General features: G+C 49.4%; 98 protein-coding genes, 1 tRNA gene and 5 pseudogenes (2 of these 104 only partly in view). 33 read left to right on the top strand and 71 right to left on the bottom strand.

From position 1 onward, the window contains the following. On the bottom strand, positions 1–211 hold the 5' portion of the coding sequence (locus XMD564_RS00860) for a SurA N-terminal domain-containing protein (RefSeq protein ID WP_173507648.1). 1,646 nt of this gene lie to the left of the window's left edge; only the first 211 of its 1,857 coding nucleotides appear in the window; it begins with the start codon at positions 209–211; its stop codon lies off the left edge, out of view. Between the two features lie 582 nt (positions 212–793). Then, positions 794–1,486, bottom strand: a pseudogene (gene folE2 / locus XMD564_RS11365) (GTP cyclohydrolase FolE2). A 31-nt stretch (positions 1,487–1,517) separates the two neighbouring features. Between folE2 and XMD564_RS00845 the strand changes: the two are divergent. After that, positions 1,518–2,696, top strand: a pseudogene (locus tag XMD564_RS00845) (IS3 family transposase). Between the two features lie 13 nt (positions 2,697–2,709). Here XMD564_RS00845 and XMD564_RS00840 read toward each other — a convergent pair. From XMD564_RS00840 to XMD564_RS00830, 3 genes are all read right to left on the bottom strand, one after another. Continuing rightward, positions 2,710–4,368 carry an electron transfer flavoprotein-ubiquinone oxidoreductase gene (locus XMD564_RS00840; RefSeq protein ID WP_217361981.1) on the bottom strand — a complete coding sequence of 553 codons (1,659 nt, stop codon included), beginning with the start codon at positions 4,366–4,368 and terminating at the stop codon, positions 2,710–2,712. Between the two features lie 27 nt (positions 4,369–4,395). Then, complete coding sequence (locus XMD564_RS00835) at positions 4,396–6,174, bottom strand: acyl-CoA dehydrogenase (RefSeq protein WP_173480470.1); 1,779 nt, start codon at positions 6,172–6,174, stop codon at positions 4,396–4,398. Between the two features lie 202 nt (positions 6,175–6,376). Then, complete coding sequence (locus tag XMD564_RS00830) at positions 6,377–7,435, bottom strand: AraC family transcriptional regulator (RefSeq protein WP_173480469.1); 1,059 nt, start codon at positions 7,433–7,435, stop codon at positions 6,377–6,379. A 280-nt stretch (positions 7,436–7,715) separates the two neighbouring features. Between XMD564_RS00830 and XMD564_RS00825 the strand changes: the two genes are divergently transcribed. After that, a complete protein-coding gene (locus tag XMD564_RS00825) occupies positions 7,716–9,500 on the top strand; it encodes a DUF1302 domain-containing protein (protein WP_173507647.1) in 1,785 nt (594 codons plus the stop codon). Between the two features lie 27 nt (positions 9,501–9,527). Beyond that, positions 9,528–10,871 carry a DUF1329 domain-containing protein gene (locus tag XMD564_RS00820; RefSeq protein ID WP_173507646.1) on the top strand — a complete coding sequence of 448 codons (1,344 nt, stop codon included), beginning with the start codon at positions 9,528–9,530 and terminating at the stop codon, positions 10,869–10,871. Here XMD564_RS00820 and XMD564_RS00815 read toward each other — a convergent pair. The 3 genes from XMD564_RS00815 to XMD564_RS00805 form a co-directional block, all read right to left on the bottom strand. Continuing rightward, entirely contained in the window at positions 10,779–11,174 is a 396-nt protein-coding gene (locus XMD564_RS00815; protein WP_173488554.1) for a hypothetical protein, read from the bottom strand. The genes XMD564_RS00820 and XMD564_RS00815 overlap by 93 nt on opposite strands. Positions 11,175–11,327: 153 nt before the next feature. Further along, positions 11,328–12,089, bottom strand: a complete 762-nt coding sequence (locus XMD564_RS00810; protein ID WP_173507645.1) for an alpha/beta fold hydrolase — start codon at positions 12,087–12,089, stop codon at positions 11,328–11,330. A 2-nt stretch (positions 12,090–12,091) separates the two neighbouring features. Then, the gene (locus XMD564_RS00805; protein WP_173498207.1) at positions 12,092–12,712 is read right to left on the bottom strand and encodes a TetR/AcrR family transcriptional regulator; all 621 of its coding nucleotides are present in this window, start codon (positions 12,710–12,712) and stop codon (positions 12,092–12,094) included. Between the two features lie 98 nt (positions 12,713–12,810). Here XMD564_RS00805 and XMD564_RS00800 point away from each other — a divergent pair, with 98 nt between their 5' ends. From XMD564_RS00800 to XMD564_RS00785, 4 genes are all read left to right on the top strand, one after another. Further along, positions 12,811–13,659 carry a crotonase/enoyl-CoA hydratase family protein gene (locus XMD564_RS00800; RefSeq protein WP_173498208.1) on the top strand — a complete coding sequence of 283 codons (849 nt, stop codon included), beginning with the start codon at positions 12,811–12,813 and terminating at the stop codon, positions 13,657–13,659. Between the two features lie 27 nt (positions 13,660–13,686). After that, positions 13,687–15,711, top strand: coding sequence for an FAD-dependent oxidoreductase (locus XMD564_RS00795; protein ID WP_173498209.1), 2,025 nt, complete (start codon positions 13,687–13,689; stop codon positions 15,709–15,711). Positions 15,712–15,960: 249 nt separating this feature from the next. Further along, positions 15,961–17,067 carry a YCF48-related protein gene (locus tag XMD564_RS00790; RefSeq protein WP_173507644.1) on the top strand — a complete coding sequence of 369 codons (1,107 nt, stop codon included), beginning with the start codon at positions 15,961–15,963 and terminating at the stop codon, positions 17,065–17,067. Beyond that, complete coding sequence (locus tag XMD564_RS00785; protein ID WP_173488550.1) at positions 17,064–19,430, top strand: RND family transporter; 2,367 nt, start codon at positions 17,064–17,066, stop codon at positions 19,428–19,430. The genes XMD564_RS00790 and XMD564_RS00785 overlap by 4 nt, the downstream gene beginning before the upstream one ends. Positions 19,431–19,561: 131 nt before the next feature. On the opposite strand, the pseudogene XMD564_RS00780 reads toward XMD564_RS00785, so the two are convergent. The 10 genes and pseudogenes from XMD564_RS00780 to XMD564_RS00735 form a co-directional block, all read right to left on the bottom strand. Continuing rightward, a pseudogene (locus tag XMD564_RS00780) lies at positions 19,562–20,663 on the bottom strand (IS3 family transposase). A gap of 249 nt (positions 20,664–20,912) precedes the next feature. Continuing rightward, positions 20,913–22,088 carry an acetyl-CoA C-acyltransferase FadA gene (fadA, locus tag XMD564_RS00775; RefSeq protein WP_173480460.1) on the bottom strand — a complete coding sequence of 392 codons (1,176 nt, stop codon included), beginning with the start codon at positions 22,086–22,088 and terminating at the stop codon, positions 20,913–20,915. A gap of 13 nt (positions 22,089–22,101) precedes the next feature. Then, positions 22,102–24,264, bottom strand: coding sequence for a fatty acid oxidation complex subunit alpha FadB (gene fadB, locus XMD564_RS00770; protein ID WP_173507643.1), 2,163 nt, complete (start codon positions 24,262–24,264; stop codon positions 22,102–22,104). Between the two features lie 69 nt (positions 24,265–24,333). Next, positions 24,334–25,263: pseudogene (locus XMD564_RS00765) on the bottom strand (electron transfer flavoprotein subunit alpha/FixB family protein). Positions 25,264–25,275: 12 nt separating this feature from the next. Next, on the bottom strand, positions 25,276–26,025 hold the full coding sequence (locus XMD564_RS00760) for an electron transfer flavoprotein subunit beta/FixA family protein (RefSeq protein ID WP_173483352.1): 750 nt from the start codon (positions 26,023–26,025) through the stop codon (positions 25,276–25,278). Between the two features lie 405 nt (positions 26,026–26,430). Further along, positions 26,431–27,180: an enoyl-CoA hydratase-related protein gene (locus XMD564_RS00755; protein ID WP_173494706.1), complete on the bottom strand. Its 750-nt coding sequence runs from the start codon at positions 27,178–27,180 to the stop codon at positions 26,431–26,433. Beyond that, complete coding sequence (locus XMD564_RS00750; protein ID WP_173494707.1) at positions 27,177–27,734, bottom strand: DUF2889 domain-containing protein; 558 nt, start codon at positions 27,732–27,734, stop codon at positions 27,177–27,179. The genes XMD564_RS00755 and XMD564_RS00750 overlap by 4 nt, the downstream gene beginning before the upstream one ends. Before the next feature lie 18 nt (positions 27,735–27,752). Continuing rightward, entirely contained in the window at positions 27,753–29,423 is a 1,671-nt protein-coding gene (locus XMD564_RS00745) for an AMP-binding protein (protein ID WP_173507642.1), read from the bottom strand. Positions 29,424–29,490: 67 nt separating this feature from the next. Continuing rightward, on the bottom strand, positions 29,491–29,808 hold the full coding sequence (locus tag XMD564_RS00740) for an SCP2 sterol-binding domain-containing protein (RefSeq protein WP_173480453.1): 318 nt from the start codon (positions 29,806–29,808) through the stop codon (positions 29,491–29,493). Between the two features lie 120 nt (positions 29,809–29,928). Continuing rightward, positions 29,929–31,716, bottom strand: a complete 1,788-nt coding sequence (locus XMD564_RS00735; protein WP_173507641.1) for an acyl-CoA dehydrogenase C-terminal domain-containing protein — start codon at positions 31,714–31,716, stop codon at positions 29,929–29,931. Positions 31,717–32,274: 558 nt separating this feature from the next. Here XMD564_RS00735 and XMD564_RS00730 point away from each other — a divergent pair. Beyond that, positions 32,275–32,703: pseudogene (locus XMD564_RS00730) on the top strand (IS110 family transposase); the annotation flags it as partial. A 243-nt stretch (positions 32,704–32,946) separates the two neighbouring features. Here XMD564_RS00730 and XMD564_RS00725 read toward each other — a convergent pair. The 4 genes from XMD564_RS00725 to nfuA all read right to left on the bottom strand — a co-directional run bounded on the left by XMD564_RS00725 (position 32,947) and on the right by nfuA (position 37,234). Continuing rightward, positions 32,947–33,297, bottom strand: coding sequence for a hypothetical protein (locus tag XMD564_RS00725; protein ID WP_173505699.1), 351 nt, complete (start codon positions 33,295–33,297; stop codon positions 32,947–32,949). A 211-nt stretch (positions 33,298–33,508) separates the two neighbouring features. Continuing rightward, the gene (locus XMD564_RS00720) at positions 33,509–33,784 is read right to left on the bottom strand and encodes an HU family DNA-binding protein (RefSeq protein ID WP_173480450.1); all 276 of its coding nucleotides are present in this window, start codon (positions 33,782–33,784) and stop codon (positions 33,509–33,511) included. A gap of 151 nt (positions 33,785–33,935) precedes the next feature. Continuing rightward, entirely contained in the window at positions 33,936–36,356 is a 2,421-nt protein-coding gene (gene lon, locus XMD564_RS00715; protein ID WP_173480449.1) for an endopeptidase La, read from the bottom strand. A 281-nt stretch (positions 36,357–36,637) separates the two neighbouring features. Beyond that, positions 36,638–37,234, bottom strand: coding sequence for a Fe-S biogenesis protein NfuA (nfuA, locus tag XMD564_RS00710; RefSeq protein WP_173480448.1), 597 nt, complete (start codon positions 37,232–37,234; stop codon positions 36,638–36,640). Positions 37,235–37,371: 137 nt separating this feature from the next. Between nfuA and XMD564_RS00705 the strand changes: the two genes are divergently transcribed. The 3 genes from XMD564_RS00705 to XMD564_RS00695 are packed head-to-tail and all read left to right on the top strand — an operon-like array spanning position 37,372 to position 40,555. Further along, positions 37,372–38,538 (top strand): cation:proton antiporter, encoded by a 1,167-nt coding sequence (locus tag XMD564_RS00705; RefSeq protein ID WP_173488540.1) that lies wholly within the window; start codon positions 37,372–37,374, stop codon positions 38,536–38,538. 38 nt (positions 38,539–38,576) lie between these two features. Next, on the top strand, positions 38,577–39,926 hold the full coding sequence (rlmD, locus tag XMD564_RS00700) for a 23S rRNA (uracil(1939)-C(5))-methyltransferase RlmD (protein ID WP_173494709.1): 1,350 nt from the start codon (positions 38,577–38,579) through the stop codon (positions 39,924–39,926). Beyond that, positions 39,923–40,555, top strand: coding sequence for an RluA family pseudouridine synthase (locus XMD564_RS00695; RefSeq protein ID WP_173480445.1), 633 nt, complete (start codon positions 39,923–39,925; stop codon positions 40,553–40,555). Before rlmD ends, XMD564_RS00695 begins: the two co-directional genes overlap by 4 nt. 52 nt (positions 40,556–40,607) lie before the next feature. Here XMD564_RS00695 and purC read toward each other — a convergent pair whose 3' ends face one another. From purC to dapA, 3 genes are read right to left on the bottom strand one after another with little or no spacing between them, the layout of a single operon-like run. Continuing rightward, positions 40,608–41,318 carry a phosphoribosylaminoimidazolesuccinocarboxamide synthase gene (gene purC, locus XMD564_RS00690; RefSeq protein ID WP_173480444.1) on the bottom strand — a complete coding sequence of 237 codons (711 nt, stop codon included), beginning with the start codon at positions 41,316–41,318 and terminating at the stop codon, positions 40,608–40,610. A 39-nt stretch (positions 41,319–41,357) separates the two neighbouring features. Next, the gene (bamC, locus tag XMD564_RS00685; protein ID WP_173480443.1) at positions 41,358–42,716 is read right to left on the bottom strand and encodes an outer membrane protein assembly factor BamC; all 1,359 of its coding nucleotides are present in this window, start codon (positions 42,714–42,716) and stop codon (positions 41,358–41,360) included. 10 nt (positions 42,717–42,726) lie between these two features. After that, entirely contained in the window at positions 42,727–43,602 is an 876-nt protein-coding gene (gene dapA / locus XMD564_RS00680) for a 4-hydroxy-tetrahydrodipicolinate synthase (RefSeq protein ID WP_173483887.1), read from the bottom strand. Positions 43,603–43,755: 153 nt separating this feature from the next. Between dapA and bcp the strand changes: the two genes are divergently transcribed. Beyond that, complete coding sequence (gene bcp, locus XMD564_RS00675) at positions 43,756–44,205, top strand: thioredoxin-dependent thiol peroxidase (RefSeq protein WP_173480441.1); 450 nt, start codon at positions 43,756–43,758, stop codon at positions 44,203–44,205. A gap of 55 nt (positions 44,206–44,260) precedes the next feature. On the opposite strand, the gene XMD564_RS00670 is transcribed toward bcp, so the two are convergent. Together XMD564_RS00670 and XMD564_RS00665 are read right to left on the bottom strand one after the other, a co-directional pair. Next, entirely contained in the window at positions 44,261–45,334 is a 1,074-nt protein-coding gene (locus tag XMD564_RS00670; protein WP_173480440.1) for an AI-2E family transporter, read from the bottom strand. Between the two features lie 7 nt (positions 45,335–45,341). Continuing rightward, positions 45,342–45,578: a sulfurtransferase TusA family protein gene (locus XMD564_RS00665; RefSeq protein ID WP_173505703.1), complete on the bottom strand. Its 237-nt coding sequence runs from the start codon at positions 45,576–45,578 to the stop codon at positions 45,342–45,344. Positions 45,579–45,653: 75 nt separating this feature from the next. Between XMD564_RS00665 and XMD564_RS00660 the strand changes: the two genes are divergently transcribed. Then, on the top strand, positions 45,654–47,063 hold the full coding sequence (locus XMD564_RS00660) for a M48 family metalloprotease (protein WP_173506396.1): 1,410 nt from the start codon (positions 45,654–45,656) through the stop codon (positions 47,061–47,063). Positions 47,064–47,107: 44 nt separating this feature from the next. Here XMD564_RS00660 and nadA read toward each other — a convergent pair whose 3' ends face one another. The 8 genes from nadA to XMD564_RS00620 all read right to left on the bottom strand — a co-directional run bounded on the left by nadA (position 47,108) and on the right by XMD564_RS00620 (position 54,224). Further along, positions 47,108–48,151 (bottom strand): quinolinate synthase NadA, encoded by a 1,044-nt coding sequence (gene nadA, locus XMD564_RS00655; RefSeq protein ID WP_173488536.1) that lies wholly within the window; start codon positions 48,149–48,151, stop codon positions 47,108–47,110. Positions 48,152–48,208: 57 nt separating this feature from the next. Next, on the bottom strand, positions 48,209–48,895 hold the full coding sequence (gene queC, locus XMD564_RS00650; protein WP_173488535.1) for a 7-cyano-7-deazaguanine synthase QueC: 687 nt from the start codon (positions 48,893–48,895) through the stop codon (positions 48,209–48,211). Positions 48,896–48,897: 2 nt separating this feature from the next. Beyond that, entirely contained in the window at positions 48,898–49,743 is an 846-nt protein-coding gene (ybgF, locus tag XMD564_RS00645) for a tol-pal system protein YbgF (protein WP_173507640.1), read from the bottom strand. After that, the gene (gene pal, locus XMD564_RS00640; protein ID WP_173480434.1) at positions 49,743–50,261 is read right to left on the bottom strand and encodes a peptidoglycan-associated lipoprotein Pal; all 519 of its coding nucleotides are present in this window, start codon (positions 50,259–50,261) and stop codon (positions 49,743–49,745) included. Before pal ends, ybgF begins: the two co-directional genes overlap by 1 nt. 95 nt (positions 50,262–50,356) lie before the next feature. Then, positions 50,357–51,220: a Tim44 domain-containing protein gene (locus tag XMD564_RS00635; RefSeq protein WP_173507639.1), complete on the bottom strand. Its 864-nt coding sequence runs from the start codon at positions 51,218–51,220 to the stop codon at positions 50,357–50,359. A gap of 18 nt (positions 51,221–51,238) precedes the next feature. Then, positions 51,239–52,153 (bottom strand): DMT family transporter, encoded by a 915-nt coding sequence (locus tag XMD564_RS00630; protein ID WP_217364137.1) that lies wholly within the window; start codon positions 52,151–52,153, stop codon positions 51,239–51,241. Next, on the bottom strand, positions 52,150–53,844 hold the full coding sequence (locus XMD564_RS00625; protein WP_173507638.1) for a TrkA family potassium uptake protein: 1,695 nt from the start codon (positions 53,842–53,844) through the stop codon (positions 52,150–52,152). The genes XMD564_RS00630 and XMD564_RS00625 overlap by 4 nt, the downstream gene beginning before the upstream one ends. Then, positions 53,841–54,224 carry a DUF6394 family protein gene (locus XMD564_RS00620; RefSeq protein WP_173480431.1) on the bottom strand — a complete coding sequence of 128 codons (384 nt, stop codon included), beginning with the start codon at positions 54,222–54,224 and terminating at the stop codon, positions 53,841–53,843. Before XMD564_RS00620 ends, XMD564_RS00625 begins: the two co-directional genes overlap by 4 nt. 141 nt (positions 54,225–54,365) lie before the next feature. On the opposite strand from XMD564_RS00620, the gene XMD564_RS00615 reads away from it, so the two are divergent. After that, positions 54,366–57,113, top strand: coding sequence for an insulinase family protein (locus tag XMD564_RS00615; protein ID WP_173507637.1), 2,748 nt, complete (start codon positions 54,366–54,368; stop codon positions 57,111–57,113). 3 nt (positions 57,114–57,116) lie between these two features. On the opposite strand, the gene sbcB is transcribed toward XMD564_RS00615, so the two are convergent. Next, positions 57,117–58,562 (bottom strand): exodeoxyribonuclease I, encoded by a 1,446-nt coding sequence (gene sbcB, locus XMD564_RS00610; protein WP_173507636.1) that lies wholly within the window; start codon positions 58,560–58,562, stop codon positions 57,117–57,119. Positions 58,563–58,643: 81 nt separating this feature from the next. Here sbcB and XMD564_RS00605 point away from each other — a divergent pair, with 81 nt between their 5' ends. Further along, the gene (locus XMD564_RS00605; protein ID WP_173483879.1) at positions 58,644–59,063 is read left to right on the top strand and encodes a YchJ family protein; all 420 of its coding nucleotides are present in this window, start codon (positions 58,644–58,646) and stop codon (positions 59,061–59,063) included. Between the two features lie 98 nt (positions 59,064–59,161). Here the strand turns inward: XMD564_RS00605 and phbB are convergent, their stop codons facing one another. After that, on the bottom strand, positions 59,162–59,911 hold the full coding sequence (phbB, locus tag XMD564_RS00600; protein WP_173480427.1) for an acetoacetyl-CoA reductase: 750 nt from the start codon (positions 59,909–59,911) through the stop codon (positions 59,162–59,164). 255 nt (positions 59,912–60,166) lie between these two features. Further along, complete coding sequence (locus XMD564_RS00595) at positions 60,167–61,501, bottom strand: MATE family efflux transporter (protein WP_254443091.1); 1,335 nt, start codon at positions 61,499–61,501, stop codon at positions 60,167–60,169. Between the two features lie 75 nt (positions 61,502–61,576). On the opposite strand from XMD564_RS00595, the gene XMD564_RS00590 reads away from it, so the two are divergent. After that, positions 61,577–62,293, top strand: a complete 717-nt coding sequence (locus XMD564_RS00590) for a 16S rRNA (uracil(1498)-N(3))-methyltransferase (protein WP_173494719.1) — start codon at positions 61,577–61,579, stop codon at positions 62,291–62,293. On the opposite strand, the gene ampD is transcribed toward XMD564_RS00590, so the two are convergent. Continuing rightward, positions 62,286–62,840 carry a 1,6-anhydro-N-acetylmuramyl-L-alanine amidase AmpD gene (ampD, locus tag XMD564_RS00585; protein WP_173483942.1) on the bottom strand — a complete coding sequence of 185 codons (555 nt, stop codon included), beginning with the start codon at positions 62,838–62,840 and terminating at the stop codon, positions 62,286–62,288. The two genes, XMD564_RS00590 and ampD, sit on opposite strands and share 8 nt — an antisense overlap. A gap of 101 nt (positions 62,841–62,941) precedes the next feature. Between ampD and nadC the strand changes: the two genes are divergently transcribed. Continuing rightward, positions 62,942–63,781: a carboxylating nicotinate-nucleotide diphosphorylase gene (gene nadC / locus XMD564_RS00580; RefSeq protein ID WP_173480425.1), complete on the top strand. Its 840-nt coding sequence runs from the start codon at positions 62,942–62,944 to the stop codon at positions 63,779–63,781. A 548-nt stretch (positions 63,782–64,329) separates the two neighbouring features. Here nadC and yacG read toward each other — a convergent pair. From yacG to pilB, 6 genes are all read right to left on the bottom strand, one after another. Beyond that, the gene (gene yacG, locus XMD564_RS00575) at positions 64,330–64,536 is read right to left on the bottom strand and encodes a DNA gyrase inhibitor YacG (protein ID WP_173480423.1); all 207 of its coding nucleotides are present in this window, start codon (positions 64,534–64,536) and stop codon (positions 64,330–64,332) included. Positions 64,537–64,552: 16 nt separating this feature from the next. Next, entirely contained in the window at positions 64,553–65,155 is a 603-nt protein-coding gene (gene coaE, locus XMD564_RS00570; RefSeq protein WP_173507635.1) for a dephospho-CoA kinase, read from the bottom strand. Next, positions 65,155–65,553, bottom strand: coding sequence for an 8-oxo-dGTP diphosphatase MutT (gene mutT / locus XMD564_RS00565; RefSeq protein ID WP_173507634.1), 399 nt, complete (start codon positions 65,551–65,553; stop codon positions 65,155–65,157). Before mutT ends, coaE begins: the two co-directional genes overlap by 1 nt. Positions 65,554–65,574: 21 nt before the next feature. Beyond that, positions 65,575–66,789, bottom strand: a complete 1,215-nt coding sequence (gene argJ, locus XMD564_RS00560) for a bifunctional glutamate N-acetyltransferase/amino-acid acetyltransferase ArgJ (protein ID WP_173483367.1) — start codon at positions 66,787–66,789, stop codon at positions 65,575–65,577. Between the two features lie 577 nt (positions 66,790–67,366). After that, positions 67,367–68,614 carry a type II secretion system F family protein gene (locus XMD564_RS00555; protein WP_173507633.1) on the bottom strand — a complete coding sequence of 416 codons (1,248 nt, stop codon included), beginning with the start codon at positions 68,612–68,614 and terminating at the stop codon, positions 67,367–67,369. Positions 68,615–68,650: 36 nt separating this feature from the next. Then, positions 68,651–70,366 carry a type IV-A pilus assembly ATPase PilB gene (pilB, locus tag XMD564_RS00550; RefSeq protein ID WP_173507632.1) on the bottom strand — a complete coding sequence of 572 codons (1,716 nt, stop codon included), beginning with the start codon at positions 70,364–70,366 and terminating at the stop codon, positions 68,651–68,653. A gap of 270 nt (positions 70,367–70,636) precedes the next feature. On the opposite strand from pilB, the gene XMD564_RS11535 reads away from it, so the two are divergent. Both XMD564_RS11535 and XMD564_RS00540 read left to right on the top strand, forming a co-directional pair. Next, positions 70,637–70,972, top strand: a complete 336-nt coding sequence (locus tag XMD564_RS11535) for a prepilin-type N-terminal cleavage/methylation domain-containing protein (protein WP_371740227.1) — start codon at positions 70,637–70,639, stop codon at positions 70,970–70,972. A 103-nt stretch (positions 70,973–71,075) separates the two neighbouring features. Then, complete coding sequence (locus XMD564_RS00540; protein ID WP_173507631.1) at positions 71,076–71,429, top strand: DUF4148 domain-containing protein; 354 nt, start codon at positions 71,076–71,078, stop codon at positions 71,427–71,429. Between the two features lie 636 nt (positions 71,430–72,065). Here the strand turns inward: XMD564_RS00540 and XMD564_RS00535 are convergent. The 5 genes from XMD564_RS00535 to rpsU form a co-directional block, all read right to left on the bottom strand. Continuing rightward, positions 72,066–72,142 (bottom strand) — tRNA-Ile (locus XMD564_RS00535). A 62-nt stretch (positions 72,143–72,204) separates the two neighbouring features. Next, the gene (rpoD, locus tag XMD564_RS00530; RefSeq protein WP_173506589.1) at positions 72,205–74,037 is read right to left on the bottom strand and encodes an RNA polymerase sigma factor RpoD; all 1,833 of its coding nucleotides are present in this window, start codon (positions 74,035–74,037) and stop codon (positions 72,205–72,207) included. Between the two features lie 141 nt (positions 74,038–74,178). Further along, complete coding sequence (gene dnaG / locus XMD564_RS00525; protein WP_173507630.1) at positions 74,179–76,095, bottom strand: DNA primase; 1,917 nt, start codon at positions 76,093–76,095, stop codon at positions 74,179–74,181. 35 nt (positions 76,096–76,130) lie between these two features. Continuing rightward, positions 76,131–76,574: a GatB/YqeY domain-containing protein gene (locus XMD564_RS00520; RefSeq protein ID WP_173483871.1), complete on the bottom strand. Its 444-nt coding sequence runs from the start codon at positions 76,572–76,574 to the stop codon at positions 76,131–76,133. A gap of 70 nt (positions 76,575–76,644) precedes the next feature. Continuing rightward, positions 76,645–76,860, bottom strand: coding sequence for a 30S ribosomal protein S21 (gene rpsU / locus XMD564_RS00515; protein WP_169451420.1), 216 nt, complete (start codon positions 76,858–76,860; stop codon positions 76,645–76,647). 175 nt (positions 76,861–77,035) lie between these two features. Between rpsU and tsaD the strand changes: the two genes are divergently transcribed. From tsaD to XMD564_RS00470, 9 genes are read left to right on the top strand one after another with little or no spacing between them, the layout of a single operon-like run. Next, the gene (gene tsaD, locus XMD564_RS00510; RefSeq protein ID WP_173480407.1) at positions 77,036–78,085 is read left to right on the top strand and encodes a tRNA (adenosine(37)-N6)-threonylcarbamoyltransferase complex transferase subunit TsaD; all 1,050 of its coding nucleotides are present in this window, start codon (positions 77,036–77,038) and stop codon (positions 78,083–78,085) included. Next, complete coding sequence (gene folB, locus XMD564_RS00505; protein WP_173480406.1) at positions 78,082–78,441, top strand: dihydroneopterin aldolase; 360 nt, start codon at positions 78,082–78,084, stop codon at positions 78,439–78,441. Before tsaD ends, folB begins: the two co-directional genes overlap by 4 nt. Further along, the gene (gene folK / locus XMD564_RS00500; RefSeq protein WP_173483869.1) at positions 78,441–78,920 is read left to right on the top strand and encodes a 2-amino-4-hydroxy-6-hydroxymethyldihydropteridine diphosphokinase; all 480 of its coding nucleotides are present in this window, start codon (positions 78,441–78,443) and stop codon (positions 78,918–78,920) included. Before folB ends, folK begins: the two co-directional genes overlap by 1 nt. 43 nt (positions 78,921–78,963) lie before the next feature. Continuing rightward, positions 78,964–81,756 (top strand): monovalent cation/H+ antiporter subunit A, encoded by a 2,793-nt coding sequence (locus tag XMD564_RS00495; protein ID WP_173483868.1) that lies wholly within the window; start codon positions 78,964–78,966, stop codon positions 81,754–81,756. Beyond that, the gene (locus tag XMD564_RS00490) at positions 81,756–82,100 is read left to right on the top strand and encodes a Na+/H+ antiporter subunit C (protein WP_173480403.1); all 345 of its coding nucleotides are present in this window, start codon (positions 81,756–81,758) and stop codon (positions 82,098–82,100) included. The genes XMD564_RS00495 and XMD564_RS00490 overlap by 1 nt, the downstream gene beginning before the upstream one ends. Beyond that, entirely contained in the window at positions 82,097–83,608 is a 1,512-nt protein-coding gene (locus XMD564_RS00485; RefSeq protein WP_173507629.1) for a monovalent cation/H+ antiporter subunit D, read from the top strand. Before XMD564_RS00490 ends, XMD564_RS00485 begins: the two co-directional genes overlap by 4 nt. Continuing rightward, positions 83,605–84,102, top strand: coding sequence for a Na+/H+ antiporter subunit E (locus XMD564_RS00480; protein WP_173482858.1), 498 nt, complete (start codon positions 83,605–83,607; stop codon positions 84,100–84,102). The genes XMD564_RS00485 and XMD564_RS00480 overlap by 4 nt, the downstream gene beginning before the upstream one ends. Next, on the top strand, positions 84,096–84,365 hold the full coding sequence (locus XMD564_RS00475; protein WP_173480400.1) for a K+/H+ antiporter subunit F: 270 nt from the start codon (positions 84,096–84,098) through the stop codon (positions 84,363–84,365). The genes XMD564_RS00480 and XMD564_RS00475 overlap by 7 nt, the downstream gene beginning before the upstream one ends. 19 nt (positions 84,366–84,384) lie before the next feature. Further along, entirely contained in the window at positions 84,385–84,756 is a 372-nt protein-coding gene (locus XMD564_RS00470; RefSeq protein ID WP_173480399.1) for a Na+/H+ antiporter subunit G, read from the top strand. Here XMD564_RS00470 and XMD564_RS00465 read toward each other — a convergent pair. Next, the gene (locus tag XMD564_RS00465) at positions 84,741–86,519 is read right to left on the bottom strand and encodes an O-antigen ligase (protein WP_173507628.1); all 1,779 of its coding nucleotides are present in this window, start codon (positions 86,517–86,519) and stop codon (positions 84,741–84,743) included. The two genes, XMD564_RS00470 and XMD564_RS00465, sit on opposite strands and share 16 nt — an antisense overlap. Before the next feature lie 129 nt (positions 86,520–86,648). On the opposite strand from XMD564_RS00465, the gene galU reads away from it, so the two are divergent. The 4 genes from galU to mnmC are packed head-to-tail and all read left to right on the top strand — an operon-like array spanning position 86,649 to position 92,401. Beyond that, positions 86,649–87,527, top strand: a complete 879-nt coding sequence (gene galU, locus XMD564_RS00460; RefSeq protein ID WP_173507627.1) for a UTP--glucose-1-phosphate uridylyltransferase GalU — start codon at positions 86,649–86,651, stop codon at positions 87,525–87,527. A 9-nt stretch (positions 87,528–87,536) separates the two neighbouring features. After that, positions 87,537–89,156, top strand: coding sequence for a glucose-6-phosphate isomerase (pgi, locus tag XMD564_RS00455; RefSeq protein WP_173507626.1), 1,620 nt, complete (start codon positions 87,537–87,539; stop codon positions 89,154–89,156). After that, complete coding sequence (locus XMD564_RS00450; RefSeq protein WP_173480395.1) at positions 89,153–90,418, top strand: UDP-glucose/GDP-mannose dehydrogenase family protein; 1,266 nt, start codon at positions 89,153–89,155, stop codon at positions 90,416–90,418. Before pgi ends, XMD564_RS00450 begins: the two co-directional genes overlap by 4 nt. Before the next feature lie 15 nt (positions 90,419–90,433). Further along, complete coding sequence (gene mnmC, locus XMD564_RS00445) at positions 90,434–92,401, top strand: bifunctional tRNA (5-methylaminomethyl-2-thiouridine)(34)-methyltransferase MnmD/FAD-dependent 5-carboxymethylaminomethyl-2-thiouridine(34) oxidoreductase MnmC (RefSeq protein ID WP_173507625.1); 1,968 nt, start codon at positions 90,434–90,436, stop codon at positions 92,399–92,401. Between the two features lie 45 nt (positions 92,402–92,446). Here mnmC and XMD564_RS00440 read toward each other — a convergent pair whose 3' ends face one another. The 17 genes from XMD564_RS00440 to XMD564_RS00365 all read right to left on the bottom strand — a co-directional run bounded on the left by XMD564_RS00440 (position 92,447) and on the right by XMD564_RS00365 (position 108,467). Then, positions 92,447–92,698 carry a YheU family protein gene (locus XMD564_RS00440; RefSeq protein WP_371731417.1) on the bottom strand — a complete coding sequence of 84 codons (252 nt, stop codon included), beginning with the start codon at positions 92,696–92,698 and terminating at the stop codon, positions 92,447–92,449. Beyond that, positions 92,698–95,025, bottom strand: coding sequence for an NAD-dependent DNA ligase LigA (ligA, locus tag XMD564_RS00435; RefSeq protein ID WP_173507624.1), 2,328 nt, complete (start codon positions 95,023–95,025; stop codon positions 92,698–92,700). Before ligA ends, XMD564_RS00440 begins: the two co-directional genes overlap by 1 nt. A gap of 11 nt (positions 95,026–95,036) precedes the next feature. Continuing rightward, complete coding sequence (gene zipA / locus XMD564_RS00430) at positions 95,037–96,644, bottom strand: cell division protein ZipA (protein ID WP_173505727.1); 1,608 nt, start codon at positions 96,642–96,644, stop codon at positions 95,037–95,039. 46 nt (positions 96,645–96,690) lie between these two features. Continuing rightward, positions 96,691–97,938, bottom strand: coding sequence for a c-type cytochrome biogenesis protein CcmI (ccmI, locus tag XMD564_RS00425; RefSeq protein ID WP_173507623.1), 1,248 nt, complete (start codon positions 97,936–97,938; stop codon positions 96,691–96,693). Next, complete coding sequence (locus XMD564_RS00420) at positions 97,938–98,399, bottom strand: cytochrome c-type biogenesis protein (RefSeq protein WP_173507622.1); 462 nt, start codon at positions 98,397–98,399, stop codon at positions 97,938–97,940. Before XMD564_RS00420 ends, ccmI begins: the two co-directional genes overlap by 1 nt. Beyond that, complete coding sequence (locus tag XMD564_RS00415; RefSeq protein ID WP_173480389.1) at positions 98,396–98,929, bottom strand: DsbE family thiol:disulfide interchange protein; 534 nt, start codon at positions 98,927–98,929, stop codon at positions 98,396–98,398. Before XMD564_RS00415 ends, XMD564_RS00420 begins: the two co-directional genes overlap by 4 nt. A 9-nt stretch (positions 98,930–98,938) precedes the next feature. After that, positions 98,939–100,900 (bottom strand): heme lyase CcmF/NrfE family subunit, encoded by a 1,962-nt coding sequence (locus XMD564_RS00410; RefSeq protein WP_173507621.1) that lies wholly within the window; start codon positions 100,898–100,900, stop codon positions 98,939–98,941. Then, positions 100,897–101,358 (bottom strand): cytochrome c maturation protein CcmE, encoded by a 462-nt coding sequence (gene ccmE, locus XMD564_RS00405; RefSeq protein WP_173480387.1) that lies wholly within the window; start codon positions 101,356–101,358, stop codon positions 100,897–100,899. Before ccmE ends, XMD564_RS00410 begins: the two co-directional genes overlap by 4 nt. Then, on the bottom strand, positions 101,355–101,534 hold the full coding sequence (gene ccmD / locus XMD564_RS00400; RefSeq protein ID WP_173480386.1) for a heme exporter protein CcmD: 180 nt from the start codon (positions 101,532–101,534) through the stop codon (positions 101,355–101,357). Before ccmD ends, ccmE begins: the two co-directional genes overlap by 4 nt. 55 nt (positions 101,535–101,589) lie before the next feature. After that, positions 101,590–102,339, bottom strand: coding sequence for a heme ABC transporter permease CcmC (ccmC, locus tag XMD564_RS00395; protein WP_173480385.1), 750 nt, complete (start codon positions 102,337–102,339; stop codon positions 101,590–101,592). Between the two features lie 5 nt (positions 102,340–102,344). Beyond that, complete coding sequence (gene ccmB, locus XMD564_RS00390) at positions 102,345–103,025, bottom strand: heme exporter protein CcmB (RefSeq protein WP_173480384.1); 681 nt, start codon at positions 103,023–103,025, stop codon at positions 102,345–102,347. Next, positions 103,025–103,675, bottom strand: coding sequence for a cytochrome c biogenesis heme-transporting ATPase CcmA (gene ccmA / locus XMD564_RS00385; protein ID WP_173482868.1), 651 nt, complete (start codon positions 103,673–103,675; stop codon positions 103,025–103,027). The genes ccmB and ccmA overlap by 1 nt, the downstream gene beginning before the upstream one ends. A gap of 79 nt (positions 103,676–103,754) precedes the next feature. Next, complete coding sequence (locus tag XMD564_RS00380; protein ID WP_173480382.1) at positions 103,755–104,375, bottom strand: 3'-5' exonuclease; 621 nt, start codon at positions 104,373–104,375, stop codon at positions 103,755–103,757. A 40-nt stretch (positions 104,376–104,415) separates the two neighbouring features. Next, positions 104,416–104,742 (bottom strand): putative nucleotidyltransferase substrate binding domain-containing protein, encoded by a 327-nt coding sequence (locus XMD564_RS11360; protein ID WP_371740240.1) that lies wholly within the window; start codon positions 104,740–104,742, stop codon positions 104,416–104,418. Positions 104,743–104,751: 9 nt separating this feature from the next. Further along, complete coding sequence (locus tag XMD564_RS00375; protein ID WP_254445553.1) at positions 104,752–106,242, bottom strand: DUF294 nucleotidyltransferase-like domain-containing protein; 1,491 nt, start codon at positions 106,240–106,242, stop codon at positions 104,752–104,754. A gap of 244 nt (positions 106,243–106,486) precedes the next feature. Next, positions 106,487–108,202, bottom strand: coding sequence for a sodium:solute symporter family protein (locus XMD564_RS00370; protein WP_173482870.1), 1,716 nt, complete (start codon positions 108,200–108,202; stop codon positions 106,487–106,489). Positions 108,203–108,212: 10 nt separating this feature from the next. After that, entirely contained in the window at positions 108,213–108,467 is a 255-nt protein-coding gene (locus XMD564_RS00365) for a DUF4212 domain-containing protein (RefSeq protein ID WP_173482871.1), read from the bottom strand. Positions 108,468–108,745: 278 nt separating this feature from the next. Here XMD564_RS00365 and XMD564_RS00360 point away from each other — a divergent pair, with 278 nt between their 5' ends. Further along, positions 108,746–112,666: a NahK/ErcS family hybrid sensor histidine kinase/response regulator gene (locus XMD564_RS00360; RefSeq protein WP_173507620.1), complete on the top strand. Its 3,921-nt coding sequence runs from the start codon at positions 108,746–108,748 to the stop codon at positions 112,664–112,666. Positions 112,667–112,763: 97 nt separating this feature from the next. Here the strand turns inward: XMD564_RS00360 and XMD564_RS00355 are convergent, their stop codons facing one another. From XMD564_RS00355 to XMD564_RS00345, 3 genes are all read right to left on the bottom strand, one after another. Beyond that, positions 112,764–114,392 carry an NAD+ synthase gene (locus XMD564_RS00355; RefSeq protein ID WP_173507619.1) on the bottom strand — a complete coding sequence of 543 codons (1,629 nt, stop codon included), beginning with the start codon at positions 114,390–114,392 and terminating at the stop codon, positions 112,764–112,766. 257 nt (positions 114,393–114,649) lie between these two features. Continuing rightward, positions 114,650–115,144, bottom strand: a complete 495-nt coding sequence (locus XMD564_RS00350) for a prepilin-type N-terminal cleavage/methylation domain-containing protein (RefSeq protein WP_173507618.1) — start codon at positions 115,142–115,144, stop codon at positions 114,650–114,652. A 24-nt stretch (positions 115,145–115,168) separates the two neighbouring features. Further along, positions 115,169–115,343: the end of a hypothetical protein gene (locus XMD564_RS00345; RefSeq protein WP_173507617.1), read on the bottom strand. The gene runs 1,847 nt beyond the window's last position; the window shows 175 of its 2,022 coding nt (coding positions 1,848–2,022); its start codon lies off the right edge, out of view; its stop codon occupies positions 115,169–115,171.

The following is a 115,343-nucleotide window of genomic DNA, read 5'->3' as shown; positions in this document are numbered from 1 at the left end:
TTTGAGTTAGAACTTGTCGACGTTGCAGATCGATACCACGATAGAGCTCATTCTTAGTAATGGCTTTACCATTGACTTCAGCGGGAGGTGGTTCGGCTGTAGCTAGGCCGACCAGTGAGTCAACGCCCCACAGAGCGAAAACGACAATGATCAAACCAACCAGAACTTTAGCAATAATCCCTTGTGAATTATCACGCATTGATTGCAACATGACTGAGTGTCCTATGAATTAAAAAAAGCGCAACCTGAGGTATGCGCTTTTTTAGTGGGGAGAGTCTGAAACTCTTACGCGCTAAAGCGCACCCCTGGAATAACCGATATTACTTGTTTACAGCGTCTTTTAATAAGTTCAAAGAGAAATGTTTCATTTCATGTGAATGCTTAGCAGCCACGTAAACAAACGCTTTGAGAGCATATCTTCAGTAAAGTAAACAGCCATTGTTTCAAACTACTATATAATCTTACTTACAAGCGCATATTAGCTCGATTGTCTGGGCAAGAATGAAACGATTGCACGGATGATAACATCTCTTATGCCATAAGCAAGAAAGAATTTTTTGAAACAAAACAAAAAGCCAAAAGGCTTCAAAATGAGCATACTTATGAAGATTTTAAACCGACTTATGAGGAGGTCTTCTTAGAGTCCAAAAGAAGAAATTCCTGTCCAAATCATGGTGGCTGTTTACGTATAATAACCTGCTGGAACCTACAAACAATGTTTGGCAAATGCACTGTTAATTAACTTCCGATAGAACAGCCGTAAATTGCCGACAAAAAGCATATGCTCAAGGATCTACGAATAGCTCAAACCGCCAGGAACCCCTTTTACCACCATGGCAACAGCATCGTGCGCATGTAAGCTCTCAAAGTGTTCCACTTTGATTTTGAAGTCCGTGTAGACTGGATCCAGACTTAACTCGCGTTTAATTCTCCGCGCGGCGTCCTCGCAGAACATCAAGTTTTGCCCATTCCTTTTCGCAAACTCTTGTTCATCCTCTCGTTTAACCGCAGTTTGTACCGGAGTTTTCAAGGTTTTTTCTACCTTATTTATCAGCTCAAAAATTGGGAAATGCTCGAAGCTTTTACCCAGTCTCACGGTTACAGTTGCCCTACTTCTCTGGCTATGCGGTGTCGCATGTGAACCGTTGGCACTCAATTACCATCCCTCAACTTCAGAAACTGACACTGTTTCCCTGGTAGTAAAATCTGCAGAGAATTTTTCCTGCAAAAGCTGTCTTGCCAATGAAGCAGAACAGGGGCAAGTTGATGAATAATCAACTCCTACCGATAGATCAAAAGTGAAACTAGAACTACTTACTTCTGCCTGAATGCTTATGTCATAACTTTTCCAGCCACTGTTATCACTGAGTAATGCTTTACGCTTTATAGGCAACTCAAAATCTAGTTTTAAAAGTGCTTTATCACTTAATCCTACATGGCCGGACTGTAGTGGCATAGTGAATTTGGCCACCTGATTAGAGGTGATATGATCGCCTCCTGACTACACAGGTGACACTATGACAAAACCAAAACGACCTAACTTTAGCCCCGAATTTCGTCTAGAATCAGCGCAACTTGTTGTCGATCAAGGATACAAGGTACGAGAGGCTGCTGAAGCAATGGGCGTGGGTAAATCCACCATGGATAAGTGGGTTCGACAGCTGCGAGCAGAGCGTAAAGGAGAATCCCCCAAAGCCACGCCGATGACAGAAGAGCAACGTCGTATTCGAGAGCTGGAGAAGCAGGTAAAGCAGCTTGAGATGGAAAAAGAGATATTAAAAAAGGCTTCAGCTCTCTTGATGTCCGACGAGCTGAAAGGTTTGCGGTAATACGTCGACTTCAAGGGAGCTACTCTGCAACACGACTATGCCATCTATTCGGCGTACACCGTAGCAGTTACAAATACTGGCGGAATTATGCCAAAGGGGAAAACCCTGCTCGCATCCTTTTGAAAGAGAAAGTCAGAGAGGCCTTCAGCATTAGCGAGGGTTCAGCAGGTGCACGAAGTGTAGCAGCTATGGTGACGCTCTCAGGCACACCGCTCAGTCGTTATGTTGCGGGCAAACTGATGTCAGAGTTACAACTGTTTAGTTGCCAGCAACCCAAGCACCGTTATTAGGAAAGCAACACAAGAGCATCCCGTTGCCCCCAATCTGTTGGCAAGTCAATTTAAGTCTGCGGCTCCAAACCAGGTATGGTGTGGCGATATTACTTATATCTGGACGGGGCGGCGTTGGGCCTATCTGGCAGTCGTACTGGACTTATATGCTCGCAAACCTGTTGGTTGGGCTTTTTCTCTTAATCCAGATAGTGACCTGACAAGTAAAGCCCTAACGATGGCTTTTGAATTAAGGGGTAGACCTGAAGGCCTACTGTTCCACTCCGATCAGGGCTGCCAGTACACCAGTGTGAAGTATCGTAGGCTACTGTGGCGGCACAAGATAAAACAGAGCATGAGTCGACGCGGCAACTGCTGGGATAATGCTCCAATGGAGCGTTTCTTCCGCAGCTTGAAAGCCGAATGGGTTCCAGAGATAGGTTACGCCTCAATAACAGAGGCTAGGAACTCAATTACTGACTACATCGTTGGATATTACAGCCAGCAAAGGCCGCATCAGCATAACGGGATGTTGCCACCGAATTTGGCAGAAGAAATATACTGGAATGACTACAAAGTGGTGGCCAGTTTTACTTGACCACTACACATCCTCACATGTTCGGATAGTTCGGTCCGCCCATACCCTCTGGCGTTACCCAGCGTATATTCTGAGCCGGATCTTTGATATCGCAGGTTTTGCAATGCAGGCAGTTCTGGGCGTTAATCTGGAAGTGCTGTCCGGCATCATCTTCAACCACTTCGTACACCCCCGCAGGGCAATAACGCTGAGCAGGTTCTGCAAACTTCGGCAGGTTTTGTTGCAACGGCACTGAGCTGTCTTTAAGCTGCAAATGACAAGGCTGATCTTCTTCATGGTTAGTATTCGACAGGAACACTGAACCCAGCTTATCAAAGCTCAACTCACCATCCGGTTTTGGATAGTCAATCGGTGTGCATTCACTGGCCGGCCGTATCTGTGCATAGTCTTCTTTATCATCGTGTAGGGTGACCGGGATCTTGCCGCTAAACAGGTTCTGATCGATAAAGTTAAAGGCACCACCCATAATCGGACCAAACTTATGCAATGCAGGGCCAAAGTTTCGGGAGCGGAACAGCTCATCATAGAGCCATGAACTTTCAAATTTATCGGTGAAGCTGTTAAGTTCTTTACCGCCTTCACATCCCTCAATCAGAGCTTCAAAGATCGTTTCTGCGGCCAGCATGCCGGATTTCATTGCCGTATGCGTGCCTTTAATCTTGGAGAAATTGAGCGTACCGGCATTACAGCCAGCAACAATACCACCCGGGAAGGTCATCTTCGGCAGAGCATTGAAACCACCTTTGGTGATTGCTCGAGCGCCATAAGAAACGCGCTTTCCACCTTCCAGGTACTGTTTCAGTACTGGATGGTGCTTCATGCGCTGGAACTCATCAAATGGACTCAGGTAGGGGTTGCTGTAGTTCAGATCAATGATCAGACCCACTACCACCTGATTACCTTCGGTGTGATAGAGGAAGAAACCGCCACTGGCGCCATCGCTTAAAGGCCAACCTGAACCGTGCAGAACCAGACCTGGCTTGTGATTCTCCGGGTTAATATCCCAAAGTTCTTTAATACCGATGCCGTAATGCTGCGCATCCGCTTCTGAGTCCAGTTCAAACTTCTCGATCAGCTCTTTACCCAGATGACCACGACAGCCTTCTGAGAAGATAGTGTATTTCGCATGCAGTTCCATACCCGGCATATAGCTGTCTTTTTGCTCGCCGGATTCACTGATGCCCATATCACCGGTGGCAATGCCTTTAACACTGCCATCATCGTTGTACAGCACTTCAGCAGCGGCAAAACCCGGGAAGATTTCTACGCCAAGTTGTTCCGCTTGCTCCGCCAACCAGCGGCAAACATTACCCAGGCTGACAATATAGTTACCATGGTTATGCATGGTTTTGGGTACAAACGCATTCGGTACCTGAACGGACTTTTCTTCGTTTTTCAGTAGGAAAATCTGATCTTCTGTGACGAGAGTATTGAGCGGTGCGCCCAGCTCTTTCCAGTCCGGGAACAGCTCATCCAGAGCACGGCTTTCAATCACCGCGCCAGAGAGAATATGGGCGCCCACTTCAGACCCTTTTTCTACTACACAGACAGTCAGTTCCTGCTCTGCTTCGTTTGCCTGTTGCATCAGTCGGCAGGCGGCGGATAAACCCGCCGGGCCTGCACCTACAATAACAACATCAAACTCCATGGATTCGCGCGTTATCTCACTCATCGTAAACCTCACTTATGCTGTTATTGCTTAAAACTGATCTTCAGAAAGCGCCATTACCGCTTCACCACCGCTCTGCATCGCCTTAAGAAGAGCGCCGGTTCTTGGTAATAACTGTTCAGCATAAAAACGCGCACAGACGATTTTACTCTCGAGGAAATCTTTATCTGCATCAGGTGCCCCTAGCTTGCCTTCTGCAATAGCCGCGGACTTCGCCATCAACCAGCCACCGCATAGGTAACCCAGTAACATCATGAAGTTCACGCTGGCAGCGCCTGCTGCAGCGGGGTCTTTAGCTCCTTTATCAAGTACCCACTTACGCGCAACATCAGCATCATCGAGAGCTGAATCTACCGCTTTTACAATAGCGCTCATGGCTTCGGAGTTGATGCCATCCAGATCAGCTTTAATCTCTTCCAGCAATGCAGATAGCGCCGCACCTTTATCTATGAGGGTCTTACGGCCAATCAGATCAAGAGCCTGAATGCCTGTTGTGCCTTCGTAAATGGTCAGGATACGTGCATCACGGTAATGCTGCGCAACCCCGGTTTCCTCAATAAAACCCATACCGCCATGAACCTGCACAGCCAGATAGGTGAGCTCCTGAGACAACTCAGTCATCCAACCCTTTACAATTGGGGTGTAGAGTTCGGTACGTGCATGGTGAATCGCTTTTGTCTCTTCATCCTGCGCATTTTTAGCGCGATCAGCTTCTGCTCGCGCCACATATGCAAGGGCCCGCATTGCCTGAGTACCCGATTTCATCTGCAGTAACATACGACGTACATCCGGGTGTTTAATGATGCTGATGCGAGAACCATCCCGAAGGGTTCCCTGGATACGGTCTTTGGCATACGCCAGCGCATGCTGGTATGCGCGCTCAGATATTGCCAACCCCTGTAATCCTACTGCCTGACGAGCATCGTTCATCATGGTAAACATGCATGCGAGACCATTGTTCTCAGCACCCACCAGATAACCCACTGCACCGCCGTTATCACCAAAACTCATGACACAGGTCGGGCTGCCATGAATACCCAGCTTATGCTCCAGAGCAACAGGGGCCACATCGTTTCTTTGGTCAGTGATATTACCCTCTGCATCCAGCATGAACTTAGGCACAACAAACAGAGAGATACCCTTCACGCCTGCTGGCGCATCCGGTAACCGGGCTAATACCAGATGAGCGATATTGTCTGTCATCTGATGATCACCCCAGGTGATAAAGATTTTTTGTCCGGTGATACGGTAATGATCACCTTCAGGGACGGCTCTGGTTTTCAGAGCGGCCAGATCGGTGCCGGCATCGGGTTCAGTCAGGTTCATGGTACCTGTCCACTCACCGCTGATCAGTTTAGGCAGGTAGGTATTCTGCAACTCTTCGCTACCATGGGTTTCAATCGCTTCAATTGCCCCCTGAGTCAGCAACGGGCAAAGCGCCCAACCAAGGTTTGCAGACTGCCAGATTTCATTCACAGCAACAGACAGTGATAAAGGCAACCCCTGCCCTTCAAATTCCGGGTTGCCCGCCAGAGATGGCCAGCCACCCTCACAAAACTGCTGGTAAGCCTCAGAAAAACCCTCGGTTTGCTGAACATTACCATCAGCAAGGGTTGCACCCTTCAGATCGCCTACCCGGTTAAGTGGGGCCAGTTGCTCTTCGCCCAGCTTAGCCGCTTCATCAAGCACAGCTTCACCAAGGCCTTCAGCGAATTCATCAAGCCCTGCCTGATGACAAATCTGTTCAAGACCCACCAAGTCATTTAATACAAACAATGCATCCTGATAAGGAAAACGATACTCACTCATCGCTCATGTTGCTCCGTTCCTCGCAAGCCTGAATACATTCCGGCCTGCTTTTATTATTCTTCGAAAGCGTTTTTACATTTGGGAAATGCTTAATTCATGATCTTCTCAGAGCACGCCCCAAACAATAACAATTCAAGCCTTATCTACTGACAAAAAAATTCATACGCTATAAAAACTCAGCAATTATAGGCCTCAGCGCGGTTTATGTTTGCTCTAATTGCTGGCAATAGGTGTCACTGCGGCGATATTCACCCGGTGTCATCCCGGTCCATTTTTTGAAGGATCGGAAAAATGCCGATGGCTCCTCAAAGCCCATCAAGCCGGCCACATCATTAATCGAAAGCTGCGGTGAATTCATATAATTCAAAGCTGCCATTTTGCGGCATTCATCCTTAATTTTTTGATAGGAAGTATCTTCCTCAAGTAATCTCCGTCTCAAGGTGGAAAATGACATGTGCAGCCTGTAGGCAATGTCTTCTGCACTCGGCAACTCCTGGCTGAAATCCTTACCAATCAGAGCAACTACCTGAGCCTTCAGACTGGCATCGTCATCTACCATCACAATCAACTGATAAGGGGCCGTTTTCAGAAAGCTTCGCAACGTATCCGGGGTCTGGACGATGGGGTAATCGAGGAATCTTGCTGGGAAAACAATTGCGTTATCGTGCTGATCGAATTTAACTTCAGACTGGAAAACGGTTTTGTATAAGGAGATATCTTCAGGTTCCGGAAATGACAGATAGGCCGCTTTCAAGTCCAGTCGGGCGCCCAGCAACCAACATAAGAAGTGATGCCACATCGACAAAGAGGTCCGAATTTTTTCCGGTGTAGAATCCTTCAACAGTTCCTCCAGATCCATTCCAGAGGCATCAGTAGTGGTGAAAGAAACCTTGGCGTATCGGCCTTTTCTCACCAGAAAAGGTTTGACCTGTGTGCCACGACAAATTTCATGGAAATCACTGGCACGATAGATGGCGTGTTCAAGAGTTTTACAGTGAATCAGGCAATGGCACATCATCCGGAAGGTACCATTAGGCACCTTTCCTCCACTCAACATGCCAAAATATTCATCCTGCGCAATGTAATAGATTCGCTGATACAACAGTCCAAACTTATCCGCCGGAAACTCTGTTTGGGTATCAATCATGCTTGAATCGATACCAACATAGTTCAGCAGTTCATCAACACTATAACCCTGCTCTTCAACCAGTTTCAGTAACTGCCGCACGTAGCCAGCAGGAACCGTTATCTTACGTTCCATTGCTTCTCTAACCTGTTTTTTGTTAACCAGAAACGCACTTCCCATTTTTATTTTTGGCACTTAAGGTCATTTTTTTCAACCCTAAAGAACAAATTTGTTACTAAGCTTGGCGGCAATTGTCATTGAGAACTGTTTTAAGACCGACAATGATTACTAACATCCAAAAACCTGCATATAGAGCTTTAACCCTCTATTTATTCAGTATTTTTGGATGTTTTGACTAAAATCTATAAATATATAGTCAGAACCTTTTAGAAAAATAAGAAGTCAGGTGAACGAAATGGCAATAAAAAACAGGCTTTTGCAGCGCAGCAAAAACCATTCCCCGGTGTTTACACGCCGTCTTCTGCCTCTGCTGGTGGGCACTGCAATCAGCATTAATCAGGCTCAGGCCGTCGAATTTAACCTCGGTGAAATTGAAGGTCGTTTCGATTCACAGATTTCCGTTGGTGCTAGCTGGAGAATGGATGATCCATCTTCAAGCTTAATCTCACCAGTCAATGGTGGCACAAGCAAAGGTGCAGGTAGTTATGACGATGCTACTCAAAACTTTAAGAAAGGCGAGACATTCTCCCAAATAGTTAAGGGCATACATGATTTAGAACTTAACTACGAAAACATGGGTGTATTTACACGTGCGAAGTATTGGTACGATGCGGAACTGGAGTCAGGTTCGCGCCCGCACGGCCACACTGCTAATAGCTACACACCCGATACCGAACTCGATGATTCAGGGTTCAATGATTATGCGAAATTCTCTGGCTTCGAAATACTCGATGCCTATTGGTATGGCGCATTTGACTTAGGCGAAAAGCCTCTCGATGTACGCATCGGTCGTCAAGTTGTTAACTGGGGTGAAAGCACCTTTATCCAAGGTGGTCTAAACGCAATCAACCCCGTGGATGTAAACGCATTCCGTCGAGCGGGTGCCGAAGTCAAAGAAGGTTTACTGCCAGTAAATATGGCTTTTGCCTCTCTCGGTTTAACCGATAACTTGAGTGTAGAAGGTTTCTATCAAATCGAATGGGAACCCACTGCTATAGATGGCTGTGGTACTTTCTTCTCAACGGCAGATTTTGTCGCTGAAGGTTGTGATGGCATCCGTATCAATACAGCAATCAATGATCAGACGTATTTCGCTCATCCAGCAGATCTCGTGGTCGAAAGAACAGCTGATGGCATCCGAGAAGCAGATGATGATGGCCAGTTCGGCTTTGCGCTAAGGTACTTTGCAGAAGAGTTGAATAACACCGAATTTGGATTTTATGCAGCTCGATATCATAACCGCCTACCTATCGCGAGCGGGGTTAAGAATATTAATCTAGCCCATCGATCAGAAATCCCAACGCTTGCTTCACAATATTACACTGTCTATCCAGAAGATATCATCATGGGTGGGGTTAGCTTTAACACTAACATCGGAGATGTGGCATGGTCTGGTGAAATCAGCCATAAAAAAGATGTTCCCATGCAAATAAATGGTACATCTCTCATAGCCGGTATTCTTACAAACGGAACCACAGGCAACCCCGCGCTTGATGCTCATGTTGCTGGAGGCAGCGGCACAGATATCGATGGTTTTGAGCGATTCGATATCACCCAACTTCAAACCAGTCTTATCAGCTTTCATGATCAAGTTCTTGGAGCCAGCAGGCTTACATTGGTAGGCGAGCTTGGTTGGACCCATGTCCACGGCCTTGATGAAAGTGCAAACGCGCTTAAATTCGGCCGACACGGCTCATTTGGTTACGCTGCCGGCGACAATGATGGCTTTGTCACTCAGGATTCTTACGGTTATGTACTACGTGCAAATCTGAACTACCCAAATGCCTTCGCTGGTGTAAATTTAACTCCACAAATCAGTTTTAAGCATGGCATAGAGGGTTATGGCCCTGCGCCTGGAGCGGCTTTCCGTGAAGGTGAAAAAACTCTAGGCCTAAGTCTTACTGCAGACTACCTTAACAAGTACTCATTCCAGCTTGGCTACACTGATTACTTCGGTGGTGACTATAACGAGCTTGAAGATCGTGACTTTATTTCACTTAGTGCATCTGTATCGTTCTAAGATCAGCAGTTAATGGAGAAAAGATATATGTTTAACACAAAGAAATTACTGCTGAGCACTGCCCTAATGGTTGCATCGTCAACACTGTACGCAGCAACCACGGCGGAACAAGCAGCAAAGCTCGGCGATACACTCACTCCGATAGGTGCGGAAAAGGCCGGTAATGCTGCGGGTACTATTCCGGCATGGACAGGCGGATTAGAAAGCTCAGCGGATCGTTATACAAATCCATTTGCAAGCGAACAACCGCTGTTCACTATTACGGCAGCAAACATGGATCAGCACAAAGCCAACCTGACCCCTGGGCAGATTGCGATGCTGAAGAAGTACTCGGATAGCTATTCAATTCCCGTGTACCCATCTCATCGTACGGCCGCGTTACCTGCAGATGTTTATGCTGCAGCCAAAGAGAATGCGACTAAAGCTAACCTTACTGATGGGGGTAACGGCTTAAGCGGTTTTACTACCGCTGTTCCATTCCCAATTCCTGATAATGGTCTGGAGGTTATCTGGAACCATATGACCCGTTATCGAGGCGGCGCACTGGAACGTACATTTGTGCAGGTTCCTGTTCAGGCAAATGGTAGCTTTACGGCGGTTAAGATTAACGAAAAGATGTCCTGGCCTACGTCTCTGAAAGGCGGTGCAGATCCGAAGAAAGATGAAAACATTCTTTTCTACTTTGTCCAGCAGGTTAAGGCACCGTCACGTCTGACCGGTAACGTATTGCTTGTGCATGAAACCATGAACCAGGTGACCCAACCTCGCCAGGCGTGGACTTATAACGCGGGTCAGCGTCGAGTGCGTCGCGCACCGCAGATCGCTTATGACGCACCAGGCACAGCGAGTGACGGCCAGCGTACTACCGACAACCTGGACCTGTTCAATGGTGCACCGGACCGTTATAACTGGAATCTGGTAGGCAAGCAGGAACTGTATATCCCGTATAACAGTTTCAAACTGGCAGATCGCGGTCTGACTTATGATGACATCCTGAAGCCAGGCCATATGAATCCTGAACTAACACGTTACGAGTTGCATCGTGTCTGGAAAGTGGAAGCTACGCTCAAAGAGGGTGAACGCCATATTTATGCCAAACGTACCTTCTACATAGATGAAGATACTTGGCAGATCGCCGTAGTGGACCATTACGATGGCCGTGGCGAGCTATGGCGCGTAGGTGAAGCTCATCAGTTCCAGTATCGTGATGCCAACGTACCCTGGTTAACTGCGGAAGCGTTATATGATCTGCAGTCTGGTCGATATCTGGTAGGTAGTTTAACCAACGAAGAGGGGGAAGGCTTCGACTTCACCCAGCGCTTTGAACATAAAGATTTTACTCCACAGGCGATCCGTCGACTGGGTAAATAACAAGTTATCTCCAGCAAGGTAGCAACAAAAAGCCCTCTCATATGGAGGGCTTTCCATTTGAATTCTGAAGTGTATTAGCTGTAACAGCAGTCTTTGCTGACTTCTTTGCTCACTTGGGTTAAAACTCAATCCTGTTCCAGTGGTTTTTACCATATCCTCTTTCAGGGCTTGTATACATTCCTTGCATTGAGGCATTTCACGACCATAACGTTCCCAGTCGAGTTCTTTTTTTGCCATCGCATCTTGCATGACTTCCTCTAAACACTGGTTACATTCAACCGGGATATCCACACTCGCTTTCATCAACCCACTCCTACTGACGTGATCTAATAATAGTAGACGCTGTGTCAGAAATTTCTTTAGGAGTTTTTCCTAATTAGAACCACTCTCTACCAAAGTCCAAATGGCTGATAGCTGATGACTGATAAACAGGTGACTGGAGAATCGAGGGCAGGCTTATTTTGAAAGCGCTGAATTAATAAGTTCAGCTGTGATTTCCGGGGATTCAAGAGGGAAAAGGTGACCACTATCCACAGCAACCAGATTCATTTCAGGAAAGTTGCGTTGCCACCAGCGTTTATCATGACGGTTAAACAAATGACTCTTACGACCGTAGATGACAGTACCGCGTACACGCTTAAGGCACCGGGGTACATCCAGTAAGACATTGCGAAAAACATCCGCTTCGATATCTGCTGAGATGCTCAGCTCAACACCCTGCTCGTTTTCGGTTAAACCGTGTTTGATATAGTCAGCAAAACATGCAGGATGAAAATCTTTGAACAGGCTTTTACCTGCAAAATAAGCTTCCGCTTCTTCACGACTGGCAAACTGAGCCCGCCTTTTAGCGGCTCTTCCGGCAGGAGTAATCCGATCCATAAGGCCCAGGGCCTTACACAGTTTCAAGGCATAACGTTTGCGTTTACTGAATACCACCGGATCGAGCAGGATAACCTGTCTAAAAAGTTCAGGTTTTAACGCAGCGGCTATCAGGGTGACAACAGCTCCGGCTGAATGACCAACCCCAATTACGGGCTTATTATGCTGCTGTTCGATCTCAGCAATCAGTTCCTCCGCGTAATTACGCAGACTGCCATTCAGTGGGTAATCCCCGTGCCCCATCTTTTCAACGCAGCTGACTTCATGCTCAGGTATTAAGCTGAACAAGTAGTCATAGCAACTACCGGGGAATCCGTTAGCATGGCTGAACTGAATCACTGCTATACCTCCGACGGAGCATGCTGCTTAATCAATAACTGCACCGATGTACGGGCAATATCCTGAAGGTCTTCACGGTTGACATAAATACCGTCATTAAATAACCGACACAAACCATGAATAGAAGCCCATGCAGACTGAGTTATTCTCAATGCGGGTAAAGACGGTTCAAAAACACCTTGTGCTTGTAACTCTTTAATCCAGTTCAGTAGGACACGAAAACTGTTATGGGATACTTCCTGTAATGTTTGTGTTGGGATGCCGGTTTTCCAGATATCGCGGCCATACATCAGATCGTATGTTTCACGCTGTTCATCAGCAAAGCGGATGTAGGTAATCACGTAGCGCTCAAACTGCTCAACAGGACTCAGCTCTTTTGCGTTTTCGTTCAAGGCTTCAACCAATTGATCCTGCAGATGAAATCCCTGCTCAGCTATTGCACAAAGCAGTTCATTTTTGTCTTTGAAGTGATGATAAGGCGCCGTACGAGACACGCCTGCCTTGTCCGCAAGTTTGCGAATTGAGAGGCTTTCAACGCCCCCTTCAGCAATCAAATCCGTCGCTGCCTGCAACAAGGTAATCCTGAGATCACCGTGGTGATATGGTTTTTTTCTACTGTTCATGGGCGCAATCTATCAACCAATCTTGACAGTGTCAAAATAGATCACTATCTTGACACTGTCTAGTTTAATAATAAAAACCTAAACAGGATTGTTTTCAGATGAGCTATAGCTGTTTTGACCTCAACGTTGAGAAACACATTGCCCGGCTAGAATTTAAACGCCCCGAAGCCTGCAACTCCATGAACAGGGACTTCTGGATAGAGTTTCCGGAAGCCATCAGAGCGCTGGATATTGAAGGAGACACCCGGGTACTGGTCATCAGCTCTCAGGGAAAACATTTCTGTTCCGGAATGGATCTGGAGGTTTTTTCTCAGCCGGACCAAAACCTGTTCAATGGTGAAGCCGGTCGCAGAGCAGAATCTGTGCGCCGTCTGGTTATGCAACTGCAAGAATGTTTTATGGTGTTGGAAACCGCACGCTTTCCGGTTATCTCCGCGATTCAGGGTGGCTGCATAGGCGGCGCTCTGGATCTGGTGTGTGCCACTGATATGCGTTACTGCACTGAGGATGCCTATTTCACCGTAAAAGAGACGGCGCTGGGCATGACTGCAGACCTGGGGACCCTGCAACGTTTACCAGGCCTTATACCGTCTGGGCTCGCCCGAGAACTCGCGTATACCGCACGTAAAATGCATGCTCAGGAAGCTCAAACATCCGGACTGGTAAATCAGACCTTCCCGGATCAGGCATCGATGCTGGATGCAGTAATGGGCATTGCCCAACAGATTGCTGCCCACTCCCCTCTGGCAATCACTGGCACCAAGCAGATGATCAACTATGCTCGGGATCACAGCCTGCATGACAGCCTCAGTTACATGGCTACCTGGCAGTCCGGCATGTTTCAACCTAATGACATGATGCAAAGCTTCAGCGCGAAGGTTTCTGGAAAAGCCGCTGTATTTGAACCATTACGCAAAATAACCCAGCCACTTCAAGCTGCCGACTAAAACAATAACGATAAAGAGATACTAAGAATGACGACAACAGCCTACCCTAATCTTTTACAGCCCCTGGATCTGGGTTTCACCACTCTGAAAAACCGTGTCCTGATGGGTTCTATGCATCTGGGTCTTGAAGAAGCCCCTAATGGATTTGAACGTATGGCTGAGTTTTACGCAGAACGTGCTCGTGGCGGTGTGGCACTGATTGTTACCGGTGGCATAGGCCCAAACAAAGAAGGTGCGGTGCATGGTCATGCTGCACAGATGTCCACACCAGAAGATGTAAAAAACCACCGCATCGTGACGGATCGGGTACATCAGGAAGGTGGCAAGATCTGTATGCAGATACTGCATACGGGTCGCTATGCCTACAATCCTCAGCCGGTTGCGCCATCTGCAATTCAGGCACCGATCAACCCATTCCCACCCAAAGAGCTTTCGGAAGACGATATTGAGCAACAGATCAGAGATTTTGTGAACTGTGCATCCCTTGCAAAAGAAGCAGGATATGACGGTGTCGAAATCATGGGGTCAGAGGGCTATCTGATTAACCAGTTTATTGCCGCACGCACCAACCAGCGCGATGATGGCTGGGGGGGTGAATATGACCAGCGTATCCGCTTTGCTCTGGAAACCGTTCGAAGGGTGCGTGAAGCCGTCGGTACTGACTTTATCATTATCTACCGCCTTTCCATGCTGGATCTGGTTGAAGGCGGTAGCAGCTACGAAGAGATCGTTCAACTTGGACTGGCGATTGAACAAGCCGGTGCCACCATCATCAATACCGGCATCGGCTGGCATGAAGCCCGCATCCCTACTATTGCCACAAAGGTTCCTCGCGCTGCGTTCACCTGGGTGACAGCCAAGGTGCGTAAGGCACTTAATGTTCCGGTCATCACCTCAAACCGAATCAATATGCCCGATGTAGCCGAAGAGGTCCTGGCCCGTGGTGATGCGGATATGGTCTCTATGGCCCGTCCTTTTCTGGCAGACCCGGAATTCGTGAAAAAAGCGGCCGAAAACAGAGCCGATGAGATCAACACCTGCATCGGTTGCAATCAGGCTTGTCTGGATCATGTGTTCGTGGGCAAGCTGACGAGCTGCCTGGTTAACCCCCGTGCCTGTCATGAAACAGAACTGGTCATTACCCCAGCCACCGATATTAAGAACATTGCTGTAGTCGGTGCAGGACCAGCCGGTTTAGCATTTTCCACCACCGCCGCTCAACGCGGCCACAATGTCACTCTGTTTGATGCAGCATCCGAGATCGGTGGCCAGTTCAATATTGCCAAGCGCATACCGGGTAAAGAAGAGTTCTATGAAACCCTGCGTTATTTCGGCAAGCAAATTGAGCTCACGGGAGTAAACCTTCAGCTAAACACTAAAGTAACTGCAGAAACACTTCAGGAAGGCAGATTCGATCAGGTTGTACTTGCCACAGGCATCAGCCCTCGAACCCCGGATATTGAGGGTGTTAACCACCCGAAAGTGCTCAGCTATCTGGATGTTATGAAGGGTGCTGAAGTTGGTCAGAAAGTCGCGATCATCGGCGCAGGCGGTATTGGTTTTGATATCTCAGAAGTGTTAATCCATCAGGGTGAATCCACCAGCCAGAACATCTCCGCCTTTATGCAGGAATGGGGTGTGGACATGAGCATGAACGCCCGTGGTGGTGTTGAGAACATGAAACCCGCCTTTGAACCGGCTGCGCGTGAGGTATTCCTGCTGCAACGTAAGAAAAGCAAGGTAGGCAGCGGTCTGGGTAAAACCACTGGCTGGATACACCGTACCGATCTTGCCAAGAAAGGTGTGACAATGCTTAACAAATGTGAGTACCAGAAGATCGATGATCAGGGCTTACACCTGCTGGTCGATGGCGAACCGCAGTTACTGGAAGTTGATAATGTCATTATCTGTGCTGGTCAGGAGCCGAAACGTGATCTGGCTGACCAGATTAAAGATGTGCCGGTCCATCTGATCGGCGGTGCTGATGTGGCGGCGGAGCTGGATGCCAAACGTGCGATTCATCAGGGCACGCAGTTGGCTGCAACAATTTAAACACCCACTCCACCTATAAAGGGCAGCGGTTTTGAACAACCCTGCCCTTTTTTATGACCGTAAACGCCACCTTTTTCCCTATCAATTTTCACAGTAATTCAAGCACCTAAGCAGGGTTTGAAAAATAATGTCATAAAAACTGGTGACTTTTGTTATTGGCGATTCTATACCTAATAAAGCATGATGCAGGTAACCTTTCAGAATCATCAGGAAGGGCCACCAAATATAAAAATAATTACTGGTTATCAGATGCTCAAAAGAATTACTGGCAGTTCGTTACTGATACTCTGCTCACTATTTACACCTCTATCTCCATCTTCGGCCTCAGAACAACTGACGTCAGACCGTCTGTCTACTTCAGCCCTCACCCGCGAAGGTGCTGAAAAGTCACTGCTGTTATCCGTCGCTAATACAGGTAAAAGACTGGTTGCTGCCGGAGAGCAAGGCGTCATCGTTTACTCGGATGATCAGGGCAAGAAGTGGCATCAGGCATCAGTACCTGCCAGCGCACTGCTGACCAGTATTAAATTCACGGATACTCAGACTGGCTGGGCGATTGGTCACGATGGTCTAGTGCTTAAAACCACCGATAGTGGCTCCAGTTGGAAATCCGTTCTTAGCGGTAACGACATTAACCAGTTACGAATCACGGCTCTTGAAAATCTGCTCGGTTCCATGACAACCGATGACTTCACACCCGAACAGATTGAAGATACCGAATATGCCTTGGATGATGCTGTCATCGCACAGGAAGAAGGACCAACTTCACCCCTGCTGGATATGCTGTTTCTGAATTCCAGCCAGGGTTTCCTGATCGGTGCCTACGGTACGATGCTCGAAACCAGAGATGCGGGACAAAGCTGGCAGTTTATAGGGCATGAGCTACCAAACCCGGAAGGTTTCCACCTTAACCGCATCTATCAGCTTAAATCAGGCCGTCTGCTCATTCTCGGTGAAGCCGGACTTCTGCTCGCCAGTGATGATAATGGTGAAAGTTGGCTCAACCTTGATTCTCCTTACGATGGTTCCTTCTTCTCAGCAGCAGAATCGGATTCTTTGTACATCATGGGTTTACGTGGGAACACTTTCCGTTTTGATGATCAAAACCAGAACTGGCAAAGTGTTGAGCTGCCGGTCGCAGCCACCATCAACGATGCCATTGTGGTGGATGACCAGATTATTATGGTCGGTCAGGGCGGCACGCTGTTGCGCCAGAAAGGCACTGGATTTGAGCCTCTGGGTAAACGTCAGCTGCGAACATTTACGTCCCTGACACAGGTGGCTGATTCACTGGTGATTACCGGTGAAACCGGCATTGTGCACCTATCGCTTATTGGTAAGGAGGCTGCACAATGAACAAGCTATCCGCTCTGCTTTTGTGGCCTATCCAGACCAGTGAACGCCTGGCCGAATACTTTCTCTATACACATCGCAAACTGGTACTGGGCCTGTTCCTGATTGCTACTGTGATTCTGGGCTGGCAAGCAAGCCAGATCCGCCCGGATGCCAGCTTTATCAAGATGATCCCATCCTCGCATCCCTATGTTGAGAACTATATCAACTACCGCGATGACCTTGCCGGATTAGGCAACAGTATCCGTGTGGTGGTGGCTGCAAAAGATGGGGATATCTTCACAGCAGAATTTCAGGAAACGTTGAAAAACGTTACCGATGATCTGTTTTTCATTCCCGGTGTCGACCGCTCCGCCCTGAAATCTATCTGGACCCCTAACGTCCGCTGGACCGAGGTTACCGAAGAAGGTTTTGTCGGCGGCCCGGTTATTCCCGCCAAATACGACGGTTCCGAGCAAAGTCTGGAACAGGTACGGACTAACATTCTGCGTTCCGGTCAGGTAGGTATTCTGGTTGCTAACGATTTCCGCTCTGCGATGGTTCAGGTGCCGCTGTTTGATAAGCACCCGGATACCGGTGAACGCCTTAACTACCAGAGCTTTTCGGAACAGGTTGAAGAGCTGATTCGTGATAAATACAGCTCAGACGCCGTCGATATTCACATCACCGGGTTTGCCAAAATCGTCGGTGATCTGATTGATGGTGCGACTGAAGTGGCTCTGTTCTTTGCCGTGGCTATTCTGATTACCCTGGCCCTGCTCTATCTCTACTCCGGCAGTGTTATGGGTACGATTGTGCCACTAATCTGTTCCCTTGCTGCGGTTATCTGGCAGCTGGGGCTGCTCAAAATGCTCGGCTATGGCATCGACCCCTACTCCATGCTTGTGCCGTTTCTGGTCTTTGCCATTGCAGTCAGCCACGGTGTGCAGATTGTAAATACAATCACTCTGGAATCCGCAACCAATGGCGCCGATAAGATTCAGGCATCGCGCCATGCATTTAAAACCATCTATATTCCCGGACTCACAGCCCTGATCTCAGACGGTATTGGGTTTATTACACTGATGGTGATTCAGATTCAGGTGATTCAGGATCTGGCAGTCGCAGCATCGGTTGGTGTTGCAGTAATCGTACTGACCAATCTGATGCTACTGCCACTGCTGATGAGCTATGTAGGTGTGGGTAAAAATGCGATCGCCCGGGCAAAATGCAATATTGCAAAAGAGAACTCTCACTGGCGCATGTTCTCTGTATTCGCCACACCTAAAGGTGCCACCATGGCGATTACCGTTGCCCTGTTTATGCTGGTTGGCGGTTTATACTTCAGTCAAGATCTGAAGATCGGTGATCTGGATAAAGGCGCACCAGAACTACGGCTGGACTCCCGTTACAATCTGGATAACGCCTTTATCACCGACAACTACTCCACTTCCAGCGATGTCTTTGTGGTGATGGTCGCAACTGAAGAGGAACAGTGCAGCAGTTTCCAGACCCTGTCACTGGTTGACCGCTTCCAGTTCTACCTGCAAGGCATTGAAGGGGTGCAATCCAGCATATCCTTAACTGATGTCTCTGAGCGGGTAACTGCGGGCCTTAACGAATGGAACCTGAAATGGCGCTCTGTCAGCCGCAACCAGTTCGTAATCAACGCCTCTCTGGCTTACGTTCCGGCAGGTCTGATGAACAGTAGCTGCTCTCTACTGCCAGTCATCGTTTTCCTGGATGATCACAAAGCCGAGACCCTGAAAACCATCACCGCTGCCGTAGAAGACTTTACCAACAACCATCAGGTTGAAGGTATCGAGTTCCTGATGGCCGCGGGTAAAGCGGGTTTCGAAGCCGCAACTAATGAAGTGATTGAAGACGCCCAGTACGAAATGCTGATCTGGGTATATTCCGTCGTCAGTATTCTCTGCCTGCTGACCTTCCGATCCATCAGCACAGTGATCTGCATCATCGCGCCGCTGGCACTGACATCCGTTCTTTGTCAGGCATTGATGGCCCAACTGGGTATTGGCGTTAAAGTCGCTACCCTGCCTGTAATTGCTCTGGGTGTAGGTATTGGGGTCGACTACGGTATCTATATCTATTCGAAGATGAAAACCTATCTGGAACAAGGCCATAGCCTCGCTGCAGCTTATCTGGAAACCCTGCAGAGCACCGGTAAATCAGTTGCCTTCACCGGCCTAACGTTAGGTATTGGTGTGGTCCTATGGGTACTATCACCCATCAAATTCCAAGCGGATATGGGTATCCTGCTGACCTTTATGTTTATTTGGAACATGCTGGGTGCGCTGATTCTGTTACCGGCGATTGCCTGCCTGCTTAATCCTTACGGTAAGACGAGCAACAAAGTAGAGCCCTAGAATATTTAGAGTTTAAAGGTGTGCAGGCTGGTGAAAAGAGCAAAATCAAACACGATAGAGTTTGGATAGAAAACCAAACTCCAAATGATTTTGCTCTCCCCTTTATATAAATTTGAATCGCCACTAGTTCTTTAGACACTCAGCAGCCGTTTTTCATATCGGTTTTCATACTCTTTCGGTGATAGCTGATCATTAAAACCATGACATCGTTTGCTGTTGTAAAACAGCTCTATGTATTCAAAGATATCACTGCGTGGATCTTCTCTGGTTGCATAAACCTTGCCGCGGATTCTTTCTGATTCAGTAGTTGGAAAAAGCTCTCAGCAACGGCATTGTCGTGGCAGTTATCTCGTCGGCTCATACTGCCTTTTAGGCCATGTATCTCTAAAAAGGATTGCCAATCATAGCTTGTGTACTGACTTCCCTGACCAGAATGAACGACTACCTCTGACTGAGGATTACGTCGCCATACAGCCATGAGCAACGCATCTAGCACCAGTTGCTTTGTGATACAGGATTGCATTGACCATCCAATCACCCTTCTTGAGAGCAGGTCAACGACAACACCCAAATACAGCCACCTCTCATGGGTTTTGATATAGGTGATATCTGTTACCCAAGCTTTATTAGGGGCAGCGACACTGAATTGCTGCTGTAGTCGGTTCGGAGTAACAATATGAACCTTCAACCCAGCTAACCGCATGAGCCGATAAACTCTATTGGGGCCACAGGTTTCACCATACTCGCGCAGATCACTATGGATCTTCCGATAGCCATACAAACCACCTGACTCCAGCCAGTACTGCTTGATCAATCCAGTGAGCCGTTGATCTGCTGCATAGCGCCTGGAAGAAGGCTGCTTACGCCATGCGTAATACCCACTAGGATGCACATCCAGTAATGAATAGAGCTGGCGTACGGGCCAATCCTTATGATGATCACGGATAAAGGTTTACCTCAATCGGACTGGTTGGCGAAGTACACCGCTTTTTTTAATATATCTCGCTCTTCAGTGACTCGCTTCAGTTCTTTCTTGAGGCGGCGTATCTCTAACTGCTCATCTGACTTCGCTTTATACTCGGCTGAATCGGGGCCGTACTTCTTGACCCAGGCATAAAGGCTGTGGGTTGTAACATCGAGCCGATTAGCCACATCTGCAATGCTGTAGCCTCGGTCAGTGACCTGTTTAACCGCTTCGATTTTGAACTCTTCGGGATAACGTTTGTTGCTCATAAGCACCTCTTTAAAAGCCATTTTCTATGGCTGAGAGGTGTCTAGCAAACTAGTGGCGATGAACTGGGATAATGTAGAGCGCCATTAGCCTTCCTCTTGGATACTGTGGGTAATCCTTACATGAGTGTGAGTTGGTTAAAATTGCTTTCTGATTCTATCGCCTGATTTTAGGCAATATTAAATGAAAAGCCCCGCAAATGCGGGGCAAATAGCGAAAAGCGAGTGTTGCAAGAAAGAGTTAGGGCTGGGTTAAACACGCTCTATGATGGTGGAAATACCCTGGCCCATACCAATACACATGGTCGCCAGACCTAATGTGCCATCGTTCTGTTCCAGTACGTTCATCAGCGTGTTGGTGATACGGGAACCGGAGCAGCCCAGAGGGTGACCCAGTGCAATTGCACCACCTTTGAGGTTTACTTTGTCTTCCATCTTATCGAGCAATTTCAGACCTTTTAGGACAGAGAGGCCTTGTGCTGCAAACGCTTCGTTGAGCTCGACATAGTCGATATCGTCGATGGAGAGACCTGCACGTTTCAGTGCTTTCTGAGTGGCCGGTACCGGGCCGTAACCCATAATGGATGGATCACACCCTGCGACTGCCATGCTCACAATGCGGGCACGTGGCGTCAGGCCCAGCTCTTCTGCTTTGGCTGCTGACATCACCAGCAGTGCTGATGCGCCATCGGAGAAAGCAGAGGATGTACCAGCAGTAACGGTTCCCACTTTAGGCACGAACACTGGCTTGAGGGCACTCAGAGTTTCTACTGTGGTTTCCGGACGGATTACTTCGTCCGCTTCCAGCAGGGATTTAAAGCCGTTTTCATCATGACCTTCTACCGGGATGATTTCGCTGTCCCACAGGCCTTTAAGATGAGCTTCGTGCGCCAGACGATGGGAACGTGCCCCGAACTCATCCTGCATCTCACGGCTGATCCCGTTCATCTTGCCCAGCATTTCTGCGGTTACGCCCATCATCATGGCCGCTTTTGCCACCTGCTTAGACATTTCCGGGTTGATATCCACACCGTGCATGATGGATACGTGACCCATATGCTCCACACCACCGGCGATAAAGATGTCTCCGTTGCCAGTCATGATCGCCTGTGCTGCTGCATGCAACGCTGCCATGGAAGAACCACACAATCGGTTGATGGTCTGCGCTGCTACCGTGTGAGGAATGCCTGCCAGAACAGCAGCGTTACGGCCAATGTTGAAGCCCTGTTCTTTAGTCTGGTTTACACAACCCCACATGATATCTTCGATATCACCGCCTTTAACTGCTGGATTACGATCCAGCAGACCTTTCATTACTGCGGCTGACAGTGCTTCGGCACGAACATTTCGGAACGAACCGTTTTTCGATTTACCCATTGGGGTACGAACACCATCAACGATTACTACGTCATTTGGTTTCAAGTTCATCTGTCTTTACCCCTTAATCCTGTGCACTTTCAGAAAAGTATTTTTCGCCAGCAGCTGCCATCTGCTTCATTTTCTCTGTTGGCTGGTACAGCGGACCCAGAGATTCATATTTAGCAGCCATTGCAACGAAGTTATCCAGACCGATCTGATCCAGATAGTGCAGAGCACCACCACGGAATGGAGGGAAGCCGATACCGTAGATCAGACCCATATCGGCTTCAGCGGGGCTGGCAACGATACCATCTTCAAGACAACGAACCGTTTCGATACACAGTGGAATCATCATGCGTTCGATAATCTCTTCATCGCTGAATTCGCGTGTATCTGCAGCAATACCTTCCAGCAGTGCAGGCACTTCTTCATCAACGATCTTCTTAGGCTTACCTTTACGATCCAGCTCGTACTGGTAGAAACCTTTGTTGTTCTTCTGGCCGAAACGCTCCAGTTTGAACATACGGTCGATCACATTTTCGCCTTCGTGGCTCATGCGATCCGGATAACCTACCGCCATCACCGCATCGGCGTGGTGTGCGGTATCGATGCCAACAACGTCGAGCAAATACGCTGGGCCCATTGGCCAGCCGTACCCTTCCATCACTTTGTCGATCTGCCTGAAGTCTGCGCCATCTTCCATCAGGGCCGTAAAGCCACCGAAATACGGGAACAGAATTCGGTTAACCAGGAAGCCTGGGCAGTCATTCACAACAATTGGGGTTTTACCCATCGCTTTTGCATAAGCGACGGTACGCGCAACGGCTGCTTCCGAAGATTTCTCACCGCGGATAACCTCAACCAGCGGCATCTGATGCACGGGGTTAAAGAAGTGCATACCGCAGAAGTTTTCAGGTTTTTTCAGAGCCGTAGCCAGCTCTGTAATCGAGATCGTTGATGTGTTGGAGGTCAGGATCGCGCCTTCCTGTAGCTGTTCTTCAACTTCTGCGAGAACCGCTTTTTTAACCTTAGGATGTTCAACTACCGCTTCAACCACCAGATCAACGTTACCGAAATCACCGTAGTTCAGTGTTGGGGTGATCTTGTTCAGTACGCCTGCCATTTTCATGGCATCCATACGACCGCGGGATACACGTTTGTTCAGCAGTTTAGTGGCTTCATCCAGACCCAGTTGCAGGGCACCCTCGTTAATATCCTTCATCAGGATTGGCGTGCCTTTAACCGCGGATTGATACGCAACACCGCCGCCCATAATACCGGCACCCAGTACGGCAGCCTTGGCAACAGGTTCTGCTTGTTTCTCAAAGCTTTTGCTGACTTTTTTCACATACTGATCTTTAAGGAACAGGCCCACCAGTGATGCGCAGACATCTGTTTTAGCCACTTTGACGAAATTTTTCGCTTCCACTTCGTTGGCTTTTTCACGTGGCAGGTTGGCATGCTTCTGAACCGTTTTCAGAGCTGCCATAGGTGCTGGATAGTGAGGACCCGCCTTACCACCGATGACACCTTTAGCGGATTCAAACGCCATCATCTGCTCAACCTGATTCAGTTTGATCGGGCTCTTCTTCTCATCACGACGGGCCTGATAATCAAACTTGCCGGAAATACAGCCTTTCAACAGATCCAGCGCGGCTTCACGTACCTGTGCTGTGGTCACTACCGCATCAACCGCGCCATCTTTAAGCGCTGCATCGGCACGTTTTTCAACACCTGCGCAGATCCACTCATTCGCGTTATCAACACCGATCAGACGAGGCAGACGAATGGTGCCGCCCCAACCGGGGAAGATACCCAGTTTTACTTCAGGCAGGCCCACTTTGGCCTGATCACCCAGTACTCTGTAATCTGTCGCCAGGGCGACCTCAAACCCACCACCGAGGCAAAGTCCGTTAATTGCTGTAACGGTGGGGGCTTTTAGGTCTTCGATCTGATTTAACAGACCGTGGGTCTCCATTAAACCGGCAATCAGTACATCGTCTTCCTGTGTGAAGAAGCCCATGAACTCGGTGATGTCGGCACCGACAATAAAACTCTCTTTAGCGCTGGTAAAAATAACGCCCTGCAGGTCATCAATCGCCTGCACGACAGCTACGGCTTCATGCAGTTCTGCAGTGGTGGCACGGTCGAGTTTGTTAACAGCATCATCTTTGCGGTCAAAAACCACTTCGTAGATTCCGTTTTCGACCGGCTGAACCTGAATCGATTTTCCTTCGAAAAGCATCTAAGTTGCTCCGTCTAATTTTTATTTTTGGCCCCGTTTTCACGAGGCACTTTGGAATTCATTGAGGGCTTACAACTTGCCCTCTAACTCGGGTACTGCCTCAAAGAGGTCTGCCACCAGACCATAATCTGCCACCTGGAAGATTGGGGCTTCTTCATCTTTGTTGATCGCAACAATGATTTTGGAGTCCTTCATGCCTGCCAGATGCTGAATGGCACCGGATATACCCACCGCGATGTACAGATCCGGTGCAACCATCTTGCCGGTCTGGCCTACCTGCATATCGTTAGGGACAAAACCTGCATCAACTGCGGCTCGGGATGCACCCACTGCAGCGCCGAGTTTGTCTGCCACTTTGTAAAGCAGGTCAAAGTTCTCGCCGTTGCCCATACCGCGACCACCGGATACCACTACGGATGCTGCAGTCAGTTCCGGACGGTCACTTTCCGCCAGTTCTTCACCGACAAAGCTGGAAATAGCCGCATCACAGGATTAGCCTACAGTGGAGATTTCAGCTGAGCCGCCGCTGTTTTCAATCGCATCAAAAGCGGTACCGCGCACGGTAATGACTTTGACAGCATCAGCCGACTGCACAGTGGCAATTGCGTTACCTGCATAGATTGGACGTTTGAACGTATCATCCGCCTCTACAGAGATGATGTCTGAGATCTGGTTTACATCCAGCAGCGCAGCAACCCGTGGCAGGAAGTTCTTACCGGTTGTGGTCGCAGACGCGAGAATGTGGCTGTAATCCGCAGCAATGCTCAGAACCAGTTTGCTGACATTTTCTGCCAGCTGATGTTCATATGCCGGGCTATCCGCAGTGAGTACTTTCCTTACTGCTGGGATCTGCGCCGCAGCCTCAGCCACACTACCGCAACCGCTACCCGCCACCAGCAGGTGAACATCCCCACCAATCGCCTGAGCAGCCGCCAGTGTGTTTAAGGTAACCGGTTTAAGTTCTTTGTTATCGTGTTCAGCTATTACCAACGTAGTCATCACTCAACCTCCTTAAATCACTTTGGCTTCGTTGCGCAGTTTCTCTACCAGCTCATCCACCGAGCCGACCTTAATACCTGCCTGACGTTCTGCAGGTGGCTCTACGCGAAGTAGAGTGAGATTACTGCCGACACTGACACCCAGATCATCCGGGCTCAATACTTCCAGAGGTTTACGTTTCGCTTTCATAATATTTGGCAGGGCTGCATAACGAGGCTCGTTAAGGCGCAGATCTGTAGTCACAATGGCTGGCATAGCCAGTTCAACCGTTTGCAGGCCGCCATCGACTTCACGGGTTACCTGAACACTGTCACCCGATACGTTAACTTCAGAGGCGAACGTACCTTGTGGACGATCCAGAAGCGCAGCCAGCATCTGACCGGTCTGGTTATTGTCTGAATCGATCGCCTGTTTACCCAGAATCACCAGACCTGGTGCTTCTTTCTCAACGACTTTTTCCAAGAGCTTGGCAACGGAAAGTGAATCCGGTGCATCTTCAGTCTCGATACGAATACCGCGGTCAGCACCCAGTGCCAGTGCAGTTCGAATCTGCTCTTCACAGCTTTTGCTACCAATAGAAACCACAACAACTTCATCCGCAGTGCCCGCCTCTTTAAGACGTACTGCTTCTTCCACTGCGATTTCACAGAAAGGGTTCAGGGCCATTTTTACATTGGCCAGATCAACATCACTGCTATCTGCTTTAACGCGCACTTTGACGTTGTAATCTATGACACGCTTTACAGCGACCAGTACTTTCATAACTGCCTCTTCTATTTCTTTCCGGCTGTTGTTTTTAGTTATGTTTAAATACTAGTTGCGGACCAAAATTCAACAATGACAAAAAGCAGCTACATAACTGACAAAAAATGGCATTAAGCAACAAAGCCTCGTAAATAGTGGCTTACAGAGGCGTTTACAAACAAACAAAAACAATCAAAAAACACCAAAAAAGGCAGAAAGGTCTGCACAGCAACATCTGCTGCTGGCAGATAAAGTATGAAAAGTCAGAAAAACGAGGGCTGTTGGTTGCTATCTTTATCGCTATAGCTGGCAATAGCGTAGCGGTTTCGGCCGTTATCCTTAGCGACATAAAGCGCCTTATAAACGGAAATATTCACTGAAAAATAAATAAGTTAGGGGAACAGAAAAGGGGCTGTTGCCCCTTTATGATTTCTGTAAAAAAGCCATAAACGCCTGACGCGCTTCGTCCGAAAACAGTCTCTCGTAAAATACCTCAAGCTCTTCATCAATCACAGCAAGCAGGTTTTCCTGATACTGCTTTTTCATCAGACGCTTGGATTCCAGAATCGCCTCTTTGGGTAAACGAGCCAGCGCTTGCGCTCTTTCTCTGGCAACGTCGAGATAGGTTTCAACTTCGGCTATCGCATTTACTAAACCGCTCTGTTGTGCTTTTTGCGCACCAAATGGGCGGCCTTCAATCAGGAGTTCAAAGGCCTGCCTCTGGCCTAACATCGAGGGGATGATCAAAGTTGCCCCGGCTTCCGGAACCAAACCCAGATGTACAAAAGGCATCTGGCATTTAAGATCCTCAGAGGCGATCACCAGATCACAGTGCATCATCATGGTGGTTCCAATGCCAACCGCATTGCCCTGTACGGCCGCCATGAGAGGTTTTTTATAGGTGGCTATCTGATGCAGAAAACTGACCACGCTTTTCAGATTTTCGCGGGAGCCCATACCTGAAACGAAATCCTGAATATCGTTTCCGGCGCAGAAGCTTTGCCCCTCACCGCGGAACAGTACCACTCTGACATTTTCATCCGAAGCCGCCTGATCCAGATAGGATACGGCCTGTTCGTACATATTCAGGGTAATCGCGTTTTTCTTATCGGGTCGATTCAGCGCAATCTCAGCGACACCATCGTTCACCTTGTATAGAACCAAATCTGTCATCCGTTCACTTCACTTTCCGGTTGGTAAAATTGCGGCGCGTAGGTCTTTACCATCTCACTGCTCTGCCCCCAGGTATGGCAACTATTGAGCATTAGCTTAGCTCCGGTTTCCAGAACATCCTCTTTGCTCACAGGCCATAGAGTCTGTACGGCGGTGGTCGCTACCACTGGCAACAGCTCATTCATATGGGTACAGCCTAAAACGCCACCCAACTTCTCTTTTGCCTGTCTTAGCCACCCAGGACCAATACGGGTACCTTCTAACTTACGAAAGGCATCCGCAATTCTGGGGCACATGCGAAAGGGGCTGCTGTCGATACAGGCTTCCACTTCATGAATTAAGAACCGGCGATCCATGGTCACCCGGATACTCATATCATGGTAGTTTTCACCTGCAGAGACATAACCATCTCGCTCAAGGTTATCGATATCATAGGCTTTGATATCGGTCATTCTTGCTTCAATATCCCATAGCTGATCATCACGTTCGAAGCCATTACACATCACATTACGATTATGATGCTTTTTACGACGAACGGGTTTTGAGAGCGGCATAAGCAATGTTCTCGCTATTCAGGCAGCATCGGATTTAGTTTCAGGTGTTCTCAGCATGCGACGCAGAACTTTACCTACATTGGATTTAGGCAGTTCCTGTGCAAACTCAACCTGTTTAGGGACCTTGTAGCGGGTCAGCTTATCCTTACACCATCCGCGCACTTCTTCTGCGGTAAGAGATGGATTACTGGATACAACAAAGACTTTCACTACTTCTCCTGAGATATCATCTGGTACACCAATAGCGGCACACTCAACAATATCCGGGTGCAGGGTCAGAGTATCTTCAACTTCGTTTGGATAAACATTGAAGCCGGAAACCAGAATCATATCTTTGGCACGATCCACAATGCGGATATAGCCTTCATCATCCCGGGTCGCGATATCACCAGTAATGAAGTAACCATCATCTGTAAATGCGGAGCTGGTTTCGCGTTCACGTTGCCAGTAACCTCGCATTACCTGCGGCCCTTTCACGCAAAGTTCACCCGCTTCACCATTTGGCACATCCTCGCCATCTGTGCCGATCAGACGCAGATCGGTATGTACCATAGGTTTACCAATAGTGCCCAGGTGAGCCTGGTTTGGATCGTTGAAACAAACGGCTGGAGAAGTTTCGGTCAGACCGTAGCCTTCAATGATTTCGCAGCCGGTTTTTTCTTTCCACAAAGCTGCGGTTGATGGATTCAGCGCCATGCCACCAGATGCGGTGAATTTAAGGCTGCTGAAATCCAGATTTGGAAAATCCTCGTTATTACAGAGTGCAACAAACAGAGTGTTCAGGCCCACAAAGGTACTCATATTCCACTTGCCCATCTCCTTAACAAAACCCGGAATATCACGCGGATTTGGAATAAGCACGCTGTGACCACCCAACAGGGAGACCACCTGGGCAACCGTAAAGGCATAGATATGATAAAGAGGCAGCGGTGAAATAACGGTTTCAGCCCAGTTCACACCCGGCATCACCAATCGCTCTTCAGCTTGCAGCATATTGGAAATCAGGTTTGCATGAGTAAGCACCGCACCCTTGGACACGCCAGTTGTCCCCCCGGTGTACTGCAACACGGCAACATCCGCCGTTTTTACCTCAACTGCTTCGGGTGATTCACCCACATACTGCATTAAAGCCTTACGCAGTGGCACGGCTTGCGGAAGGTTGTAATCCGGCTCCATTTTCTTGAGATATTTAACGGCTGCATTAAGCAGATTACGCTTAATGAAATCATGCAGGTCTCCCACCTGCGTCACGATCAGATGTTCAATGGCGGTGTTCTGCAATATTTTTTCTGCTTTGTGCGCCATGCTTTTGTGAATGATCAGCGCCTTGGCACCGGAATCACAAAACTGATGTTCCATCTCATTGGAGGTATAAAGCGGGTTGGTATTCACAACCACCAGCCCCGCTTTGAGAATGCCAAACAGCACAATAGGGTATTGAATCAGGTTGGGTAGCTGGATAGCGACGCGGTCACCGGGCTGAAGACTGGTTTCTTTTTGTAGATAGACTGCAAACGCATCCGATAACTCATCCAGCTCCTGGTAATCGATGGTACGTCCAAAGCTGGTGAATGCAGGGCGCGCTGCATATTTTTCGACACTGTACCGCAGGACATCGGGTACGGTCTGAAAGCCATATGAATTTATATCAGCCGGAATAGTATCCGCCGCAGGTAGCTGCTGCACCATCGTGGGCTCCTCAATAGTTATTCTTATAGAGAACCTGAAGGTTCAAATTTATTTGTTGTAATAAATTTTAGGCTACAGGGAAAATCGCAGCCAGTTTAGTTGCCAGCATAATATCGCCATCTGCCTGGATACGGCCACTCATAAACGCCTGCATGCCGTCAGTTTCTCCTGACATCACCTCTTCAAGTGTTTCAGTGTCCATTCGCAGGGTAACGGTCGCATCATCATTACTACCTTCTGTCACTTCGCAACTGCCGTCCTGTACAGTTACAAACCATTCACCACCGTCACTGATTTCATACTGGAACACTGCATCTGTGCCCGCTGCAGCATCTGCATTAAAGCGACTTTTCATTTCGGTAAAGATTGAATTCATATCAGCCATTTGTGTACTCCCGGAACTGTTTTTATTTTTAAGTTGATAACGTTTGGCGTTCAGTTTGAGCAGGCCGCGCAACATTGTGCGGCCTACTGGGTTGTTCAGAACTCTTTTCATACTGCCGCCCTAAAACGCAAACTTCTCTTGATCCAGTGCCATCAGGTTATCTGAGCCTGACTGCATAGTTACCACCAGAGAACGTGTGCGCGGCAGGATGCGTTCGAAGTAGAATTTAGCGGTTGCCAGTTTGGCTTCGTAGAACGCCTGATCACCCTCGCCTGCAGCCAGTTTTTCCTGAGCCACTTTTACCATTCGAGCCCAGAAATAACCCAGTACCACATAGCCGGAGTACATAAGGTAATCCACCGAAGCAGCTCCCACTTCATCTCGGTTCTGCATTGCTTTCATACCGATCTGCATAGTGAGTTCACCCCACTCTTTGTTCAGTTCAACCAGAGGTTTGATGAACGCCTGCAGTTCAGTGTTATCTGATTCAGCCTGACAGAACTTGTGTACGATTTTGGTAAAGCCTTTCAGAGACTCACCCTGAGACATCAGCACTTTGCGACCCAACAGGTCCAGCGCCTGAATCTGTGTGGTGCCCTCATACAACATTGATATGCGGCTATCACGTACGTTTTGCTCCATACCCCATTCGGAGATAAAGCCGTGACCACCAAAGACCTGCAAACCGTGGTTAGCGGATTCGAAACCCACTTCAGTCAGGAAGGCTTTGGCAATTGGTGTCAGGAATGCGAGCAGCGCATCTGCTTTCTCTTTTTCCTCACCTTCTGTCAGCTTCACCTGGTCTACGAGCTGTGCACAGTAATAGATTAATGCCCGACCACCCTCTGCAAAGGCTTTCTGGGTCAGCAACATCTTACGCACTTCAGGGTGAACAATGATTGGATCGGCAGGTTTATCCGGGCTTGCAGGACCATTCAATGAACGCATCTGCAAACGGTCTTTTGCGTAGACCAGAGAGTTCTGGAAACCCCATTCGGCATGAGCCAGGCCCTGCAATGCGGTACCCAGACGTGCAGTATTCATAAAGGTGAACATACAGTTCAGACCTTTGTTTGGCGGACCAATCAGATAACCTGTTGCATCATCAAAGTTCATGACACAGGTTGCGTTACCGTGAATGCCCATCTTGTGTTCAAGCGAACCGCAGGACACACCGTTGTTCTCACCCAGAGACTGTGGAAGATGTTTAGGCACAATAAACAGGGATATACCTTTAGTGCCTTCAGGTGCATCCGGAAGACGTGCCAGTACGATATGCACAATGTTGTCTGCCATATCGTGATCACCGGCCGAGATGAAGATTTTGGTGCCGCTTAGTTTGTAGCTGCCATCTTCCTGAGGCTCTGCTTTAGTTCGTAGCATACCCAGATCGGTACCACAGTGAGGCTCAGTCAGGCACATCGTGCCGGTCCACTCACCAGACACCAGTTTGGTCAGATAAGTTTCTTTCTGCTCATCGGTGCCGTGAGCATCCAGCGTATTCATCGCACCATGACTCAGACCCGGATACATACTCCAGGACCAGTTGGCTGTACCCACCATTTCGTTGATGATGATACCGATGGATTCAGGCAAGCCCTGACCACCCCACTCCTCTTCATGAGCCAGCGATGGCCAACCAGCTTCAACAAACTGCTGATAGGCATCTTTAAATCCTTCTGGAGTCGTTACTGCACCATCACTCCACTGGCAGCCCTGCTGGTCACCAATCTGATTCAATGGTGAAAGAACACGCTCCGCGAATTTAGCACCCTCTTCCATGATCGCAGACACCATATCCGGAGTCGCATCTTCGCACCCAGGCAGGCTCTGATAGTGCTGCTCTGCATTCAATACTTCGTTCAGCACAAAATCCATGTCACGAAGTGGCGCTTTATATTCTGGCATTACATCATCCTCATCATTCTTGTTATGACTACCAGTTCTTAGAGGGTAATACTGATAGTCTCGCTGAACCTTTTTACTGGTCCAACTAAGCTTTATTGGTTTTATTAAGCTTGGTTCAAAGGGCATGATCCGCCAATGACAAAACCCACCAGTTTTACTGACAAAAGATTTCAGAAACCATTAAAGCCAAGAATTACGAGGGATTGAGGGGGTGTTTACTTACATAAACAGCCAAAGAAAATGACAATTTCAATCAGAAGATGTTTTTACCCGGGAGGAGCTATTCGCCAGTCCTATGACAAACTGCCCAACAAGTGACGGCATAGGAGCAAATCGATAAGAGCAAAAAAAAACAACCAACGGCAGAAGCGTCTGGTTATATAACTGCTCGATCAGGGAACCAAAAACAACCGATAACAGCATAGAAACCACACCAACAAAGCTGGAAGCAAAATGAAAAAGCTCCACCAGCTTAGGGAAATGGGATGGACTCCCCCAATCCCGGCATCTTGTGCCACATTGAAGGTGAGATAATCAATCGAATAGCAGGAGTCCACCATGAAAAGTATACGTATCGGTTTCGATTTGGCCAAAAACGTCTTTGAAGTTTTTGCTGTCGATCACCAAGAAAAGCCTGTTGTACGGAAAACGATCAAGCGCGCCAAGGTATTAGAGTTTTTCGCTCAACAGGAGCCCTGTATTGTGGGCATGGAAAGTTGCGGAGGGGCACACTACTGGGCCAGAGAGCTTCAGAAGCTCGGACATGAAGTTCGCATGATGGCACCCCAGTTTGTAGCGCCGTATCGTAAAAGTGATAAGAACGATCGCAATGATGCTGAGGCGATCTGTGAAGCGGCTAGCAGACCCAATATGCGATTTGTGCCGATTAAGAGCGAGGAGCAGCAGGCTGTATTAACGATGCACCGCGCTCGCAAATTGCTCGTTGAAGAACGCGTTGCATTGGTAAATCAGATAACCGTCATATTGGCTACTCCTCTTCACTATTTCCGCCGCACTGGAATAAACAATCTTTAGGGTTGGACCCATCTAAACGAAAAGGCATGATCTCTTTAATCTTTTTGGCCTGTTCTTCTGTCAATATGATTTCAGCCTGCTCTAGTATTGAAGTTGCATTGCGGTATATCGACATATGATGTTCTATATGCTGTTCAACGGCTTCCACAGGGATGTTTGGATCATTGAGGCGTTCGAAGAGCCGTTCCAGCTCTACTACGGCTTTATCTCGTTCTGCCTCAATCTGTTTTCGATGAAGAGGATCTTCCGTATCATAACCGAATTTACACTGCATGATGAAGAATATTCTTCAATTTCTCCTGCCGTTAACGGCTTAAGCTTCCTAAGTTCCTCTTTAAAATTCAATGAACGCTCATCATAGAAGCGATAGAGGTGTTGAATCGCTCGCTGATCCGTTCTAACAGTATTAACCCGCTTTCCTGATTGGAACCTCTGCAAAGTATAAGAAGCCGCTAGCGGATCAACAAGACCGCCTACCATCACAATTGGTAAGGTGATACCACCTAGTTTTTCAAATCTAACATCCTCAATTTTGATCTCTGCCATCTAATGAAACACCCTGTTTATTAAACGATTCGATTAAGACAGCTTAGTATAAAATTAAGAAATTATTTGAAACGATCGGTTTATGAACGAATATTTTTACTTCGATTGAAGAATGAAACACTTCAATTTAGAACAAGAAAGGCAAGAAACAAAAAAGGCTCCTATGAACAGGAGCCTTTGGAAATCTATCAACAGCTATTGAAACAGTTTCTTATTTATTCACGGCATCTTTCAGAGCCTTACCTGGCTTGAAAGATGGAAGAGTTGCTGCAGAGATCTGGATTGGCTGACCAGTCTGTGGGTTACGACCCGTACGAGCAGCACGCTCTTTAACACCGAAAGTACCAAAACCAACTAGTGCAACTGAGTCGCCTTTAGCTAGTGCGCCAGTGATTGCTTCTAGAGCGGCGTCTAGAGCGCGGCCAGCAGCTGCTTTTGGAAGATCTGCAGATGCAGCAATAGAATCGATAAGTTCTGATTTGTTCACGTTGTGCCCCTTAATAGAGAGTATGTTTTGTTTGTTTTGTGTTATGAAATAACCGTAAACACTTTATACCAACTGTTTAAAACCAGTGTCAACATTAAAAACCCAGAAAATACGGTGTTTTCAGCGAGTTTCATAAAATTGACACTTAAGTCTAGTGTGCCGTTCTTGACCCCGTAGTTAATTTTTTACCTTTAGTCTCATTGGTTAGCTCTTCAATTTCGGCATCATCCAATGGAACAGGCTGCTCTACTAATGCAACTTCCAACACCTGATCAATCCATTTAACCGGCTTAATCTCTAAATCTGCCTTAATATTATCTGGAATCTCTTTCAGATCTCGGCGATTCTCTTCTGGAATCAGCACTGTTTTAATACCACCGCGGTGCGCAGCAAGTAGCTTCTCTTTGAGACCACCGATAGGAAGAACCTGACCTCGTAGAGTAATCTCACCCGTCATGGCCACATCTGAGCGAACAGGAATCCCTGTCAACGCTGAAACAAGAGTCGTACACATACCGATACCGGCACTTGGACCATCTTTTGGTGTTGCGCCTTCAGGAACGTGGATATGAATATCCTGTTTTTCATGGAAGTTGGGTGCGATGCCTAGAGACTGAGCGCGATTCCGAACGACCGTCAAAGCGGCTTGGATCGACTCTTTCATGACATCGCCTAATGAGCCTGTCAAAACCTGACGGCCTTTACCTGGAACTACTGCACTCTCAATGGTCAGAATATCACCACCGACTTGCGTCCAAGCCAACCCTGTTACTTGACCCACCTGATGCTCATCTTCTGCACGGCCAAAGTTAAACTTCTGAACCCCAAGGTAGTGCTCAAGGTTATCACTGTTCACAAGAACGGATTTAGCGGTTGATTCACCGAGCGCAATCTCTTTAACGACTTTACGAGCGACTTTAGCCACTTCTCGTTCAAGGCCACGCACACCCGCTTCACGGGTGTAGTATCGAATCATATCGATGATCGCTGAATCATCAATCTCCAACTCTTTCACCTTAAGGCCATTCTGTTTGATCTGTTTAGGGATCAAATAGCGACGTGCGATGTTCAGCTTTTCATCCTCTGTGTAACCCGGGATGCGAATAATCTCCATACGATCCAACAATGGACCCGGAATGTTCATCGAGTTAGAGGTACAGACAAACAACACTTCAGAGAGATCATAATCCACCTCTAGGTAGTGATCATTGAAGGTGCTGTTCTGCTCAGGGTCCAGCACTTCTAGTAGAGCAGATGCAGGGTCGCCACGCTGATCCATACCCATCTTATCGATCTCATCAAGAAGGAATAGCGGGTTTTTAACACCGACTTTGGCCATCTTCTGAACTAGCTTACCTGGCATAGAGCCAATGTAGGTTCGACGGTGACCACGAATCTCGGCTTCATCTCGCACACCACCCAGCGCCATACGGATGTATTCACGATTGGTCGCTCGGGCGATAGAACGCCCTAAAGAGGTTTTACCGACGCCAGGAGGTCCGACTAAACAGAGAATTGGACCACGCAGCTGACGTACACGCTTCTGTACCGCTAGGTACTCAAGAATACGCTCTTTGACCTCATCCAAGCCAAAGTGATCTTTATCCAATACTGCTGAAGCACGCTTCATATCCAGACGAACTTTAGAGCGTTTGCTCCAAGGAATCTGTAGCATCCAATCGATGTAGCCACGAACAACGGTCGCCTCAGCGCTCATTGGTGACATCATTTTTAGCTTATTGAACTCAGCTTTAGTTTTATCCAACGCTTCTTGCGGCATACCCGCTTCATCAATGCGTTTTTCTAGCTCGTCGAGCTCTCCACCGCCATTCTCATCCAGATCACCCAGCTCCTTCTGAATCGCTTTCATCTGCTCATTCAGATAGTACTCGCGCTGACTCTTCTCCATCTGTTTCTTCACACGACCGCGAATGCGCTTTTCAACCTCGACTAGATCAATTTCAGACTCCATTAGTGACATCAAATGCTCTAAGCGAGCTTTCGCATCCAGCATTTCGAGAATGGACTGTTTTTGATCAAGCTTAAGCGACATATGAGCCGCGATCGTATCGGCCAAACGACTTGGCTCATCGATGTTATTCAACGAGGTCATGACCTCATTGGGGATCTTTTTGTTAACTTGGATGTACTTCTCGAACTGTTCCAGCGTCGAACGCTTGTAGAGCTCAGCCTCAGACTGGGCAACCTCCTCCTCTTCAAGCACTTGAAGGTGAGCCGCATAGTGCTCCGCCTCTTCAAAGAAGTCACTAATAGAAGCTCGATACTCACCTTCAACTAACACTTTTACAGTGCCGTCGGGAAGCTTAAGCATTTGCAGTATGGTCGCGACCGTGCCTGTATGAAAAAGATGATCCATCTTAGGCTCATCTTCAGAGGCACTGCGTTGTGCAACTAACAGAATCTGTTTGTCACGCTGCATCGCCTCTTCCAAAGCTTGGATCGACTTTTCGCGCCCAACAAACAGAGGGATGACCATGTGAGGGTATACAACTACGTCTCGAAGCGGGAGAACCGGTAGTTCAATTTGAACACTGCTCTGATTATTTTCCATGATGCATACCTCTGTAGTGAATCTTTTACCGATCTTTAAACTGACTATAAGTCATTTATGGGGATCCGTTACGAAAATGCAAGCGAGGGACCCTACGAACAAGTCCATAATTTCTCAGCGCGATCTGAAACATTCAGATACAAGGCGGATTGCGCAATTAATGGCCGTCGTCCTTAATAAGCGATCCAACGCTGTAGATGGATGTTTCACGTCGCGCCCTACGGGGCTTACAAATTGAAAAACGCCTCTAATGAGGCGCTGTGTCTTGTAACTGATCAAGTTTATTTGTAGTAAGCCTGTTCACGCTGACTATGGTCTGTGACATCTCGAACGCCGACCAGACCAGGTACTTTTTCAATTAGCGTCGCCTCAACACCGTCTTTTAAGGTCATATCAACGGCACTACAACCCTGACAACCACCACCGAAACGAAGGATAGCGACAAGTCCAGCCTCCTCTTCAGAGACCTCTTCAAGCTTAACTTCACCACCATGTGAAGCTAAACCAGGGTTAACCTCTGAGTAGAGAATGTAGTTAATCTGCTCTTCTATTGGGCTGTCGGCAGACACCTTAGGCACTTTGGCATTCGGCGCTTTAATCGTTAACTGACCGCCCATACGATCAGTAGCATAGTCAATAAACGCTTCATCAAGGTAGGGAATGCTGTTCTTCTCAATGTAGAAGCGAACCTGTTCAAGCTGCATCACCTCGTCCTCATCATTGACCTCATCAGGACGGCAGTAAGCTAGACAAGTTTCCGCATAGGTTGTGCCCGGTTGTGTCACAAACAGACGGACCGCAATGCCTTCAACGTTCTGCTTCTCTAGAAGCTCGGCAAGGTAACCTTGTGCACCTTCTGTCACTTCAATATTTAACATCAAAACTCTCCAGTAGTCGTACCGATAATGCGCTATAGGATAGCGAGTTATTAATTCCGAGTAAAACACTCAATTATTTAAACGTAACGATTTTCTCTCTCACTTGTTACAATTTGCTCATCCACCGGAGAGCACTCATGCTAGAGCACAGTCTGTTTACATCTTTCTTTCTTATTTTTACCGGCGCAGCGGTGCTAGCATCTGTAGCACTGTTTACACGCCAGCCCTTGCTTGTTGCTTATATTGTGCTTGGGGCACTGCTCGGACCTTACGGTCTTGAACTGGTCTCCGATACTAATCTACTCAGCGATATCGCTCATATCGGCATTATCTTTCTGCTGTTCTTACTGGGTTTGGATATGCAGCCTGCCCATCTGATCCATATGCTCAAGAAGGCAACACTGGTGGCGATTGCCAGTTCGGCACTGTTCTTAGGCTTAGGTTTTAGCGTGGGTAGCCTGTTTGGATTCAGTCAGGCTGAGTCAGTTATCATCGGTGCTGCAGTGATGTTCTCCAGCACGATCATAGGGATTAAGCTGCTACCCACGACCGTCCTACACCACAAACACACCGGAGAACTGGTCGTCGGTCTTCTACTGTTGCAGGACGTGATCGCCATTATTGTCCTGTTGATACTCAACTCGGGAGGTGACAGCGATCCGATGAGCAGTTTCGTCAAATCGGCCATCGCACTACCGGCATTGGGTATTTTTGCATGGGCAGGCGTTCGCTATGTCATTTTGCCCTTACTGATGAAGTTTGACCGTTTTCATGAATACATTTTCTTAGTGGCGATTGGCTGGTGTCTTGGCATGGCTGAGGCGGCAAAACTGGGTGGCCTTTCGGCCGAAATGGGTGCCTTTATCGCGGGCATTGCTCTGGCAACCAGCCCAATTTCGCAATACATCGCAACCAATCTAAAACCGTTGCGCGATTTTTTCCTAATTCTATTTTTCTTCTCAGTCGGCGCCAGCTTCAATTTAAATTTAATTGGATTAATCATAGTACCTGCGCTGATCTTAACCATCGCCGTTCTGCTATTAAAACCGGTTATTTTCCGACTGCTTTTAGGTCGAATCAGTGAATCACCTTCAATAGGCTGGGAGATAGGCTTTCGTTTGGGACAAATCTCTGAGTTTTCGTTACTGATTGCCTATCTCGCTTTTGCAGGTGGTTTAATTGGCACTGAAGCATCCCACGTTATTCAGGCCACCGCTATTTTAAGCTTTCTGTTATCGACCTACATCGTCATCTTTAACTACCCTTCACCAATCGCGGTTAAAGATTCGCTTAGAAAAGATTAACTGGCCTAAAAGCCGACATTTAAGAGTATTAAGTTCCCATGCGCAGACGCACCGTTAGATATGGCGGCCCTAAAAAGGCCCCTGCAAAAGCCACTCACTCCCTGCCAGAGAGTATTCAGATTGAATCTCTCTCTTTGGAAGGTCGGGGAGTCGCAAGAGTCGACGGCAAGGCACTGTTTATCCAGGGAGCACTACCAGGTGAAACGGTCAGTGCTACTTTGACTAAAGCAGGTAAGCGCTTTGATGAGGCGGTTGTTAATGAGATTCAAACGGGTTCAGATGCCCGTATCCAACCTAGCTGTGATTATGCTGGTGAGTGCGGTGGCTGTGATCTTCAGCATTTAGACCCTGAGCGTGCAGTAGAATTGAAGCGTGACCAGATACTCAGCACACTTAAGCGTCAATCCAATCTTGAGCCACAGATCACTGAGCCCCCTATCGTCTCGGAACAAAAACTCAACTACCGCCGCTCCGCTCGTGTCGGTATTAATCAACGTGAAAGTGGTGATTTAATCATCGGTTTTAGACGTTCTGAATCTAATAAGCTTATTGATATACCTAGCTGTCCCGTCCTGACCGATCGGTGTAACCGTTTTTTAGGCGCACTGCGCGAACGCCTGGATGGACTGGATAAACTTAAGACATTAACGCATCTCTCTTTGAGCGATGGCGACAACTTACTGGCGGTTGAGATACGTGCTAAAAAGCGCCCATCAGACGAGATTATGGGTGCCCTAACCTCACTAGCCGTCAATGAGGGCATCAACTTACGAGTGAGTTTTAATGATCAAACCCTGACTCTGAATAGCATTGAAGAGCCGGAGTTCATCAATAGACAGCGTGATATCCGTTATCAGTTTGATACCAATGACTTTATACAGGTGAATGCTTCTGTCAACGAAGCTCTCATTGAGTGCGCAATTGAGTGGCTAAAGCCTAAGCAAGAGGATCGTCTTCTCGATCTTTTCTCAGGGCTCGGTAACTTTAGCCTACCTTTAGCAAAACTGACCAAAGAGGTGGTGGCAGTTGAGGGCGTTTCAGCTATGGTCGAACGCTCACAAGCCAATGCAGCACTCAATGTGATCGACAACTTAACATCCATCAAATCAGATCTTAGCAACGTCAATACAGAGACAGCTTGGTTGAATAGCCCGTACGATCTTATTCTTCTTGATCCGCCAAGAAGTGGTGCGGCTGACCTGATTCCTCACCTGCAAAATCTTGGAGCAAGAGCCATCCTCTACATCGCATGTGACCCAATGTCGCTGGTGCGCGACAGTAAAACACTGTCTGATATTGGCTTTTCAATGACGCGATTCACAGTCGCTGATATGTTCCCGCAGACTCATCACGTCGAATCAATTGCACTGTTTGAGCCGACACCATGATCCAGTGTCACTATGAAGATCAGGATATGCTGATCTTAGAAAAACCGGCTGAAATGCTCTCTGTCCCCGGACGAGGAGAGGATAAGCAAGACTGCTTATGGAGTCGTGCCGTTGAACAGTGGCCTGATGCGTTGATCGTGCATCGTCTCGACTGTTCAACGTCAGGGCTGATGGTGCTTGCTCGCTCAAAAATGACTCATCGCGAGCTCAGCATACAGTTTCAAAATCGTATCCCATTCAAACGATACGCCGCCCTAGTCAGCGGCGAAATGAGTCAAGCTGATGGCTGGGTTGAACAACCCCTTCGTTGTGACTGGGATCGCCGTCCCCTTCAGATCATTGATCACGAACAGGGAAAGCATGCGCTCACCTTCTACCGTAACCGAGGCCTGGAGCTAATCAATGGGCACACAGCCACTCGATTATCACTCTACCCGATTACTGGGCGTTCCCATCAGCTTAGAGTCCACTGCCAATACCTGGGTCAGCCAATATTAGGCGACAACCTATATGCTGAAGGGGAAGCGTTGACCTGTTCAGATAGACTGATGCTCCACGCTGACCTACTTGAGCTTCACCACCCTATTTCTGGAGAACGCCTGAGCTTTTCATCCCCCGCTCCCTTCTAAAGACAAAAAAGCCGGCATATTAAGCCGGCTTCTTGATGCGTTTTGATTGGAATTAAAAAGTAATTCCAAGACGGCGACCCACCTCTTCATAGGCTTCGATGACACCACCCAGCCCCTGACGGAAGCGGTCTTTATCCATCTTTTCACGGGTCTCTTTATCCCACAGACGACAGCCATCTGGAGAGAACTCATCACCTAATAACACTTCACCATTGAAGACGCCAAACTCAAGTTTGTAATCCACCAGTAACATACCAGCATCATCAAACATCTTCTTCAACACATCGTTAACTTTGAAGGTCAGTTCTTTTGCTGTGGCTAGATGAGCAGGCTCAGCCCAACCAAAGGTCTCAACAAGAGACTCATTGACCATCGGGTCACCCAACGCGTCGTTCTTAAGAAATAGTTCAAAGGTCGGCGGATTCAGCTCCAGCCCCTCTTCGACGCCGATACGGCGACAAAGCGAACCCGCTGAGATATTACGAACAACACACTCAACAGGCATCATGTCGAGTCGTTTTACCACAGATTCGTTATCAGACTGCAGCTCAACGAAATGAGTAGGTATACCCGCATTCGCAAGAGCCGTCATAATAAAAGCGTTGAACTTATTATTGACCATACCTTTACGATCAAGCTGTTCCATCTTTTTGCCATCAAACGCCGAGGTATCGTCTCTGAACTCCATGATCATTAGATCTGGGTTATCAGTCGTAAATACCGATTTCGCTTTACCGGCATATAGCTCTTCACGCTTTTCCATTCAAAACTCCAAAGCAGCTGCATCTATTGCAACTTATAATCAAAGAGGCAGATTATCCTTAATCAACCATAGAAGCTGTTCAGCACCACCCGCGTCAGCAGGCTTACCTTTATCATCATTGACCGTCAACAAAACACCAGTACGAGCACGATTGAAGCTCAACTGAAAACGTTTAATCAACTCAAGTTCACCAGTCGCATCGTTTAGGCGCTTCTGGTTATCTTGCCCAAAGACATAAACGACTCGACCGCCCATCCAAACTTTAAAGCCTTCCATTGCCTGAAGCTCTTCCTGAGTTGCTTGCGCACCAGCGACAATCGCATTGGGGTCTGAACTATAAACCACATCAGAGGGCTGCTCATCAGTTGCTTTGCCTGACAGCAGTTCGGTGTCCAGAGTGATAGGGCCCATCTCGTTGGAACGGAGCCACTCCAAGAAACCTTTAGGTTTCTCTTCTGCTACAGTCTGTTTAAAGGTTAGATAGATGATACCCTCGTCTCGATCGCGAGTACCTACGTCGACGCCGGCACTATCAAGAGCTTTATTCACAAGTTCCCAAGCCTGATCACCACTGGTTTTAACATTCAACAAGGGACGGTTACGTGAGTCACGCCCCATAGTCGCCGTTAAACGGTCGGCAGTTTGGAACTGAGATAGAGTAGGCGCGGTAGAAGCAACATCCCCCTTACCCAGGTAGTTCAACATAGCAAACATGATCTCATTAGAGTACGCCAACTCAGTCGCATCACTGCTCCAATCAAGTTCACTCTTATCAGCACTCAATGCAATCTGAGCATGCTCCATGCTGATGGCTGTTCTCTCGGTGTTATCAGGGTCAGGACGCAAACGCACTCGCAGTTTGTTGAGTGAGGGCTCATTTGCTTCAGAGTTAAACTTAACGGTATTCAATAGACGCTGAAAGTAGTTAAGATCCTCGCCTGCAACCTCTATCCACTCAGATTCCATCACGCCCGTTTTTGGGTCTGCAATGGCCAGGTTGATGTTGGCATCCTGCCAGAATGGCTTTAGTTCAACCCACACCTGGTCAATCGGCTCATCGACCAGAATGACACGCTCACCTTCAAGTGGTCGAATCGATGCACGATCATTGCCATCAACGGCAAAAAAGAACTCTGGGCGAGGCGCTTCTGGAACCAGTTCGTTTGATACGACTTCTGATTCATTTATCTCAGGAACCTGAAGTAGATCTTCAGTGCTCTTGGCATTGATACCCTCAGGGATGACAAGACGTTTACCCGGCTGTGCAAGAGCGTACTCTTGACCGCGATCACGGATAACACCCTTCTCGCCGTATATCGGGTTCGACTTGATTGCATCCTGCATCGTACAACCCGATACAACCAACGTTCCACACAGCATCCAAAAGCGAGCGTTCATAGTAGGGACCTTAAATCAAACCTGTCTGTTTCAGCGCAGCAACAACCGTTGGGCGATTCTCTTCAGATAGCGGCGTCAAAGGCAGACGAATCCCCTGACCAATCAAACCCATCTCATACATGGCCCATTTCACTGGAATAGGGTTGGATTCAACAAATAGATCTTTATGCAGCGGCATCAGCTTCTGCTGTAGTGCTCGAGCTTCGTCGAACTTTTTATCCAAGCCGAGCTGGCATAACTCGGCCATCGCCTTAGGCGCTGCGTTAGCGGTAACAGAGATATTCCCGTGACCGCCAGCAAGAATGAGCTCGATCGCGGTGGCATCATCGCCTGAGTAGATTGCGAAGTCGGCTGGTGCGTTATCGATCAGGTATTGAGCACGCTCGATATCACCGGTCGCCTCTTTGATTCCGACGATATTTTTCACCTCAGCCAGACGAAGCGTTGTCTCTGGCAACATATCACAGGCCGTACGACCGGGAACATTGTAGAGAATCTGAGGGATATCAACGGCTTCAGCAACCGCTTTGTAGTGTTGGTAGAGACCTTCTTGAGTCGGTTTGTTGTAGTAAGGGGTCACCAAAAGACAGGCATCAGCACCCGCATCTTTGGCACCGCGAGTCATCTCAATCGCTTCACGAGTAGAGTTAGCGCCTGTACCGGCAATGACCGGCATTTTGCCTTTACAACGCTCAACAACGCGAGCCACCACCTCTAGGTGCTCATCATAATCCAGTGTCGCAGACTCTCCAGAGGTACCCACAGCAACAATTGAGGCTGTACCCTGTTCGATGTGCATATCGACAATGCGATCTAAAGCCTGCCAATCAATATCACCGTTATCGTGCATCGGCGTTACCAGCGCAACGAGGCTGCCAAGAATCATATATTTCACCTTATTATGGCTCGGTTGCTGATCTCTAAGGCGTTATCCTTTTAATGATCAGCAAGAATACTATTTAGCCAACCATTTTAAACGATTTCCGGGTAACATTCGTAGAGGCACAGTAACTTTTTATTGCATTACTAGGAGATAAAGATGGTTGAAGTCGGTCAAACAGCTCCGGACTTTGAAGCAAAGGACCAGAATGGAGAGACAATCACGCTAAGTCAGTACAAGGGTAAAAAGGTTGTTCTCTACTTCTACCCTCGTGACAACACGCCTGGCTGTACCGCTCAAGCTTGCGACCTGCGAGATAATATTGAGCGATTGGCGGACAATGGCTATCAAGTGATCGGTGTGAGCACAGATTCAGAGGCCAAGCATCGTAACTTCATCGAAAAGTATGATCTTCCCTTTCCACTTATTGCCGATACTGACAATGCCGTTCATGAACTCTACGGAACCTGGCAGCTGAAAAAGAATTACGGCAAAGAGTACATGGGTACGGTCAGAACCACCTTCATCATCGATGAGCAGGGCAAGGTTTCTGATGTAATTGCCAAAGTCAAAACCAAAGAGCACACCGCTCAGATATTGGGCGACTGATCGATACGATAAGGGGTGCCTCAGCACCCCTTCTTTTTAAAATTGACGATCCAACTTACCCTGCATCAGATGGGGGCAGTTCATCCGCTGTAGGCCAAGCTGAAACGATCGACTTAACCAGAGTCGCCAACGGGATAGCAAAGAACACACCCCAGAACCCCCATAGCGTTCCAAACACCAATACAGCGACAATGATAGAGACCGGGTGCAAATTAACCGCTTCGGAAAAGAGCAAGGGTACAATCACGTTACCATCGATCGCCTGAATGATCGTATAGGCAAGCATTAGGTAGAGAAACTGATCGCTCCAGCCCCATTGAAAGAAGGCAATCAGCGCCACTGGGACAGTCACCACCGCAGCACCGATATAAGGAATCAACACCGACAGACCAACCAACAAACCAAGTAGCGCAGCATAGTTGATACCCAGCAGTGCAAAAGAGATAAAGGTAGCGACACCAACGATTAAAATTTCAATCGCCTTACCGCGGATATAGTTAGCCAACTGAGAGTCCATCTCGTTCCAGACCTGATCCATCATCTCCCGCTTCTTAGGCAGAAATGCAGTCCAACCAGCGATCAAACGATCACCGTCCAACAGGAAGAAGAGCACCAGAATAGGCACCAAAACGAAGTAGATCAGCGCGGTTAACACACCCGTTAGAGAGCTTAACGAGAAGCTAAGTAGCCACTGCCCTAACTGACTCAGCTCAGCGGCAGCGGTGCCGATAAGGTTGCGAATCTGTTCAGCAGAGACCAATTCAGGGTAGTTCTGAGGGAGCAGCATCAATACCTGCTGCAGCTTGGTCACCATGCCGGGCAGCTCATTGAACAGGTTCACCAACTGCGTCCAAACAGCAGGGAGAATGAACAGGAACATTGCTACAACAAAACCGGTAAAGGCGATAAACATCGTTGCAACGGCACTTTTGTGACCCAAGCCAATGCTTTTCAATCGATTGACACCGCCCTGCATCATGAAAGCAAGAATGAGCCCTGCAAAGACCGGAATCAGCGCACCACCTAAGTGCCAAATCACCAAACCAGAGACAAACAGCAGTAAAAAAAGCAACAGTGCCTCCTCATTTGAGAAGTAACGTTGTACCCATTTACTAAAAATCTTTTGCATCGCTCAATTAACCTCTGCGAAGAAGGTGAATATAGGTTTGGTTGTTCTCTGTCGTAGAGATCAACTCATGATTCGACAGATCAGCATAAGCTTTAAAGTCACGTACAGAACCCGCATCCGTCGCAATCAACTCAAGGACCTGCCCCACTTCAAGGCTGTTCAGCGCCTGCTTGGCTTTCAATAACGGCAGCGGACAAGCTAAACCGGTCGCGTCGACTCTTTTATCAATGTGAATCTCTGTCATACTAAAGTCAGTGTAAAAAGCGAATCTATCGGCGCAATGTAACTGATATACAGAACAAAGGCTATGCTACCTCTGATGCGAACCCCTTTAATCATTCTACTATCCAGCCTTATCTGCTTTAACGTGCAAGGCTCAGAGAACCTGCCCTCCCTAGCAGGCAGCACCAACTCGAGCTATCAGCTTGAGCAAGAACGAGCACTTGGCCAAGCCTGGATGCGCATGATGAAAGCCCAAGCCCAGCTTCTGGACGATCCGATTGTCGAGAGCTATCTCAAGGATCGACTGTGGTACCTATCACCCTTTTCTGAGCTACAAGATAAGCGGTTAGATCTCCTGGTCATCGACCAACAGGAGGTTAATGCCTTTGCCGCACCGGGTGGCATCATTGGTATCAATGCGGGACTGCTATTAGCAACAGAGACAGAAGATCAATTAATGTCGGTGATCGCTCACGAGTTTGCCCACTTAAGTCAGCGTCACTTTGCACAACAACAGGCGGCCAGCGAGCAGCGACAACCACTGGTATTAGCAGGCATCGTCGGCAGTATTTTACTCTCCAGCATCAATCCCAACGCAGGAGCGGCCGCACTTCAAGGCACTATTGGTGCTTCAGAAAATGCGCGACTTAGTTTCAGTAGACAAAATGAGCTCGATGCAGACCAAGCAGGTATGCGCACGCTGGTTGCCGCAGGGTATGACCCTCAAGCGATGCCACAGATGTTTGCACAGCTAGCGCAAGCCAATCGTTTTTCGGGCAGCGCTGTACCCGAGTTTTTACGAACCCACCCAGTGACTGAATCGAGAATCGCTGATTCCACTAACCGTGCCATGAATTTACCGAGCGCAAGCACAGAGAATCGTGTCCACCAAAACTTTATGATTGCCAAATCGAGAGTGGCTGTTAAGTATGGCGCTGAAAATCAGCTACTTAACAACTCAGAATTAGATGAGTCAGCCAAGCATTTTACTCACTACTTAAAAGCGCTCTCTGTGAATAACAACGAGGAAGCGCAAAACCACTGGGAGGCACTCTCCAAAAGCTGGCAACAACACCCTTGGGTGCAACTCAGTCGTTTAACTCAACTCTCTCTCAGCGGGCAAGCGACTGGACAGTTAATGGATGAGCTAACGGACCTCTACCCTAATGACCTTGCCGTGCAAGCGGCACTGGCCAAGACCTATAGAGAGCAGGGAAACGTCTCACAAGCGATCAGCCTCTACAGAAAACTGCTTAGAGATCACCCCAACAATACACTGTTTTTATACCATCTCGCCGAGCTCTATGGCTTGATCAATGATATAGAGCAGCTTCACCGTACCCGAATTGAGTTCTTTTTTCAGCGAGCTGAGTTTGATCTAGCGCTCAGGCAGGTAGAGTTTGCCCGCAGGGATGCTAGGAACAATAGGATTCAACTGGGTTGGCTCGAACAGAGGGAGAGAGAGATTCGATCAGACCAACTGAGGTTTGATGAACTGTTTAAATAAAGATTGAAGTGAGCAACTGAGAAAGTCACTCACTCAATTAGAGATTAGCGGGCTTGAAAGCTCAACATTCTCTCAAGTGGGCGAAGCGCACGTTGACGAAGTTCTGGATCGACAAAGACCTCTTCACGGCCATGACGCAGTCCATTCAAAATATTTTGAAGGCCGTTCATTGCCATCCAGGGGCAGTGAGCACAGCTTCGACAGGTTGCACCAGAACCACCAGTGGGCGCTTCGATAAAGGTTTTGCCTGGAGCAGCCTGCTGCATCTTAAAGAAGATGCCTCGATCGGTTGCTACGATGAACGTATCGTTTGGTAGATCATGAGCCGCTTTAATTAGCTGACTGGTGGAGCCTACTGCATCGGCAAGCTCAACAACAGAGGCGGGCGATTCTGGGTGAACAAGCACCGCAGCGTCCGGGTAGACCGCTTTAAGATCCAACAACCCTTTCGCTTTAAACTCTTCGTGAACAATACACGAGCCATCCCACAACAGCATCTCAGCGCCCGTTTGATTCTCGATGTAACTGCCTAGGTGCTTATCAGGACCCCAGATGATCTTTTTATCCTGATCAACCAGATGTTCAACGACTTGCAGTGCGATACTCGATGTCACCACCCAGTCCGCTCTGGCCTTCACCTCGGCAGAGGTATTGGCATAAACAACCACTTCATGATCAGGATGTGCATCACAAAACGCACTAAAGTCTTCGATAGGACAACCGATATCAAGTGAACAGGTTGCTTCCAAAGTAGGCATCAAGATGCGCTTATCTGGGCTAAGAATCTTAGACGTCTCACCCATAAATTTTACACCAGCGACCACAAGAGTAGATGCCGAGTGATTAGCACCAAAACGCGCCATCTCAAGCGAATCAGCAACACAACCACCGGTCTTCTCTGCCAGTGCTTGAACCAGAGGATCAGTGTAATAGTGAGCGACCAAGCATGCATCGCGCTCTTTCAGTTCAACCGCTATCTGCTCTTCAAGATCAGCGACTTGAGCAGGCGTAAGATCACTGGGCAGATGCTCTTGAGCAAAATGCTCTTGCACCATAATACGTTGATCAAGATCTGCTTTTGTTTGCATACCAACCTCAAAAAGTGACGTATAAAGCAACGTCGTAACGAGTCAATTAGTTAAGAGTTAGACTGGGATATAACGTGTCGGATCCGAAACACCCGCATCATCAAAGCCTTTAGCTCGTAGGCGGCAACTGTCACAGCGACCACAAGCCCGGCCATCATCGTCTGATTGATAGCAGGAGACAGTCAAAGCGTAGTCCAGACCCAAACGATGACCGGCTTGAATGATCTCTGCTTTAGTAAGATCAATCAAAGGTGTCTCAATTTTGAATGGCTCACCCGTGACGCCGTTTCGAGTCGCTAGGTTTGCCATCTCTTCGTAGGCCTTAATAAACTCTGGACGGCAATCAGGGTAGCCCGAATAGTCCACAGCATTAACACCTATAAAGATCGCATCCGCATGCAAAACTTCCGCCCAGGCCAGCGCCATAGAGAGGAAGATCGTATTACGAGCAGGCACATAGGTGATAGGAACGCCCTCGGTTTCACCCTCAGGCACCTCAATCGAACTATCGGTCAGGGCAGAGCCACCGAACTGAGCAAGATCAAGTGAAAATACGCGATGCTCTTTTGCACCAACAGAGGCACAAACCGCTTTGGCGGCATTCAACTCAGTCAAAGCGCGCTGCCCATAGTCAAAGCTTAGCGCGTAACACTCATACCCTTGATCAGCAGCAATCGCCAATACCGTAGCAGAGTCAAGGCCGCCTGATAGCAGAACGACCGCACGTTTCGTCTTTTGATTCATAGTTATGAGCGAGGCTTGTAGTTACGAGCTAGACCTGCAGCTGAGCTTTTCGGATACTCATCAAGCAGTTGTTTAAAACTGCTCTGTTGCGCAGCAGAATCACCTAAACGATCCTGCACAACACCCAGTTTATAGAGTGCATCTGGGCGCTTACGATGGCCAACAAACTGAGAAACCACCGTGTCAAATGCGACTTTGGCTGAGTCTAGTTGCTGCTGAGCAAGCTTCACTTCGCCAATCCAGTAGTAGGCATTCGCTAGGTTATCACTGCTAGGATAGGTCTGAATAAACTGTTCAAAGGCTTGAACTGACTCATCAAACTTACGTTCACGAACCAGTGTGAACGCTTGCTGGTAAGCCACTCGATCACTGACTGTAGGTTCAGCAGGGGCTACAGGTGCTTCCGCCTCAACAGGAGAACCAGCAAGGGTCGTCTCAACTGGCTGTGTCGCAGCAGCGCTACTTGATACGGGTGCATTTGTTTCGGAAGCAGCCCGATTCTCACCGAGAGCCACACTTGGAGACGCTGTCTCAGCAACAACAGGGTTAGACGTAACTTGGTCAGCAACAACAGGAGCCGGCGCAGCAAGCGGGTCAGCTTGTTGAAGCACTAAAGAGCTTAGGCGGCGATCCATATCACGGTAACGATCCAACTGCTCTTTTTCGAGCTTTTGTAGACGATACTGCTGTGTCTCGATCTCACCACGCAACTGACGAACCTCAGCCTGCAACTGCTGCAAAAGAAGAACCAGTTCACTGTTGGCAGATTGGGAATGTTGTGCCGCAGAAACAGAACTGCTGGCAATAGTGCCAGCAGTCAGTAGAGCAATCAGTAGACGCAATTTCATTAGCGGCTAGTGTAGCTCAGTTCTACACGACGGTTTAGCGCCCACTCAGCTTCAGTGTGGCCAAGCATAGCTGGCTTCTCTTCACCGTAAGAGATGGTTTCGATCTGGTTGCTACCAGCACCGTTAACCATCAGAAGACGAGCAACGGCGTTAGCACGCTGTTCACCCAGTGCAATGTTGTACTCACGAGTACCACGCTCATCAGCGTGACCTTCTAGACGAACAGTTGCACCTGGGTTGTTCGATAGATACTTAGCATGCGCTTCAAGATCAGAGAAACCTTCTTGTTTAACAACAGCCTGATCGAAGTCGAAGTAGAAAACGGTGCGCAGTTTAGCAACTTCAGCAAAAGAGCCAGCAGTCACATTGCTGCCATCAGCGCCTTGAGTGGTTGCTGCATTATTGGTAGCTGCACCATCTGCACCGCCATCCGTTGTTGTGCTAGTTGAACTACAACCTGCAACAAGCGCTACGGCTGCTGCAAGTGCTGCTACTCGAGTCATTGCGATTGCGCGCATCGTCAATCTCCTAAAATAAATTTTTATTGGTCCTATTGGATAGTGCTTAAACTATAGGCTGAGCTAAAGGATTTCAAGCGACTACCTAAAAAAACTTAAGAAACCTGCTCAATCCCGACCAGAGTCCAGTTTCCAGAGTCTAAATCTGCGTCTCGACTGAGGTGCCATGCTTCTGCAAACGGTGTAGTGGTGGCCGAACCGTTTTCACGAATTTCACCTTCAAAATAGAGGCTTACAATGTGTTCACCCAACAGCGTTTGGAAGTTAGCCAACTCAACATCAACTGACAAAACCTCAGTTACTTGGTTTTCTGGTAACACCATTCGATTGGTTTTAAGCGACTGCAATAGCTCTGGTGAGGTGTAAGAGGCGATCTCCTGCCAATCTTGACGATCCCATGCACTCTGCAAATTTTTGAAATGATCCTTAGCGCCGGCCAGGAAAGCGTTTTCATCAAACCACTCAGGCGTATCAATCTTGGCGAACGTCGCGCTCATACCTGAAGCGTTTGAAGCACCACCCAATCCCTGTTCAGCATTTCTAGCGATGGGTACTTCATTCGGGGCGTATCCTCCCTGAGAAGCGCCTGCATAAGCAGCCCTTCTTTGCGACCCGAACAGTTTAAACAGCATAAAGATGACCAAACCAATCAACAGCATATCCATCAGTTGGATACCCTCAAAGGCGCCACCGAAAAAGAGAGCTCCCAGAATACCGCCGGCCAATAGTCCACCCATTAAACCACCCATACCCGCTTTACCGCCTGCCGTTGAGGTCGGCGCCGTTTTTGATCCGGTTTGAGAAGGGGCAACCTGTTTGGTCGGAGCCGGAGCGGCCTTCTTAGGCATGGAGTAGCTTTTGCCCAAGCTAAAACCGCCACCAAAACGTTTAGCCTCCGCTTGATGGGGGATAGCTGCCACCAGACAAAATGCAAACAGGAGCGTAAAGAGTTGTTTCATTATTGTATAAACCTCAGATCAATTAACGGTTTTAATTCGGTTCTGTCGAATACCAGCTATCACTCGTCTTACGACGGCCAACCAGATGCCGAGCACAATGAGGGCAATTCCGACTAGATGGAAGCTGTGCATAGTCTCATTCAACACCAAGATAGACAAGAGTGTGCCGAATACCGGAATCAGATAGATAAACAGCCCCGCCGTCGACGCGCCCAACTGCGCCACACCACGATTCCAGAAAGAGTAAGAGAGTATCGACGGAAAGATCGCAATATAGACCACAACCGCCCAGACTGGCGTTTCGAGGGTCGGCATGACAAAGCCACCCTGCTCAAACAGTGCAAATGGGAAGATCACCAGCAAACCAATCAGAACCGACAGCCCGAAAAAGGTGAACGGCTCGAGCTCTTTAGGTTTGAACTTTAAGGTGATCGAGTAGAGAGCCCAAGTCACAATCGCAGCCAATATCCAGACATCCCCTGGGTTAAGATGCAGTGAGGCAATTCGCTGCAACTCACCTTGGGTAATTAATACCAGAACTCCCATCAGTGATGCCGCAATCCCTAACCACTGCAGCCCACCCACAGACTCTTTGAAGAATAGCCGGTTCAACAACAAAATTAGAACGGGAATAATCGCATGCATCAAAGTAGTGTTTGTCGCGGTGGTCGTCTCAACCCCCAAATAGATGAACGTGTTGAAACACCCGACACTGGTGAGTGATAACCAAAAGAGCAGTGGAAAATGCGCTTTTATAATCGGCCACTGTCGAATCGCTTTGGGCAGCCAGAAAGGCAATAGGATCAAAAAGGCGAGTCCCCAGCGTAAAAATGCCATCAATAGTGGATCGGCAATATCAGCCACTCCTTTAGCCGCGACATGATTACCCGCCCAAAACAGTGGCGTTAAGATCAACAAGAGATAGGCGATCAACGTGCATTTCCTTTAGCAAAATAACTTAATAAACCGTAATGAGGCTCTTCGCCTGTTACGGCGTAATTGAGAGTACGAGAGTTCTCAAACAACCAGCGCTGTTGAGACAGGTCCGCTCCTCTTCCGGCAAACAGGATCTGATCTCCCAACTGCAGCTCAGTCAGCTCACCCGGCTCGATCATAAATTGATCACCACGCTTCACCAGCAGAGCCAAACATTTCAGCTCCTTTGCTCGATCTGCTGGGGATTTGAGTAGTGATCGTAACGTCAATGTCTGACCAGATTCTATCCACTCTTTTACTGAAGGCGTCTCTTCTCCCAGTGTAAAAGCCTGAATGCGAACCTGGCCATCACCTACAAGGCGATTTAGGCGCTGAATGAGCTCTCTGGCATCCACTTCATCAAGCGCCATCGATTGGTCTAAAAACTCAGCCAGCAAAGGTGTACGCAGATGAGCCAGAATGCGACTGGCAATGGTGCGACCGGGGTTCATAACAAAATCAGCTTTGAGCCGTTCAAAAATTAACTCATTAGAGTCCAAGTTTTGGCGAACAACCGTCTGCAACCTAGGATTTAATTCGCGAGCCGTCATGATGATCGACAGATTATCAGCATCATTACCTGTACCAGCAATAATACCCACCGCTTCTTCAACACCCGCTTGAATCAGGGTAGATGCCTCGGTACCTATACCGACAATCGATGTGGGCTCATCACCTCTGAAGCTATCCATATGAGGATCCACTAAAGTGATCTCTGTCCCCTCAGCACGCATGGAGCCGGCTAACGCGCGACCAAAGCGACCATAGCCACATAAAATCCAGCGACCCGATTGATGCTTATAGGTTGATGCGATTGAGCGGTGCTCAGAGTAAATCAGCCAATCAACGATCAGATGCTTTTGCGGACTGTGGGCCGCTAGGCCAAGATACTCGGCAAACTGTTTAAAGGGATCTACTACCAGATCGGTGCCAAAGGAGTAAAGATTGGCAGTGGTCGTATCATTTTCGCTGCGACTTACCACAATGCGTTTCGGATAGAGCAGCTTGCTGGCAATCGAGACCGACAGATTAACGTTATCATCATTGGTCAGGGCCAACACACCCAGACAACTTGGGTTCTGCAATCCAGCCAGATCGAGATTTTCCGGCAGTGAGGCATCAGCACACAGACCCACCACCGGCAGTGAATACTGTTCAAGCTCTAACGCATCGATTCGGCTCTGATCGATATCGATGACCACCGATTTAATACCCTGTTGCTCCAGTCCAGCCACCACATCTCGGCCCGTTGTGCCAAAGCCACAAATTAGATAGAAGGGCTCTCGAATCGATCGAACTTGATGAGCAAAACGGCGAGTGCGCAACAGACGCGAGAATCCTTGATCTTGCAGCACACTCAACATGGCACCGATGGCATAGAGCCAAGCAATGACGGTTGCGTAGATGCAGACCAGGGTCCACATCCGCTGAGCACTGGTGAATGGGTAAGGAATCTCACCAAAACCGATGGTGGAACCCATAAACGAGACAAAGTAGAAGGCGTGGAAGAAATCCATACGCCAAGGCTGACCCTGATCATCAAGCCCAGGTATTAAAACAAACCCAAGCACAGAGACGGCGTAAACGCCGATTAGAACGCTCAGGGGCAGTCTTAGCCGCCTAAGTAGAATATAGAGCAGTGTATTCATCGACGAATCGACGCACTCTCAACCACTAGCAGAACCACCGACACAACATTCGCCACCAGTGCACCAGCAGCAAGCGACACAATACTCGCCATCGTCCCATCCGTCATTCCCAGTGACGAGATCTGCTCGGCATACGCCCAGACCACCGCAGCTGCAATCAATTGCAAATCGGCAACCAAACTGGTCGCCAGCAACAGTGCTCCAAGGTGGCTGCGGTCACCAAACTTCAACACCGTACAAATTAAACTAACTACCAGGGCCAAAAAGAGCTCAAACACTTCATGATGTGCAGGATTATCGATATCCCCAAGAACAAAGCCGACATTCAGCGTCAGGGCTAAGATGATAAAGAATCCAAATACAACCTTTTCACGGTTCATCAACAAGCGCTCCCAATAATCCAGTTAGTCAGCTTAAAACGTATTTCTGTTCAACATCTTAACGACGTTTAAGTTAGGCTTAATATTAATGACTGAAGCTAACACTTATCGTGACTGTTTATCTAGGGGGTATTTCACATCGTGATCAAGAAATCGATCGTTTCTCTTCTATTTCTCGTTTTTTTATCACTGTCGTCGATCGTTGGTGCCGACGTAATCAAAAGCCTCAACGACACTCGTGAGTATCGAATTCTTGAACTGGACAATCAGTTAAGAGCATTGCTGATCTCGGATATGCAGAGCGACAAAGGAGCCGCCTCCTTGAATGTACAAGTAGGTAGTAGCGCCAACCCACCGGAGCGTGCAGGACTGGCCCATTTCCTAGAGCACATGCTCTTTTTAGGCACCGAAAAATACCCAGAGGCGGACGCCTATCAAGCGTTCATTAACTCTAATGGCGGCAGCCACAACGCCTTCACCGCCTACGATGATACGAACTACTTTTTTGATGTCCGAGCAGAGGCGTTCCCAGAAGCGCTCGATCGTTTCGCTCAATTTTTCATAGCACCACTCTTCACTGAGGCTTACGTGGATCGTGAACGAAATGCCGTCCACTCTGAGTACGAGTCAAAACGGCTGGATGATGGACGTCGCATCTACGTGGCTAAAAAAGAGGCGATGAACCCAGAGCACAACTGGACCCAGTTTTCGGTCGGCAACCTCGATACTCTGGAAAACACGCCAGAGAACCCCATTCGCCCCGATTTGATCGACTTTTACAACCGTTACTACTCGGCCAATTTGATGACACTAGTGGTCAGCGCACCGCTCTCTTTAGACGAACTAGAGACGCTAGTAACTCAGCGTTTCTCTAGGGTTAAAAACAGAAACGCCACGCCCTACAGCGATGCGGTGCCGCTGTTCACAGAGAACGAGATAGGTCGTGAGATTCGCATCAAAACCCTCAAAGAGAGCCGCCAACTAACGCTCACTTTTCCTGTTCCCCCCAGAGAAGGTTACTGGAAGAAAAAACCGCTCTACTTTATTGCAAACCAAATCGGCTATGAGGGCAAAGGGTCACTCCTCTCTTACCTTAAGGATGAAGGTCTAGCCGACAGCGTCGGGGCTTGGATTGGCATCGATCAACCCGAACAATCGACCTTTGATATCCATATCGATCTCACCCTAAAAGGTCTGGAGCAGAAAGAGCGTGTGATTGAGGCAGTGTTTAGCAAATTTGAGCTTATTAAACAGGCCGGTGTTCAACAGTCACTCTTTGATGAACAAGCTCTTCTTGCGATGAATGAGTTCCGATTCCAGCAGAGTTCAGAACCGATCCACAACGTGATGCGTCTTTCTCAGATGATGGTGGACTACCCTGAGGCTGAATTGATCAGGGCCTCCTACGCCTTTGATCAGTTTGATGCCGCGTTGATTAACGACTACCTCTCGTACATGACGCCGGACAACCTAGTGCTAGGCCTCTATTCACAAGAGGTTGAGACGGATCAGCAAGAACCTCGATATGAGATAGACTACAGCATTAAAACAATCGACTCCGCCCTTCTAGAGCGTTGGAGGAGCCCTAAATCCATTCCTGCTCTTAGCATAAAACCCTTGAACCCCTACATTGCCGATCAGTTCGATCTTCTCGAAGAGTCGCAAGCAGACATACCTGAGACTGTTTTTCAAAAGGGCAATCTCACAGCCCTGCACAAGGTTGATGTCAGCTACAAGCAGCCCAGAGGGGCAATCAATCTGGCGATTCTGTCAAATAAGGCTCAGCCTGATGCAGCCGCATCCGTCGCCAATTCTCTGTTAACCGACATGATCAATGAGCAGCTCAACGAAGCGCTCTACGATGCTGCACTGGCTGGACTGAATGCAGAGCTCTACCCTCACCTGCGAGGCCTATCCATTAAAGTAAGTGGCTACAACCAGCGCCTGGATCGTCTATTAGAAACACTGCTCAATTCACTAAGTCTGCCATTACAGGATGAGGCGTTGTTTGCGCGATTGAAGCAGAACCTTAAAGAGGATCTTGCCAACAGCCTTAAAGAGAAACCCTACAACCGAACCTTTGCCCTGCTCTACCAAGAGTTATTGGATAGCTGGAGCAGTGAAGAGAAACTGGCTGTCATTGATTCGATGACACTGGCTGATCTTTCCAAGCAGAAGGAGAGTCTGCTCGCAGAGGGTCAGTTAAAACTGTTTATCCACGGTAATATCAGTCGTGAACAAGCCGAGTTGATCAGCTCAACCGTTCACTCAGCACTCTCTGAAATGAAATCCGTTAAAGTCAGCCCAATCAAAGCAAAGAGCCTAGCTGAGGGAGAGACAACCAAATCGATCGCGGTAGCGCATACCGACTCCGCACTACTGCTCTACCTTCAGGCGGACAGTGACACCGCTCAAGCACGCGTGGAAACCGCTCTTATCAACGAGCTTCTGTCGACCCCGTTTTACACTCAGCTGAGAACAGAGCAGCAACTGGGCTATGTGGTCTTTTCAAACTTCCTACCCATAGGTGAAACACCTGGAGTCGGTTTGACTGTGCAATCTCCGACGGCTGATTCGCAAGCGCTGAAACAGGCTTATAGTGATTTCTTATCGGGTTGGCGTGCAGGGTTAGCAGCAGAGCTAGAGCAAAACATCGAACAGTATCGAGCAAGTCTGCGCTCGCGGATTGCGTCACCCTCCAAGCGGTTGGCGGATGAGACTGAAAGACTCTGGCGAGAGATTGATCGTGACAACCTAAACTTTGATACCAGAGAGCAGCTTCTAACCGCGTTAGACAATCTGACGTCTGAGCAGATACTCAAACGCGCAGATCAACTACTTGAACTTAAACTCTGGATAGAGGCTAATCCTGAGTCACCTAAGTCATAATTTCTAAGGTTCAAAGGGGTATATAGATTCCGCATAGAGGGCGATATCTTCCAATATCGCCCTTTGCTCAGCCGTAGTCTCCGGTAGTTCAGCAATGCGATTCAGCTCTGCATAGAGTGCTTCAAAGGTGAGGTAACCACCGGTGCCTTTCAGTAGCTTTTGCGCTCGAAACTCCTCCCAACTCAACTGCTCCTCATCGGTTAGGGTTTCTGGGAAATTTCGAGCTTTATAACGCAGCAACATCTCCTCTAGACGGGGATCCTGAAACGGCAGCTGTAATTCGTACAAGCTCTCTTCATCCGCCTCACGCACGCGATCGATCAGTTTTTTGTCATCATTGGAGAAGAAGCCACCAGAGTAGATCTGCAGATCAGGGTCAGCAATCGCATCGCGATCCTCTTGGTAAACCGCCATCAGTTTCTCTCGGAGATTGGGTTCATTGCGCAATAGCGCCAAATGCGCCCGACATTGATCGCCATCAATGGCAAACTTTGCCGGTTCATCACCACGCAGCATGTTGGCCGGTGCCACAATCGGGCAACGATTGGCATGCAGTAACTTCAGAGCTAATTTAGGGGTATTCTCATCACGCTGATCGCGCGGGAGATAGAGATTCTGTTTAATCTGCTCGGCAGTCAGTTCAAAAAGCGGGGCTGGGTCGTGTCGTAGATCCCAAACAATGCTGGCATTCTTGTTGGTTGGGTGCACCGCAATCGGGGCAACAACCGCCATATTGCCTTGCTCTACCGGGTAACGTGATGAGACGTGTAACACCGGCTTCATGCTTTGCGGATCGATCAGTTTTTGAATCGCCAATTTGGAGCGATGACGAATCACATAATCAAACAGCTTGGGTTGTCTCTCTTTAACCAGCTTGGCCATCGCAATGGTGGCATAGACATCAGATAGCGCATCGTGGGCACTACCATGCTCAATGCCGTTAGCCTTGGTCAGATCTTCCAGACGCAAACTCGGCGTGCCATCTTCGTAGCTAGGCCAAACGATTCCATCGGGACGCAGTGCGCGAGTGAGACGTAACATGTCGATGATATCCCAACGAGAGCAGCCATTTTGCCACTCACGCGCATAGGGATCGTAGAAATTGCGATAGAGGGTATTTCGCGTCACCTCATCATCAAAGCGGATTGAGTTGTAACCGACACCGCAGGTACCTGGTCGAGCCAACTCTGCATGAATCCTAGCGATAAACTCGGCTTCACTGACCCCTTTCTCTAAGGCAATTTGTGGCGTAATCCCGGTAATCAAACAGGCCATCGGGTGCGGCAACATATCATCGGCAGGACGAGCGTAGATCATCACAGGATCCTCAATGATATTGAGGTCGGCATCGGTCCGAATACCAGCAAATTGCATGGGACGATCTCGTTGTGGATCGGTTCCGCTGGTCTCGTAGTCGTGCCAAAAAAACGTCTCGCTTTGCGCACTCATCTTCGCATCCTTGATGAAAATTGCTGATAATAGCGTTAAGAGTAACAGGCCCTTTCCATTCTGGCTAAGAGAGTTCTAAAAATGCTAAACAATCCTACTGAATCAAACTGCCCCTGCGGCAGTGGCGCCCCCTTTTCAGAGTGCTGCCAACCCTATCTAGCCGGCATCGCAGTCGCACCCACTGCTGAAAAGCTGATGCGCTCACGCTACACAGCTTTCTCTGTCGGTGCTGTGGACTATCTGATCGATACTTTAGCGCCAGAGCGACGCTCACCAGGTGAAGCGAACATGCTGGCACAAGAGCTTCGCTCAACCGAGTGGGTGAAACTGGAGATACTGGATACGCATGAGGGTGGACCTCTGCACCAAAAAGGACAGGTCGAGTTCAATGCTCACTTTAAAGCGGCCGATGGAAGAGCTGGGGTACTGCACGAACGATCCAATTTTCGCCGTGACGCTGACAAATGGATCTATGTGGATGGCGACGTTGAAGTCAATTGAAGGAAAGTGATGTCAGACGCACTGACTAGGCCTTTAAATACGCCTTTTGAAAAAATTGCGTCTGACATCGATTAATCCCTAACTCTATTAGAGAGGGATTAGAACATGTGTAGACCACCGTTCACTGAGAAGTCCGCACCGGTCATGTAACCCGACTCTTCGTCAGCAATAAAGGCTACCGTGCGACCGATCTCATCCGGTGTACCGAAACGTTTAACCGGAATCGTTGAAGTAATCTTATCCTGAATTGCCTGATCAATCTTAGCCACCATTGGGGTTAGGATATAACCTGGTGACACCGTATTGACGGTAATCCCTTTAGCAGCCACCTCTTGCGCCAGCGCCTTGGTAAAGCCGTGGATACCCGCTTTAGCTGCAGAGTAGTTTGCCTGACCGAACTGACCTTTCTGCGCATTCACAGAGGAGATATTGATGATACGACCAAAGCCTTTCTCAAGCATTGGGTTAATCACTAGGCGTGTCATGTGGAACATACTGTCGAGGTTGGCGCTAAGTACTTCGTCCCACTGTTCCCAGCTCATCTTCTTGAACTGACCATCGCGAGTAATACCCGCATTGTTGACTAGGACATCAACTGAACCACCAGTTAGCCTTTCAACCGTCGCAATACACTCAGCACAAGACTCAGCATTAGTGACATCACCGTAAGCGACTTCGATCTCGTAGCCATCTTTGCGTTGCTCCTCTTGCCAAGCTTTGGCTTTCTCGTGATTACCACCTGAGTTGTAGCCAGCAACGACTTTAAAACCAGCATCAGCCAATTTGCGACAGATGCTGACACCCAAGCCACCGGTACCACCAGTAACGAGTGCGACTTTTTGACTCATATTATTCACCCTTGTGTTGTGATCGACTCTCAATGAGGCGATTGATATGCAGGGAATTGGCCACTCTTATTGCTTTCTGCGCTCCACTCTCAGCAAGCAAGAAATGGAAAAACATAGGCCATGGAGGCTTTAAAAACCCTACGTTAAATAAGTAATTACTCTACTTTTTAGAACCTGACAAGTTTTAATGTCAGACAATGAACCAAAGTAGTGGATCAATTTAAACCAGAGAGATGACAGTGGTATGACGTCTGATTAGACCCTTTTTAGGGTCCGGATCATCCAGAACCAAGCGAACAGCGCCGTCAGCGCATTCGCTACCACTAGGCCGATAAAGAGCCCTTTAAGGTCGAACAGGGTGCTACCTAGCCAGCCGAGTGGAATGTAGAAGAGAAAGAGTCGAACGATGCTGACACGCATCGCATGATAGGGGAGATGCAGAGCATTAAAGCTGGACGAGCTGAGGAAAGTAGTCGCCTGAAATCCAAAGCCCAGCGGTACAATCAACATCCAGAGAACCAACCAGCGACCAACCTCAGAGTCGTTAGTAAACAGTGGCACTAAAAGCCCTGCACCAAGGGCTAACAGCAGGTAGATCAACAACTGCCAACTCAATGCAAAGAACACCGCATCACTGTAGGCAGACTTAACACGCGCGATCTGTTTCGCACCTAAGTTCTGACTTATGAAAGGTGGCAGCGTCATCGACAAGGCCAAACAGACCAGTAGGGCCAGAGATTCGATACGACTGCCTACCCCAAAGGCTGCAACCGCGGCTGCACCGTGCTGAGCAACAATCGCTGTCAAAATCCCGTTAGCCAGCGGCGTCATCATATTTGATAGAGCCGCGGGCAGACTGATCTTTAGGACTGAACGCCAATTTTTAAACAACACACTGGGGTCTAGTACTCCCAGCAGGATCATCTTTTTACGAACGAACAGCACCCAAATCGCTAACACAGAGGTAATCGCCCAAGCGATTAAGCTGGCAATGGCAGCGCCCTGTATGCCCATCGCAGGAATAGCGCCCCAACCAAAAATCAGGATGGGATCCAGGATAAAGTTGAGAATTGAAGAGCCCAACATCAGCGCGGCTGAGGTGCGAGTATCACCCATCGAGCGGAAGGTGCTGTTACAGACCATGTTCAGAACCATAAAGATGGCCGCAAAGAACCAGACCGACATGTATGCGTCTATATAAGGGATCAGATACTCAGCAGCCCCCATCAACTCTACGATAGGAATCAAAAGAAACTGCCCGATAAAGCCCACCACAGCAGTAATCAAAACTGCCATCAGTAGGTTATCAGTCGCTAAACGTGCTACCCGCTGTTTCTCACCGCGACCGATCAGGCGCGCTAAGGTTGCGGACGTCCCCACACCAAGACCGATGGCCAGACTGGTCAGCGAGAAGCTAATTGGGAAGGTAAACGACAGTGCCGCCAGTGGCCAGGTGCCTAAGCGACCGACAAACCAAGCATCCGCCAAGTTAAACAGCATCAGACTGATCATGCCGAACATCATGGGTACGGTCATGCGCACCAGTGTCGGTCTTATCGGGTCATTGGTCAGATCTGCAGCTTTAGACATGCGGGCACTATAACCTAGGTTCCCACGCACACCCAGCTTTGCAGTACACTATTACAAAATTTGTCAGGGCTTAATGTGAATTTACTGATTCTAGAAAAAGAGGATTTCACCTCCTCAACTGAGGTGCGCATCAGTGACCGTCGTCACCGCCACATGCTTGAAGTACAAAAACTAGAGGTCGGCGACACCCTAAGAGCTGGCGAACTGAATGGACTGATTGGCTCAGCCAGAGTGGATCAGATCGATTCTGAGTCGGTATCCCTTAAGGTTGACCTTCAAAAAAAGCCCCCCAAACCACTGCCAGCGACTCTACTACTGGCCCTACCCCGTCCAAAAATGTTGAAACGGACCTTTCAAACCCTAGCCGCCATGGGGGTAAAAGAGATCTACCTGATCAACGCCTATCGCGTCGATAAGAGCTACTGGTCAACGCCTGTCCTGTCAGAAGACTCGATCCGCGAACATCTGATTCTGGGTCTAGAGCAAGCTGGCGACACAAAACTGCCCAAAGTGCATATCCGTAAACGATTTAAACCCTTTGTTGAGGATGAACTGCCAGCGCTGGTTAATGGGAAACGCGCACTGATCGCCCACCCCTACAACGCTTCACTCTGCCCTGAACCATCAGATAAAGAGACATTGATAGCAGTCGGTCCTGAAGGCGGATTTATCCCTTACGAAGTCGATCTGATGCAGCAACAGGGGCTAGAGGCTATTCACCTTGGGGAGCGGATTTTACGGGTCGAGACTGCTGTGCCCGTGTTACTGTCGCGACTGTTTCCCATTAGTTAGCTGGCAGAGATCCAAGGGCGTTTAAATAACGATCCCAATCGAAACAGGGACCCGGATCGGTTTTACGTCCCGGCGCAATATCACTATGGCCGGTGATTCGGTGTGGGGTAATCAGCGGGTAGTGGGTCAGCAGTTGCTCAGTGATCTGAACCAATTGGTCGTACTGCTGATCGGTAAAGGGTTGATCATCGCTCCCTTCCAATTCAATGCCAATCGAGAAATCATTACACTGTTCGCGTCCATCAAAACTGGACTGCCCCGCATGCCATGCACGCTTGTTAAATGGTACAAACTGAACCACACGCCCCGTCCGCTCTATAAGCAGATGGGCAGAGACCTCTAACCCCTCTATCTGTTGGTAGTAGGGGTGCTCGCTGCAGTCCAACTCATTACAAAAGAAGCGCTCTACCGCCTGAGTATTAAACTGTCCTGGAGGCAGGCTGATGTTATGAATCACCAACAGTGAGATCTCATCACTAGGTCGCTCATTACAATTGGGCGAGGCGATCCAGTCGGCGCCTATGAGCCGGCCTGAAGGCTGATCGATACTGAAACTAACTGACAAATTGAACCCCGCTAACAGTGGCGATGCAGGTAAGATCACGTACAATACCTGCTTAAATCATATTACCCGAAGAGTCCCTGTCGATGCTAACGCTAGAAACCCTAAAGCCCACCATTGAAGCGAATGTCCGTCTTGCAATTGAAGAGGACGTCAGTACAGGTGACATCACGGCGGAATTGATCCCAGAGAGCCAGCAGGCCAAAGCCGAGATCATCTCACGCGATCAAGCGGTGATTGCCGGCAGTGCTTGGGTCAATGAGGTCTTTAAGCAGGTCGATCCGACCGTAGAGGTAGATTGGAAAGTGGCAGATGGGGACTCCGTCGCACCGAACACACTGCTCTTCACTCTAAAAGGTTCGGCCAGAAGCCTATTGACCGGAGAGCGCGCAGCACTGAACTTCCTTCAAACGTTATCAGGCACTGCCACCCTCGCCAAACAGTACTCTGACAAGGTCGCCAACACCCCAGTTAAACTCTTAGATACGCGCAAGACACTTCCGGGGCTGCGTTTGGCACAGAAGTACGCCGTCACCTGCGGCGGTTGCTACAACCACCGCATCGGTCTGTTTGATGCGTTTCTAATCAAAGAGAATCACATTCTAGCGGCCGGCGGCATTGAATCCGCCATCTCACAAGCCAAGTCCAACCACCCAGGCAAACCGGTGGAAGTCGAAGTCGAAAGCTTTGACGAGTTAAACCAAGCCCTAGAAGCGGGTGCAGACATCATCATGCTCGATAACTTCACTCCCGATCAGATGCGCGAAGCGGTTGCCTTGGTTGATGGCAGAGCCAAACTGGAAGCGTCCGGCAACATCACCGACGACACCCTGGTGAGTTACGCCGAAACCGGCGTTGATTACATCTCGATTGGCGCGCTCACCAAGCACTGCCGCGCGATTGATCTATCAATGCGGTTGGTCTAGTTCAGATAAGTAATATCGTAGGAGCGATCTCGCAGAGGTCGCGATAGTGCCGGTGACTGGCTTCAGCCTGTCATCCGCCGTTAGAATTTATTACCTATCTGAAAAAAACCGATAAAGCAGATGACAGGCTGAAGCCAGTCACTGGTGTTTTTTAAAAAATTTTATTGCATACCAATCGCGGCCTTTTCAAGACCGCTCCAACAAAGTGACAGATACAAATCTCGTGCCGATTCGTCCACGTCCGATCGAGAGTGAGTACGATGGTTTTTCACGGTTAAGAGTTCAATCGGCTGAGGCTCGGATGGCCGAAGTCTGCAACGGAGGCAGGAGCCGACTTATTGCCATGGAAGGCATGTATTCCGTTAATGCAGGAGCAATTAACGGTTTGCAGTGTCCTATTGGACTTCAGTGAAAAATCATTGAACGGAGCGTGCCGCAGGCCGAGTGAGCGTGGTCAGTTTTTGCTTACTTTTTGCTGACCAAAAAGTAAGGTTGATCGCCTTTAGGCGATTAGAAAGTTCTGGCTTTAAATGAGTTTGCCAACAAACTCAATGCCGAGTCGGTGTATGTTCAAACTCTTCAGGACTCATACCCGAACTGAAATCCTCAATATCCGGCTGAGTCGCGACCTTGTATCCCTCGCTTGCCCACTCGCCTAGGTCAATCAACTTACAGCGCTCTGAACAGAATGGGCGGTACTTGTTTTCGGTGGAGTACTCGACCTTTTTTTCGCAGGTGGGGCATTTAACTTTCACAAGGGCTCCTGTCGGATTATGTCGTTTGTTGAGTGGTCAGCTGATGATAGAGCGCATCCACCTGAGAATAAAGCTCATCCAGGGTGCCGGTATTGCTGATCACATAATCGGCCCGATCAATTCGAGATTGACGATCCATCTGAGCGGCAAGAATCGAATCGACTTGAGCTTCACTGACACCGTCACGACTCAAGGTTCGCTGTCGTTGTACCTCGACCGGCACATCGATCACTAGCGATGCATCAATCTCTTGGTAGTGCCCGCTCTCAAACAGCAAGGGTACAACCACCAACGCGATTGGGGTCTCGGCGTTTAAGGCACGTTCCATAGTGGTTTGACGAATCAGTGGGTGCAACAAAGCCTCTAACCACTGACGCTCATTAGGATCTTTAAAGACCCTCTCACGCAGTGCCGCACGATTCAACTGGCCATCATCTTGAATCACTTCAGGCCCAAAGTGCTGTTCAATCTGAGTCAGCGCCGGCTGACCAGTCTCCACCACTTCGCGCGAAATAAGATCGGTATCCACAAGTGTCGCACCTAGGGACTCTAAACGATCAGCGGCGGCCGTTTTACCGCTGGCTATGCCGCCAGTTAGCCCCAAAATAAACGGAGGCATTAGAGGCCCAATCTCGTTTTCAGTGCGGCGATAATCGGCAGATTTGCTTCTGGAAATTGGTAGGAGTCCATCTCAACAGGGTTGATCCACTCAATGGGTTGGCCTTCTAAACCGGAAGCCTCGCCACTGAATGAGCTGACCACCCAGACATCTAAGACCACAGATTTATCACTGTAGTCGTGCTCAATGCGGACCAGAGGCTCACACTTCACAATCTCAATACCGATCTCTTCTAGCAGTTCACGCTTAAGTGCTGTCTCAACCGACTCTTCGGCCTCTACCTTACCGCCCGGAAACTCCCAAAGCCCGCCCTGGTGTTTATCATCGGGGCGCTTGGCAATCAGCAGTTGGCCTTGTGGATTCAGTATTGCGGCAGCGGCAACCAGTATCTGTTTCATAGCGATTATTTGAACAGTCTCTTATGAACGGTAGTCGGCATTGATCGACACATACTCTTTCGATAGGTCAGTCGTCCAAACCGTCTCGCTCGCACTACCTCGGTTGAGCACCACGTGAATCAGAATATCCTCCTCATTCATCACAGCCTGCCCCTGCTCTTCGGTGTAGCTGGCCGCTCGACCACCTTTCTCGACAATGCAGACATCGCCTAAGTAGATTTGCAGCGCGTCCAGATCAAGGTTTTCAATGCCGGCACGACCCACACAGGCCAAGATACGGCCCCAGTTAGGGTCACTGGCGAATAGAGCGGTTTTCACCAGTGGCGAATGAGCAATGGTGTAAGCAACATCCAACGCCTCTTTTGACGTTTCAGCCGAGTCGACACGGATCTCAACAAACTTCGTTGCGCCCTCGCCATCACGCACAATCAACTGAGCGAGTTGCAACATAATACGGTTAAAGGCTTCAACAAAGGCCGTTGCTGCAGCGCTGTCCGCCTCTATTCGAACCCCAGAAGCACCCGTCGCAACCAGAGTACAGCTATCATTTGTCGAGGTGTCGCCATCGACAGTGATGCGGTTAAAGGATCGTTCCGTCGCAGCACTCATCCACGACTGCAACAAGACCTGATCAATCTCGGCATCAGTCGCCACATAGCCCAGCATTGTCGCCATGTTTGGCATGATCATCCCTGCACCTTTGGAGATGCCGGTAATCGTAATGGTTTTACCATCCACTTCGATCTGCTCAGACGCCGCTTTAGCACGAGTATCAGTCGTCATAATGCCCCAAGCGGCATCCAACCAGTTGTCCTCTTTAAGATCGGCTAATGCCGCATCTAATGCACCAACGATCTTATCGACAGGCAGAGGCTCACCGATCACGCCCGTTGAGTAGGGCATCACCTGAGACTCGGCAACACCCGCGCGCTGTGCAAGCTCAGCACAGACCGCTTTAGCATCCGCCATCCCCTGCTCACCGGTACCGGCATTCGCATTCCCAGTATTAGTGACCAAGTAACGCACCTGACCCTTCGCCATATTGGCTTTCGCTAAATGGACAGGCGCCGCACAGAAAGCATTTTTGGTGAATACGCCCGCTACTGACGCACTCTCTGGAAACTCCATCACCACAATATCGCGACGCCCAGGCTTCTTAATGCCCGCACTGGCAATACCAATTTTGAAACCTGCAACAGGGTGAAGCGTAGGAAGAGTGTCAGGACCGACAGCCATGGAGAGTACCTCGGAGTTAAAATAATAGGCCATTATTTTAATGGGTTTGATCTGTGCCAGCTAACTATTTTTGTGTTGTTGTTTTGGGAAGATCAAGGGCAATCTATCCGACTGGCGTCGGCTAGCCTTCTTCTTTGTGTGAGCAAAGAAGAAGCAGGGCCGAAAGTGTGCTCCTGCACTTTCGGCATTCACCACATCCTGTGGATCAAACACACCCCGCTCCTTCGGCCTTCGGCACACTGCGCGCGATACTCTTTTTCTAACATCGAAAGGCACATTTCAGAGCCTGCTCCGTGCAGGCGCTGAAACTCTCGCCCATCCGGGGCTCGATCCTTTCAACGTCTTAACGAAAAAGAGCACCGTGCTCGTTCTCAGTCGGACGGGGACGACTGGCACGAGATTCAAATCAGGCAATGTTGGAGCGGTCTTGAAAAGGCCGCGATTAGTATTCATTAGAATTATCTAAAAACACCAGTGACTGGCTTAAGCCTGTCATCTGCTTTATCGGTGTTTTCCAGATAGGCAGTAAAGTCTACCAGCGGATGACAGGCTGAAGGCCAGTCACCGGCCCCAATGATTATCCCCCAACAACCTGCCCAAGCTGGAAGATCGGTAGGTACATGGCGATCACCAATCCACCGACAAGTGTACCTAGCACCACCATGATCAGCGGTTCTAACAGGCTGGATAGGTTATCGACGGCATTATCGACGGACGCTTCAAAGAACTCGGCGACTTTATCGAGCATGGAGTCGAGTGAACCGGCCTCTTCACCGATAGCAACCATCTGAACAGTCATCACGGGGAATACACCGGTCATATTGATCGCATTTTTCAGGGATTGGCCGGCCGCTATACCGTTGCGGATCTGCATGATGGCATCGTGGAACACCACGTTACCGGCGGCACCCGCACAGGACTCAAGAGCCTGCACCAACGGCACACCCGCCGAGAACGTCGTCGCCAGTGTCCGGGCAAATCGAGCAACCGCTGCGTTATAGAGAATACCCCCGATCACTGGGATTTTAAGACTGGTTCGTTCGACGGAGTCTCTGAATTTCTTCGAATGGATCATGCCGCGCCGGAAGAAGTAGCCACCGACAAACAGCAGGCCCAGCACATAGAGCCAATAACTTTGCGCGATCTCAGAGAGATTAACAACGAACTTAGTAAAGGCGGGCAAGTCGGCACCGAAGCTGCCGAAGACATCCTCAAACACCGGCACCACTTTAACCAACAGAATCGCGGTTACTAGAAGACCGACCACAATAACCGCGGTTGGGTAGGTCAGTGCTTTTTTGATCTTGGCTTTAAGCGCTTCACTCTTCTCTTTGTAGAGTGCCAAGCGATCCAGCATCGCCTCTAGGGAACCCGACTGCTCACCAGCAGCGACCAAGGAGACGTAGAGATCATCAAAATATTGCGGGAAACGAGACAAGGCAGTGGACAGGTCCGAGCCACCATTCACATCCGCACGAATATCGTAAATCAGTTTCTTCAGTTTCGCCTTCTCAGCACCCTGACCGACGATATCCAAACCCTGTAACAGCGGAACGCCCGAGCGCATCATAGTGGCCATTTGACGTGTGAAAAAGGCAATATCGATCGGTTTAATCGGTTTATCTTTGTTGGAGAAGATCGAAACGCTCTGTTTTTTGACCTTGTCGTAGTTGATCCCCTGCTTACGCAACTGGATCTTCGCTTCAGAGAGCGTCAACGCATCAACGGTCCCTTTACTTTTGTTACCAGCTTTATCTTTACCGGTCCAAGCAAAGGTCAGAATTTTTGGCTCTTTGTATTTTTTTCGCGTTGCGGTCTTCGCCATTCAGAGTACTTCTATCAAATAATTAAGCATTAATGATCAGTTCTTAATAACGCGGTTCATCTCTTCGAGACTGGTCAGTCCCTCAGCAACCTTTTTAAGTCCTGCTGTCCTAAGCGTAGCAAAGCCTTCACGTTTCGCCACCTCAAGGATGTCGAGCGACGAGCCATTCTCCATAATGCACTCAGCCACCGCCGGCGTCACTTCGAGCATCTCATAGATACCGACACGCCCCCGGTAACCACGGTTACAGCGCGAACAACCCTCTGGGTTATGCTCAAACAGATGCAAATCAGCCAGTTGCGACTCCTCAAAGCCCTGCTCTAATAGAGTCTCATGTGGGATATCGGTCTGCTTTTTACAGCCGGTGCAGAGTCGACGTGCCAGACGCTGCGCAATAATCAAAGTAGCTGAGGTGGCGATATTGAACGATGCGACCCCCATGTTACGTAGACGCGTCAGTGTCTCTGGTGCCGAGTTGGTGTGCAAGGTCGATAACACCATGTGGCCGGTCTGAGCCGCTTTAATCGCGATCTCGGCCGTCTCCAAATCACGAATCTCACCGACCATGACGACATCAGGGTCCTGACGCAGGAAGGCGCGCAGCGCTTCGGCAAAGGTTAAACCCACTTTCGGGTTCACATGGACCTGATTGATCCCATCCATGTTGATCTCGACCGGATCCTCCGCGGTGGAGATATTTCGCTCCTCTTCATTAAGGATGTTCAAACCGGTATAGAGCGTCACTGTTTTACCCGAGCCAGTTGGACCGGTCACCAGCACCATACCTTGAGGACGAGCCAGAGTATCTAGGTAGAGCTCACGCTGACCTGGCTCAAAACCCAGTGCGTCAACGCCCATCTTGGCACTGGAGGGATCCAGGATACGCAGTACGATCTTCTCGCCCCATAAAGTCGGAAGGCTATTCACACGAAAATCGATCGAGCGTTTAGCCGAGATCTTTAACTTGATACGACCATCTTGCGGCACACGGCGCTCAGCAATATCCATATTAGACATCACCTTAAGACGGGCAGAGAGGCGCGCTGCCAGGTTTCTAGGCGGCGAGCTGACCTCTTGTAAAATACCATCGATGCGCGAACGGACACGGTAGCTCTTCTCGTAGGGCTCAAAGTGAATATCGGACGCACCACCATTAATGGCATCCAACAGAATCTTATTGATAAAGCGAACAATTGGCGCATCGGATGCGGCATCCTCGGCACTGCTCTCCTCTTTCGGCAGCTCCGTATCGCTCACTTCGAGGTTATCTAAGTCACTATCACCCAGATCGCCAAGGGAGGCAGAACTGTCCTCGGAATCGAGTACCATCTCGATCTTACGAGTCAGCTTATCCTCTTCCACCAATATCGCTTCGGTCGGAAGACCGCTAGTAAAGCGCATCTCATCAAGAGCTTTGATATTGGTCGGATCCGAGATCGCCACATAGAGACGAGAATTACGCTTCATCAGCGGCAGTGCGTGGTGGCGAACAATCACCTTAGAATCGACCACATCTTTAGGGATTACATCTAATGGGATCGCATCTAGATCCAATACCGGCAGACCAAACTCTTCAGATGCAGCACTGGCGGCACGACGGGCACTGATAACACGATTGGCAATCAGGTAAGAGATAAACGAGCGTTGCTCGGCACGCGCTTTAAGCAGAGCCTGTTGCGCAGTCTCGGCTGTAAACACACCGTCACTAACCAACCGCTTCGCTAAACCGCTTAAGTTACTCGATGCCTGCACAGAAGATTCCTAAATAATGGGTCAAAAATTCTCTATTAACTATCTTAACTATGGCAAAGATATCGAAAACCTGCACGTTTAAAGATAAAAAAGTGAGTTAAATCAGTATTTTTAAAATTTTTTGGCATTTTTTTTACTTTTTTACTTGGAACTTCCCAAATCTGGTCTACTTTAAAGGTAACGGATTGAGAAGCCCTCAGGGAGGGTTCAAGTGGCACAAGGGATGTACCGCTTAATTTAATTAATAGTTAACTCACTGGAGAGTTTCTTATGATGAAGAAAACACAAAAGGGCTTCACCCTAATCGAATTGATGATCGTAGTAGCGATCATCGGTATTTTGGCTGCGATCGCGTTGCCGGCTTATAATGAATATGTTGATGACTCTAGAAATGGCGCTTGTTTAAGTGAAGCAAAAGCTCTTGCTAACCAACGCGTGGTCGCAGAAGCTGCTTCTGAGGCGTTACCTACTTCTATCACAGGGTGGTCATGCACAGGTTCCATCTCTAACGACACAGTTTCAGCGCCAGGTTTTTCAATAACCACTGAACCAGGAGCTACTGTGACCTGTACAACAGCAGGAAATTGCAGCCTTTCTGGCAGCTAATAATAATTTTAAAGGCCGCATCAGCGGCCTTTTTCTTTTGTCGAGTTGTTCTTCCCCTCCCCTCATACTAAACTGCGCCTCAACTGATAAATGAGGTCTCCCCTTGAAAAGCTACAAGCGTCTTACCCTGCTTATTTTGATTATCTTAGCCGCTGCCGTTACCTACTACATTGAGAGTGGCAAGCCAGAAGTATCACCACAGACTCGTGCACAAGTTGAGGCGGAGCTCGCTAAAGACACCACCTTCCCGGCACGCCCTGTCTGGTGGGATAAGGGGCATATCTTAGGGGTAGGCGTTCTACCCAACGGCCAAAATCGTAATAACGACGCAGAACGCGTCTGCCAACTACTGACCCGCTACGACATCAAACCCGCCGAAGTGCAGGTGTTTGATGTACTGCAGATTCAAAACGATGATGAGTGGGTACAGATTGGTGGGGCGATTTGTAGCCGATAGATGAAGCATCATCGGTGACAGGCCTTCAGCCTGTCATCCGCTGTTAGACTCTCAGACAATCTGGAAAACACCGATATAGCAGATGACAGGCTAAAGCCAGTCACCAGAGCTAAAAGCTAGATCAAAAGCTTTCTACTCGCCTAAAGGCGACCAGCCTTACTTTTTTGTCAGAAAAAAGTAAGCAAAAACTGACCACGCTCACTCGGCCTGCGGCACGCTCCGTTCAATGCTTTTTCACTGAAGTCCAATAGGACACTGCAAACCGTTAATTGCTCCTGCATTAACGGAATACATGCCTTCCATGGCACTAAGTCGGCTCCTGCCTCCGTTGCAGACTTCGGCCATCCGGGCCTCAGCCGATTGAACTCTTAACCGTGAAAAACCATCGTACTCACTCTCGATCGGACGTGGACAAATTGGCACGAGATTAGAAACAGGCACTGTTGGAGCGGTCTTGAAAAGGCCGCGATTATTTTTTGTATGAATCTAGCTATTAGCACCGGTGTCTGGCTTTAGCCTGACATCTGCTATACCGGTGTTTTCCAGATAGGCATTAAATTCTGCCTGCGGATGACAGGCTGAAGCCAGTCACCGGCACTATCGAGATTGGAGGATCGCCGTTGGAGCTAGAGGAAGTGGTGGGCCCAGCAGGACTTGAACCTGCGACCGATCGATTATGAGTCGAGCGCTCTAACCAACTGAGCTATGGGCCCTAAGAAGCGCGCCCATAATACCTAGCTGGTTTTATGGGCGCAATAACTTATAAATCAAAGATTTATTCGTCGATGAAACCACGCAGGTGGTCGGAACGACTTGGATGACGAAGCTTGCGTAGTGCTTTCGCTTCGATCTGACGAATACGCTCACGTGTTACGTCGAACTGCTTACCCACCTCTTCTAGAGTGTGGTCAGTATTCATGTCGATACCAAAGCGCATACGAAGTACTTTTGCTTCACGAGCGGTTAGACCCGCCAAGACAGCACGCGTCGATTCACGTAGGCCTTCACCCGTTGCTGAATCGATCGGTGAGTCCATCGTTGTATCTTCGATAAAGTCACCTAGGCTCGAATCTTCGTCGTCACCGATTGGAGTCTCCATCGAGATCGGCTCTTTCGCGATCTTCAATACTTTACGGATCTTATCTTCCGGCATCTCCATACGCTCTGCCAGCTCTTCCGGTGTCGCTTCGCGACCCATCTCTTGCAGCATTTGACGCGAGATACGGTTCAGTTTGTTGATCGTCTCGATCATGTGAACTGGAATACGGATAGTACGTGCTTGGTCGGCAATCGAACGAGTGATCGCCTGACGGATCCACCAGGTCGCGTAGGTCGAGAACTTGTAACCACGACGGTATTCAAACTTATCAACCGCCTTCATCAAGCCGATATTACCCTCTTGGATCAGATCCAAGAACTGCAGACCACGGTTGGTGTACTTCTTAGCGATCGAGATAACCAGACGTAAGTTGGCTTCAACCATCTCTTTCTTCGCGCGACGTGAACGCGCTTCGCCGATCGATAACTGACGGTTAACCTCTTTGATCTCGGTTAGATCAATGTTTAGCTCCTCTTCAACGGCAACCAGACGACGCTGTGCACGTTTAAGATCATCTAGGCTTGCTGAGATCGCATCAGAGTATGGCTTACCCGCTTTAACGAGATCATCGAAGTAATCAGGATTAGTTTCATTACCTGGGAAGGTTTTAATGAACTGATCACGCGGCATACGGCACTTCTGAGTACACATACGCATTATGTTGCGCTCTTGTGTACGGATACGATCGATGTAGCCACGAACACGGCTAACCAACATATCGTAGTAGCGTGGAGACAGTTTAACGGGAGCAAACACCAGTGCTAGCTCTTCAAGGGCTGCACCAAATGCTGATGAATCACGACCTTTGCTCTCTGCTTTAATCAGTTTAGCCAGAGCCTCTTCGATGGCACCGAAACGTTCAGCAGCCTCTTCTGGGTCTGGACCACGATCCTTTTCTGAATCATCATCGTTGCTGTCGTCGTCATCCGAATCATCGTCTGCGTCTTCAACCTCCTCCTCTTCAGGAATAGGATTGTTATTGGCGATTTCAGCATCAGGATCGATGTAACCGCTGAACAAATCGCTTAAACGACCCTCCTCTTCAACGGTCGTTTTGTAGGCATCAAGCACCAAGGCAACACTGCCTGGGAACTGAGCAAGCGCCCCCATGACACCACGGATACCCTCTTCAATACGTTTCGCAATTTCGATCTCGCCTTCACGAGTCAGCAGCTCAACGGTACCCATCTCACGCATGTACATGCGCACGGGATCGGTAGTACGACCGGCATCCGACTCCACTGCAGCAAGAGCGGCAACCGCCTCTTCGTCAGTATCGTCACCTGCATCACCGTCGGTCATAAGAAGCGTTTCAGCATCCGGCGCAACTTCAGACACGGAGATACCCATGTCATTGATCATGCGGATGATATCTTCTACCTGATCGGGATCGGCGATATCTTCAGGGAGGTGATCGTTCACCTCAGCGTAGGTCAAATAGCCCTGTTCCTTACCTTTAGCGATAAGTTCCTTAAGGCGTGATTGCTGCTGTTCAGTGTTGTCAGACATTTAAAATCCTGTGTCTAGCCACGTTGGGCGCGCAAAAATTGCAAGCGCCGAAGTATAGCTAAAAAGTTCAACCTCTGCCAGTTAAAGACGGATTAACGGCAGGGTTATTAATAGTTTATAAGTGGGGACAGAAAGAAGGGTTTACAAGGCCTTACGTGCCAAGAGTTGCGCCAGCTGTTGTTTCTCTTCGTTAGTCAGTGGTCGCTCACGCGAGAGACGTGTCAATTCAGCCAATTCGTGCTCGTATTTACGTGATAATAAGCGCCCCATGGCATCATCCAGCAACACCTTGGCATCGACATTATCGAGCACTGGATCGACCTGTGAGATCTCATTAAGCATCAACAGATTAGGCGCCATTTCTGGGTCACGCTGCCAATCCAACAGCAGCGTACCTAGGCTCGCATCGGGAGTGGTCTGCAGGTAGCCGAGCAACTGCCTAAGCAGCGATATATTCTCGACGTAGAGCCCTTCCAATTCGGTCGCTTGAACCACCTGATGCGCCAAGTCAGGACGGTGCAGCAGTATCGAGATCGCAGAGTTAACCAAGTTGATCTTAGTACTGATACCCGATCTCACCGGCCCTGAAGCTTGTGAAGTCTGAGAGGAGTAAGAATCTGAGTAGCTCGGCTCCGATTCGAAATAGCGCGGATGCTGATACTCACCCGAGTCATAATCCGGCATCGACTCTGGCTTATACGAGGGTTTGGGTCGAGCGGCAGGCTCAGGCGCGATCGTCTCCACTTTGGAGTGCAGGTTAGCGATAGTATCCAACTGCTCTATCGTCAAACCGGTCATCTCGGCAACCCGATCCAACATCATCTGCTGCAGCACCGAGGTCTGCATGCTACGAATTTTGGGCAGCGCCTGGGTCGAAAATCGAGCTCGACCATCCATAGAAGTGAGATCGATGTTGTCACTCAAGGCTTTAAAGAAATACTCACTGAACGGCAGAGACTCATCCACTCGTGCCGTAAAGGCATCCAGACCTTCACTGCGCACCAGTGTGTCGGGATCTTCACCATCGGGCAGGAATAGAAAACGGGCTGTTAGGCCATCTTTCATAACCGGAACACAGGTATCCAACGCACGCTTGGCCGCTTGACGCCCTGCAGCATCCCCATCAAAACAGAAGATCACTTCAGTCACTATCTTAAAGATACGCTCGAGGTGCGCTTCAGTGGTTGCTGTACCCAAGGTAGCCACCGACCAGGTTAAACCGTGCTGCGCCAAACTCACCACATCCATGTAGCCTTCCACGATCAGCAGACGCTCTAATGAGCCGGTATGCTGACGCGCCTCATAGAGGCCATAAAGCTCTTTACCCTTATGGAAGGTATCGGTCTCTGGGGAGTTAAGGTATTTCGGTTTTTCGTCCGTTAATACACGTCCACCAAAACCGATCGTGCGACCACGCATATCACGAATAGGGAACATAATACGGTCACGAAAACGGTCGTAACGACGGCCGCGCTCTTCGTTCTCGACCATCAAGCCGGACTTTAGCAGCAGCGAATCGGCGTCCTCAGTCTCTTTGGCAATGTGTTTATGCAGATTATCCCAACCCGGAGGGGCATAACCCAATTGAAAACGCGCAGCGATCTGACCACTTAGGCCACGCTCTTTCAGATAGGCTACTGCTTTGGCTTTGTCGCTATGATTGCGCAACTGCTGTTGGTAAAAGGCGTTAGCACTCTCGAGCAGATCGAACTGTTTCTTGACCTGTTTCTCATAAGCCACATCGCGCTGACGATCATGCTCACGCGGCACATCCACACCAACGGTACGCGCTAACTCTTCAATAGCTTCAGGAAAGTTGAGCTTCTCATACTCCATAACAAAACCGAGCGCATTGCCGCCAGCACCACAACCAAAACAGTAGTAGAACTGCTTATCAGGACTGACTGAAAACGACGGGGATTTCTCTTTATGGAATGGGCAGAGTGCGGAGTAGTTTTTACCGGCACGCTTAAGCTTGATGCGCGAATCGATCACATCAACGATGTTCACTCGCGCTAAAAGGTCATCTATGAAGTGCTGCGGAATTCTTCCTGACATTCAACTGCTCGCTGTCTGTTCCAGCGAACACTCTATCAGAGTTTCGCTTTGACCTTACCTGAAACGGCTCCCATGTCGGCACGACCTTGAAGTTGCGGCTTGATGATGGCCATCACTTGGCCCATCGCCTGCATGCCGGAAGCATCGGTTGCAGCAATTGCTGCATCGATGATTGCATCGATCTCTACATCACTGAGAGGCTGCGGCAAGAAAGTTTTAATCACCTCCGTCTCTTGCTGCTCCTTTTCCGCCAGTTCAGGACGCTCAGCCGCCTGATACTGGGCAATCGAGTCTTTGCGCTGCTTGACCATTTTGTCTAGCACCGCGAGCACGCGATCATCATCAAGTTCGATGCGCTCATCCACTTCGATGCGCTTTAACTCAGCCAGCATCAATCGGATCGTTCCAAGACGCACCTTATCTTTAGCGCGCATTGCAACCTTCATTTCATCAGTAATCTGACTCTTCAATGAAGACATCTTAATAACCTAATCTATCGTTTACTACAAAGACTCGACCACAAGGAATCTAGTCTGCGTCTTTACTTAATTAGTAAAGGCGAACGCGACGAGCGTTTTCACGCTGAAGCTTTTTAGCGTGACGCTTAACTGCTGCTGCAGCTGCACGCTTACGAGCAGTTGTTGGCTTTTCGTACGCTTCACGTTTACGAACTTCAGCTAGGATACCTGCTTTTTCGCAAGAACGTTTGAAACGACGTAGTGCAACGTCAAATGGCTCGTTATCTTTAACTTTAACGGCTGGCATGTTTTCCAATTACCTTTCAAGTTTGGTTTAAATTAACCTCGGACGTAATTTTCCGAGGGCGCCAAATAATACAGAGCACCACAGCTGATGTAAAGCAATTTAACGCTTCACTAACTAGCCAGATTTCTGAATAATATGAGGCACCATTAATAGCACTGATTAAGGCCAGCTCTGAATGCTTGTACTCGGTATTGAAACCTCCTGTGATGAAACCGGCGTAGCGCTCTATGACAGCGAACGCGGCCTTTTAGGTGACGCGCTCTACTCGCAAGTAGAGATGCACGCCGAGTATGGTGGCGTCGTACCAGAACTCGCCTCGCGAGATCACGTGCGCAAGCTAATCCCACTGATTAGAGAAGTCTGTAAAGAGGCAGAGTGTACGTTGCACTCTATTGATGCCATTGCTTATACGGCTGGCCCCGGTCTAATTGGTGCCCTGATGGTCGGTGCCTCTACCGGTCGGGCATTGGCTCTAGCTCTGGGCATCCCTGCGGTGGGCGTCCATCATATGGAGGGCCACCTATTAGCCCCGATGCTAGAGGAGACACCGCCCAGCTTTCCTTTTGTCGCGCTTTTAGTGTCAGGTGGCCACACCCAGCTCGTCAGCGTCAAAGGGATCGGCGAATACTCACTGCTGGGCGAATCTTTGGATGATGCAGCCGGCGAAGCCTTTGATAAAGCGGCCAAAATGATGGGGCTGGACTACCCTGGTGGCCCGCTGATCGCCAAACTGGCCGAAAATGGCAACAGCGATCGCTATACTTTCCCAAGACCGATGACCGATCGTCCTGGGCTCGATTTTAGCTTCTCAGGTTTAAAGACCTTCACCTTGAACACCGTCGAAGCAGCAAAACGCGAAATGGGCGAACTGGATCAACAAACCTCAGCTGACATTGCGGCCTGTTTTGAAGATGCCGTGGTCGATACATTGGCGATTAAGTGTCGCCGTGCGATTCAACAGACCGGTTTTAAAGAGCTGGTGATCGCAGGTGGTGTTAGCGCCAACAAAAAACTTCGTAAAAAATTGGGCGATATGGCCAAAAAAGAGGGCGCTAAACTCTTCTACGCCCGCCCCAAGTTCTGTACCGACAACGGCGCGATGATTGCCTATGCAGGCACTCAGCGCTTGATGGCTGGAGAGCGTTCACCGCTCGCCATTACAGCCCAGCCACGCTGGCCAATGGAGACACTGCCAGCCCTTGGTTCAGTTGGAGAGGTGCAATGATGGACACTATCTTTATAAAAAATCTTAGATTCGAAGCGATCATCGGCATCTATCCGCATGAGCGGACAGAACTTCAGCCTATGGTGATCAATTTAGAGATGGCCAACGACATTCGTGACGCGGCCAAGAACAATGATTTAGAGGCCTCTATCAATTACGCCGCCGTCAGTGAAGCGGTTATCCAGTTCTGCCAAGAGGCCAAAGCGGAGCTACTAGAGACGCTCGCCGAAAATCTATCCGAGTTCTTAATGGCTCAATTCAATATTCCTGGACTGCGTCTTGAAATCGGCAAACCGATCGCCGTAGCTGAAGCGGAACTGGTCGGCGTTCGAATTGCTCGCGGAGTAAGTTTCTAGTGCACCACATTCTGCTCGGCGTCGGTAGCAACCATCATGCTGAATCCAACATTCGCGCCGGCCTAGAGCAGCTCACTCACTTTTGCAGCAACATCGAACACTCACCCTGCTATCGAAGCTCCGCCATCGATCCTACTCAACCCGACTACCTCAATCTCGTCACCAAAGCTGAAACAGAACTAGACCAAGAGTCCTTGATTAGTGCACTGAAGTCGATCGAGATTCAGCAGGGACGCATGAGCGGTCGCTACTGCGCTCTCGACATCGACCTGCTCTGTTTTGACCAAGAGATCGTCGAATCTGAACAGTTCAACCTGCCACACAAGGACCTAGAAAACTACGCACACGTGTTACTGCCAGCCGCCGATCTATGCCCAAACCAGCAACACCCAACGCTTGGTTATACCTTTATTGAATTATGGAATAAAAAAAGGGATCAGTTGCTTGAAAATCAATCCCTTTACCCGCACTCTTTATAGATCAGAAACAAGATAAAACCTTACATTTCAGAGGTCTACTTCGGTGCTAAACCTGTTCTGGATCCCCCTACTGACACTCATTGGGGTGTTCGTTTCACTTTCTGCCAACAAGGTGTCGAGAACGGCCTGCGCGTTTGCAACAGCCGCACTGCCAGCGGTCGCTATGGCTACCCTGATCTCTTACGCACCCTCGGTACTCGATGGCGAGCGTTTTATTGAGCGATTCGAATGGATTCCAGCAGTCGGATTAGAACTCGCCTTCCGACTCGATGGGTTTGCACTGCTGTTTGCCCTGTTGATCTTAGGCATCGGTCTTCTTGTTATCCTCTATGCTCGTTACTACCTCTCAGAGCAGGACAACATGCCGCGCTTCTATGCGATGTTGATTCTCTTCATGACCGCCATGTTGGGTATTGTGCTGTCAGAGAACCTGATTCAACTCTGGCTATTTTGGGAACTGACCAGCATCAGCTCCTTCTTGTTGATCAGCTTCTGGAATCACAAGAGCGAAGCGCGCAAAGGTGCTCGCATGGCACTGACCATTACTGGCATGGGTGGTTTGGCGTTGTTTGCAGGCATTTTGCTGATCGGCCAGGTAGTCGGCAGCTACAACCTGACGGATGTATTGGCTCAAGGGGATCTAATCCGTGGCTCTGAGCTCTACCCCTATATTCTAGTCCTAGTGCTTCTGGGAGCCTTTACTAAGTCGGCACAGTTCCCATTCCACTTCTGGCTGCCCCACGCAATGGCGGCGCCAACGCCGGTCTCTGCTTATCTTCACTCAGCAACCATGGTGAAAGCGGGCATCTTTTTAATGGCTCGACTCTACCCGGCGCTTGCGGGTACCGACATGTGGTTCTTGATCGTCACCTTGACCGGTCTTGCCACCTTGCTGGTTGGCGCTTACATGGCTCTGTTTAAGCACGATCTTAAGGGGCTTCTCGCCTACTCCACTATCAGTCACTTAGGTCTGATCACGCTACTACTCGGTTTAAACTCAAAGCTTGCGGCGGTCGCTGCTACCTTCCACATCATTAACCACGCGACCTTTAAAGCCTCACTGTTCATGGCAGCGGGCATCATCGATCATGAGACGGGTTCACGGGATATGCGCAAGCTGAACGGCTTGTGGAGATACATGCCTCACACAGCAATGCTAGCGATGGTCGCGGCACTGGCCATGGCAGGGGTACCGCTACTGAACGGCTTCTTGTCCAAAGAGATGTTCTTTGCAGAGACCCTACAGCAGGGGTCACTGGGTGCGCTCTCATGGATTCTGCCTGTTCTAGCGACTGTTGCCGGTATCTTTTCGGTTGCCTACTCGTTGCGCTTCATTCATGACGTCTTCTTTAACGGTGAACCGATCAATCTTCCTAAGACACCGCATGAGCCTCCACGCTACATGAAGATTCCGGTCGAGATACTGGTCGCACTCTGTTTTGTCGTGGGTATTGCCCCTGGTCTGGTAGTTGCAGAGATTCTACACAGCGCTGCAACCTCTCTGCTGCAAGGCGAGACGCCCTACTACAGCTTGGCCATATGGCACGGATTTAACTTCCCACTGCTGATGAGTTTCATTGCACTGTTGGGTGGCATTGTCGTCTACGCGACCCGTAAGCAGTTGTTTGAGTTTCAGGCGCAATTCCCTGAACGAGACGCTAAAGCGATCTTTGATCAAAACATCAAGCGCATTGTGGATGCTGCCACAAGAATTTACGGCACACTTGAGAACGGATCGCTGCAACGCTACACCATGCTGTTCATCTTGAGTGTTGCGCTCTTTACGACGGTTCCAATGACGAAGCTGATCAATTTAGAGGGAGCACGCCCACTGCTGCCGGTCGATGGTATTAGCATCGTCGCTACCATCATTTTGGTCGTCTCCACACTGGTGACGCTGATCTGGCACCGCAAACGGATGATCGCACTGATTGCTGTCTCGGTCGTCGGCTTAATCGTCTCGCTTATCTTTGCCCGCTTCTCAGCACCTGACCTAGCACTGACTCAACTCTCAGTTGAAGTGGTCACGGTGATACTGTTGATGCTCGCACTCTTCTTCTTACCACAGGTCACTGCAAAAGCCGCTAGCCCCTCATCGGTGGTACGTGATCTTGGTTTGGCAACCTTGATTGGTGGTGTGATGGCAACCATTAGTTACGCCATGATGACGCATCCGCAAACCTCGATTGCCGACTTCTTCATCGCCAATTCAAAAATAGGCGGTGGTGGTACCAATGTGGTCAACGTGATTCTGGTCGACTTCAGGGGCTTTGATACCTTTGGCGAGATCACCGTACTGGGCATTGCCGGTTTAGGTATCTACAAACTGATCGCACGCATGAAACTCTTCATGCCATCAGCTGATCTTAACGGCATACCTTGGAGCAACGATCACCACCCGATGATGCTTGCGACCGTCTCAAGAGCACTGCTTCCTTTAGCACTTTTGGTGTCGGCTTACATCTTCTTACGTGGCCACAACCTGCCAGGTGGTGGCTTTATTGCCGGTCTAGTAACCGCTGTAGCACTGATCCTGCAGTACATCGCCAACGGTGTCGATTTCATGCGCGAACGCTCGAAACTGAACTACCAGTGGCTGATCTCTGTCGGTTTGATCATCGCAGGCGCTACGGGAATGGGCAGCTGGCTGTTTGGCTACCCCTTCTTAAGTTCGTGGTTTGATTACTTCTATCTGCCGGGTATCGGAAAGTTCGAGTTGGCCAGTGCCATGCTGTTTGATCTAGGGGTCTACCTAACCGTCATTGGATCCACCCTACTTATACTCGGGAATCTAGGCGCATTAACGACCCACGCACGTCCAGAGGAGTCTAAATAATGGAGCTATTGATCAGTTTGATTATTGGCCTACTCACCGCTGTGGGGGTATTTCTAGTACTTCGTGGTCGTACTTTCCCAGTGGTACTTGGCTTAACGGTGCTCTCTTACGCTGTGAACCTGTTTATCTTTTCCGCCGGTCGACTCGTCATTGATGGTGCCGCGGTATTGAAATCTGGCCTAGCAATACCGGACCCTGTTCCGCAGGCGCTGGTTCTCACCGCCATTGTTATCGGTTTTGCGATGACCGCCTTCGCGGTCATCCTGGCCATTCGAGCCCGTGCCGACCTAGGTAACGATCATGTCGATGGCCGACTACCAGAACAGAGCGGAGAGCAGAAATGAATCACCTAATCACTCTGCCTATCATTCTGCCGCTTCTGTTAGCCACGCTGCAGCTACTGCCTCTGTTTGAAAAAAGCATTGAGCGCCAACGTGTCATCAGCCTGGTAGGTTCGCTCACTATGGTGATCGTCTCAGTCGCTCTGCTCATGTCAGCATCAGCAGGTAATGTAACGCTTTATGCACTGGGTAACTGGGATGCGCCGTTCGGCATCCAGCTAGTTGGAGATCGCCTATCGAGCTTGATGGTTATGCTGACCTCACTTCTACTGCTATCGGCCAATCTCTATGCCAGCGCAGGGGACGATAACCAAGGGCGCTACTTCTATCCGTTGATGATGTTCCAAGCGATGGGGATCAACGGCGCTTTCCTAACAGGAGATATATTCAACCTATTCGTCTTTTTTGAGATCCTGTTGATCGCCTCTTACTCTCTACTGATTCACGGTGGCGGAAAACACAAAACCAGTGCGGCAGTTCACTATGTTTTCCTGAACCTTGTCGGCTCTGCAATCTTTCTGTTTGCGTTAGGCATCATCTACGGCACGCTCGGCACCCTAAATATGGCCGATATGGCGCTGCGAGTCCGTGAGCTTAATGAGTCTGAGATTCAACTGACTAAGATTGGCGGCATGATGCTGCTCTCGGTGTTCGCTCTGAAAGCGGCGCTACTGCCTCTACAATTTTGGCTGCCAAGAACCTACGCATCGGCCCCAGGCCCCGTTGTGGCGCTCTTTGCCATCATGACCAAAGTGGGCATCTACTCAATCATTCGCGTTCAAAACCTGATCTTTGGTGACAGCGCTGGTGCTCTAACCGATCTAGGACAGGATTGGATCTGGGTATTGGCGCTCGGCACACTGGTGATGGCAACTCTGGGGGTTATTTCAGCACCGAGCGTGAAACGTCTAGCCGCTCACTTAGTCATTTTGTCTGTCGGCACGCTGTTGGTGGCCGTCGGTTTTGGCAGTGCAAACTCGCTATCAGCAGCGCTCTATTACGCCGTTCACTCTACGCTAGCGGGCGCTGCTTTCTTCCTAATCGGGGACATTATCGCTGAGCAGCGTGAACGCTCGTTTGACCGAATCGTGGCCGGTCGCTCTTTGGCGCAGCCGATGGGCATTGGGATACTCTTTTTCATTGCAGCTCTAACTCTGATCGGCATGCCACCACTGTCGGGCTTTATTGGTAAGTTTTTGATCATGAAGTCGATCGACAGCAGCTCGGCACTGGTCTGGGCTTGGCCGCTGTTATTGATCGGCAGTTTGGCAGCACTGGTCGCCTTTTCACGCGCAGGATCGACACTGTTTTGGCGCTCCAACGGTAAACCGGATAGCAGCAAGGCCTCAGCAACGCGTAAATTTATTGCGGTCGGCATACTGCTGAGCGCTGCACCGTTGATGAGCCTATTTGCCGGCCCAATCACCCAGTACACAGACGCAACTGTTGAGCAGTTACGAGCGTTTGAGCAGGACCCGACACAGATTATGGCTAAAGGAGTGCAACGATGAGTTTCGTACGATCTTGGCTACCACGCCCCTTCTTATCACTGGTTCTGTTAATTGTCTGGTTGCTGATGAACAACAGTTTCTCGCTCGGGCAAATAGTGCTGGGGTTGATCCTAGCCTTGGGAATCCCACTACTGACAGAACCTCTACAGACTCAACAGATGGCGGTTAAGAGACCGCTAAAACTGATCAGATACATTCTGGTATTACTGTGGGATATCGTGGTCGCCAATCTTGCGGTAGCCAAATTGATTCTAGGGCCAACCAAAGCACTGCAACCTGGTTTTATCGCCTACCCGCTTAACTTAACGGGGGATCTCCCGATCACCCTGCTTGCCTCAACCATATCACTGACGCCTGGAACCTTGAGTGCCGAAGTGAGCAAGGATCGAGAGTGGCTTTACATACACGCCCTTGATCTTCCCGACGAGCAAGCGTTGATTGATGAGATTAAACAGCGTTACGAGACCCCGCTGAAGGAGATATTCCAATGTTAGAGATCAGCCTTAAAATCGTTCTCGTCATGATCAGCATCGCTCTTATCATGAACACTTACAGTTTAGTCAGAGGCCCCTCGTTGCCCGAGCGCATTCTGAGCTTGGATACGCTCTACATTAACAGTATTGGTTTGATTCTGATCTATGGCATTGTGCAAGCCAGCTCCATCAACTTTGAAGCCGCACTGTTAATCGCCATGCTCGGCTTTGTCAGCACGGCCGCGCTCTGCAAATACCTTCTGCGCGGCGATATCATTGAGTAAGGGATAGGACAGAACAACTATGAATTTTGCGATTGAATTGATCCTATCTCTGCTACTGCTGCTAGGCGGATCATTAATTCTGATTGGTTCACTGGGTCTGATTCGTCTTCCTGACGTTTACACCCGTTTGCACGCACCTACAAAAGCGACCACCCTCGGTATGGGTGCGATCTTGATTGCATCAATGCTATTCACTCTGTTTGATCAGGGTTCATTAAGTGTGCAGCAACTTTTGATCACGCTGTTCCTGTTCATCAGCGCCCCTTTAACTGGGCACCTGTTAGCCAAAACAGCCATGCATCAGCGCTTAAAACAGATCGACAAGACCAAAAACGCGGAACTGATTGAAGTAGCTCGGGATCGAGAAGCTCCCAATCACTCTTCGGATTGAGGCAAGGCTAGGCTCGACGTCACCAACGGCTCTCCGGCCTCTAATCGACGGTGAGTATCTTCGATGGATCGATCCTTAGGGTAGATCGCTTTCGCTTGAGCAATCAGCGCTAGAGCACCCTCCTCATCCCCGATATTTTGACGAGCAATCGCCACATCTCTATAGAGTTGAATATCCGGTATCTGTTCAAGATAGGCTTCGCCCCACTCAATAAAGCCCAATACAGCATTCTGATCTTGATGCTCTATCGCACCATAGAGTGAAGAGCGCATGACAAAATACTCACCCAACTCTTTAAAGTAGACATTGTTGAGCGCGAACCTCAAATGGGTTGGCTCAGTGCCGCGATGTTTGTAGTACTGCATGATTCCGGTCTGCGACAACAGCGAGTGAACTAAAAAGAGCACCATAATCGGCACAATGAATAGTGGACTACCTTTCAAAAGAGCCGTCGCACCCAGCGAGAGTTTAACCGGTTTAACAAGAGTGCGGTGCGAGAAGAGCACGGCTAACAGCAGTGTCAGCAGAATCCAGTGGTAGGTCGAAATATAAAAAGGTAACTCTGTCTGGGTATGCAGAGCGATGGGTAACAGCAGTGCGGCAAGCGCTAACCCCTCTCCCCACCCTAAACGGATCAACTGCAACACAACCCCTAAGACCGCGATACCAATGGCCAGCATTGCGACCAAGCCGCCCTCGTCCATCCAAAACAGCAGTTCATTGTGAGGATGGGAGAATCGAGGACTTCCATCGACTGCTGAAGCGTCCGTTGTCTGATAGTAGGTGACACGCTCTTTTTGGAATTCAGACTGGAAGCTACCGATGCCGTGACCAAACAGCGGAGAGCGTTCAAACACATCCAGAGCAATACGATAGATATGAGGACGAGCGTCCTTACCCTCTTCAGCCAGTTTTTCGATCTTGTTGTAGGCCTGCAGCGCCCCATCATTGGCTTGATAACCGGCAATAGCTCCGGTTCCCAGTGTGAATGCCAACGCAATCGCCAATAGCGGCTGACTGATCAACGCTTTAATACGCCCTGCGCCGATCAACAACAGCGCTAGCACAGCACCGATCAAACCGACCCTAGAACCTGATGCAGTGACCTCTAGTGACGCTAGAAACAGCGTTAGAAAAAGCGCTGATTTTTGCGGCCAGCACTGTTCACTGAAGGTTTTCGTAGTCGCTAACCAGAGTGCCAGCGCCACCGCTGTTGCCATCAATGAGGCTTGTAGATTGGGTTGCTGGAACATCCCAAGCAGCCGATTGCCCGATGAGATAGGCACCCAACCTCTAAACAGTGGGTGTGAAATCATCTGTACCAGGCCGACCAGGGCATGAATCAACATCGACGCCAATAACAGATAGAGCAACTGATTCATCTGTTGCTCACTGAGTCGATACTGCAACATGGAGAACCAGAGCGCGATACCGCCAAACACCACACCGAGTCGAATTAGCCACTCGCCGGGGCGATCCATACCTGAAACAAAGCCCGTCAGGTAGAGTCCAATCGGCATCGCTAAAATTAACCAAAGGTAGCTTGGACGCACCCATTCACCAGACTCTATAATCTTAAATATTGCTCCTGCAATAATGAAAAGCACCGGCAACCATACCACCGCATTAAACGGTAGATTCAACCCTTCACCACCTAAATTGTCCTGGTAGTAAAAGGGCGCAACCAGAAACAGCAGGCTCAAAAGAATCGTCAAAACCTTAGATGAACGACTCTCATCTGTATCTTGGCCCAATAGTTGCATGTAATCTCCGTAAGTTTGGTAAATAGCTGTCGACTATTAAGTAATAGCACATGTAAGAAAATTGTCGTGCTTTTATGCGTATAATGACAGTTATACCTATAAAGTAGATTTATTGATTAAGGAAATTCAATGCTCTCTAAAGTGATCATCCCCGTTGCCGGCCTAGGTACTCGAGTTCTTCCAGCCTCTAAAGCCATTCCTAAAGAGATGCTGCCCGTCGTCGATAAACCGGTTATCCAACATGTCGTGGAAGAGGCCGCACGCGCAGGATTTCGCCAGATTGTTCTAGTAACTCGTTCTGGAAAAGAGTCGATCGAAAACCATTTCGATGCCAACTATGAGCTAGAGCAGATGCTTGCCCTTAAGAATAAGACTGCACTTTTGAATGCGGTAGAGAACTCACTACCAAAGGGCATCGAGGTCATCTCTGTGCGCCAACCTAGTGCAAAAGGTCTGGGTCATGCGGTGTTGTGTGCTGCCCACGTCATTGGTTCAGAGGACTTTGCCGTCATGCTGCCCGATATGGTGATTGACGATGAGGGGCTTGCCAGCGACTTCTCTGAAATGGTGAAACGCTACCAGAAAAACGGCTCGGGCCAGATCATGGTAGAGGGCGTACCACAGGAACATGTTGATCGTTACGGTATCGTGGATTGCGGTGGCCAACAGCTGACCGCCGGCGCAGGCGCTCCGATTCATGGCATGGTTGAGAAACCACCCGTCGATCAAGCGCCATCAAACCAAGCGATTGTCGGTCGTTACATTCTGCCTAACCGAGTGATGGAACTGTTGAAAACGACCCAACCGGGTGCCGGTGGCGAAATCCAACTGACTGACGCGATGCTTGAGCTTCTATCAGAATCAACAATGGAGGCCTACAGCATGCGCGGCACCGTCTATGACTGTGGTAACAAAGCGGGTCTTCTACAGGCAAATCTAGCATTCGGTTTGAAACACCCTGAAACCGCTGATGCGATGCGCGACTTCCTAGCTAAGAAGCAATTCTAAGAGGTCGATATGACTCAAGCTTGGTCGAAACTGGAACAATCAGCGGCGCGTTTAAGCGTTCAACATCTTCGTGAATTGATCGATACTGATCAACGCTTTGAATCACTGTCGTTCCGACATGAAGGGATGTTGATGGACCTCAGCCGCCAGCGCATCGATGCTCAGGTGATGAATGAGCTATTGGCACTGGCCGACGAGAAGCAGCTTCCGTCAGCCATCAAAGCGCTGTTACAAGGTGAACACGTCAACAACACAGAAGACAGAGCGGCGCTTCACTCTGCCCTTCGTCTTCCTAAAAGTGCACAGCTCCGAGTCGATGACCAAGATGTTGTCAGTGACGTTCACAAAACCTTGGATCGCATGGAGCAGTTTGTTAACCAGATTCATCAGGGACAGTGGCGAGGTTACTCTGGGAAACCGATCACCGACGTGGTCAATATTGGTGTCGGGGGATCTGATCTTGGCCCGCTGATGGTGTGTGAAGCGACCCACCAGTTCCGACCAGAAGCATCATTGAACATTGGTTTGCACTTTGTCTCCTCTATGGATGGTAGTCAGCTTTCTAATCTCCTGCTTGAGCTAGACTCAGAGACCACCCTGTTCGTTCTGTCGTCTAAATCCTTTGGCACCATTGATACGCTGGCTAACGCGGCAACAGCAGTGGACTGGCTTCAAGAGCGTAGCGGTTTAAATCGTGAGCTTCTGATCAAGCAGCACTTTATTGGCGTCACAGCCGCTCCTGAAAAAGCGGTCGCTTGGGGCCTTTCTGAAGAGACACTGCTGGAGTTTTGGGAGTGGACCGGTGGACGCTACTCGCTCTGGTCCGCGATCGGTCTTCCAATTGCTATCAGCATAGGGATGCAGGGCTTCCGTGATCTGCTGGCCGGCGCACATAGCATGGACAAACATTTCGAAGAGGCTGAGTTTGCCAATAACCTTCCAGTTCTTCTGGCTCTGATCGGTATCTGGAACATCAATTTCCAGGACATTCATGCCCATGCGATCTTGCCGTATGACGGTCGATTAGCCCACCTACCCGCCTATCTAGAGCAGTTGGAGATGGAGAGTAACGGCAAGAGTGTTGGCATTGATGGAAGCTCGATTTCACAGCGTACCTGCCCGATTCTTTGGGGCGAGATTGGCCCGAACGCACAGCATGCGTTTTACCAGTTGCTTCACCAGGGTACAGAGCGTGTGATGTGTGACTTTATTGTCCCTGCACGCCGCTATGTCGATCGTGAGAGTTCACTGCAAGAGCAGCATCAACTGGCTCTGGCCAACTGTTTAGCTCAAGCACGCGTACTTGCGCTTGGCGATGCTGCGCTGACCGATGGTATTGAACGCCCTACCTGGCAGCGCTACTTCGGTAACCAGCCTAGCACAGTTCTGATGCTGGATGAGCTGACCCCCTACAATTTAGGGAGCTTGATTGCCCTCTATGAACACAAGGTCTACGTCCAAGCGGTAATCTGGGGCATCAACCCATTTGACCAGTGGGGTGTTGAGCTGGGTAAAAAAGTGGCGAACGATCTAATTACTGCACTCAACCAAAGTGCCGACCATCAGTACGACCCTGCTACCGAGGGACTTCTGAATGAGATTCAAAATTTGCGAGGTAACGGACAATGAAGATCAGCGTTTGGGGACACGAACTCAGCGCATGGATTGCCCGTGCGCAATTGGCTGCCTATGGTAATGACATCTACCACGCGGTCGCCGATAACGAACCCATTGAGAGCCACCTGCGATCTGAGCCAGGACTTCTTACCAGCATCCAAGCAGCCGAGTTTAATCAGCGTCTGATTATCGACCCTCATAAAGCCCTAGAGTCCGATGTTCACTGGATAGCCATGGAGTCGAGCGCTTTCGATGAAGCGAAAACGCTGGTCGAGCGTTTAGCCGAATCTGACAAACCTCTGCTTCTGATTAACCAGAGTAACTTTGGGGTTGGCGCCAGCGATGAGCTGCAGTCGATGCTGGATGAGAGCAAAGGGCAGTACGTCGTCTACTTCCCCGATGTATTGCAAGCAGGCCAAGCGATGCAGCAGTTTGCCAACCCTCAGGCTCTACTGATCGGCAGTGAGCACGAGGTAGCAACAGATCTACTGCTAAGCCTGTTACGCCCCTTCCACCTAGGGCAGAGAGCCATTCAACGCATGACACGCCGTGAGGCCGAGTTCGTTAAGTATGCGATCACCGGTATCTTGGCGCTCCGTCTAGGCTACATCAACGAGATGGCGGGACTGTGCGATCAACTGGGTATCGATATTGATGCGATTCGCCGTGGCATGACGACCGATGTGCGTATCGGTAGCCACTACCTGCAACCAGGCTCTGGATTTGGTGGTCAGCAGTTCACCCAATATCTAGAAGGACTATCAACACTGCTCAGTGAACAGAAGGGCTCTGTCTTTGTCGACACCCTACTGCAGCAGAATGAGGTCAATAAAGAGTGGCCATTTAGAACCCTGTGGCAACACTATCAGTGTGACCTAAGTAACAAGACCTTTGCTATCTGGGGAGTTGCATTCAAGCCAGGTGTGGCCGACGTTGAGACCTCACCAGCACTGCGCGTCATCGATGCACTGTTGGCGCAGGGGGCTAAACTACAGATCCATGATCCTGAAGCGCTACAGACACTAGCCGCGCGCTATCCAGGCAACCAGCAGATACAACTGATGACGCATAACTACGACGCCTGTGAGGGCGCCGATGCGCTGTTGGTACTGACGGCCTGGCCAGAGTACGCATCACCCGACTTCAATCGCATCGCCTCCCAGTTGGAGAATCCTCTTATCATTGATGGGCGCAATCTGTATGATCCAAACCGCGTCCAATCAGCAGGCATAACCTACTACTGTATGGGACGCAGCTGTTTAACCAACGCCTAATTTCAAAAGGTTGCTGTGACCGATAAAAAGATTGAACACGCCCAGCTGAACTGGCGTGACGAACAACCCGAGTCGACTCAGTTTGGTGATATCTACTTCAGTGTTGAAGATGGTATCGCCGAGACTGAGCATGTGTTCATTCAATCCAATCAGCTTCCAGAGAGACTAGCATCACTCGACAAGCCAATGTTCAGCATTGGTGAAACCGGATTTGGTACCGGACTTAATTTCCTAGTAGCTCGTCACCATTTTTTAACGACGGCTAAACCGCAGCAAACACTGCACTTCATCAGTTGTGAAAAGTACCCAATGCGCCTCGCTGATCTTAAGCGCGCATTGACACCCATTGGTGCAAAAGAGCCGTTCGCAGAGGGCGTTGATCAACTGGTGAGGCTATGGCCTGCTGCTCTACCTGGGTTTCACCAATTAAGCTTCGACAACGGGAGAATTCAGTTATGGCTCCTATTCGGCGATGCAGCCCAACAACTGTCGCAGATCGACGCCAGAGTGGATGCATGGTTCTTAGATGGGTTCGCTCCGTCAAAAAACCCTGAGATGTGGCACGAAGGTCTGTTTAAACAGCTGGCCAGATTGAGCAGTGAGAACACCAGTTTTGCGACTTTTACTTCTGCCGGCATCGTTAAACGAGGCCTGCAATCGGTGGGTTTTGAGATCAAAAAGATTCCTGGATTCGGCCGAAAGCGAGAGATGATTCACGGCCAATTTATTCAGGCCAGAGATTCACAGTCGCAGACTAAGCCATGGTTAGCTCGCCCGACTGCTCAAGAGAGAGGCAAAAACTGCGCTGTCATCGGGGCTGGGCTTGCCGGTGCTAGCGTTGCTCACGCATTAGCTGAGCGGGGCATAGAGGTTGATCTCTATGAGCGAGCACCGAAACCCGCAACGGGCGGCTCCGGTAACCCACAAGGGGCACTCTATGCCAAGTTACCTGCAGAACCAACTGCGGCATCTCGTGTCCACGCCAACGGCCTGCAGTTCACCGTCAATCAACTCAAGGCATTAAACCTTGATGACCAACAGCACGCCGATCTGTGTGGGGTGTTACAGCTCGCTGTCAGTGAAAAAGATCAAAAACTGCAGCAGAAGTTGATCGAAGCGAACAACTACCCTGAATCGCTGGTTAAACGGGTATCTGCAGAAGAGGCGTCTGAACTGGCAGGTACCACAACAAAACATTCGGCACTCTATTTTCCAGACGCGGGTTGGGCATCGCCTCCTAAACTGATCGACTATCTACTCAAACATGACAATATTCGCAGCCACTTTAACTGCCCCATTGAAACCCTTGAGCGTGACGGCAGCCAATGGCTAATCAACGGTGAAGCCTATTCACAGGTGGTTATCTGCAGTGCGTATGAGACAGAGCTACTAACAGGGTTAGCGAAGCTTGATCTGAAGCCTATTCGTGGCCAGACCAGCTGGTGCTCATCCGAAGAGACACCGAACTTAAAAACCGTGGTGTGCGGTGAGGGGTATATTTCACCGGCGTTGAATGGACAGTACTGTTTTGGCGCCTCATTTAAGGTGAATGACACCTCTCAGGATCTTAAACAGGCAGAGCACCAACACAACTTAGATCTTCTCCAACGGGCGCTGCCTGAGCTGTCTGAATCGGTGCAAAACAGAGAACTCTCTGGACGAGCTTCGCAGCGAGCAGGGACTCGCGACTACCTGCCGATGGTCGGGGCTTTGTGTGATACAGAGAAATTGGTTGAGCAGTACCAGCGCTTAAGTGTCGATGCCAGTACCGAGTTCAATGACACAGCGCCTTGGCTTGAGGGTCTCTATGTCAGTGTAGGACATGGTTCTAAAGGGTTGATCACCTGCCCTATCGCAGCGGAGATCATTGCCGCGCAAATCACCCACCAGCCCTACCCCTTAGAGCAGGAGTTGGTGGATATCTTATCGCCACAGCGATTTGCGATCCGCGATCTGATTAGAGCGGCTCATTCAAAAGGCTAATGCGAACCGCTAGCAAGCTTGAGCCAGGTTTAATCAGCTAATCGCTTATTCTGAGGCTTGCTCTGCGTTCTGCTGCTGAATCTTGGCAAGATCTTCAGCAGGGATAATGGTTGTGGTCTCGGTTTTACTGTCGAACATGATCAGCGCTTTACCGGTAAGGATCTGCTCTCTCACCTCTTCGACACGCTCTTCAAGACTCACTTCCTGTTCACCATAGTCTGTCCCATCACGGGTAACAAACTCCTCAATCATGCCGCGTAGGGCATCATCCGAAAGCATATTCGCTGGAACAATCACTACACTCTTCCTAACAACTGGTTAAATTCATTTTCATCTAGCACGCGGATGCCCAACTGCTCTGCTTTGGCCAACTTGGACCCTGAACCGGGTCCTGCGACCACCGCATCCGTTTTGGACGATACACTGCCAGAGACCTTCGCACCCATCTCTTGAAGAAGCGCTTTCGCTTCACTGCGTCCCATAGTTTCAAGCGTACCAGTAAGTACCCAAGTCTGCCCTTCTAATGGCGCACTGGCGTCGCTGACCCTTCTCTCAGAGTGCCAATGCATACCGAACTCAATCAGCTGCGTTTCAAAACGCTGCAGCTGTTGGCACCAAGTCTCATCTTGGATCGCTTCTAGGACGCCAGCTGCCGCACGACTACTCAATTTAGGCACAGCTTTAAGCGCATCTTCATCTGCAGCTAAAAGCGCTTCGACTGTTTCAAAATGGGCTGCCAACGCCTTAGCACCGGTCGCTGCCACGCCTTTAATCTTAGACCCCTCAATCAGCTCAGCAAAGCTGACACTGGCCTGCAGCTTGGCGGCAATCTGGTCCTGCTCTTCCAGTTGAATGCCTAACGACAGAAGATCATCCAGAACCTTCTGGTTATGCTCCTCCGCCATAAAGTGAGTAATCTCATGGGCTACTTCCAGACCAATATCCGGAAGTAGCGTCAAAGTACGCGACTGCGCCTGACGAATTCGTTCAAGCGTCCCCAGACTTAGCGCTAAAGTTCGAGCCGTCTCTTCCCCTACTTCAGGAATACCGAGGGCATAGATAAAGCGAGCTAAAGAGATGGTTTTAGACTGACCAACCGCATCGATCAAGTTTTGCGCTGACAGCTCAGCATAGCCTTCGAGGCTTAACACCTGATCTTTGGTCAGTCTGAACAGATCCGCAGGTGATTTAACCAGCTCACGATCAACCAGTTGTTCAATCGCCTTGTCGCCCAGACCATCAATATCGAGCGCTTTACGAGAGACGAAGTGGATCAACGCCTGCTTTAACTGGGCACTGCAACTGAGGCGCCCAACACAACGGTAGACCGAGCCTTCGACTCTCTGCTCCTGTCCTTTGCTGCGCTTAACGAGTTGCACACGCTCTACCTCAGAGCCACACACAGGGCAAGCGGACGGGATAGCAATCGGCTTCTCATCTCCGGTGCGACGATCGGTAGCTACTTTGACAATCTGAGGAATAACATCACCTGCACGGCGAATAACGACCCAATCCCCTACTTTCGCATCCAGTCGCGCGATCTCATCCATGTTGTGTAGGGTGGCATTACTGACCGTGACTCCACCGACGAATACGGGTTCTAAACGAGCAACGGGGGTCACTGCACCTGTACGGCCTACTTGGAAATCAACATCGAGAAGCTGTGTCACCTCCTCTTGGGCAGGGTACTTAAACGCCGTAGCCCAGCGAGGATCACGTGAGCGGAAACCTAGGGTCTCTTGCACCTCTCGCGAATCGCACTTCAATACCACGCCATCTATGTCATAAGGGAGAGCGTCACGTTTAGCACCCAGAGCCTCGATGTAGTCGAAACAGGCATCCGCGCCCTCAACACGAGCGATTTGATCACTGATCTTGAGGCCCCAGCTATTAATTAACTGCAAGGTCTCATAGTAACTATCAGGCAGCTCATCGGAACCAACGCCCGTTCCATAACAGCAGAAGGTCAAAGGACGACTGGCGGTAATCGATGGGTCGAGCTGACGCAGGCTGCCTGCTGCAGCATTACGTGGATTCACAAAGCTCTTTTGACCCGTCTCACGAGCCTGTTGATTGAGCGCTTCAAACCCAGCCCGCGGCATATAGACCTCGCCACGCACTTCAATACGCTCTGGCCAACCCGCTCCCATCAATTTCAGAGGGACACTTTGAATGGTGCGTACGTTGCTGGTGATATCCTCACCGGTAGAGCCATCTCCACGGGTCGCTGCTCGAACCAACATGCCGTTCTCATAGAGGACGCTGACGGCCAGACCATCCAGTTTTGGTTCAAGCGTAATCGCCAGAGAGGCATCACTCTCCAACCCCTCTTGAGCACGACGGTAGAATGCATGAACCTCATCACGATTGAACTGGTTGCTCAGACTCAGCATAGGGATCTCGTGCACCACCTCGGCGAAGCCACCCTCGGGTTTAGCGCCGACACGTTGTGTTGGCGAATCCGCGGTGACTAACTCAGGGTGGTCTGCTTCGAGTGATTCAAGCTGGCGATAGAGATGGTCATACTCAGCATCCGTGACCGAGGGATCATCGAGTACATAATAGCGATAGGCGTGCTGTTGGAGCTGCTCTCTGAGCTCCAGAATCTGTTGTTCAATCGACATAAGGTTTGGACTTATTTGGATTTGCGAGTACGACGGCTCTTAGCGCGTGAACGAAGCTTGTAGGCCTTCACCAACTCACGATAGTGCTCTTGAGTTTGTGGGCGCATCACTGAACGATCACTGTCGAGCATCTCACCGCCCAGTGCCTTAGCCAACGTCTCCGCCGTGGCCAACATGCAATCAACCGCGTAGGAAGGATCACGTGGTTCGGTCATCGACATAAAGAAGGTGACCGCAGGCGTCTCATGTTCAGCCAAGGTCTCTATGTTGAATGAGCCAGGTTCACCCACATCACTCATGGTAAATTGAATCGGTGAGTGATCACTGTTGTCTTCGTAACGATGGAAAAGATCCATCTGACCAAACTCCATACCACAGCGCTCAACCACGGTTTGAATATGAGCACCCGATAGCGAGCCACCCTTAGGTGCAACGACAAAGACAACTAAGCGGGTTTCTGGATCACTGAGATCAAGTTCACGGAACTGTCGTCCGGTCGATGGAGATGCAGCGGCGACTGCAGCCTCTTGAGTCTCGGAGTCCTGCATAGCATCACTCTGGTCGTTCAGCTCAGGCTCTTCGATCTCTGGCAGCGAGCTCACCAGTGATTCAATATCCTCAAGCGGTTCATCAACGGCATCTACATTAGGCTCAAGAAGCTGATCGAACTCACTGGTCTCTGGTTCGGGCTTTTTGACAGGTGATTTGCGTTTACGAACTGGCTTCTCTTTTTTGGCGCCCGCATCGACCAACTCATGAATTGGGCGATCTAGATCTAGACCAAATAGGTCATCGACGTGACCGACAGGTTGTTCTGCAACGGGTTCAGGCTCTGGCTCTGGCTCTGGCTCTGGCTCTGGCTCTGGCTCTGGCTCTGGCTCTGGCTCTGCAGTCTGTTCGACTGTAATCTCTTGTTCAAGCGCCTCTTCAGGTGACTCGTCAGCAATTTCAACTTCAGGTGCTGCGGGCTCTTCCTGAACGGCTTCCTCTTGGATTGCCTCTTCTTGGACAGACTCTTCTAGAACGGCTTCTTCGATGGGTTGCTCAAGCGTTTCTTCAGGCTCAGTGCTATCTTCAGGCTCAGGACTGTTCTCAAGCTCAAGGCTACTTACAGGCTCAGGACTGCTCTCAAGCTCAGGGCTGTTCTCAGACTCAGGGCTGTCAATAGAGAGCGTCGGCTCACTGGGCTTAAGATTGGTTTTGCGAGGAGCCGATACGATACCTTCATCCGATAGGCTATCAAATGGATCGGGCTCAAGATCATCGACTCGAAGATCAGCGAGAGGGTCATCAATCACTGGCTCAGCTTCAACAGAGGATTGTTCAGGCTGCGCCGTTAGACTATCAAGTGGGTCTTCAGTTTGACTGGCTTGCTGAGCTTCGGCTGCCATTAAGGCATCGATATCGGGGCGCTCAACTTTGCGCTTTACTCGAGCACCCCCGTTAGGCAGTTCAGGATTATGTTTATCGGCAATTTCATCAGTGTCAGTCGATTCAGAGGAGGGATCGATCTTCATGCGGATTCGATTGGAGCCACCGCTGATACGTCGCCATCCATCGACAAGGATAAGCAGAATCAGCACGGCACCTGCCGCCATCAACCAATCTCTTAACTCCATTAAACGCTATCCTTGAACCACTGAAATTTATGCTTTTTGTAAACCCCTACTTTACAACTTCAGAGACCACTATTTCTAGTGGTTGAGACAAACCTTTTGTAGGTATATCAGTGATTTCCGCAATCATATCGCCTGGCTGTGGAGTCACATCACCACTGAGGCTGATTCGGGCGCTGACTGAAACGGTCTCATAACCCGATAGACGGGCTTGAGGTGTCATCGCATTGGCATCACTTAACACCAACTCAACCGGCAAATCGGCCGCCGTTAAACGCACACCTGCCAGTGGCATACCACCCTCTAAAGGACGCGCAACAATGAAGACTGGCGTCTCTGCTGGTACATTAGCGAGCAGTTCAGCAGCCACTGAAACTTTTACGGGTATAGCCGCCATCGCAGGCATTTCGATATCGCTGACATCTTCACCCAAGGCGATTAACTCATTTCGAGCACGCTCAACGCCATTCTGTAACGACTGAGCAGAAGCACCATCGGCATTGATTAGCGCTGTTGACCAGAAGCCAATCGCATCGCGATAGGCCTTACGCTCAAAGGCATCGATTCCCAAAATGCCTAGTGCTGTGATTTCGAACGGTTCCGCCGCTAGCGTTTTATCAACTTGGTCACGAACTTCAGGCGTCATGCCACCGGCAACGAAGAACATAGACTGAGCCAACTGCCCCATCACTGTCGCGTACTGAACATCCTGAGGCGTGAGGTAGGCTAAGGTATTTTGATAAGCCTCTAACGCACCCTGATAATCTTGTTGGCCCATCAGCGTGCTGGCTAACAGATACCAACCTTCTGGGTTTGCGGGTTGTAGCTCCAGCTCTTTACGCAGCTGATCAATCGCTTCTTGCAGCGTGGGCTGACGACCATCAAATGGATCTTCAGACATGTTCAGTGCCACTTCTAGCGCTGGTGCACTACCGACTTTGGCGTAAAGCCCTAATGAAGCAACCACCACCACTAACGCGATAAAAGAGGCAGCCATAAACTGTTTAGTTGAGATCGATTCGGAACTGAGCGAACGACTCTCCGTGTTGGCATCAATCAGCAAGTTCTTTTCAAGCTCTGTTTTAAGAACGGCAAAGTCCTCTTGTGACAATGATCCCGATGCGACCTCTTGCTCCAACTCCTGAAGACGATCTTTAAAGACTTCGACGTTATCGCGTTGCGGGTCAGAGGTAACGACCGTATCGACTTTATCTTTGAACTGTTTCCAAACCGGGTAGATAACAAACAGAATTGCTACGACCGATAACAGCGCAATACCCAACCACAAATACAACATTACTCTTTATCCTGTTTTAAAAGCGCATCGAGACGTGCCTGATCATCAGAGCTTAGCGCTGCCTCGCTCACTTTTCGACGCGAACGGCGCTGCCATACAACCGCTAAAATCACTAACACACCAAAGCCCAATACTAAAAACGGCCCATTCCATAGCAACCAAGTCTGACTGTTCATTTTGGGGCGGTAGAGAACAAATTCCCCGTAGCGAGTCACCATAAAATCGATAATCGACTCATCTTCAGCCCCCTCATCGATCATGCGAAACACCTCGGTGCGTAGGTCTTTTGCGATGGGGGAGTCCGAATCGGCAATATTCTGGTTTTGACACTTAGGGCAACGCAGTTCAGCCGCTAAAGCATGAAAACGCTTCTCATCTTCCACTGATTTGAAGTTGTGGGTATCAATGGCTGCGAAGCTAGAGGTCGAGAGCAGAACCAACAGAAACAGTGCGCGAATCATGAGGCTTCACCCTTGATCGTCTCGATGACGGACGAGAGATCCTGCCAAACTGTTGCATCCACCGCACCAACATGACGGTAACGAATAACACCCTGCTGATCGATCACGTAGGTCTCTGGAGCACCGTAGACCCCTAGATCCAATCCGAGACGACCTTGGGGGTCAAAAACAACCTCTTTGTAAGGGTCTAGATAGCGACGTAACCAATCATTCGCTTTGGTTAAATCGTCTTTATAGTTGATGCCATAAATGGTGACACCCTGGCTGGCCAACTGATTAAGGAAGGCGTGCTCCTCTTTACAGGTGGGACACCAAGTAGCCCAGACATTGACCAGTGCGATGTCGCCTTTAAAATCATCCACCGTCAGCTTGCGGCTTGGATCAGTAACAGAGGTCAATTCAAACTCAGGCATCGGCTTGTTCAACAGTGCTGAGGGCAGTTCGCGAGGATCTAGATATAGGCCCTTCCAAAGAAAGAAGCCTAAACCGATAAAGAGCGCCAGCGGAGCAAATAGAAACAGTTTCTTCATGACGACTCCTTAAGCCAATTTCGCATCGCGCTGCGACATCTTACGGTAACGCTTATCCATCGCCGCGAGGAAACCACCAAAGGTCATCAACAGACCGCCCAACCAGAGCCAGCGAACATAGGGTTTAAACTGGAGACGAATCGCCCAAGCCCCGCCCTCTAGAGGCTCACCCAGTGCCACATAGAGATCTCTAAATAGACCCGCATCAATCGACGCTTCGGTCATCACGTTGCCACGGGCGGTGTAGAGACGCTTCTCGGGTGTCATGACTTCGTAGAGCTGACCATCCTGGTAGACGTTGATGACACCCTTGTCAGAGGTGTAGTTAGGTCCTTCAACGTGCTCGATACCTTTAAATTCAAACACATACTGCCCAACCTCTTGGCGATCACCGGGCGCCATACGCAGATCACGATGTTCAGTAAACGCAGAGACCATCGCGATACCCACCGCAAGAACAGCCATTCCCAAATGTGCCAAATGCATACCCCAGTATGCACGAGGCAGTTTTTTCAGTGAGGCAAAGATTGAACCTGAACGCTTACCGGCACGATCGTATAGATCGACCAGTGCACAGAAGACGATCCAGTAGGCCAAGATAATGCCCACATAAGTCCAGTGATCCCAACCCTCGCCACCACGAATCATCATGGTTGCGACGCCAAAGACGACGGCAAGCACTAAAGGACCGATCAGACGTTTGAGCAGTTGAGATGCATCAGTTTGACGCCAGCGCACCAGCGCGCCGACACCCAGAGCCACCATCAGCAGAGCGCCTAGAGGCACCGTCAAAGCATTGAAGTAGGGAGGTCCAACCGACATTTTACCCATGCCCAGAGCATCAATTAGCAGAGGATAGAGGGTGCCTAGTAGCACAGTGAATGCGATGACTGTCAGTAGAACGTTGTTGACCAACAGCAGAGTTTCACGCGAGACCAAGGTAAAGCTAGAGTCACTCTTCACCTGAGCGGCACGAATGCCGTAGAGCAGAAGGGAGCCCCCAATGGCCACTGCAAGCATGACCAGAATGTAGAAACCTCGTGCTGGATCCGATGCAAAGGCATGCACCGAGGTCAGAACGCCGGAACGAACTAAGAAGGTTCCTAACAGGCTGAGCGAGAAGGCAAAGATCGCAAGCAGTAGCGTCCAGCTTTTGAAGACACCACGTTTTTCAGTGACTGCCAGACTGTGAATCAGTGCGGTGCCAACCAGCCAAGGCATTAACGACGCATTTTCGACCGGATCCCAAAACCACCAGCCGCCCCAGCCAAGTTCGTAGTAGGCCCACCAACTGCCCAGTGCAATTCCCAGCGTCAGGAACGCCCAAGCGACGTTAGTCCATGGACGTGACCAGCGAGCCCAAGCGGCATCCATACGTCCGCTCAACAGGGCTGCAACAGCAAAGGCAAACGCAACCGAGAAGCCAACATAGCCCATGTAGAGCATTGGAGGGTGAACAATCAAACCAAAATCTTGCAGCAGTGGGTTAAGGTCAGCACCCTGTGCCGGAGAACGAGGTAAAAGACGCTCGAACGGGCTTGAAGTAAAGATGACAAAAGACAGGAATCCGGTCGTGATGATGCCTAACACACCCAAAACTCGACCTATGATGTCCAAGGGCAAGGCTTTACTCTTCAGAGCAACAGCCAAAGTCCAGCCAGCAAGGGTGAGCACCCAAAGTAGAAGAGACCCCTCATGACCACCCCAGACAGCACTGACACGGTAGTACCAAGGTAGGGCCGTATTAGAGTTATTGGCAACGTACTCAACACTGAAGTCGTTGGTTAAGAAGGCGTAGACCAGAAAAGCAAAGGCCAGACCAACAAAAAAAGTTACACCGATCGTCAGCGGGCGAGCGTAGCTGACTAACAACAGGCTCGAACGCTGAGCACCTACCATCGGAACAACCGACAGCAGAATGCTTAAAAACATAGCTAAGATTAGAGAGTAGGTTCCCAGTTCGGCAATCACTTGTTGAACTCCTCTTTTGAAGGCATCGGCATCTTACCGCTCTTCTCTAACGCTTCTGCCACTTCAGGCGGCATGTAGTTTTCGTCATGCTTCGCAAGAACTTCAACGGCTTGCAGTGTGCCAGAGGCGTCAAGTTTACCCTGCGCAACAATGCCCTGCCCTTCACGGAACAGATCAGGAAGAATACCGCTGTACTCAATGGCAACCTTGTTCTCGTAGTCGGTCACCTCAAAGGTAACACGCAACGAGTTTGGATCGCGTTTCACACTGCCTTCAACGACCATGCCGCCGGCACGAATACGGGTGTCTGCAGGGGCTTCACCCTTGGCAATCTGAGTCGGAGAGTAGAATAGGTTAATGTTTTGACTCAGTGCATACATCGTCAGACCGATCGCGGCACTGGCGCCAAATACAATCATAAGAACAATGATTAATCGCTTTTTACGTTTTGGATTCATGACTTAACACTTTCACGTTGAATGCGGCGGCGAAGCGAACGACGAGTCTCGCGGCCTTGAATAATGGGCAGATAAAGGCAGAGTGCGATGGTCAGCAGACCCAGCCCATAACTTAACCAGACATACAGGCCATGACCGCCCATATTTAAAAAATCTGCAAAGGTTTCAAACGCCATAGTTCACCTAAAATTTGAGTTGGCTGTAAGGTAGTGTCATTTTCTGACGCAAACCTTAACTACCAAGAAGCTCTTTTACCCAGCCTGCACGGCGTTCGCGAGTTAAAATCTCATTACGAAGACGCAACATCATCGCTAGCCCAAACACTAAGTAGAGAGCGATCACCATCACCAGAAGTGGCATCCACATCTCAGCGGGCATGGCCGGTTTCTCTGTGATTTTAAAAGTGGCTGGCTGATGCAGTGTGTTCCACCACTCCACCGAGTATTTAATGATCGGAATGTTAACCAGACCCACTAACGCCAATACCGCCGTCGACTTAGCGGCTGTGGTTTCACTCTCAATAGCCGAGTTGAGCGCCATCACCCCCAAGTAGAGGAATAGAAGCACTAACATTGAGGTTAAACGCGCATCCCAAACCCACCAAGAGCCCCAGGTAGGCTTACCCCAAATAGCACCGGTTGCCAGAGCTAACACAGCGAGCGCAGCTCCCAGTGGCGCCACAGATTTGGCCACCATATCGGCCACTTTCATCTTCCAGATCAGGCCAATTGCACCGGCAATCGCCATCAACATATAGAAGCTCTGCGCCAGAATCGCCGTCGGTACATGCAGATAGATGATGCGGAAGCTATTGCCCTGCTGATAATCCGATGGCGCAAACGCTAGCCCCCACACCAGACCAATAACAAACAAAAGACCACCAATGGCCGCAAACCATGGAATCAATTTACCGGTGATCGAGTAACACCAACGAGGTGATGCCAACTGATAGAACCAACGAGGTAACCAACTACTAGCCATAACTTTTATCCACTCACTGAAATTCGTAATGCCGCACCGGCTGCAATAGGCGCCAATGCTAATGCCAATGCCAACATAGCCCCCAACAGCGCCAAATAACCATCTAGGGGCAAACCTGTTACTGCTGCTTGTACGGCGCTAGAGCCAAAAATGAGCACCGGAATATACAAGGGCAAAACCAACAGAGAGATCAACACGCCACCACGACGCAGACCCACCGTCAGTGCCGCACCGATCGCACCAATCAGTGACAGCGTTGGAGTGCCCAACAACAGACTGAGCATCAAACCGGGCATCCCCTCCGAAGGCAAGAACAACATCACACCCAACAAAGGTGCCACTAGGGTTAGCGCCAAACCTGATAGCAACCAGTGAGCCAACACTTTGGATAGCACCACTAAAAAGACTGGCTGGGGTGATAGCAGTAACTGCTCTAACGAGCCATCTTCGTAATCCGATTTAAACAGGGTCTCCATCGACAACAGTGTAGCCAACAGAGCCGCCACCCAGACCAGACCGGGGGCTAGCTGAGAGAGGAAATTCGGCTCAGGGCTAACTCCGATGGGAAAGAGTGACGCGACAATTAAAAAGAAGATCAGCGGATTCACCAGTTCGCTTTTGCGACGAAACGCGAGCGTAAGATCACGCTTAAAAGTCTGCTTAAACAGCTGTAGAGTGGAACTCATTATGACCACTCCCGTTGAGACGAGGCGAAGTGTTCAACATTGATGGTATGCAGAGGAATCTCTGCACTAAGATCCTGGTGCGTAGTCATAATGACACTGCCACCCGCTTGAATGTGCTCAACCATTAACGCCTCTTTCGCTGCCACACCAATTTTATCGATTGCTGTAAACGGCTCATCGAGTATCCAGAGTTTCGCTCTGCTCATATAGAGTTTTGCCAGTGCGATACGACGCTTCTGACCGGCGGAAAGCTGATGCGCAGGAACATCTTCAAACCCTTTCAAACCCACACTCTCTAGTGCTTGTTGCGCTCGACTAGCGTCCAAAGAGGGGTGTAATGCACACTGCCAATGCAGATTCTCCTCTGCCGTCAACATGGCACTGACACCGGCTTGGTGACCTATGTATAGTAGTTCTGATAGGAATTGTTCACGCACCTCATCCATTGGCTCACCGCGCCAATAGAGCTCACCTTCATAATGGGAGCTGAGACCACACAAAATACTCAGCAGCGTCGTTTTACCGGAGCCATTGCGTCCTTCAACCTGCCAGATTTCACCTTCGGAGACAGTCAGCTGTAGATGATCGAACAGAATACGATCATCACGCTCACAAAATAGGGATTGGGCTGTTAAAAGCGCCTGCGCCACAAAGACTCCAAAAGGTTAGCAAATTACAATTCGCGAAATTATAACCTTACTACCATCTGTAGTCAGGTAGAGATAGCAGTTAAAGCGGAGTATCGCCGTGCTTGAGACGGACATACATCAACGCTACGGAGATTGCGTCACCTAACGCCGTATGACGTTGAATCATAGGCATATTCAGTTTGTCAGCAATAGTGTCGAACCGCAGGTCGACATCACCCCCAACGTGACGCCACTTAATGATGTCGTGATAGACGTGCGACAGCTCGATCGCCTTATTAGGAAGACCAAAGCCAAACGCAGGACGCAAGAACTTATCGAGCATGCGAATATCGTAGTTGACGTAGTAGCCGAGGATGGGGCGATTACCGACAAACTCCAACACCTGCTCCAGCGCCTCCTCAATGGAGACACCGTCGGCCAGATCGGCTGCGCGGATTTTATGGATTTTGATCGATTCAGCCGTCAAATCAGCCGGTGGTTTCAATTTAATATCAAGACGATCACTGGTCTTTACGCGCTTACCTTTGATTTTGACGGCGCCAATCGACAGTATTGATGCCTCGCTGACATCAAGACTGGTTGTCTCACAATCTAACGAGACAACCTCATCACCCTCATACTGATCAAAAAGAGAGACCCAACGCGGATCTTTAACCGCACGTTTGTCTTTAAATTTGCGTATAGCACGAGGCAATATCATGTTTAACCAATATCCTTTTGGTTCAGAAGCACTATTCAGCTTAGCTCGACAGATGGAATCGGGACGTTAGTGATTTCTTAAAGCTTTTCACGACTAACAGAGCATCCCTTAACAACTCTCTATCCATTTTATTCAATTGTTGCAACTCAATGATATTAGGCGTTGGGTCAATACCATCCTCTGCCTGCTCTGCACGACGGATCTGCTGACGCAGACGAATGTTCACAAACAGACCTAGTGCTTCTGAGATATCTTTAGAGACACTCTCTTGCATTACCCCTGCATCGACCAGGGCCTCTAAACGCTCAAAGGTATTGGTAGCAAGGATTCTCTGCTCAAGCGCGAAGGTTCTTACGCCATGAACAATAGGAAAAATTCAGCCCTTCTTGATATCCAACTCTCCACGCTCTTTTAAATTGCCAAAGAAGGTTAACGGTGTATCAAACTCAACCGCCGCTTTAGCAAAATGCGAGAAGAACAGATCATTGTTACGCATAGTACGCAGGAACCAGTTTCGAGCCACTTTAAACAGTGCTACGTTACCCGCGACCGGCTTGGCATCCACCGCTATCGCCAGTCGCATCTGGTCCTCGGGATCGCTGCTCATCGACCAGTCCTGCAGTTTCTGGGTCCAGTCATCGACTGAATTGATCCACTCAGGGTTAGAGACCATGATATTGCCGGGACAAGGCGGGAAGCCAAACGAAATTAACGTCTCACTAAAGCGCTGCATGGTCTGTCGCTTTTCAGCCCAGTTAAGGCCATTACGAAAGATCAACGCGTTGTCTTGATCCGTCTTCATGATCTGCTCACCGCGACCTTCAGACCCCATGACAATCAAGCAGACGTGAGGCTGCATATCGGCCGGCACCACCAGATCAAACAGCTTAGCGATGATCCGTTTATTCATCGCCGCAAGAAGATCCATAGTAAAACGAATACGAACACCGGTAGAGATCAGCGCTTTGATGAGGTTGTTCAACCCTGTTGCTGCCTCTCTGAGATCCTCTATCGTACTGGCGCGTTCAAGACGCAGACCAATCACATGCGAGTGACTAGAGAAGTAGGAGAGCACATCTGTCAGTTGCACCACGCCAACCAGGGTATCGCCCTCCATGACAACCACACGCTCGATCTGTTGCTGCGTCATAATGACCAAAGCGTTAAAAAGGAAGTCATCCGGCTTACAAGTGATCAATCGATAGGTCGCGATGGTCGCAACATCTTCATCAACCGACCCATCATTCAGTACGATGGCATTTAGGATATCGGTACCAGTCACCATACCAATTCGACTACCACGACGAACTAAGACTGAATCAGACTTAGTCTCGCGCATCAACTGAGTCGACTCTTTAATGCTAGTCCCTTCATTAACGATCAGAGGGTCACGAACCACCGCCTCTTCTATCGTCGCCAGCATAAACTCAGCCATATCTTGGCCTTCGCCCTGCTGCGCGACGATCTCTGATTTCGCGGCTAGATTTTGTTGGAAGTAGTCGGCAAAACCGGGATTCGAGTCGATCAGCTCAAGCAGAATATCGGTCGAGAATATATGACAGATTGTCTCCTCTTCGGCTGTGAAGTTATGAATGGCAGAACCATGCATCGCTGACCAACCACCAAAGTAGTCCTCATTCTCATAGTGCATAAAGACGTGCAGCATCTCATCATCTTCATCCTGAGGCTCACTCTCTGCAACGCGTCCACGAAAGACCACATAGACACCTTCTGACTGTTCACCCGCTTTGATGATCACTTCACCAGACTGGTAGTAGCCGATATCAAGATTGGAGCGCAAGAACTCCTGTTCGGACTCAGTCAGCAGGCTAAAAGGGAGATTCCCCATCTTAAAAGAATCAGGCATTGGACCCTCACTTCGGTCGTCGAATAATCAATTGAGTATTGCGCGTTTTAGAAAAAATTGCAGGAACTCAAATCAACTTTTTCTGAAAAGCATCACGGTTTCAGTTTCACTAAATTCGTTCCTACAAAGTTACGTTGTAGGAGTGAATTGGAGCGCTGCGACAAACCCCGACATCTAAACAAAGCCACCATCGGCAATTAAAAAAGGCGCCCCGAAGGACGCCTTTCTCATTGTCAGCTAGCTCTTAGTGAGACTGAGCTGCGCCCGCACCACGTGGGATACGGATGTCTTCAACGATCTGCTGGATTTCAGCAGGTGGCTCAGCTGTCATAGAAGAGACAACTTTAGCCACAACGAAGTTCAGGATCATACCCACAGTACCGAAGCCCTCTGGAGAGATACCGAACCACATTTCGTCTTTAGTGCCGCCCATGAACTTGAAGTACACGATGTAAGCCATAGTCGATACGATACCAACGACCATACCAGCGACTGCACCTTGAGTGTTCATGCGCTTGCTGAAGATACCCATTAGGATCGCAGGGAATACAGAACATGCTGCTAGACCGAATGCCAATGCAACTACCTGTGCTACGAAGCCTGGAGGGTTAACACCGAAGTAACCGGCTACAAGAATCGCAACGACTGCCGCACCACGTGCGTATAGAAGCTCCTGCTTGTCGGTGATGTTCGGATTGATGGTTTTCTTCATCAAGTCGTGCGAGATCGATGTCGAGATTACCAACAGTAGACCCGCTGCTGTTGATAGTGCCGCTGCCACCGCACCTGCTGCCACTAGAGCGATTACCCAAGCTGGAAGCTGAGCGATCTCTGGGTTAGCAAGTACCATGATGTCACGGTTAACTGTTAGCTCGTTTGCATCTGTTTTGCTGTAGAAAACAACGCCATCGTTGTTTTTGTCTTCCCACTTGATAAGACCAGTGTTTTCCCAACGAGCGAACCACTCAGGGATGTCTTCGTATTTAACACCCGTGTTAGCAACGCCAGAAGCCGCAGTTTCAGCAGTACCGTTTACAGTCTGGATTAGGTTTACGCGACCGAAGCCCGCAACACCTGGTACAGATGTGTAAAGGATAGCGATGAAGATAAGCGCCCAACCCGCTGAGATACGCGCATCTTTTACGCGAGGTACAGTGAAGAAGCGAACGATTACGTGAGGAAGACCTGCAGTACCACACATTAGTGCAGCCGTCATGAAGAATAGGTCAACCGTAGTTTTAGAACCTGCAGTGTACTGAGCAAAACCTAGCTCAACAGACAATGCATCCAGAGTCGCAAGTACTGACTGACCGCTCTCCAGAGTTGCACCTAGTGCAGTCTGTGGAAGGAAGTGACCAGTTACCTGAACTGATAGGAAGATCGCAGGAACCATGAATGCAAGAATCAATACACAGTACTGAGCAACCTGAGTGTAAGTAATACCCTTCATACCGCCTAGTACAGCGTAGAAGAATACGATCGCCATACCGATGATTACACCAGTATTGATGTCTACGTGTAGGTAACGTGAGAATACGATACCAACGCCGCGCATCTGGCCAGCTACGTATGTGAACGAGATGATGATGGTACAGATAACCGCAATCGTACGAGCAGTGTTGCTGTAGTAACGATCACCGATGAAGTCAGGCACTGTGAACTTACCAAACTTACGTAGGTAAGGTGCAAGTAGCATCGCTAGTAGTACGTAACCACCTGTCCAACCCATTAGGTAGGCAGAAGCATCACGACCGATGAACGATACGATACCCGCTAGTGAGATGAACGATGCAGCTGACATCCAGTCCGCAGCAGTTGCCATACCGTTTGCAACTGGTGGTACACCACCGCCTGCAACGTAGAACTCTTTAGTTGATCCGGCACGTGCCCAGATCGCAATACCAATGTAAAGGGCGAAAGAGCCACCTACAAATAGAAACGTTAACGCGTCAAGACTCATGATTTACTCCTTACTCGTGAACGTCGTATTTTTCGTCAAGTTTGTTCATGCTAGACACGTAAGCCCAGATCAACGCGACGAATACAAAGATTGAACCCTGTTGAGCAAACCAGAATCCTAGCGGGAAGCCGAAGAATTGGATTTGATCAAGAGCGTCGACGAATAGCACACCGCATCCAAACGATACGACGAACCAGATCGCCATGTAGGTGATAATAATGCGAAGGTTCTCACCCCAGTATGCCTGCGCATTTTCTTTGGTCATTGACATAACCTATCCCTTTACAAGTTGTTGTTATAAACAAAAAGGCTGTGATTACCACAGTTGTAGACATCATACCTAAGCCATCTCCCTAAAAGGAGAGCAACTTTAGTCGCACAGACTTAAGTAAGTGGCTGATTTTAATGATTTTTCAAACTTTTAGATATACCTTTATAACCAAAATTACATCAAAAACACTGTTTTTAAGCATTAAACTGAAACTTTTGGTCGAAACGGCACAAATCGTTAGAATGCAGGCAACTGTTGTTAGGAATCACACCATGCTATCAGGTCTATCCGTCACCCTCATCGCTTTAGGCTACCTTGGCCTACTCTTTGCGATCGCTTACTTGGGCGATCGAAGTCGTGCCGGGAAGAGCTGGGCGGGCAACCCGATCATCTATTCTCTCTCCTTAGCGGTTTACTGTTCATCTTGGACCTTCTATGGTGCCGTCGGACGAGCTCATACCACTGGTTGGGAGTTTTTGGCGACCTATATAGGGCCGGTCATTGTCTTCATTTTGGGCTGGCAGGTCATCGAAAAGATCAGTCGTGTCAGTAAACAGCAGAACATTACTACTATCTCCGACTTTATCTCGTCACGTTACGGAAAAAGTCAAACCATCGCCGTTCTGGTTACAGTCATAGCGGTGTTGGGAACCATTCCCTACATCGCACTTCAGCTAAAAGCGGTTGCAGTGAGTTACAACGCGATTGCGCCTGCTGCGACCGAGGCACTGAGCAAAGGTAGTGATACCGCCCTTGTAGTAGCACTAACAATGGCCCTATTCGCGATTCTGTTTGGTACTCGCCATATCGATGCCACTGAGCACCATCAGGGTTTGGTATTAGCCGTTGCGTTTGAGTCGGTCATCAAATTGACCGCCTTCCTTGCGGTCGGTTTCTTTGTCACCTTTGAATTCTATGGTGGTGTAGAGCAGACCGTTGCCAGCGTTCAATCGCAACTGCACTCGATAAACTTTTCAGGTTCACTGTTTGCGGGGAGTTTCTTAACTGAAATTCTGTTGGCCTGTGGGGCGATCATCTGTCTACCACGCCAGTTCCACGTGACCATTGTCGAGAACATCAAACACAACAACCTTAGAATCGCCCGCTGGCTCTTCCCCACTTACCTATTCCTGCTAGCGCTATTTGTTCTGCCCATCGCGTCGGCCGGTGCTATCTCACTGCCAACCTTCGCGCTTAACCCGGACTCTTGGGTACTGACCTTACCGTTAAGCCAGGGCTATCCTGGACTGGCAACCTTTGCCTTTATCGGTGGCCTATCAGCGGCGACCAGTATGGTTATCGTGGCCTCTATTACTCTGGCTACCATGGTCTGTAACGACATAGTCATTCCTATTCTGCTGCGCATTCCGAGTCTTCGCATTGCAGAGAGCAAAGATCTTGGCCGACTACTGTTAAGTGTGCGCCGTATCACCATCTTCATGCTTCTGTTGATGGGCTACTTCTACTACCGAATTTTGGGGGACCAGGGTTCCCTCGCCTCCTTTGGTCTACTCGCCTTTGTCGCAGCGATTCAATTCTTACCCAGTATCATCGGTGCGTTGTACTGGAAAGAGGGCAACCGAAGCGGTGCCATTGCTGGCTTAGTAAGCGGCTTTGCACTCTGGTGCTATACGCTAGTCTACCCTGTATTCGAAGTCGCCAATTTAGTTCCTGATACACTGATACGTGACGGTGTCATTCCAACTTGGTTACAACCAACCTCCCTATTTGGAATTCAAGGAATTAACCCACTGACTCATGGTGTCATCTGGTCTCTGGGCATTAACATTCTGGCCTACTACCTAGTATCCAACCTAACGCGCGCCCGCTTGGTGGATCGTATTCAGGCCAGTGCATATGTCGATAGCCGACGCGATGAAACAACAGAGCCAGGCCGTCAGACGACACCCGTCACCATCAGCGACCTGCAGATGCTTGCCGAGCGTTTCTTGGGCATTCGCCGCACACAAGAGGCGATGAACGAGTATTGGAGCAGTCGCGATGAAGAGCCATTGCCAGCGGGTGTCAAAGCGGATAACGAACTGATTCAATACATCGAACGCTTACTGGCCGGTGTGATCGGTGTGTCTTCAGCTCGAATCGTCATGGACTCGACACTGCGCGGTAAAGATATGCAGATTGGCGATGTCGTTGCGATTGTTGATGAGGCATCACAGGCACTGCGTTTCAACAAATCGCTGCTACAGTCGACCATTGAGAACGTCTCTCTGGGCATCAGCGTAGTCGATCAGAAGTATCGTCTGGTTGCATGGAACCAAAAGTTCATCGACATGTTCGACTACCCAGAAGAGCTAATTAGCGTCGGCCGCCCCATCGAGGAGATTATCCGTTTCAACGCGGTTCATGGTGAGTATGGATTCTCTGGAAACTCCATCGATGAACAGGTTGAACAGCGCATGCAGCTGCTGCGTTCTGGCAAACCGCACGGGTTTGAACGTTATCGCCCGAACGGCCAAGTGTTAGAGGTACGCGGTAACCCGATGCCCGATGGCGGTTACGTCAACACCTACATGGATATTACCGAGCACAAGCGTGTCGAAGACGCACTGCGTGAGAGTGAGCAGAACATCCGCGTCTATACCGACAACGTGCCGGTCATGATCAGCTATCTCGATCCGGAGCAGAACTACCTATTCGTCAACAAAGCGTTTGCTGATGGCGTTGGCATTAACCGACATACCATTGCCGGCACACCTAGTCATACCATCATGCCTAAAGATCAGTATGAGTTGCGCCAGCCGTTCGTGAGACGTGTATTGCAGGGTGAACGTGTCAAATTTGAAGCTCGCTTACCGACCCAAGACGATTCACTGCGCTTTGCTGAGTTAACGATGATTCCGCACATTGGCGAGTACGGGGACATCTTGGGTTACTTCACACTTTACCAAGATATCACAGAGCGCCGTAATGCCGAGATCGCTCTGCAAGAGACTAATGAAAACCTTGAGAAACGTGTTGAAGAGCGCACCCAAGCGGTATCCCTAATTAACAAAGAGCTGCGCAAAGAGAACACCGTCCGTGCGCTAATGGAAGATGAACTACGCCAGGCCAAATCGGATGCTGAAGCGGCCAACTTAGGTAAAACACGATTCTTGGCTGCGGCCAGCCACGACCTGCTGCAACCACTGAATGCGGCTCGTCTCTTCACATCGGCGCTGGCTCAACAGAGTCACCAGAACGAGACCGCACAGTTGGTTGATAACTTGGATGGTGCTCTGCGATCAGCGGAAGAGCTCATTACTGCCATACTGGACATCTCCAAGCTGGATGCCGGTGCGCTAGAGCCCAACATGACTCACTTCTCTGTCCAAAACGTCTTCTCGAACCTGGATACTGAATTCACCGCGATGGCGGAGAAGAAAGGGCTGAAATTCAAGAGTATCGACTGCAAAGCGGTGGTGCATTCAGATCAAACACTACTGCGTCGTATTCTGCAGAACTTCATCTCAAATGCGATCCGCTACACCAACTCGGGCCGAGTACTGCTGGGTGTTCGCCACCACAGCAAGTTTATCCGCATTGAAGTATGGGATACCGGTGTCGGCATTGCAGAGGATAAGATCTCTGAAGTCTTTGAAGAGTTTCGTCGCATCGACAACCCACGCCACTCAGAGGTACAGGGTCTCGGATTAGGCTTGGCGATTACAGAACGTATCGCCAAGATGCTGAAGCATAAGCTGAATGTTCGATCCTGGCCGACCAAAGGCACGGTCTTCAGTGTTGATGTTCCGCTGGGCGACCCTGCACTTGCTGTGAAGCAGAAACCACAACAGCGTGGCTGGATCCGCTCGAAAGGCCTAAACGGCGTCAACATATTGGTGATCGATAACGAACCGAAGATCCTAGAGGGGATGACCGCGCTACTTACAGGATGGAGCTGTGAAGTACGAACCGCCCTCTCCATTCAAGCGGCTGTTGAAACCTGTAGCGATGGTTCATTCAGACCGGACATCATGCTGGTCGATTACCACCTTGGCGAGACCGATACCGGCATCATGGCATTGAAAGAGCTAGCTGAACTGGGACTCGGCGACGTGCCGGCCATCATCATCACCGCCGACCGAACCGACGAGGTTAAAGCTGAAATAACCGAGCATGGCGCAATACTGCTGAACAAACCTGTCAAACCCGCCGCCCTTCGCCAGCTGATCAGTAAGAACGTCGCGAAGTAGCTGTTGGAGCGGTCTTAAACTTGTTGTTGGAGCGGTCTTAAAAAGGCCGCGATTTTTTGACGGCTGTGTCTGGCCTTCAGACTGACACCACTTTCTTTTAAACCCCAGCCTTCCACCCAGACGTTATCGGATAACGTCGATCACGCCCGAAACCACGCTGTGTAATACGCGTACCGATCGGTGCTTGGCGACGTTTGTACTCGTTAATATCGATCAGACGAATCACACGCAGTACATCGGCTTCGTTGTACCCCTCAGCAATAATCATCTCTGCGCTGTAATCATGCTCGACGTACATCTCGATGATCGCATCCAACTGATCGTAATCTGGCAAGCTGTCTTGGTCTGTTTGATCTGGACGAAGTTCAGCCGAGGGTGGACGAGTGATGACACGCTCTGGGATGACCGGGCTGATCGTATTGCGGTAACGCGATAGCTCATAGACCAGAGTTTTCGGAATATCTTTAAGGACACAGAAACCACCCGCCATATCACCGTACAAGGTCGAATAACCAACGGCCGTTTCCGATTTATTGCTGGTCGTCAGAACGAGGTAGCCTTTCTTGTTGGAAATCGCCATTAACAAGACACCCCGACAGCGTGCTTGCAGGTTCTCTTCCGTTGCATCGACCTCTGTGCCAGCAAATTCGCCCGCCAACTCCTGCATGAATGCTTCATACATCGGTTCAATCGAGATCACTGAGTGGCGAATGCCTAGAGCCTCTGCTTCCAGTGCAGCATCTTCGACACTGATAGAGGAGGTGTACTTAAACGGCATCATGACACACTCAACGCGATCCGGACCCAAGGCATCCACAGCAACTGCAGCCGTTAATGCCGAATCGATACCGCCAGATAGGCCAAACACTACCCCCTTAAAGCCGTTCTTGTTAACGTAATCACGCACACCCATTACAAGCGTTTGGTAGACCATACTATAGTGATCAGCTTCGGGCGTTGAAGGCTGTAGCGGCTCAACAGCACCCGATTCAAGATCGATAGATACCTTGTAGATACCCTCTTCATGATGAGGCGCCATGTAGGCTAGCTGCCCCTTGGCATCCACGACCTGCGAACCACCATCAAAGACCAACTCATCCTGCGCACCCACTTGGTTTACATAGACAATCGGGGCATTTGCAGTGGTTGCACGATCTTGTAACGCCTCGGTACGCTCATTGGTTTTACCCATGTGATAGGGCGATGCATTAGGCACAAGAATCGCTTTAACACCGGCCTCGGCCTGGCGTTGAGTCGGCTCTTTCTCCCAAATATCAGCACAGATTTGCAACCCTAAGGTGTGACCCTTGTACTCAAAGACACCGTCATTGGTATGCGGTTCAAAGTAGCGATCTTCATCAAAAACACGGTAGTTAGGCAGATGCTGCTTGGCATACTCGATCAACACCTCACCATCCTCAATGATAGCCGCCATGTTGCGTAACTCGCCCTCTTTCTCAGCTGGATAGCCCACCAACAAAGCAATGCCCCGGACCTCAGCTTTCAGGCGTTCAAGGGCCTCATCAACCCGACGCTTAAGACTTGGACGCAGCAGCAGATCCTCTGGCGGATAACCGGTAATCGACAGCTCAGAAAAGACGATAATATCCGTATCACCTTGAGACGCTGCATCCATGGCAGCATCGATCATCTTTTGTGTATTACCCGGAATATCACCGACAAGAAAATTGATTTGAGCGAGCGCGACGACAAGTTGTTGAGACATAAAGCGATCTGAAATCTTCAAATTAAATAGATTGACAAAGTATACGCACATCCCCCGTAGGAGGGAATTTGAGCAAAGCGAAAAAGCCCGAAAATTCATTCATGGCGACTGGCTTCAGCCTATCACCACCCCAATAAAAAGCACCCTGTTGGAGCTTTCTCAAAGAGGAAGCGATCAGGTGACTGGTTTTAACCTGTCATCCGCACCATGGAAAAACACACCCTGTAGGAGGCCACCCAAAGGGACGCCGACCGCTTTTAATCATCCGCAGATGTTTGGCAGAAACTTGGCAAATACTCACTCGGAATCAACGACTCATCCGAATCATCGCTAATACAGCGCCAAGTCGTTGGAAAATCTGGATTCTCCGCTCGCAGCACAAACCGCCGCCCTTCCAGCTCTTCGATATTGGCAATTGATACCCGAATTTCGCCGGTGGAATGACTCCACCAGGCATTTTTCACATAAGCAGAGTTATCTCCGAAATGATCATTACTGACTCCTAATTCATCAAATACCTCAGTCCAATGAAATTCAGAGAGACCAGAAGTACCTCCATTAGCAATCGCATAATTAACTAGCGCCAACTTGATGGGCTCAGTCGCTGCCAGAGCATCCATCAACTTGGCACGCACCGTGAATTGGGTATAAGCAGGCAGTGCAATTGAAGAGAGAATAGCGATGATCACGACCGTAATCATCAATTCGATAAGGGTGTAGCCACCCATCCTTGGGTTAGGCTTCGTTTTCATAAACATCCTTGTTTTATATTAAATCTAATTATTTGTAGTCGATAGGGTTATTGAGTCACTACAACTGATGCCATTACTAGAATTTGTAACAGTCAATGTAAATGACTTTTCTGCATCTTTTGGAGCCAGAACAGTCGCCTGCGTCTCCGTAACGGAAGAAACCCCTTGAACAAGCCCCGTGTATGCTATCGAAGTAGCC

Source organism: Marinobacterium sp. xm-d-564, from assembly GCF_013283345.1.
In the GTDB taxonomy this organism is placed as follows: Bacteria; Pseudomonadota; Gammaproteobacteria; order Pseudomonadales; family Balneatricaceae; genus Marinobacterium_E.
The sequence above is the reverse complement of the archived record's forward strand: the minus strand, read 5'-3'. Positions and strand labels throughout refer to the sequence as shown.

Excerpts from the sequence above, each read along its gene's own strand:
- XMD564_RS00605 (WP_173483879.1), top strand. The coding sequence starts at position 58,644 with ATGCTAAACAATCCTACTGAATCAAACTGCCCCTGCGGCAGTGGCGCC.
- folB (WP_173480406.1), top strand. The coding sequence starts at position 78,082 with ATGATGGACACTATCTTTATAAAAAATCTTAGATTCGAAGCGATCATC.
- rpoD (WP_173506589.1), bottom strand. The coding sequence starts at position 74,037 with ATGTCTGACAACACTGAACAGCAGCAATCACGCCTTAAGGAACTTATC.
- XMD564_RS00475 (WP_173480400.1), top strand. The coding sequence starts at position 84,096 with ATGTTAGAGATCAGCCTTAAAATCGTTCTCGTCATGATCAGCATCGCT.
- bamC (WP_173480443.1), bottom strand. The coding sequence starts at position 42,716 with ATGAACGCTCGCTTTTGGATGCTGTGTGGAACGTTGGTTGTATCGGGT.
- XMD564_RS00380 (WP_173480382.1), bottom strand. The coding sequence starts at position 104,375 with ATGATATTGCCTCGTGCTATACGCAAATTTAAAGACAAACGTGCGGTT.
- XMD564_RS00470 (WP_173480399.1), top strand. The coding sequence starts at position 84,385 with ATGAATTTTGCGATTGAATTGATCCTATCTCTGCTACTGCTGCTAGGC.
- dapA (WP_173483887.1), bottom strand. The coding sequence starts at position 43,602 with ATGATTCTTGGCAGCCTCGTTGCGCTGGTAACGCCGATGCACGATAAC.
- XMD564_RS00705 (WP_173488540.1), top strand. The coding sequence starts at position 37,372 with ATGCTAGAGCACAGTCTGTTTACATCTTTCTTTCTTATTTTTACCGGC.
- XMD564_RS00520 (WP_173483871.1), bottom strand. The coding sequence starts at position 76,574 with ATGTCTTCATTGAAGAGTCAGATTACTGATGAAATGAAGGTTGCAATG.
- coaE (WP_173507635.1), bottom strand. The coding sequence starts at position 65,155 with ATGCCTCCGTTTATTTTGGGGCTAACTGGCGGCATAGCCAGCGGTAAA.
- sbcB (WP_173507636.1), bottom strand. The coding sequence starts at position 58,562 with ATGAGTGCGCAAAGCGAGACGTTTTTTTGGCACGACTACGAGACCAGC.
- XMD564_RS00750 (WP_173494707.1), bottom strand. The coding sequence starts at position 27,734 with ATGCCGCTCTCAAAACCCGTTCGTCGTAAAAAGCATCATAATCGTAAT.
- nadA (WP_173488536.1), bottom strand. The coding sequence starts at position 48,151 with ATGCAAACAAAAGCAGATCTTGATCAACGTATTATGGTGCAAGAGCAT.
- ybgF (WP_173507640.1), bottom strand. The coding sequence starts at position 49,743 with ATGAAATTGCGTCTACTGATTGCTCTACTGACTGCTGGCACTATTGCC.
- queC (WP_173488535.1), bottom strand. The coding sequence starts at position 48,895 with ATGAATCAAAAGACGAAACGTGCGGTCGTTCTGCTATCAGGCGGCCTT.
- ccmD (WP_173480386.1), bottom strand. The coding sequence starts at position 101,534 with ATGGCGTTTGAAACCTTTGCAGATTTTTTAAATATGGGCGGTCATGGC.
- XMD564_RS00670 (WP_173480440.1), bottom strand. The coding sequence starts at position 45,334 with ATGCAAAAGATTTTTAGTAAATGGGTACAACGTTACTTCTCAAATGAG.
- ligA (WP_173507624.1), bottom strand. The coding sequence starts at position 95,025 with ATGTCGATTGAACAACAGATTCTGGAGCTCAGAGAGCAGCTCCAACAG.
- ccmB (WP_173480384.1), bottom strand. The coding sequence starts at position 103,025 with ATGAGTTCCACTCTACAGCTGTTTAAGCAGACTTTTAAGCGTGATCTT.
- XMD564_RS11535 (WP_371740227.1), top strand. The coding sequence starts at position 70,637 with ATGATGAAGAAAACACAAAAGGGCTTCACCCTAATCGAATTGATGATC.
- XMD564_RS00490 (WP_173480403.1), top strand. The coding sequence starts at position 81,756 with ATGGAGCTATTGATCAGTTTGATTATTGGCCTACTCACCGCTGTGGGG.
- XMD564_RS00350 (WP_173507618.1), bottom strand. The coding sequence starts at position 115,144 with ATGAAAACGAAGCCTAACCCAAGGATGGGTGGCTACACCCTTATCGAA.
- XMD564_RS00740 (WP_173480453.1), bottom strand. The coding sequence starts at position 29,808 with ATGGCTGATATGAATTCAATCTTTACCGAAATGAAAAGTCGCTTTAAT.
- XMD564_RS00465 (WP_173507628.1), bottom strand. The coding sequence starts at position 86,519 with ATGCAACTATTGGGCCAAGATACAGATGAGAGTCGTTCATCTAAGGTT.
- XMD564_RS00485 (WP_173507629.1), top strand. The coding sequence starts at position 82,097 with ATGAATCACCTAATCACTCTGCCTATCATTCTGCCGCTTCTGTTAGCC.
- XMD564_RS00355 (WP_173507619.1), bottom strand. The coding sequence starts at position 114,392 with ATGTCTCAACAACTTGTCGTCGCGCTCGCTCAAATCAATTTTCTTGTC.
- XMD564_RS00735 (WP_173507641.1), bottom strand. The coding sequence starts at position 31,716 with ATGCCAGAATATAAAGCGCCACTTCGTGACATGGATTTTGTGCTGAAC.
- XMD564_RS00785 (WP_173488550.1), top strand. The coding sequence starts at position 17,064 with ATGAACAAGCTATCCGCTCTGCTTTTGTGGCCTATCCAGACCAGTGAA.
- tsaD (WP_173480407.1), top strand. The coding sequence starts at position 77,036 with ATGCTTGTACTCGGTATTGAAACCTCCTGTGATGAAACCGGCGTAGCG.
- XMD564_RS00370 (WP_173482870.1), bottom strand. The coding sequence starts at position 108,202 with ATGAGTCTTGACGCGTTAACGTTTCTATTTGTAGGTGGCTCTTTCGCC.
- bcp (WP_173480441.1), top strand. The coding sequence starts at position 43,756 with ATGGTTGAAGTCGGTCAAACAGCTCCGGACTTTGAAGCAAAGGACCAG.
- XMD564_RS00795 (WP_173498209.1), top strand. The coding sequence starts at position 13,687 with ATGACGACAACAGCCTACCCTAATCTTTTACAGCCCCTGGATCTGGGT.
- XMD564_RS00800 (WP_173498208.1), top strand. The coding sequence starts at position 12,811 with ATGAGCTATAGCTGTTTTGACCTCAACGTTGAGAAACACATTGCCCGG.
- XMD564_RS00725 (WP_173505699.1), bottom strand. The coding sequence starts at position 33,297 with ATGGCAGAGATCAAAATTGAGGATGTTAGATTTGAAAAACTAGGTGGT.
- XMD564_RS00415 (WP_173480389.1), bottom strand. The coding sequence starts at position 98,929 with ATGAAGAAACTGTTTCTATTTGCTCCGCTGGCGCTCTTTATCGGTTTA.
- XMD564_RS00695 (WP_173480445.1), top strand. The coding sequence starts at position 39,923 with ATGATCCAGTGTCACTATGAAGATCAGGATATGCTGATCTTAGAAAAA.
- XMD564_RS00450 (WP_173480395.1), top strand. The coding sequence starts at position 89,153 with ATGAAGATCAGCGTTTGGGGACACGAACTCAGCGCATGGATTGCCCGT.
- zipA (WP_173505727.1), bottom strand. The coding sequence starts at position 96,644 with ATGGAGTTAAGAGATTGGTTGATGGCGGCAGGTGCCGTGCTGATTCTG.
- XMD564_RS00815 (WP_173488554.1), bottom strand. The coding sequence starts at position 11,174 with ATGAAAGCGAGTGTGGATATCCCGGTTGAATGTAACCAGTGTTTAGAG.
- mutT (WP_173507634.1), bottom strand. The coding sequence starts at position 65,553 with ATGAAACAGATACTGGTTGCCGCTGCCGCAATACTGAATCCACAAGGC.
- lon (WP_173480449.1), bottom strand. The coding sequence starts at position 36,356 with ATGGAAAATAATCAGAGCAGTGTTCAAATTGAACTACCGGTTCTCCCG.
- nadC (WP_173480425.1), top strand. The coding sequence starts at position 62,942 with ATGCTAACGCTAGAAACCCTAAAGCCCACCATTGAAGCGAATGTCCGT.
- XMD564_RS00375 (WP_254445553.1), bottom strand. The coding sequence starts at position 106,242 with ATGCCTGATTCTTTTAAGATGGGGAATCTCCCTTTTAGCCTGCTGACT.
- XMD564_RS00620 (WP_173480431.1), bottom strand. The coding sequence starts at position 54,224 with ATGAACCGTGAAAAGGTTGTATTTGGATTCTTTATCATCTTAGCCCTG.
- XMD564_RS00840 (WP_217361981.1), bottom strand. The coding sequence starts at position 4,368 with ATGAGTGAGATAACGCGCGAATCCATGGAGTTTGATGTTGTTATTGTA.
- fadB (WP_173507643.1), bottom strand. The coding sequence starts at position 24,264 with ATGCTTTTCGAAGGAAAATCGATTCAGGTTCAGCCGGTCGAAAACGGA.
- galU (WP_173507627.1), top strand. The coding sequence starts at position 86,649 with ATGCTCTCTAAAGTGATCATCCCCGTTGCCGGCCTAGGTACTCGAGTT.
- XMD564_RS00825 (WP_173507647.1), top strand. The coding sequence starts at position 7,716 with ATGGCAATAAAAAACAGGCTTTTGCAGCGCAGCAAAAACCATTCCCCG.
- XMD564_RS00820 (WP_173507646.1), top strand. The coding sequence starts at position 9,528 with ATGTTTAACACAAAGAAATTACTGCTGAGCACTGCCCTAATGGTTGCA.
- XMD564_RS00555 (WP_173507633.1), bottom strand. The coding sequence starts at position 68,614 with ATGGCGAAGACCGCAACGCGAAAAAAATACAAAGAGCCAAAAATTCTG.
- nfuA (WP_173480448.1), bottom strand. The coding sequence starts at position 37,234 with ATGTTAAATATTGAAGTGACAGAAGGTGCACAAGGTTACCTTGCCGAG.
- ccmE (WP_173480387.1), bottom strand. The coding sequence starts at position 101,358 with ATGAATCCAAAACGTAAAAAGCGATTAATCATTGTTCTTATGATTGTA.
- phbB (WP_173480427.1), bottom strand. The coding sequence starts at position 59,911 with ATGAGTCAAAAAGTCGCACTCGTTACTGGTGGTACCGGTGGCTTGGGT.
- ccmI (WP_173507623.1), bottom strand. The coding sequence starts at position 97,938 with ATGTTGTATTTGTGGTTGGGTATTGCGCTGTTATCGGTCGTAGCAATT.
- XMD564_RS00480 (WP_173482858.1), top strand. The coding sequence starts at position 83,605 with ATGAGTTTCGTACGATCTTGGCTACCACGCCCCTTCTTATCACTGGTT.
- XMD564_RS00745 (WP_173507642.1), bottom strand. The coding sequence starts at position 29,423 with ATGGTGCAGCAGCTACCTGCGGCGGATACTATTCCGGCTGATATAAAT.
- XMD564_RS00755 (WP_173494706.1), bottom strand. The coding sequence starts at position 27,180 with ATGACAGATTTGGTTCTATACAAGGTGAACGATGGTGTCGCTGAGATT.
- purC (WP_173480444.1), bottom strand. The coding sequence starts at position 41,318 with ATGGAAAAGCGTGAAGAGCTATATGCCGGTAAAGCGAAATCGGTATTT.
- XMD564_RS00760 (WP_173483352.1), bottom strand. The coding sequence starts at position 26,025 with ATGAAAGTACTGGTCGCTGTAAAGCGTGTCATAGATTACAACGTCAAA.
- XMD564_RS00420 (WP_173507622.1), bottom strand. The coding sequence starts at position 98,399 with ATGATTCGCGCACTGTTTCTGTTGGTTCTGCTCTCGACCTCTAGCTTC.
- argJ (WP_173483367.1), bottom strand. The coding sequence starts at position 66,789 with ATGGCTGTCGGTCCTGACACTCTTCCTACGCTTCACCCTGTTGCAGGT.
- XMD564_RS00805 (WP_173498207.1), bottom strand. The coding sequence starts at position 12,712 with ATGAACAGTAGAAAAAAACCATATCACCACGGTGATCTCAGGATTACC.
- XMD564_RS00830 (WP_173480469.1), bottom strand. The coding sequence starts at position 7,435 with ATGGAACGTAAGATAACGGTTCCTGCTGGCTACGTGCGGCAGTTACTG.
- XMD564_RS00360 (WP_173507620.1), top strand. The coding sequence starts at position 108,746 with ATGCTATCAGGTCTATCCGTCACCCTCATCGCTTTAGGCTACCTTGGC.
- XMD564_RS00365 (WP_173482871.1), bottom strand. The coding sequence starts at position 108,467 with ATGACCAAAGAAAATGCGCAGGCATACTGGGGTGAGAACCTTCGCATT.
- rlmD (WP_173494709.1), top strand. The coding sequence starts at position 38,577 with ATGCGCAGACGCACCGTTAGATATGGCGGCCCTAAAAAGGCCCCTGCA.
- pgi (WP_173507626.1), top strand. The coding sequence starts at position 87,537 with ATGACTCAAGCTTGGTCGAAACTGGAACAATCAGCGGCGCGTTTAAGC.
- XMD564_RS00835 (WP_173480470.1), bottom strand. The coding sequence starts at position 6,174 with ATGAGTGAGTATCGTTTTCCTTATCAGGATGCATTGTTTGTATTAAAT.
- rpsU (WP_169451420.1), bottom strand. The coding sequence starts at position 76,860 with ATGCCAGCCGTTAAAGTTAAAGATAACGAGCCATTTGACGTTGCACTA.
- XMD564_RS00790 (WP_173507644.1), top strand. The coding sequence starts at position 15,961 with ATGCTCAAAAGAATTACTGGCAGTTCGTTACTGATACTCTGCTCACTA.
- fadA (WP_173480460.1), bottom strand. The coding sequence starts at position 22,088 with ATGAACTTGAAACCAAATGACGTAGTAATCGTTGATGGTGTTCGTACC.
- pal (WP_173480434.1), bottom strand. The coding sequence starts at position 50,261 with ATGCGCGCAATCGCAATGACTCGAGTAGCAGCACTTGCAGCAGCCGTA.
- XMD564_RS00660 (WP_173506396.1), top strand. The coding sequence starts at position 45,654 with ATGCGAACCCCTTTAATCATTCTACTATCCAGCCTTATCTGCTTTAAC.
- XMD564_RS00665 (WP_173505703.1), bottom strand. The coding sequence starts at position 45,578 with ATGACAGAGATTCACATTGATAAAAGAGTCGACGCGACCGGTTTAGCT.
- XMD564_RS00625 (WP_173507638.1), bottom strand. The coding sequence starts at position 53,844 with ATGAATACACTGCTCTATATTCTACTTAGGCGGCTAAGACTGCCCCTG.
- dnaG (WP_173507630.1), bottom strand. The coding sequence starts at position 76,095 with ATGTCAGGAAGAATTCCGCAGCACTTCATAGATGACCTTTTAGCGCGA.
- XMD564_RS00635 (WP_173507639.1), bottom strand. The coding sequence starts at position 51,220 with ATGAAACAACTCTTTACGCTCCTGTTTGCATTTTGTCTGGTGGCAGCT.
- ccmC (WP_173480385.1), bottom strand. The coding sequence starts at position 102,339 with ATGGCTAGTAGTTGGTTACCTCGTTGGTTCTATCAGTTGGCATCACCT.
- XMD564_RS00595 (WP_254443091.1), bottom strand. The coding sequence starts at position 61,501 with ATGTCTAAAGCTGCAGATCTGACCAATGACCCGATAAGACCGACACTG.